This window comes from Streptomyces sp. NPDC006463 (assembly GCF_042870715.1).
In the GTDB taxonomy this organism is placed as follows: domain Bacteria; phylum Actinomycetota; class Actinomycetes; order Streptomycetales; family Streptomycetaceae; genus Streptomyces.
In genome coordinates this window covers 57672-151336 of sequence record NZ_JBIAHP010000021.1, presented here as the reverse complement: position 1 = coordinate 151336, position 93665 = coordinate 57672, and the positions used below count along the sequence as shown (strand labels likewise).

Here is a 93665-nt window from a genome sequence, read left to right as displayed (position 1 = left end):
CGCCCCCCCCCCCGCCCCCCCGCGGGCCCGTGACCCCCCCCCCCCCGTGTTTCCCCACCCCCCCCCCCCCCTGGGGGGCTTGGCGGGGCCGGGGGGGGGGGGGGGCCCCCCCCGGCCCCCCCCCCGGCCGTTCCCGTCCTAGCCCAGCGGGTGCATCCAGCCGTGGGGGTCGGCCGCGTGGCCGGTCTGGAGTTCCAGCAGGGCCTTGCGCAGGCGCATGGTGACCTGGCCCGGCTGGCCGTCGCCCTGGGTCCAGTCGGCGCGCTCGGACTTGACGGAGCCGACCGGGGTGATGACGGCGGCGGTGCCGCAGGCGAACACCTCGGTGAGGGTGCCGTTCTCGTTGTCGCGCTTCCAGTCCTCGGTGGTGATCCGGCCCTCCTCGGCGGTGTAGCCGAGGTCGCGGGCGATGGTGAGGAGGGAGTCGCGGGTGATGCCGGGCAGCAGCGAGCCGGTGAGCTCCGGGGTGACGATGCGGTCGCCGTACACGAAGTACAGGTTCATCCCGCCCATCTCCTCGATCCAGCGGTGCTCGACGGCGTCGAGCCAGACCACCTGGTCGCAGCCGTGCGAGGCGGCCTGGGCCTGCGCGACGAGGGAGGCGGCGTAGTTGCCGCCGGTCTTGGCGGCGCCGGTGCCGCCCTTGACGGCGCGGACGTACTCCTCGGAGAGCCAGACGGAGACCGGCTTGACGCCACCGGGGAAGTACGCGCCGGCGGGCGAGGCGATGACGATGAAGAGGAACTCGTTGGCCGGGCGGACGCCCAGGCCGACCTCGGAGGCGAACATGAACGGCCGCAGGTACAGGGAGGCCTCACCGGAGTCCGGGACCCAGGCGCGGTCCTGCGTGACGAGCGCGTCGCAGGCGGCGATGAACAGGTCCACCGGCAGCTCCGGCATCGCCATGCGGCGGGCGGAGGCCTGGAAGCGCTCGGCGTTGGCCTCGGGCCGGAAGGTGGCGACGGTGCCGTCGGGCTGCCGGTAGGCCTTGAGGCCCTCGAAGATCGTCTGCGCGTAGTGCAGCGTCATGTTCGCCGGGTCGATCGCCAGCGGCGCGTACGGGACCAGCTCGGCATCGTGCCAGCCGCGACCCTCGGTCCACTTGATCGTCACCATGTGGTCGGTGAAGTGGCGGCCGAAGCCGGGGCTGGCCAGGATCGCCTCGCGCTCCGCGTCGGACAGCGGGTTCGAGGAGGGCTTGAGCTCGATCGTGGGCGTCGTCATGAGTGCTTGTCCTTCACCGGTTGTGTATGGCGGACCGCGCTCACGGCGTACTAGGACGTCCGAGCTTCCCCGCATTCCGCGGCCTCGCGTTCGATTATCGCGCGCACGAGGGCTCCGGAGAAGCGGGGGTTGCGGCCCAGGGGAGATGGTGGCACCCGGGGCCGCACAGGGAAAGCCGCCGGGTCCCCTATCCGACCCGACGGCTTCCTGAGTTGCGCTGCCGGGTCAGCCGGCTACGCGCGCGGCGAGGGCGTCGCCGATGGCGTCGGTGGAGCGGAAGGTGCCGTCCCGCTCCGCGAGGTCGGCGGAGACCGCGTCCTCGATGCGGCCGGCCTCGGCCTGGTAACCGAGGTGGCGCAGCAGGAGGGCGACCGAGAGGATCGTCGCGGTCGGGTCGGCCTTGCCGGTGCCGGCGATGTCCGGGGCCGAGCCGTGGACGGGCTCGAACATGGACGGGAAGGCGCCGGTCGGGTTGATGTTCCCGGAGGCGGCCAGGCCGATTCCGCCGGTCACAGCGGCGGCCAGGTCGGTGAGGATGTCACCGAAGAGGTTGTCCGTGACGATGACGTCGAAGCGCTCGGGCTGGGTGACGAAGAAGATCGTCGCGGCGTCGACGTGCAGGTAGTCGGTGCTGACCTCGGGATACTCCTGGCCGACCTTGTCGAAGATGTTCTTCCACAGGTGACCCGCGTACACGAGGACGTTGTTCTTGTGGACCAGCGTCAGCTTCTTGCGGGGCCGGGCGTTGGCGCGCTCGTAGGCGTCACGGACCACGCGCTCCACGCCGTACGCGGTGTTGAGGCTGACCTCGGTGGCCACCTCGGCCGGGGTGCCGGTGCGCAGCGAGCCGCCGTTGCCGGTGTACGGGCCTTCGGTGCCCTCGCGGACCACGACGAAGTCGATCTCCGGACGGCCGGCCAGCGGGGTGGCCGTGTTGGGGAAGAGCTTCGACGGGCGCAGGTTGATGAAGTGGTCGAAGGCGAAGCGGAGCTTGAGCAGCAGCCCGCGCTCCAGGACGCCGGACGGGACCGAGGGGTCGCCGATGGCGCCCAGCAGGATCGCGTCGTGGTGCTTGAGCGCTTCGAGCTCCGCGTCCGGAAGGGTCTCACCGGTGCGGTGCCAGCGCTGGGCACCGAGGTCGTACTGCTTGGTCTCCAGCTTCACATCCTGGGGCAGGACCGCGGTAAGGACCTTGAGTCCCTGAGCCACGACTTCCTGGCCGATGCCATCACCGGGGATCACTGCGAGATTGATGCTGGTCGACATGGCGAAACCGTACTCCGTGTCCCAGCCCTCAGACATATTGCGTCCAGCATTCGGACTAATGGAGACGCAACATGTCCGGGGCGGACGATGGTCAGCGGCCGGTCGAGCCGCCGTTGTCACGGCGGTCGAGAGCCCGCTGGAGGGCTGCGGCGGCGTTCTTGCGGTCGGCGTCGGCGGTGGAGGAGTGGCGGACGCGGCGGACGGCAGCGGTGGTGGGGGTCATGTGGATCGACTCCTTGAGATCACGGCGTGGCGAAGCCACGGATGAGGGGTTCCTTCAAGGCGCCGGAAGAGGCGGGGAGCGGTGCGCGGCAGGGGTTGCCTGCCCGGGGCGCACGCTCTCGACCGCCATTCGCCTGATCGGCGAGACGTTCGGCTTCTACAAAGCTAGGGCAGGTCGCGCTGTATGTCTCCGCAATTACTCGGACTTCCTACTATCTGAGACGCCGAACCGCCCGGGAGGCGGCCCAGGTGGATCCGTTTTCAGCTGCTCTCGGAACGAAGTTCCCTGATCAGAGCCCTTACGGCGAGAGTTGAAGCGGATTCCGGTGTGGTGACGTATCCCACGCGCCTCACCGGCCCCCGGGGACCCAATCCGGTGATGTCGACGGCCTCGGTCGCCTCGCGGAGGGACAGCTCGGGCATGATCGCCATGCCGAGCCCGCGGCCGACCATGGTCAGCACCATCGCGTCGTCCTCCGCCTTCACGGTCGCCCGCGGGATCCAGTCCTGCGCCAGCCACCAGCTGCGCGTGTAGGAACCGCAGTTCTCGTCCCAGTCCATCAGGGGCAGCGCCTTCGGGTCGGGATGTCCGGCCGGATGCACCAGGGAGTACGCCTCCTCCATGAGTACTCCGCTCAGCAGGCCGGGAGGCATTGACTGCGCCACGCCCAGGGTGGCGATGCCCAGGTCGGCGCGGCCGGCCGCCACCTCCCCGGCCGTGCCGGGGCCGATCTCGCGGACCACCCGGACCTCGGGGCGGATGCCGGGGTGCCGGGCGGTGAGCCGGTCCAGGGCGGGCGGCAGCAGGTGCAGGACCGCGCTGCGGAACGCGGCGATCCGGAGCGCGCCCTCGACCGTGTCCCGGTGCGGCGCCCCCCGGCCAGCGCCGCGTGCCTCCGCGCCCATGACCTCGTACAGCCGCAGGATCCTGCGCGCGTGGCCGACGGCCCGCTCCCCCGCCGGGGTGGGCGCGGCCCCGGTCCGCCCGCGCTCGAAGAGGACCGCGCCGATCTTGGCCTCGCTGCCGCGCACGGAGTGCGAGACGGCGGACTGGGTGAGGCCGAGCGAGGCGGCCGCGGCGGAGAAGCCGCCGGACTCGGCGACGGCGACCAGGATCCGCAGTTCCTGCGGGAGGAGTTCGGACACCGGGCCCCCACCTCGTTCTATGAGCGTCATTCATGGCTGTGCGGCTTCCATGAGCGCAACCCCCTGCCCGGCCCGGAGATTCCTTCCTAGCGTCTGGGCCATGACCACGAACACCGCTCGCGCCGTGCACCAGATCGCCCGCCCCGCCGGCTTCCCCGCCGCCACCGACTTCGCCTACACCGAGTCCCCGGTCCCGGAGCCGGGGCCCGGCACCGCCCTGGTGGAGAACCTGCTGCTCTCGGTGGACCCGTACCACCGCGGGCTGATGGACGGCGGCGAGGGGGGCTTCGAGCTCGGCACCCCGCTGGAAGGCCGCTCGGTGGGCCGCGTGGTCGCCTCGCGCGACCCGGGACTGGCGGAGGGTGACCTCGTCTTCCACCGCGAGGGCTGGCGCACGCACTCCCTCGTCACCCTCGGGGTGGCCGGAACGCGCAAGCTGCGCGGCCACCAGGGCGTCCCGCTGGAGGCCTACCTCTCCATCCTCGGCGGCACCGGCCTCACCGCGTACGCCGCCCTGACCCGGACCGCGGCGCTGCGGGCGGGCGAGGACGTGTTCGTCTCCGCCGCCGCGGGCGGGGTGGGCGTGGCGACCGGCCACATCGCCCGGCTGCTCGGCGCCCGCCGGATCATCGGCAGCGCGGGATCGGCGGCCAAGGTCCGTCACCTGACGCAGAACCTCGGCTTCGACGCGGCCTTCGACTACCACGACGGCCCGGTCGGCGAGCAACTCGCCGAGGCGGCCGCGGCGGTGTCCGCAGGAGGCGTCGACGTCTACGTGGACAACGTGGGCGGCGACCACCTGGAAGGCGCGATCGACGTGCTGCGCGAGTACGGGCGGATCGCCTGGGTGGGGGCCATCTCGATGTACAACGGCGACCGGTCCCCCGCCGCTCCCCGCAATCTCTTCGAGGTCGTGCACAAGTCGCTGCGCCTGGAAGGGGTATTGGTTCGCAATCACACCAATCTTCAGGACGAGTTGGAGGATTTCGTCGTCCCTCATCTGCGCAGCGGTCGGATCGGTACGGATACCACCGTTGTGCAGGGATTCGACCACACTGTGGACGCCTTCCTGGGCATGCTCCGGGGCGACAATCTGGGCAAGATGCTCGTCCGGATCGACAGCTGATTCCAGCCACCTGGATGTTCACCGACTTCTTACCGCACGGATGTAGACCTTTGGCGCCCCTCCCGTCACCCTTGCCGTCAATGTGCCAGCGGGGCACTTGAGTTGGAGGCGAGGGGCCAGTGACACCGATCAGCCGCAGAGGGTTCGTGGGAATCGGAGCCGGGCTCGTGGCCGGGGCGGCCCTGCCCGCGGTCACGCCGACGACGGCGGCCGCGGCCGCCGCGACGGGCACGATCACCGATGTGAAGCACGTGGTGATCCTCATGCAGGAGAACCGCAGTTTCGACCACTACTTCGGAAGGCTGAAGGGTGTCCGCGGGTTCGGCGACCGCGCCGCCGGCAACATCCCCGGCGGCTGGGGCATGTTCAACCAGCCCAACTGGGGCGGCCGCCAGTACCCGTGGAAGCTCTCCGCGACCCCGCCGGCGGGCGGGGTCGACGGCGAGACCCTGGCCCAGTGCAACGGCGACCTCCCGCACAGCTGGACCTCGCAGCACGCGGCCTGGAACAAGGGCCGGATGGACAACTGGGTCCTCGGCGTCGGCAACACCCGCACCCTCGGCTACCTGGACCGCGGGGACATACCCTTCCACTACGGGCTCGCCGACAACTACACGATCTGCGACGCGTACTTCTGCTCCACGCTCAGCGCCACCGGCCCGAACCGCACCTTCCTGTGGAGCGGCAAGGTCGACGCGTCCAGCAAGGACGGCGGCGACGAGTCCGGGCTGACCTGGGAGACGTACGCGGAGGCCCTCCAGCGCGCCGGCATGAGCTGGAAGGTCTACCAGAACGCCCAGGACAACTACGGCGACAACGGTCTGGCCTACTTCAAGAAGTTCACCGACGCCGCCCCCGGCAACCCGCTGTGGGACCGGGGCATGGGCTCGGTCCCGAAGGTCACCGGCTCCACCCCGGACGACATCGCGGCCGCCATCCGCGCGGACGTCGTCGCGGGCACCCTCCCGCAGGTCTCCTGGGTCGTGGCGAGCGAGGCCTTCTCGGAGCACCCGTACGCCCCGCCGGGCGACGGCGCGCACTTCGTGGACCTCGTCTACCGGGCGCTCGCCGCCGACCCCGAGGTCTTCGACTCCACCGTCCTCTTCCTCAACTACGACGAGAACGACGGCTTCTTCGACCACGTGCCGCCGCCGGTCGCCCCGCCCGGCACGCCGGGCGAGTACATCGACGGCACCCCGATCGGCCTCGGCTTCCGGGTGCCGATGATCGTCATGTCCCCGTGGACGCGCGGCGGCTGGGTGAGCTCCGAGGTCTTCGACCACACCTCGGTGCTGCGGTTCATGGAGAAGTGGACGGCCGCCCTCGGCACGCCCGCCACCTGTCCGAACATCAGCGCGTGGCGCCGCAAGGTGACCGGCGACCTGACCGGCGTCTTCGACTTCGCGCACCCGGTGTACGGGGTTCCCTCGGGCCTCCCGTCCACGGCCAAGGTGATCGGCCAGTCAACCTGCGGCCCGCTGCCCAACCCGGCACCGCAGGACAACGCCCTCCCGGCGCAGGAGCCCGGCACCCGCCCGGCGCGCGCCCTGCCGTACCAGGTCAACGGCAACCTGGACCGCTTCGAGTTCGGCGCGGCCGGCAAGATCCTGGCCTGGTTCTCGATGACGAACCAGGGCGCGGAGGCGAAGCAGGCGGCGCACTTCTCGATCCACCCGCACCAGCACCGGGACACGGCGGCCTGGCAGTACACGGTCGACGCGGGCGGCACCGGCAGCGACTACTTCAACATCGGCCTCGGCTACGGCTCGGGCAAGTACGACATCTCGATGCACGGGCCGAACCGCTTCCTGCGCCGCTTCATCGGCGACGCGTCGAAGGCGGGGAAGGCGATCGAGGTGGCGGCCCGCTTCGCGGTGGAGCCGGGCACGGGCAAGACCGCGATCTACTTCAAGATGACGAACACGTCGGCCGCGCCCGTCACCTTCACGATCCGCTCGAACGCCTACCGCGCGGACGGCCCGTGGACCTACACCGTCCCGGCGAACTCCTCGCGCGAGGACTACTTCAACGCCGTGGCCTACAGCAACGGCTGGTACGACTTCACGATCCTGGCCGACTCCGACGGCACCTGGTCGCGCCGCTACACCGGCCACATCGAGTCGGGCGCGGCCAGCATCTCCGGCTGACGGGAGCTACAGCACGTCCCCGTTGCGCCAGTCGAAGTCCAGTCGCCCGGCGGGGTCCGGAAGGGCCCCGCCGGGCGGCACCCACAGGTAGGTGCCGCCCTCCTCCTCGGGGAGCCGCTCGGGCCCCTGCGTCCCGAGTACTCCGACGTGCCCGCCCCACACCTGCCAGCCGCGGCCGCGGTACAGCCCGGCCCCGTCCTGCGACGCCGACAGCGCGCCGAGCACGTAGGCCCGCCCGATGACCGCCTCCAGCCCGGCCATGACGGCGCTCCCGAGTCCGCGCCGGCGCCGGTCCGCCCGTACGGCCACGGCCTCCACGTATCCGGTCCGCAGGGCCCGTCCCGCGTGCACCACCCGGCGCTGCACCACGCTCCCGTGCGCGACGAGCTCCCCGCCCTCGTGCACCAGGGCGTGCATCCCCCCGAGCCCGTGCTCGAAGTCCTCGTCGGAGAAGTCCCCCTCGAACGCGCCGTCGAGCAGGGCCCGGATCTCCTCCAGCACCCCGGGGCCCAGCTGCGAGGTGTGCGCGAGGCGTGTCCGTGTATCGGTCATGGAACCAGTGTCCCCCCGCCACCAATCGGCCTGTACGTTCCTGGCCGTCCCCGGGAGCGTCCCGGCACACTCGCCTCATGTCGCCCGATACCCAGCAGTGGACGCCCACCCACGGCCTGCCGTACCGCCCCGCCGCCTACCGGCCCGCGCGGATGCCGAGCCTGGAATCCCTGGCTCGCGCCGCCGAGTTGCGTGCCCGGATGGACGAACGGCGGAGCGTGCGCCACTTCTCCCCCGACCCCGTGCCCGAGCAGGTGGTCCGGGACGCCATCGCGTGCGCCGCGACCGCACCCTCCGGGGCGCACCAGCAGCCCTGGACGTTCGTCCTCGTCAAGGACCCGGCGGTGCGGCGGCAGATCCGCGCCGCCGCCGAGCAGGAGGAGGCGCTTTCCTACGACGGCCGCCTCGGCGACGAGTGGCTCGCGGCCCTGCGCCCCCTCGGCACGGACGCCGTCAAGACCCACCTCACGGACGCCCCGGCCCTGATCGTGGTCTTCCAGCAGCGCTACTGGCTCGGCCCGGACGGCACGAAGCGCAAGCACTACTACGTCGACGAGTCGGTCGGCATCGCGGTCGGCATGCTCCTGTCCGCGCTCCACCTGTCCGGTCTGGCGGCCCTGGTCCACACGCCGAGCCCGATGCGCTTCCTCTCCCACGTCCTGGACCGCCCGGAGAACGAGAAGGCCTTCGCGGTCGTCCCGGTCGGCTACCCGGCGGACGACTGCGAGGTCCCGGACCTGGTCCGCAAGTCCCTGGACCAGGTCATCGTCGAGGTCTGACCAGGTCATCGTCGAGGTCCGACCACGTCATCGGCGGTGGGCTCCGGGGACGGCTCCAAAGCCGCTGCGACGTCCGGCCCGCCACCGAGCGCCGAAGCCAGCCGCATCCCGATCCGGACCCGGTCCTGCGGCGTGCAGGTCTCCATGGCCGCCCGCACCTGCCGCAGGATCAGCCAGTCCCTCACCACCTTGGCGACGCCGAGCACGGCCGCCGTCACGATCGCCGCGGTCAGCATCAGCGGTACCTCGCCCGGTTCTGCTCGGTTACCCACTCGGCGGTGAAGGTGGACTCCCCGGTGTCGCAAGAGCCCAGCGCGCGCACGACCACGTACGCGTCTTCGAGCGCGATGGTCCCCCGTGCACGCGGCTTCCCCCGGGCCGGGCGGTAGGCGACGCCTTCCGGCGGGGGCGCCGCGAGTCCGCTCCTGCGCAGGCTGCGTTCCACGTCGTCCTGGTCCCTGCCGCAGCACCATTCGATGACCAGGTCGGTGTAGGCGTGGCTGTAGGTGTTGGCCCAGCCGTGCGCGGCCCCGGCCGCGTTGACCAGGAGCGGGCGCCTGAGCAGCCGGCTGAGCACGACGTCGCGCAGCACCGGCTGCGGGCCGCCGCGCTTGTCGTACCAGGCGGGCAGGTCCTCTTCCTCCCGTCGGTCGAGGGCGGTGGGGCTGCCGCGCCACAGCTCGGCCAGCACCTCGGTGTCCTCCGGAAGGCGCGGGCCCCACTGGGGGTCCGGGTGGGTGAGCCGGATCGCGGCGTCGCCCCCGACGTCCCGGAGCGTCCACGCCCCGTCGTGGCCGGCCAGCCTCAGACCGGGCACCCCACGCAGGCCGCCGTACCCCGAGTCGAACGCGGGCAGCAGTTCCGCGATGACGCGGTGAGCCATCTGCGGGTGGAGCGCGAGCGTCAGTCCGTCCTTCGTCGGTACCGCGCCCGTCACGCCGAGGACAGCACCGTCGACCTGTTCGTCGCGCAGTGCGTTGGCGAGCATGTGGGCCACCCGCGCCTCGAAGGCGCGCTGCGCCGGCGAGTGGCCGTCCGGGACCGGCTGGTGGCGTGTGATGAGGCCGGCGGCTGCCCACTGGGCGCACCTGGTGTAGGGGATCCCCGTCGCCCTGGCGCAGAGTGTCGCGGTCCGATGCCGATTGCTGCCGTGCGTGGACATACGTCTCCTCGAAGCCCCGTCCCGGAACGGCGCGTGGAGGTCTCGTACATCCCGACAAGCTGCACAGTCACGTACGGGAACTCGTGAGAGCCCTTTACCCCCCTCGGGTTACCGGGCCCGAGTCTGTGGAGCATGTCACCGTACCAACGCCGTTGACCCTAACAGCGGTTGCACGTCCGCGCTCGGCTACGGTGAGATTTCGGCAAGATCGAAAACGGGGAGGTCGTGATGCTGCGCATCCGCTACGAGGTCCCGGGCGGGCCCGAGGTGCTGTTCGCCGAGGACGTGCCCGTCCCCGCTCCCGGCCCCGGTGAGCTGCTCCTGCGCAGCGAGGCCGTCGGGGTCACGCTGCCCGTCGTGCGCAAGGTACGGGAGGCCGCCGAACCGATCGCGCTGGGCGGGGAGATCGCCGGGACGGTGGCCGCGCTCGGCGAGGGAGTGACGGACTTCGCCGTCGGGGAGCGCGTCACCGGGCTGTGCTTCGGCCACGGCTACGCCGAGTACGCCGTCCTGCACACCGCCATGGCCTCCCGCGTGCCCGGCGGAGCCACCTCGGTGGAGGCCGTCGCGCTGGTGCGCAGCGGGCTCGTCGCCCGCGGCGCCGTCGGGGCCGGGCAGATCCGGCCGGGCGAGTCGGTGCTGGTCACGGCCGCTGCGAGCGGGGTCGGCAGCCTGGCCGTGCAGCTCGCCCGGGCCGCGGGGGCGGGCCGCGTGGTCGCCGCCGTCTCCAGCCGGGACAAGGCCGATTTCGTGCGTGGGCTCGGCGCCGACGAGGTCGTGCTGTACGGGGAGGGCGCCTGGGGCGACCCGTACGACGTGGTCCTCGACGGCGTCGGCGGCGAGCTGCTCGGCCCCGCCGTGCGCGCTCTGGCCACGGGAGGCCGGCTGGTGGCGTACGGCTCCGGCGGCGGGACCGTGGAGGCCTACGAGCTGCTGGTGCGCGGCGCGTCGGTGATCGGCTTCCAGATCCGGGCCGTGGCGCAGGGCCGCCCCGAGGAGTACGAGGGCTGGCGGCGCGGGCTGTGGGAGGCGTACGCCAGCGGCGCGCTGCGGCCGGCGGTGCACGAGGAGATCCCGCTCGCCGAGGCCGCCCGCGCGCACCGCATCACCGAGGAGCGGCGCAACCTCGGCAAGGTGGTGCTGATCCCCTAGCGCAGCAACTGGAACCGCCCCCGCTCCGGACTTGGGGGTACCGGAACGGGGGCGGGGCTCAGTGGGGCGGGGATCAGCCCATGTGGGGGTAGCCGTACTCGGTCGGCGCGACCAGGGTCTCCTTGATGGAGCGGGTCGAGGTCCAGCGCTGCAGGTTGGTCGCGGCGCCGGCCTTGTCGTTCGTACCCGAGGCGCGGCCGCCGCCGAAGGGCTGCTGGCCGACCACGGCGCCGGTGGACTTGTCGTTGATGTAGAAGTTGCCCGCCGCGAAGCGGAGCTTCTCCATCGCGTCCGCGGCCGCGTACCGGTCCGCCGCGATGATCGAGCCGGTCAGGGCGTACGCCGAGACGGACTCCATCTGCGCGAGCATCGCGTCGAACTCGGCGTCCTCGTAGACGTGCACGGCGAGGATCGGGCCGAAGTACTCGGTCGTGAAGACCTCGTTCTCCGGGTCGGTGCACGCGATGACGGTCGGGCGGACGAAGTAGCCCTCCGAGTCGTCGTACGTGCCGCCCGCGACGATCTCGCAGGTCGGGTCGGCGATGGCGCGGTCGATCGCGGCCTTGTTCTTCGCGAAGGACCGCTCGTCGATGACGGCGCCGATGAAGTTGGTCAGGTCGCGGACGTCACCCATGGAGATGCCGTCGACCTCGGCCGCGAAGGCCTCCTTGAAGCCGTCGTTCCAGATCGAGGCCGGGACGTAGGCGCGCGAGGACGCCGAGCACTTCTGGCCCTGGAACTCGAAGGAGCCGCGGGTCAGCGCGGTCTTCAGGACGGCGCGGTCCGCGGACGGGTGCGCGACGACGAAGTCCTTGCCGCCGGTCTCGCCGACCAGGCGCGGGTAGGACTTGTACTTCTCGATGTTGTTGCCGACCGTCTTCCACAGGTACTGGAAGGTCTTGGTCGAGCCGGTGAAGTGGATGCCGGCCAGCTCGGGGTGGTTCAGGGCCACCTCCGACACCGCGATGCCGTCGCCCGTCACCAGGTTGATGACGCCCTTGGGCAGGCCGGCCTCCTCCAGGAGCTCCATCAGGAGGACCGCGGAGTGGGTCTGCGTCGGGGACGGCTTCCACAGGACCACGTTGCCCATGAGGGCGGGGGCGGTCGGCAGGTTGCCGGCGATGGCCGTGAAGTTGAACGGCGTGATCGCGTAGACGAAGCCTTCGAGCGGGCGGTGGTCGCTGCGGTTCCACACGCCGGCGGAGTTCGCGACCGGCTGCTCGGCCAGGATCTGGCGGGCGAAGTGGACGTTGAAGCGCCAGAAGTCGACGAGCTCGCACGGGGTGTCGATCTCGGCCTGCTGCGCGGTCTTCGACTGGCCCAGCATGGTGGAGGCGGCCAGCTTCTCGCGCCACGGGCCGGACAGCAGCTCGGCGGCGCGCAGGATGATCGCGGCGCGGTCGTCGAAGGACATCGCGCGCCAGGCCGGGGCGGCGGCGAGGGCGGCGTCGATGGCCTCCTGCGCGTCCGCCTGGGTGGCGTTGGCGTAGGTGCCGAGCACCGACTTGTGGTCGTGCGGCTGGACCACGTCGAAACGCTCGCCGCCGCCCATCCGCTTGACGCCGTTGATCGTCATCGGGAGGTCGATCGGGTTCTCGGACAGCTGCTTGAGCTGCACTTCGAGCCGCGCGCGCTCCGGGGTGCCGGGGGCGTACGAGTGGACCGGCTCGTTGACCGGAGCGGGGACCTGGGTCACAGCATCCATGGGGCTGGTAACTCCTTGACCTAGTTCTTGGCTAGTTCTTGGTGATCATCGAGCGGAGGAAGAACAGCAGGTTGGCCGGCTTCTCCGCGAGGCGGCGCATGAAGTAGCCGTACCAGTCGGTCCCGTACGCGGTGTAGACCCGCATCCGGTGGCCCTCGGCGGCCAGCCGCAGGTGCTCTTCGCTGCGGATGCCGTACAGCATCTGGAACTCGTACTCGTCCAGTTTGCGCCCGGCCTGGCGGGCCAGCTCCTGGCCGATGGCGATGAGCCGCGGGTCGTGGGACCCGATCATCGGGTAGCCCTCGCCCTCCATCAGGATCTTCATGATCCGGACGTACGCCTTGTCGATCTCGCCCTTGTCCTGGTACGCGACCTCGGCGGGCTCCTTGTAGGCGCCCTTCACGATCCGGACGCGGCTGCCGGCGGCGGCCAGGCGGCGGGCGTCGGCCTCGGTACGGAAGAGGTAGGCCTGGATCACGCAGCCGGTCTGCGGGAAGTCCCGGCGCAGCTCCTCGTGGATGGCGAACATCGAGTCGAGGGTGGTGTGGTCCTCGGCGTCGAGCGTCACGGTGGTGCCGATGGCGGCGGCGGCCTCGACGACCGGGCGGACGTTGGCGAGGGCGAGCTCGTGGCCGCCCTCCAGCGCCTGGCCGAACATCGACAGCTTGACCGACATCTCGGCGGTCTCGCCGAGGCCCAGCTCCGCGAGGCGCTCGATCAGCTGGAGGTAGGCGTCACGGGCGGCGTGCGACTGCGCGACCTCGGTGATGTCCTCGCCCACGACGTCGAGGGTGACCTCCAGGCCCTTGCGCGTGAGGTCCTCGACGATCGGGATGACCTGGTCGACCGTCTCGCCGGGGATGAACCGGTTCACCACTGGCTTGGTCACCGGGGCGGCAGAGACGATACGGCGCATCTTGTCGCTGCGCGAAGCGGCGAGGATCACGGGACCCAGCACGGGGCACCTCCAGCGGGTGGCAGAAGAAAAGCTCAAGTAAAACCACCGTGAAACCTAAGGATCGGTTTGATCCTCTGCCATCGACAGCTGTCACGCATCCGTGGCTCCGATCTCATACATGTGTCTGAAGAGCCTCGGCGGGGGTGGGAGAATGCTGGGGTGAAGGGCGATTACCAGGACCTGGTGGACGAGATCTCCGCGCTGCTCGGCGCCCCGGCGACCCTGGAGAACCGGGACTTCCGGCTCATCGCCTTCGGCGCCCACGACAGCGACGACGACCAGGCGATGGACCCGGTACGGACCCGCTCGATCCTGACCCGCCAGTCGACCGCGGCCGTCCGCTCCTGGTTCGAGGGCTTCGGCATCGCCCGCGCCACCGGTCCGGTCCACATCCCGGCGGCGCCCGAGGCCGGCGTGTTCCGGGGGCGGATCTGCCTGCCGGTGCGCTTCCGGGGCATCGTGCAGGGCTACGTGTGGCTCCTCGACCAGGAGCCGGGCCCGGGGCCGGCGGAGCTGGCCGCGGCCATGGAGGTGGCCCAGCGGATCGGCGTCCTGCTCGCCGAGGAGGCGAAGGCGGGGGCGGACCTGTCGCGGGAGTTCCAGGCGGTGCTCACGGCCGGGCGGGGCTGGCAGCAGGACATGGCGGTGGCCGCGCTGCGGATCGCCCTCGGCCCGGGCGGGGACGGGCTGCACGCCGCGGTGTGCGTGGCGCCGTGGTCCGGGGAGGCTCCGCCGTCGGTGCCGGGCGCGGCGGCGCTGTGCGTCGTACCGCGGCGCGGCGGCGGTGGCACGGACACGGGCACGGCCGGCAGCGGGGGCGCAGGCGGCCTGGCGCTGGCGGTCCTGCTCCGGCTGCGCTCGACGGACGCGCTGGCTCCGGCCCTGACGGCGGTGGCCCGGCTGCTGCCGCGCACGACGGGCACCGCGCCGGACGGCGCGGCGGCCGCCAGGACCGTGACCGCCGGCGTCGCCGATCCCGTCCGCACCCTCGCGGCGCTGCCCGACGCCTGGGAGCAGGCCGTCGCCGCGGCCCGGGCGGCCGCCGCGCAGCCCCGGTTCGGCCCCGTCGCCCAGTGGTCGGCGATCGGCCCGTACCGGCTGCTGGCCGCCGTGGCCGCCGACCCGGTGGACGACCCGGCGACGCGCGCCCTGCTGAACCCGGCGCACCGCGAACTCGCCCGAACCGCCGAGGTGTTCCTCGACTGCGCAGGCCAGGCGGGCCGCGCGGCGGCGGCCCTGGGCATCCACCGCCAGACCCTGTACTACCGCCTCGCCCGGGTGGAGCAGCTCACCGGCCTCGACCTCGACGAGGGCGAGGACCGGCTGTTGCTCCACATGGCCCTGAAGGCCGCCCGGCTGGCCTGAGCCCGCGGCCTTCGGATCCGGGACTCACCTAGGGGTCGTCCCCGATGTCCGCACCGCCGCGAGTCGCCTACCGTCGCGAACAGCGTTGGCCTCCCGGTCAGCCGAACGGAGGTCTGATGAAGGCGATCGTCCAGGACCGGTACGGATCCCCCGACGTGCTGGAACTCAGAGAGGTCGACAAGCCGGTCGCCGCCGGCCACGAGGTACTGGTGCGGGTCCACGCGGCCGCGGTCAACGCGCGCGACTGGCACCTCATGCGGGGCGATCCGTACCTGGCCAGGCTGGTGTTGGGGCTGCGCGCGCCGAAGGAGCGGATCCGGGGCAGCGACTTCGCGGGCCGGGTGGAGGCGGTGGGCAAGGACGTCACGCGGCTGCGCCCCGGTGACGAGGTGTTCGGCGAGGCCGACGGGGCGTTCGCCGAGTACGTGTGCGCCTCCCAGGACGTGGTGGAGCCGAAGCCGGCCAACCTGACGTTCGAACAGGCGGCCGCGGTGCCGCTGGCGGGCAACACCGCCCTCATGGGCCTGCGCGATCTGGCGCGGGTGCGGCCGGGACACAAGGTCCTGGTCAACGGTGCGTCAGGTGGGGTGGGGACCTTCGCCGTACAGATCGCCAAGGCGTTCGGCGCGGAGGTGACCGGGGTGTGCAGTACGAAGAACGTGGACCTGGTCCGGTCGCTCGGTGCGGACCACGTCGTCGACTACACCCACGAGGACTTCACCCGGAACGGATCCCGCTACGACGTGGTGTTCGACCTGGTGGGCAACCGCTCGCTGGCCGAGTGCCGGCGAGCGCTGACCCCGTCGGGGACGCTCGTCCTGTCCGGTGGCGGCGTGTCCGAAGGCGGCAGCCTGGTCGGGCCGATGGGCCTCATCATCAAGGGGCAGGCACTGTCCCGTTTCGTCGGCCAGCGGCTGCTCGTCCTCACGGCGACGCAGAGCAGCCGGAACCTGGCGGCGCTGAGGGAACTCGTCGAGCGCGGCGACCTCGCCCCGGTCGTCGACCGGACCTACCCGCTCCGCGAGGCCGCCGAGGCCATCCGGTACCTGGAGGTGGAGCACGCCCGCGCGAAGGTTGTCGTCACCGTCTGACGGACCGCCGGACCGCCGGACCGCCGGCGTCTGCGCTGCGCCGGTGGTCCGCCCGTCACGCCAGCTGCCCCGCGGCGAAGGCGAGCTTGCCGGGGGTGAGGACCGTACGGACCCCGACGACGAGCCCCTCCCGGACCTCGGGGACGACGACCCCGGCCAGCGCCCCGTCCGCGAGGATGAGGGCCGCCGGGTCGCCGTTCGCCTCGCCGAACTCGAAGGTGAGGAGCGCCGCCTCGGGCCGGGCGCCCATGCCCAGCAGATAGCGGAGCACCTTCGCACGTCCCGTGACGGGCCGGCGTGCCGCGGACACCTGGCCGCCTCCGTCGGACCAGGCGACCACATCGTCGGCGAGCAGCTGTTCAAGGCCGGCCACATCGCCTCCGAGGGCGGCGGCGAAGAACCGCTCGACGATCTTCGCGCGCTGTCCGGCGTCGACGTCGAAGCGCCTTCCCGGCTGGCCGAGCCGTTCACGGGCCCGGCGGTGCAGCTGCCGCGAGTGGGCCTCCTCGATGCCCACGGCCTCGGCGACCTCCCGGTGGCTGTGGCCGAACGCCTCGCGCAGCACGAACACCGCGCGTTCGGCCGGAGTGAGCCGCTCCATGAGGCTGAGCAGTGCGAGCGAGACCGACTCGCGTTGTACGGCGCTCTCCAGCGGGCCCAGCGGTTCGGCGGCGCCGGCGTGGGTGAGCACCGGCTCGGGCAGCCAGGGCCCGACGTACGTCTCCCGCCGGGCACGGGCCGAGGCGAGCCGGTTGAGGCAGAGGTTCGTCATGACCTTGGTCAGCCATGCGGCCGGGACGAGGACGGAGCCGGGCTCGGCGCCGTTCCAGCGCAGGTACGTGTCCTGCACGACGTCCTCGGCCTCGCTCGCCGAACCGAGCAGCCGGTAAGCGAGCGAGAAGAGCCGGGACCGGTGCGCCTCGAACTCCGCGGCGGATTCCGTGCCTTGCGTGGATTCCGTGGTCATGTCCGTAGCATGCCACGCGTGTCAGGGGGCTCCGCTCACTCGGGACCCCCCGTCACTCCCGGTCCTCGGCCGGTTCCGCCGGGGAACGCGTCAGCGCCTCGGACGCCGCCCGCATGCCCTCGGTGAGCTCCTCCGCGCTCGCCGCCGTCTTCGGGTCGAACAGCCACTGGATCATCAGGCCGTTCAGCAGCGCCTGGTAGAAGGCGCCCAGCGTCCGCTCCTCCCGTTCGGTGATCTCCTCCTCGGGGGTGCCGGTCAGCATCGCGATCAGGCCGCGGCGTCCCTCGGCCTGCGAGGCCGCGAGCATCGCCCGCAGGTCCGGCATCCGGTCGCGGCTCAGCGCGACCTCCAGGCTGGCCGCCCAGACCGGACCGGCCTCCTCCCGCTGGCCGAGGAACCCCTGCCAGACCGCGTGGAACCGTTCCAGCGAGCCGCCCTCACCTTGTACGCCGTCCTGGAAGCCCGCGCCCAGCTCCTGCATCAAGGAGATGAACGCCTCGGTGAGCAAGGCGTCCTTCGAGCCGTAGTGGTAGCCGATGGAGGCCAGGTTCGCCCCCGAAGCCTTCACGATGTCGCGCGCCGTCGTGCGCACGAAACCCTTCTCGACCAGGCATTTCTTGGCGCCTTCAAGTAGATCCTCACGATGTCCCATGGCGTCACCGTAGCAAGACAGGCGTCATAGACGGAAGTTCCAGACGAGCGTTCTATACATCCGTCATAGACAAACGTTTATGACGTCTGTACATTGCTTCTCATGACGAACCCCGCCGCCACACCGCGCCTCGCCGGCCGCCGCGAATGGACCGCCTTCACCGTCCTCGTGCTGCCGCTGCTCCTGGTCTCGATGGACGTTTCCGTCCTCTACTTCGCCATCCCCGCCATCACCGAGCAGCTCGACCCGAGCGCCACCCAGCAGCTCTGGATCTTCGACAGCTACGCCTTCGCCCTCTCCGGCCTGCTGATCACGATGGGCTCGCTCGGTGACCGGATCGGCCGCCGCAAGCTGCTGCTGATCGGCGCGACCGCCTTCGGCCTCGCCTCGGTCGGCGCCGGGTACGCCACGAGTGCCGAGATGCTCATCGCCTGCCGCGTCCTGCTCGGCGTCGGCGGCGCGACCCTGATGCCCTCCACGTTGGCCCTCGTGCGGAACCTCTTCCAGGACGACAAGCAGCGCGGCAAGGCCATCGCCATCTGGTCCGGGGCCATGACCGGCGGCATCGCGCTCGGCTCGGTGCTGAGCGGCGTGATGCTGAACCACTTCTACTGGGGCTCCGTCTTCCTCATCAACGTGCCCGCGATGCTGCTCCTGCTGGTCCTGGTCCCGGTGCTGGTCCCGGAGTTCAAGGACCCGGCCCCCGGCCGCTTCGACCTGCCCAGCGTCCCGCTGTCCATGGCCGCCGTGCTCCCGGTCGTCTACGGGCTCAAGGAGATCGCCGCCGAGGGCGTCACACCGCTCTACCTCGGCTGCCTGCTGGCCGGACTGGCCTTCGGCTACGTCTTCGTCCGCCGTCAGCGCACCCGTGACGACGCCATGGTCAGCCGGACGCTGTTCCAGGGCCGCGGTTTCGGTGCGGGCGTCGGCCTCAACACGATCGCCGCGTTCGCCATGATGGGCTCGGCCTACTTCACCACCCAGTACCTGCAGTCCGTGCTCGGCATGGGCACCCTGGAGGCCGCCCTGTGGAGCCTGGCCCCCTCGGTCGTCATCGGCGCCGCGGCCCCCGTCTCCGCCGCCCTGGCCCAGAAGATGGAGCGGGCCTACGTCATCGCCGGCGGATTCGTCCTTGCCGCCGCCGGATTCGCCCTGGTCAGCATGGTCGACACCGACTCCCTGTGGCTGCTCCTGACCGGCGCCGGCGTACTGGCCTCGGGCATCGTCACCGTCATGTCGCTGGTCTCGGACATGGCGCTCGCCGCGGCTCCCGCCGAGAAGGCCGGTTCGGCCGCCTCCCTGCTGGAGACGGGCCAGGAGTTCGGCGGCGCGCTCGGCATGGCGGTCCTCGGCAGCCTGGGCACCGCGGTCTACCGCGGTGACCTGGCGGACTCCGAGCCCGCGGTACGGGAGACCCTGGGCGGGGCCGTGGCCACCGCCCACCACCTCGGCGGGGCGGCCGGCGAGCAGGTCCTCGCCCTGGCCCGCGAGGCCTTCGTCCACGGAATGCAGTACGCGGCCTGGGGCGGTACGGCTCTGCTGCTCGCGGCGGCGGTGCTCGCCGCGGCCCTGATGCGGGGTGTCGAAGCCCCTGCCCCGCCCGCGGCGGAGCAGGCCCCGGCTCCCCGGGACGACGTGCAGGAGCCGTCGTACAACTGATCCCGGCCGGTGCGCGGTGGGCTGTGGAACGTGAAAGGGCCCGGGGGTCTCCCCCCGGGCCCTTCCGCTGTGTCCTGCCGGTCAGCCGAGGCTGACCGTGCGCGCCGAGACGGCGCCGATCTCGGCGGCGATGTCCGCGAGGACGTTCGCCGGGACCTCGGCGTCGACGGTGAGGACGGCGAGCGCCTCGCCGTGCTCCTCGGCGCGGGCGACCTGCATGCCCGCGATGTTCAGACCGCCCTCGCCGAGGACGCGGCCGACCGTGCCGACCACGCCGGGGCGGTCGGTGTAGCGCAGTACGACCATGTAGTCGGCGAGCGCCAGGTCCACGTCGTACTCGCCGACACCGACGATCTTCTGCAGGTGCTTCGGGCCCGCGAGCGTGCCGGAGACCGAGACCTCCTGGCCGTCCGCCAGGGTGCCGCGGACGGTCACCACGTTGCGGTGGTCCGGGGACTCGGAGCTGGTGGTCAGGCGGACCTCGACACCGCGCTCCTGCGCGAACAGCGGCGCGTTGACGTAGGAGACCGTCTCGTCGACGACGTCCTCGAAGACACCCTTGAGCGCGGAGAGTTCGAGCACCTTCACGTCGTGCTGGGTGATCTCGCCGCAGACCTCGACGTCGAGGCGGACCGCGACCTCGCCCGCGAGGGCGGTGAAGATGCGGCCGAGCTTCTCGGCGAGCGGCAGGCCCGGGCGTACGTCCTCGGCGATGACGCCGCCCTGGACGTTGACCGCGTCCGGAACGAGCTCACCGGCGAGGGCGAGGCGCACCGACTTGGCGACCGAGACGCCGGCCTTCTCCTGGGCCTCGTCCGTGGACGCGCCGAGGTGCGGGGTGCAGACGACCTGGTCGAGCTCGAAGAGCGGGGAGTCCGTGCAGGGCTCCTTCGCGTACACGTCGAGACCAGCGCCGGCGACGCGGCCTTCCTTGATGGCGGAGTACAGCGCGGCCTCGTCCACGATCCCGCCGCGGGCGGCGTTGACGATGCGGACGGACGGCTTCACCCTGCGCAGGGCCTCGTCCCCGATGAGACCGATGGTCTCGGGGGTCTTGGGCAGGTGCACGGTGATGAAGTCGGCGACCTCCAGGAGCTCGTCCAGCGTCAGCATCTTGACGCCCATCTGGGCGGCGCGCGCGGGCTGTACGTAGGGGTCGTACGCGACGACCTTCATGCCGAAGGCCGACATGCGCTGGGCGACCAGGACGCCGATGCGGCCCAGGCCGACGACGCCGAGGGTCTTCTCGCTGAGCTCGACACCCGTGTACTTGTTCCGCTTCCACTCACCGTTCTTCAGGGCGGTGTTGGCCTGCGGGATGTTGCGGGCGGTGGCGACGAGCAGGCCGCAGGCGAGCTCGGCCGCCGTCACGATGTTCGAGGTCGGGGCGTTGACGACCATCACGCCGGCCTTGGTGGCGGCGGAGACGTCGACGTTGTCCAGACCGACGCCGGCGCGGGCGACGACCCGCAGCTTCTTGGCGGCGGCGATGGCCTCGGCGTCGACCTTGGTCGCGGAGCGCACGAGGATCGCGTCGACGTCGACGATCGCGGGGAGCAGCTCGGCGCGGTCGGCGCCGTTGCAGTGCCGGATCTCGAAGTCCGGGCCGAGCGCCTCGACGGTGGCAGGCGACAGCTCTTCGGCGATGAGTACGACAGGTTTCGAGCTCACGTGGGTCCTCACAAGTCCAGTGCGGACGGCCGTCCCGACGGCCGCAGGCGGTGGAGGGGGTAGCCGCGTGGAAGACGCACGACACTGTGGGCCTGACGCGTATGTGTTGAGCAGTGTAGTGGCGCCGGCGGGCCGGATTTCCGCCTGTACGGAAGGATCACCCTTCCGTGGTTGGCCGGGTTGGACAAGGCGGGACCGCAGATGCCGCGTGTCCGGCCTTCCCGGCCGTCCGTGATGGGCGGTGGGGCCGGGACGCGCCGTCCCGGCCCCGCCGCCGCGAGATCAGCTCTCGTCGCTGTCGACCCAGCTCATCAGCTTGCGCAGCTTCTTGCCGGTGGTCTCCAGCAGGTGCTCCGAGTCGGCCTTCTTGTACTCGTTGTACTTCGGCAGACCGGCCTTGTACTCAGCCATCCAGGTGTTGGCGAACTCGCCGCTCTGGATCTCCGCGAGGACCTTCTTCATCTCGGCCTTGGTCGCGTCGGTGATGACGCGGGGGCCGGTGATGTAGTCGCCCCACTCGGCGGTCTCGGAGACCGACCAGCGCATCTTCTCCAGGCCGCCCTCGTACATGAGGTCCACGATGAGCTTCAGCTCGTGCAGGCACTCGAAGTACGCGATCTCCGGCTGGTAGCCGGCCTCGGTCAGGGTCTCGAAACCGGCCTTGACCAGGGCGGAGGCGCCACCACAGAGGACGGCCTGCTCACCGAACAGGTCGGTCTCGGTCTCCTCGGTGAAGGTGGTCTTGATGACGCCGGCACGGGTGCCGCCGATGCCGGCCGCGTACGAGAGCGCGAGGGCGAAGGCGTTGCCCGAGTGGTCCTGCTCGACGGCCGCGATGCACGGAACGCCGCGGCCCTCCTCGTACTGACGGCGGACCAGGTGACCCGGGCCCTTCGGGGCGACCAGGGCGACGTCCACGTTGGCCGGGGGCTTGATGAAGCCGTAGCGGACGTTGAAGCCGTGACCGAAGAACAGCGCGTCGCCGTCCTTGAGGTGGTCCTTGATGGACTCCTCGTAGATCTCGGCCTGCAGCGGGTCCGGGGTCAGGATCATGATGACGTTCGCCCACTCGGCGGCCTCGGCCACGGGGACGACCTTCAGGCCCTGCTCCTCGGCCTTGGCCTTGGACTTCGAGCCCTCCTTCAGGCCGACGACGACGTCGACGCCGGAGTCACGGAGCGACAGCGCGTGGGCGTGGCCCTGGCTGCCGTAACCGATGACCGCGACCTTGCGGCCCTGGATGATGGACAGGTCGGCGTCGTTCTCGTAGAACAGCTCGGCCACTGGGATATCTCCTTGGTGCGCTGGTGTTGCACCCACCGTACGGCGGGGAACGGAATCTGAGTCTGCCGGTCTCGCTATGCGAGCTTGAGCGTGTCCGACGTGTCTTGCGTGTCTGTTGCGTCCGACGTCGCGGGCGCGTCAGGCAGGCCCGGCGTGTCGGGCGCGGGGCCTGTCGGGCTGTCAGGCGCTGCGGTCGAGCGCCCGCAGGCTGCGGTCCGTGATGGACCGTCCGCCACGCCCTATGGCGATCGTGCCGGACTGCACGAGCTCCTTGATGCCGAAGGGCTCCAGCATCTTGAGCATCGCGCCGAGCTTGTCGGTGCCGCCGGTGGCCTCGATGGTGACGGCCTCCGGGGAGACGTCGACCGTCTTGGCGCGGAACAGCTGGACGATCTCGACGATCTGCGACCGGGTCTCGTTGTCGGCGCGGACCTTCACCAGGACGAGTTCGCGCTCGATCGCGTTGTGCGACTCCAGCTCGACGATCTTGAGGACGTTGACCAGCTTGTTGAGCTGCTTGGTCACCTGCTCCAGCGGGAGGTCCTCGACGTTCACGACGATGGTGATGCGGGAGATGTCGGGGTGCTCCGTGACACCGACCGCGAGGGAGTCGATGTTGAACCCGCGGCGGGAGAACAGTGCGGCGATCCGGGCGAGGATGCCGGGCGTGTTCTCGACCAGGACGGAGAGCGTGTGCTTGGACATGTGAGGCGTTCTCTCTCTCGGCTCTCTCGGCTCAGTCGTCTTCGTTGTCGCCGAAGTCGGGACGGACGCCCCGGGCTGCCATGACCTCGTCGTTGGAGGTGCCGGCGGCGACCATCGGCCACACCATGGCGTCCTCGTGGACGATGAAGTCGATGACCACGGTACGGTCGTTGATCGCGTTGGCCTCGGCGATGACCTTGTCGAGGTCGGCCGGGTCCTCGCAGCGCAGGGCGACGCAGCCCATGGCCTCGGACAGCTTGACGAAGTCCGGCACGCGGGTGCCCTTGCGGGGGGCGATCGACTCGCCCATCTGGGAGCCGACCGCGTCGAAGCCGGTCTCGTCGGCGTGCAGAACGGTGCTGGAGTACCGCTGGTTGTAGAACAGGGTCTGCCACTGGCGGACCATGCCCAGCGCACCGTTGTTGATGATCGCGACCTTGATCGGGATGTTGTTCAGTGCGCAGGTGACCAGTTCCTGATTGGTCATCTGGAAGCAGCCGTCGCCGTCGATCGCCCAGACCGTGCGCTCGGGCATGCCGACCTTGGCACCCATCGCGGCCGGGACCGCGTAGCCCATGGTTCCGGCGCCGCCGGAGTTCAGCCAGGTGCGGGGCTCCTCGTACTTGACGAAGTGCGAGGCCCACATCTGATGCTGGCCGACGCCGGCCGCGAAGATCGTGCTCTTCGGCGCGAGCGCACCGATCCGCTCGATGACCTGCTGGGGCGAGAGGCTGCCGTCCGCGGGCAGGTCGTAGCCCAGCGGGTAGGTCTCGCGCCAGCGGTTGAGGTCGTTCCACCAGGCGGTGTAGTCGCCGGCGTTGCCCTCGGTGTGCTCGGCCTGGACGGCCTGGATCAGGTCGGCGATGACCTCGCGGGCGTCGCCGACGATCGGGACGTCGACCTCGCGGTTCTTGCCGATCTCGGCCGGGTCGATGTCCGCGTGGATGATCTTGGCGAAGGGTGCGAAGCTGTCCAGCTTGCCGGTGACGCGGTCGTCGAAGCGGGTACCGAGGGCGATCAGCAGGTCCGACTTCTGCAGCGCGGTGACGCCGGTGACCGAGCCGTGCATGCCCGGCATGCCGACGTGCAACGGGTGGCTGTCGGGGAAGGAGCCGAGCGCCATCAGGGTGGTCGCGACCGGGACGCCGGTCAGCTCGGCGAGGACCTTCAGCTCGGCGGTCGCGCCGGACTTCATGACGCCGCCGCCGACGTACAGCACCGGGCGCTTGGCCTGGCAGATGAGCTTGGCGGCCTCGCGGATCTGCTTGGCGTGCGGCTTGGTGACCGGCCGGTAACCGGGGAGGTCCTGGGAGGGCGGCCACGAGAAGGTGGTCTGCGCCTGCAGGGCGTCCTTGGCGATGTCGACCAGGACCGGGCCGGGGCGGCCGGTGGAGGCGATGTGGAAGGCCTCGGCGATCGTCCGCGGGATGTCCTCGGCCTTGGTGACCAGGAAGTTGTGCTTGGTGATCGGCATCGTGATGCCGACGATGTCCGCCTCCTGGAAGGCATCGGTGCCGATCGCCTTGGAGGAGACCTGGCCGGTGATCGCGACGAGCGGCACGGAGTCCATGTGCGCGTCGGCGATCGGGGTGACCAGGTTCGTGGCGCCAGGCCCGGACGTGGCCATGCAGACGCCGACCTTGCCGGTGGCCTGCGCGTAGCCGGTGGCGGCGTGGCCGGCCCCCTGCTCGTGGCGGACCAGGATGTGACGGACCTTCTTGGAGTCCATCATCGGGTCGTACGCGGGGAGGATGGCACCTCCCGGAATCCCGAAGACCGTTTCGCACCCCACCTCTTCGAGAGAGCGGATGAGGGACTGCGCGCCCGTGACGTGCTCAACTGCGGCGGACTGCTGTCCGCCGGAACGGGGCCGCGGCTGCGGATGGTGGGCCCCGGTGGCCTGCTCGGTCATCGGCATTCTCTTCTCGAAGCTGAGGGTTTTACGCGGATTCGACTCTGTGCCAGTGCAACAAAAAACCCCTCGTGCCGGGAGGCAAGCGAGGGGAGCGCGTCGGGTGTGTTGAGCGGGAACATGCTGGTCCCGGCTTCAGCCGACGCGCTTTCCAAGTACGAGAATTCGGGTGCGCATGGCATTGACCCTCCCTCTGGCGGGAGGGTGATGTCAAGTAGGTGGGACGGGCGTCTCATTATGTGAGCCCCTATGGATGGCCATCGATCCCCCCGGCGAACCACCGGCCAGGGCGGGCTGCACCGCCCCACCCGGTACTGGGAAACTACCGCGCACGAGCGCGCGCCGCAGCCTGTATTCGTCGAGTGGCCCGGAGAAGGCCATCCCCTGGCCGTGGGTGCACCCCATGGCGCGCAGCGCCATGACCTGTTCGGGCAGGTCCACCCCGTCGGCCACCGATTGCATGCCCAGGTCGTTTGCGATCCGCAACAGACCTGCGGTGATCTTGTGGAGGCGCGAGGACTCGACCACGCCCTCCACCAGCCCGCGGTCCAGCTTCAGCATGTCCACCGGAAGGCGGCGCAGGGCACTGATCGCCGCGTAGCCGCTCCCGAAGCCGTCCAGCGCGATTCCCACCCCGAGTCGGTTCAGGGCCGTCAGGCGGCGCTCCAGGTCGTCGAAGGGCACTCTGGGATCGGAAACGGCCAGCTCCAGGACCAGAGCCCCCGAGGGCAGTCCGTGCCTGGCCAGCAGGGCCTCCACGGAGCCCAGCGGCATGGCCCGGTCGAGGAGCCGCTGGGCGGTCATCCGGATGGCCACGGGGACGCCGTGCCCGGCCCGGTGGCGGTCGGCGGCCTGCTCCACGGCCTGCTCCAGCAGCCAGCGCCCCAGCTCGGCGGTCCGCGAGGCGTCCTTGCCGGCCGGGGCCGCGGACCCCTCGCTGTACTCCGCCACACGGAGGAACTCCGCCGGGGTGAAGAGGATGCCCTGGGTCGAACGCCAGCGGGCCTGTGCGACCACGGCGGAGACCTCGCCGGTGGCCAGTGAGACGACGGGCTGGTGCAGCAGCGCGAACTCGCCCTCGTGCAGTGCGGTCCGCAGCCGGCCCGCCAGCTCGGCCTTGCGGACGACCTCGGCCTGCATCTGCGGGGCGTACATCTCGACGCGGTCCTTGCCGCCCGCCTTGGCCCGGTACATCGCGAGATCCGCGTTGCGCATCAGGTCCGAAGGGGTGATTCCGGGGTCGGCGAAGGCCACGCCGATGCTGGCGGCGACCCGTACCTCGCTGCCGCCGATCCGGTACGGCTGGGAGAGGGTGGTGCGCAGCCGGTCGGCGATCTCGCGCGCCTGGTATTCGCGGGCGCTGCGGTCCCGGCTGCCGTCGCCGAGGATCAGCGCGGCGAACTCGTCGCCGCCGAGGCGGGCCGCGGTGTCCCCGGCCCGGACCGAGTCCTGGAGTCTGTGCGCGGCCTCGATGAGCAGCTCGTCGCCGGCCTGGTGGCCGATGGTGTCGTTGACCGCCTTGAAGCCGTCGAGGTCGATGAAGAGCACGGCGGTGCTGTGGTCGCCCGCGCGCCGGCCGGTGAGGGCCTGGCGGACCCGTCGGGTGAACAGGGCGCGGTTGGGCAGGTCGGTCAGCGGATCGTGCTCGGCGCTGTGCTGGAGCTGGGCCTGGAGGCGGACCCGCTCGGTGACGTCCCGGCTGTTGAGGATGAGGCCGCCCTGGTGCCGGTTGACGGTGGACTCCACGTTGAGCCATTCGCCGTCGCCCGACTTGAACCGGCATTCGATACGGGTGGTGGGCTCCTCGGCCGGCGGCGCGGCGAGGAAGCGGCGCACCTCGTGGACCACCTTGCCGAGGTCGTCGGGGTGGATCAGGGTGGCGAGCTCGGTGCCGACCAGCTCCTCCGCCTCGCGGCCGTAGACCCCGGCGGCGGCGGGGCTCACGTAGTGCAGGGTCCCGGTGGGCGCGGCGATCATGATGACGTCGCTGGAACCCTGGACCAGGGAGCGGAAGTGGTTCTCCTTCTGGGCCAGTTCCTGGGTCAGCGCGATGTTGTCGAGGAGCATGATGCCCTGGCGGATGACGAGGGCGAGGACGACCGTGCAGCCGGTGAAGATCACGATCCGGTCGACCTTCCGGCCGTCCACGACGTTGTAGAGGATGCCCAGGGTGCACACGGCGGCCGCGAGGTACGGGGTGAGGGCGGGCAGCGAGCCGGTGATGGGGCGGCTGTGCGGGCGCTCCGCGCGCGGGTGGCCGACGGGCTCCGGTCCCGGGTGGAGGCGCCGGGCGCCCCAGGGCGCGTACGCGAGGAGCAGGGAGCCCGCGAACCAGCCCGCGTCGAGCAGCTGTCCGGACTGGTACTCCGCGCTCAGCAGCGGTGAGGTGAACAGGGCGTCGCTGAGCACGGTGAGTGCGAGCGCGGCGATGGCGGTGTTGACCGCGGAGCGGTTGGTCTCGGACCGCCGGAAGTGCAGGACCAGGACCATCGAGACGAGCGCGATGTCCAGGAGCGGGTAGGCCAGGGAGAGCGCGGCGCGCGGCACGCTGCCGGGGGCGCCGGACTGGGCGGTCCGCGCCGCGTGGGCCAGGGCCAGGCTCCAGGAGAGGGTGAGCAGGGAGCCGCCGATGAGCCAGGAGTCGAGCCCGAGGCACACCCAGCCGGCGCGGGTGACCGGGCGTTTGGCGAGGACGAGGAGGCCCACGATGGCCGGAGGGGCGAAGCAGAGGAAGGCGAAGTCGGCGAGCGAAGGCTTCGGTACGTCCTGGCCGAGGACCACCTCGTACCAGCCCCAGACCGCGTTGCCGCCGGCACCCATGAGGGAGGAGAAGGCGAAGAGCAGCCAGGCCGGCCGTTCACGGTTGTCGATCGCCCGCGCGTAGGAGTAGCAGGAGACCGCCGCGAGTAATCCGGCGGCGCTGAGCCCGAAGTCACCCATGATCTCGGCGACTTCCTCCGACCCCCAGTTGAGGGCGGCGCCGACGGCGTACCCGCCGCTGACCACTGCGAGGAGCAGCTGCATGGCCAGGCCCTTGCCTCCGCCCGAAAGGGACGGGCGGTTCAGGAGCGCCGCCCCCTGGGCACTCACCGGTCCCCCTCGCGAGCTGCTTCCGACGCACCCCATCGTCGCCTCCGGCGGCTGTGCCGTGTCGGATCCTTCGTCCATTGGCCGTACATCGCCCGTCGCCCCCCAAAGTGTCCGATCACTCCCCAGCGCCTGACGTTCGTGGCGCAGCCCCTTCTTCCGGACGATACACCACTTTCGTCACTCAGGGACATACCTTCTCTACGCTCCGTTACCATCAAGGGAGTTGGGCCTGCTGAGCGCATTCGGGCGACTGCGGAGCGTACTCGCGCGCGTCACTCGGTGATCAGCACCGTGTGTTCCACGGGCTCCCCGGCCGCGAACCGGGTCAGCTGGCGCGCCACCATGCGCTTGGCCCGCGGCTCGAAGGCCGAGCTGCTGCCGCCCACATGGGGCGTGATCAGGACATTCGGAGCATGCCAGAGGGGGTGGCCCGCGGGCAGCGGTTCCGGGTCGGTGACGTCCAGCGCCGCCCGCAGCCGGCCCGACTCCACCTCCGCCAGCAGGGACTTGGTGTCGACGACGGGGCCGCGCGCGACGTTCACGAGCAGGGCGCCGTCCTTCATGCGGCTCAGGAACTCGGCTCCGGCCAGGCCACGGGTGGATTCGGTCAGCGGCACGGTGAGGATCACCACGTCGGCCCGCGGCAGGAGTTCGGGCAGTTCGGCCAGGGCGTGGACGGGGCCGCGCGGCGCGGTGCGTGCCGAGCGCGCGACGCGGGCGACCGGCCCGCACTCGAAGGGCACGAGCCGGTCCTCGACGGCCGAGCCGATCGCTCCGTAACCGACGATCAGGACGGCCTTGTCGGCGAGGGCGTCGTAGAAGCCGGAGCTCCACTCCTCGCGGTCCTGGCTCCGGACCATGCCGGGGATGCCCCGCAGGGAGGTGAGGGCGAGGGTGAGGGCGAGTTCGGCGGTACTGGCCGTGTGGACCCCGGCGGCGTTGCACAGCCGTACGCCGGGAGGCAGGCCGCCGAGGCCCCCCGGCTCCCCGACGAGATCGTCGATGCCGGCGGTCAGGGTCTGGACGACCTGGACGGCGGACATCGAGGCCAGCGGGCGCACGGTGACCGCTGGGGACTTCATGTACGGGGCCACGTAGAACACGCAGTCGGCCGGATCGGCGGGAAAGTCGTCCTCGCCGTCCCACACGCGGTATCGGAAGGAGTCGGGCAGGCCCTCGATCTCCGCGGCGGGGAAGGGGAGCCAGACGTCCCAGGTCTTTGCAGTCATGATCACGAGGCTATGCCAAGCCATCGCGATCAAGCCGTTAGTTTGATTGCGGGACCGGGAGCGGCGGGACCGGGAACGGCGGGAGGGGGACGCACGGGTGGAGCGCAGGTCGATCGGGGCGGGAGCACTGGCGGTGGGCGCGGTCGGACTCGGCTGCATGCCGATGAGCTGGGCGTACGCACCTTCGCGGCGGCGGGGGCAGGAGTCGGTGGCGACGGTGCACACGGCGCTGGACCTGGGGTCGAACCTGCTGGACACCGCCGATGTGTACGGACCGTTCACCAATGAGCTGCTGCTGGGGCGGGTGCTGCGGGAGCGGCGTTCCGAGGCGTTCGTCTCGGCCAAGGTCGGGCTGCGGGCGGGGGACCAGCACGTGGTGGCCGACGGCCGGCCCGGCTATCTGCGGCGGGCCTGCGACGCCTCGCTGCGGCGGCTGCGGACCGATGTCATAGACCTCTACCAGCTGCACCGGGTGGATCCGGAGGTGCCGGTCGAGGAGACCTGGGGTGCGATGGCGGAGCTGGTGGGCGCGGGGAAGGTGCGGGCGCTCGGGTTCTGCGCGCTGGGGGCGGGCGCCGGGCCGGGGGCCGGGCGGCGCGGGGACCGGGCGTACGCGACGACCGTGCGGCACCTGGAGCGGGCGCAGCAGGTGTTCCCGGTGAGCGCGGTGCAGGCGGAGCTTTCGGTGTGGTCGCCGGAGGCGGCGTGGCAGCTCCTGCCGTGGTGCGCGGCGCGCGGGGTGGGTTTCCTGGCGGCCATGCCGCTGGGCAGCGGGTTCCTGACGGGGACGCTCACCCCGGGCGAGGGTTTCGAGTCGGCGGACGTGCGGGCCCGGCATCCGCGGTTCACGGCGCACGCGATGGCGTCGAACCAGGGTCTGGTGGCGGGGCTGCGGCGGGTGGCGGGGCGGCACGGGCCCGAGGTCACGGTCGCGCAGGTGGCGCTGGCGTGGGTGCTGGCGCAGGGGCCGCAGGTGGTGCCGGTGCCGGGGGCCGGCCGGGCGCGGTGGGCGGCGGAGAACGCGCGGGCCGCGGAGGTGCGGCTCACGGCCGGGGACCTCGCGGAGATCGCGTCCCTCCCGGTCGCGGTGGGAGCCTGGGACTGAGGGGGACGGGGCCCCGCCCACAACCACTCGATCGAGTGTACGAGTGGTGGAACTTCGGGAACCTCTGCGGCTGTTGAGACGGGTGAAGGGGCAGGATCGGAGCACCGGGAAGGGAGCAGGGCGATGCGACACGGAAGTTCTCGCGGGCGGCAGGCGGGGTTCGACGGCCCGGGCGCTCGGCGTCAGGGTGTGCTGGCGGCGGTCGCGCTGGCGGGGTGCGGCGCACTGCTGGTCACGGGATGCTCGCCGGCGGGCGGGCCCGGTTCGGCGGCGGGCAGCTCTCCACCGGGCACGGCCGCGGCCGGCCCCGGATCACCCGGCCCGTCGGGGAGCCCGTCCGCCTCTCCGCAGGTCTCCGCCCCGCCGGCCAAGGGATCGGTGACGGTGACCGGCGAGGTCGCCAAGGGCTTGGAGTCCCCGTGGGGCGTGGCCCCCCTGCCCGGCGGGGATCTGCTGGTCGCCTCGCGGGACAAGGGGACGATCAGCAGGGTCGCGGCGGACACGGGCGCGGTGACGCAGATCGGCAAGGTGCCGGGGGTGGCCCCGGGCGGGGAGGGCGGGCTGCTGGGTCTCGCCCTGTCGCCGTCCTTCGCCTCGGACCGGCTGGTGTACGCGTACTTCACGACGGAGTCCGACAACCGCATCGCCCGGATGCGTTATGACGAGCAGAGACCGGCGGGGCAGCAACTGGGCGCCCCTGACACGGTGTTCCGGGGTATTCCCAAGGGCCTCGTCCACAACGGCGGCCGGATCGCCTTCGGCCCGGACAAGATGCTCTACGCGGGAACGGGCGAGACCGGTGACAAGGGCCTCGCGCAGGACAGGAAATCGCTGGGCGGCAAGATCCTGCGGATGACCCCGGACGGGGATCCGGTGCACGGCAATCCCGAAGCCGATTCGGTCGTCTACTCCTACGGGCACCGCAATGTGCAGGGCCTCGCGTGGGACAAGGACAAACGGCTGTGGGCGGCCGAGTTCGGCCAGAACACCTGGGACGAGCTGAATCTGATCGAGCCCGGCGCCAACTACGGCTGGCCGGAGGCCGAGGGGAAGGCGGGCAGACCGGGGATGCGGGATCCGGTGGCCGTGTGGAAGACCGACGAGGCCTCGCCGAGCGGGATCGCCTGGGCCGAGGGGTCGGTGTGGATGGCCGGGCTGAAGGGCAGCCGGCTGTGGCGGATCCCGCTGGCCGGGGCGGAACTCGCGGCGGAGCCCGAAGCGTTCCTGGAGGGGAAGTACGGGCGGCTGCGTACGGTGCTGGCGCTCGGCGGGGACAGATTGCTGCTGGTCACGAGCGAGACGGATGGGCGCGGGTCGCCGGAAGCGGGCGACGACAGGATCTTGACACTGACAGTGCGATAGCCGGCCCGGACAGGGCCTTGGCCCCCGTGGGGGACGGAAGGCACGGTGGACGCGGTGTTCAACATGATCGAGGAGCTTTTCAACCCGGGACGCAAACACACGGACGACGAGAAGAAGCGGCTGGAGCTGTCCCGGGCCGACGTCAATGACGGGGACCCGGGACGGGGACCGATAGACCTGGAATCCGGCCACGTGCTCATACGCCTCGACGAGCGGCCTCCGGCCGGGGAGCGGCCGGCCCGGTCGGTGTGAAGAGGCGCAGCCGGTGGGCGAGGGCGGCCGCCTCGCCGCGGCCGGCGACGCCCAGCTTCGCCAGGATGTTCGAGACGTGCACGCTCGCCGTCTTCGGGGAGATGAACAGCTCTTCGGCGATCTTGCGGTTGGTGCTGCCGGCCGCGACCAGGCGCAGTACCTCGCGCTCGCGGCTGGTCAGGCCCAGCTCCTCCACGGGGTCGGCCTGCGGTACGGGCGGGGCCTGGGGTGTGTCCGCGGTGGACAGCGGGAGCCGGGCGCGCTGTGCGAGCAGGGCCAGGTCCTCACGCAGCCGGCGTGAGCCGAGGCGGTCGGCGGTGGCGTGGGCCTCGCGCAGCAGCGTGGCGGCCCGCTCTCGGTCGGCGCCGGCGGCCAGCAGGGCCTCCGCGAGCCGGTGGCGAGCCCGGGCCAGCAGGTACGGGCGCTCCAGCGGGCGGACGGCCTCCTCCACGGCGCTCCAGTCGTCCACGGTGTCCCTGGCCTCGGCCCGCAGCAGTTCGGCCCGGAGGTACTCGGCGTGGGCGCACCACACCGGGGCCGGGGCGGGCAGGCTGCGGGCGGCTTTGCGCAGCACGTCCAGGGCGGATTCCCGGTCGACGTCGGCGGCCGGGAATCCCCGGGAGTCCGCCTCCGCGGTGGCGGAGGCGAGCAGCAGCGGCCAGCCGTAGCGGTGCTGCCCGAGCGGGAATCCATAGGCGACGGCGGCGGCCGTCTCGGCGCGGACGTCGGCGATCCGGCTCTCCCCCGCGGCGACACCGATCGCGAGACGGTACAGCGGTATCCGGTGCTGGGGCTGGATGGCGTGGGTGCCGAAGTGGGCCTGGGCGGCGGTGAGCTGCTGGGCGGCCTCGGTCAATTCGCCGCGGGCCAGTGCCAGATGGGCGAGCTGCGCGGCGGCGGCGCCGCGTGGGGCCGCGCTCTGCCCGACGAGCAGGGTGCGCCGGGCCGCCTCGGCGGCCTCGTCCCAGCGGCCGAGGCTGTAGAGGCTCTCCGCCATGTTGCCGCTGACCCAGGCTTCGGAGTCCAGCAGTCGGGACTTGCGGACCAGTTCAGCGCCTAGTTCAGCCAGTTCCACGGCTTCGCGGGACCGGCCCAGACCTTCCAACTGAGAGCTGAGGTTGATATGTGCACGACCCGCGAGCATGGCGAGGCCGAGTTCCGTGGCCCGTTCCCTGACCGAGTGCATTTCGGCGAGGCCGGCTTCGGGGTCGCCGGCGTCGGTGATCAGGCTGCCGACGGTGATCCGGGCATTGAGCTCGATGTCTTCGGCGCCGACCATCCGCGCGTATTCGACGGCGCGTTCGGCGGCGTCGATGTTGCCGGGGCCGGGGTCGTGGAGCATGCCCCAACCCGCGGCCCGGACCAGGACCTCGGCGTGCACCTGGGACGGGGGCAGCCCCTGTACGAGCTCCTGGGCCTTGGCGATCTCGTCCCAGCCGTCGCCCCGGCCGAGGCTCGCGACCAGCCGGGAGCGTTCGGTCCAGAACCAGGCGGCCCGCAGCGGGTCGTGGCCGTCGTCCAGCATGCGCACGGCCGTCTTGCAGAACTTCAGGGCGCGTTCCCGCTCCCCGCCGTAGCGGGCCGCGACGGTCGCCTCGGCCAGCAGGTCGAGCCTCTGCAGCGGGGTGGTGGCCGGGTCGCAGCCGCACGGAGGGTACACATCGGTGTAGTCCGCCGGGCGAAGCGCCTCGCGGACGTCCTCCGGGGCGCTCTCCCACAGGTCCATCGCCCGTTCCAGCAGGCGCAGTTGCTCGGAGTAGGCGTGCCGGCGGCGCGCGGCCACGGAGGCGGCGAGCACGGCGGGCAGCGCCTTGGACGGATCGTTTGCGTGGTACCAGTAGCTGGCGAGCCGGATGACCCGTTCCTCGGCGCGGATCAGGGACTCGTCGGCCTCCAGGGCCTCGGCGTAGCGGCGGTTGACGCGGGAGCGCTCGCCGGGCAGCAGGTCGTCGCTCACGGCCTCGCGCACCAGCGAGTGGCGGAAGCGGTAACCGTCCCCGTCGGCGGTGGCGAGCAGGATGTTGGCGCCGACGGCGGCCCGCAGAGCCTCGATGAGCTCGTCCTCGCTGAGCCCGGCGACGGCGCGCAGGAGCGGGTACTCGACGGTGGAGCCGCCCTCGGCGACCATGCGCACGACACCCTGGGCCCGTTCGGGGAGGACCTCGACACGTACGAGGAGCAGATCGCGCAGGGATTCGGTGAGTCCGGCACGGCAGCCGCTCGCCCGGGAGGCGACGAGTTCCTCGACGAAGAAGGCGTTGCCGTCGGAGCGGTCGAAGACGGAGTCCACGAAGTCCTCGTCGGGCTGCGAGGCGAGGATGCCGGCGAGCTGGCGGCGCACCTCGGCCCGGTTGAAGCGGGGCAGCTCGATGCGCCGGACCGTGCGGAGCCGGTCCAGTTCGGCGAGGAGGGGCCGCAGCGGGTGGCGGCGGTGGACGTCGTCCGCGCGGTAGGTGGCGACGACGACGAGCCGGCCGCTGGACAGGGTGCGGAAGAGGTAGGAGAGCAGGTGGCGTGTGGAGGTGTCCGCCCAGTGCAGGTCCTCCAGGACGAGGACGACGGTGCGGTCGGCGGCGAGCCGCTCCAGCATCCGGGCCGTCAGTTCGAAGAGCCGGGCGGTGCTCTCCTCGTCGTGCGGGCCGCGCGGGGTGTCGCCGAGTTCGGGCAGGATGCGGGCGAGTTCGTCCTCCTGGCCCGCGGCTGCGGCGGCGAGCTCCTCGGGGAGCTGCCGGTGCAGGGTGCGCAGGGCCGTCGAGAACGGGGCGAAGGGAAGCCCCTCCGCCCCGATCTCCATACAGCCTCCGACGGCGACCACGGCGCCGCGGCGGGCCGCTTCGCCGAGGAACTCCTCGGTGAGGCGGGTCTTACCGACCCCGGCCTCTCCCCCGATGAGCATCGCCTGCGGCTCACGGCCGGCGGCACGGGTCAACGCGTCGGTGAGTACGGCCAGTTCGTCGGCGCGGCCGACGAACACCGGGCTGACAGATCTGGTCTCCACGTCGCCGAGCATCGCACAGACGTCCCTGGCAGCGGCACTCGTTATCCCTGCGCTTCTCATCACGCGTCAGTTCACGCGGCCGGCGTGGGTTACGCGGTGCGGGCGAAGCGGCTCCGGTGTTCCCTCACCACCCTTTCGGGTTCCTGGCTTCGTGAGGAGGCGCGGCGCGCCTTCTCGGCCTCCCGCACCAGGCGGAACGCGTCGGCCTCGCGGATGAGGTCGGCGTTGCGGGCGGCTGCGATCTCGTACTCGAACATCTCGTACTCCCTGGTCGCGTTTCTCGGGCACCTCGTTCGGTGTGATCCAAGATTCGCGTCCCAGGGGGTACCGGCACATCGGTCGCATGCCGCATCTGCCGGGGCCAGAGGGCCTTAGTCCGGGGCGGAGGGTTCGCGGGCCGGGCCGAGAAGGCCTAAGGCGGTGCCTAGCCGGCTGCCTTCGGGATGGTGAGGAGGAGGTCGAAGTACATGAGGACGAAGAGCAGGATGCCGAGGGCGCCCAGCGCGATGGCCGCCCAGGAGACGGACCGCACCCAGGCGGGGAGGGTGCGCTCGGGGGTGCCGAAGGCGGGCAGGGCCAGCACGAAGACGGCGATGATCAGGGCGAGGGTGGCGAAGATGCCGTTGACCAGGGCGGTGGAGTGCCACGGGCCGATGAACTGGGCGGCGATCTGCGCGTTGGCGTCGGCGGCCTGGGTCAGCTCCAGGCGGCCGGTGATGCTCTTGCGCTCGGACACGATGCCGGCGACCCAGCTGCCGCTGAGCGCGACGACGGAGAGACCTGCGGCGACGATCGCGGAGGCCGCGGCTCCGACGTGGCTCGGCTGCTCGTCCCCGGCCACGTCCTCGGCGAACGTGTCGTCGTCCAGGTCCGCGTCGGTGAGTACGGCGTCGGCCTCGGCCTCGGCGGGCTGGGGGATCTCGGCCTTCTCGAGGTCGGCGGGGGTGGCGTCCGCCTCGGAGGCGTTCGGGGCGGGGGTCTTCGTGGTGTCCATGCGGGGCACCGTAAGCGGCGAGTCTGAGAGGTTCATGAGAATTACGGCGGGCCCCGCGGCCGCGGGGCCCGGTCCGGGCTCAGGCGGGACGGGCCGCGGCCCACTCGTGGGCGAGGACCGCCCAGGTCTCGGTGCTCTGGCGCACGCCCCGGTGCAGGTGGTTCTCGCGCATCACGCCCTCGCGGGTCAGGCCGAGGCGCTCGGCGACCGCGATGCTCTTCTTGTTCCCGGTGGCGACGTGCCACTCCACGCGGTGCATGCCGCGCCCGTTGAAGGCCCAGTCGATGAGCACCCGGCAGGCGGCCGTGACCAGGCCGCGTCCGGCGGCGGCGGGCTCCAGCCAGCAGCCGACCTCGCAGTTGCCGCCGGCGGCGTCGAAGACCGGGTAGAGGACGCCGCCGACGAGCGTGCCCTCGACCCAGATGCCGAAGAAGCGGGTGCCGTCGTTCGCGGCCTTCTCGGCGTTCGAACGGAGCAGCTCGCGCGCCGAGTCCAGGTCGGTGGCACGGTCGGGGAAGCCGACGTACTGGCCGATGAACTCGCGCCCACGGTCCATGTGGGCGAGGAATTCCTCGGCGTGCCACACCTCCAGCGGCCTCAGCTGGGCGTCTTCGGCCAGGTCTATCGCGAACATGCGGGGAGTCCTTACGGCTGGTCAGCGGGACACGGGTACGGAGTCAGCCGGCTCCGCGCTGTCATCGCTCGGCCGCTGTGCCGGAAGTTTCGCATGGGGGAGGCGTTCCGGGGGCTCGATGCTGATCCGGGGCAGCCGCCGGTCGAGCCAGGCGGGCAGCCACCAGTTGGCGCCGCCGAGCATGTGCATCAGGGCCGGGACGAGGAGGGTGCGCAGCACGAAGGCGTCGAGGGCCACGGCCGCGGCGAGGGCGATGCCGAACATCGCGATGATCCGGTCGCCGCTGAGGACGAAGGCCAGGAAGACGGAGATCATGATGACGGCGGCCGAGTTGATGACCCGGCTGGTCTCGGTGAGGCCCACGCGGACGGCCCGCTTGTTGTCACCGGTCTCCAGCCATTCCTCGTACATCCGGCTGACGAGGAAGACCTGGTAGTCCATCGACAGTCCGAACAGCACGGACACCATGATCACGGGCAGGAAGGGTTCGATCGGCCCGGCGCTGCCCAGGCCGAGCAGCTCGCTGCCCCAGCCCCATTGGAAGACCGCCACGACGACTCCGAAGGAGGAGGCGACGGCGGCGATATTCATGACCGCCGCCTTGAGCGGGATGCCGATGGACCGGAAGGCCAGCAGCAGGAGCACGCAGCCGAGGGTGATGACCACTCCGACGAAGAGCGGCAGTTTCCCGATGATGACCCCGGCGAAGTCGTCGTAGCCGGCCGTCACGCCACCGACGTGGACCTCCATGGAGTTGCCGTGCCCGGCGCGCGGGATGACGTCCTCGCGGAGTCTGTCGACGAGGTCGCTCGTGGCCCGGGACTGGGGGGCGGAGTCCGGTACGACAGTGAGGACGGCGGTGTCCCCGCTGCGGTTGAGGACGGCCGGGCCGGTGGAGGCGACGCCCTCGGTCGTACGGAGCGCCTCGGCCAGGCGGTCGACGGCGAGGCGGTCGCCGGCGCCGTCCAGGCGGGCGACCACGGCGAGGGGGCCGTTCGTGCCGGGCCCGAAACCTTCGGCCAGCAGGTCGTAGGCCTGCCGGGTGGTGGAGCCGGCCGGGTTGTTGCCCTGGTCGGATGTGCCGAGGTGGAGGAAGAGGGTGGGCAGTGCCAGCACCAGCATGACCGCGGTGGCGACGGTCCCGAGCAGTTTGGGGTGCCGTTCCACGAAGGCGGACCAGCGGGCGGCGAAGCCGGTGGTGTGTTCGGGCCTCGGGCCGTCGGCGGCGAGTCTGCGGCGCTCGCGGCGCGAGAGGGCGCGCGTGCCGATGTACGAGAGGAGGGCGGGCAGCAGCGTGACCGAGGCGGCGACCGTGAGGACCACCGTCACGGAGGCGGCTATCGCGACGCCGTTCAGGAAGTTGAGCCGCAGCACCAGCATGCCGAGCAGTGCGATGCAGACGGTGGCTCCGGCGAAGACGACGGCCCGGCCGGTGGTGGCGACGGCGTTCTCGGCCGCCTCCTCGACGGGGAGTCCGCGCGCGAGGCCCTTGCGGTGCCGGGTGACGATGAACAGCGCGTAGTCGATGCCGACGCCGAGGCCGACGAGGGTGCCGAGCATCGGCGCGAAGTCGGCGACCGGCATCGCGTGGCCGAGCAGGGTGATGCCGAAATAGGCGGTGCCCACGCTGACCAGGGCGGTCGCGATGGGCAGCAGGCTCGCGGCGAGCGAGCCGAAGGCGAGGAAGAGGACCAGCGCCGCGACGGCGACACCGATGACTTCGGCGAGGTGCGCGGTGGGCGCCTCGGTCAGCCCGACGGCGCGTCCGCCGAGTTCGACCTGGAGGCCGTCGGCCTCGGTGGCCGGGTTCTTCGCCGCGTCGACGACCGCCTGGGCCTGGGCCTTGGGTACGGCGTCGGCCGGCCGCTCGAAGGTCACCACGGCGTAGGCGGTGCGCCCGTCGGGGCTGATCTGGGCGGCGCTGTCTTGGCCCGGGCCGTAGGGGCCGGCGACCGATCCGACGCCGGGGAGCGCGGCCACGGCGTCGAGTGCCCGGGTCATGCGCTGCTGGACGTCCGGGGTGCGGGCGCTCTGATGCTCCGGGGCGCGCCACACGATGGTGTCGGTGTCTCCGCCCTGGCCGTGGAAGCCCTCCCGCAGGAGGTCACCCGCCCTGCCGGACTCGGTGCCGGGGACCTCGTAGTCGTTGGAGAACGCCGACCCGGCGGTCACCGCGGCCGCCGCGGTCCCCCCGAGGGTGAGCAGCCAGATCATGACGGCGAGGAGTCGGTGCCGCATGCACCATCGCGCGAGTGCTGCCAACGGAAACGTGCTCCCTGGTGGTTCGGATCTTTACCGGGAGACAGCCCGTCGCAAAGAACGCTTGAACTCGTGAAGGCCCGGCCGACGGTTCGGGGGATCGCCCCGGGAGTGCGGCCAAGATGGTCTACATCCAGACGATCTCAGCGTTTCGTGATCGTTGGCCCCTTTCGTGTGCATCGTCACAGCCCCGGGGGGAACCGGGAGGGGCGGGACGTCGCTCACCCCGCAGGCGGGCCGGACGGCTCGGGGCGGCCCTGGTCATCGGGTTCGTCGACCCGGTAGCCGGGGATCGAGGGCCACCGGACGGTGAGGACCACCGCGTCCTCCTCCGCGTACCAGGAGTGGTCGACTCCGCGCCCCCAGAGCACGTAGTCCCCCTGCTCGGCGAGGACGACGGTCCGCCCCGGGAACTCCAGCCGGAAACGCCCGCTGATCAGTACCAGCAGCGCGGTCCGCTTCTCCGCGGTCGCCCAGCGCTCCCGCTCGTCGCCCTTCGGGTGGACACCCCATTTGATCTCCACGTCCTCGCTGTGGCGGGGGTCGGCGGGGTCCTTGAAGTGGCCGAGGAGCCAGCCTCGGTCGGCCGCTGCGTCGGGGGTGGCCTTGCCGGTGTAGATGGTGGAGTCGTGGTTCACGGGGTGAGGTTAATGCAGTTGTGGGACCGGTCGGCCACTGATGAGCTGGGCCGATGGTGACGATGGATCGTGACGAACTCCGCCGGGTGCGGGCCGACTACGACGCCCGGATGCGCCGCGGCGCGCAGCCGGACGCGGCGTCGGCCCGCGTGGAACGGGCCCGCGCGGTCGTACGGCAGACCGTGCCCGGGGCCGGCTGGAACGGCGTGCTCTGGTCGGACCTCGACGAGGGGACGGCGGACGCGGAGATCGCGGCGCAGGTCGCGTACTTCGATGCGCTGGGGACGTCCGAGTTCGAGTGGAAGCTCTACGACTACGACCGGCCGGCGGACCTGGGGGAACGGCTGCGGGCGGCCGGCTTCGTGCCGGAGCCGGCCGAGACGCTGATGGTCGGCCGGACGCAGGAGCTCGCCGCGCTCAAGGTGGAGCCGCCGCAGGGCGTCACGCTGCGGGTGGTGACGGACGAGGCGGGGGTGGACCTGATGATGGACGCCCACACGCGGGCCTTCGGAACCGAGCGGCCGCAGATCCGGGAGCAGGTACTGAGCCTGCTGCGGCACGAGCCGGACACCATCGAGGCCGTCGTGGCGATGGCGGGCGACGTCCCGGTGAGCGCGGCCCGGATGGAGATGCCGCCGGGCGCCCCGTTCGCGGGCCTGTGGGGCGGCGGCACGGACCCCCGGTGGCGCGGCCGCGGCATCTACCGACTGCTGGTCGCCCACAGGGCCCGCGTGGCGGCCGAGCGCGGGATCCCGTACCTCCAGGTGGACGCCTCCGCCGACAGCCGCCCGATCCTGGAGCGGCTGGGGTTCGGCGTGCTGGGCGTGACGGTGCCGTACGTGTGGACGCGCGGGCAGGACCGCCCCACCGACCGGTCCGCCGATCGGTCCGGCCTCGTCGACGGTCTTCCGGGCGACGGCACCCGGCGGGCATGATCATCGGCATGGAACGCATCGACCCGCCTCTGACCGGCCGCGAGCGCGAGACGCTCCGGGCCTACCTCGACTACCACCGGGCCACCCTCGCCTGGAAGTGCGAAGGCCTCGACGACGAACAGCTGCGGCGGGCCTCGTCGCCCCCGTCAACCCTGTCCCTGCTGGGGCTGGTGCGGCACATGGCCGAGGTCGAGCGGCACTGGTTCCGCCGCGTCCTGAGCGGCGAGGACCTTCCCCACCTATGGTCGGACACCCACGACTTCCAGGCCGCCTACGACGCCTCCGGGTCCGGTCGTGCCGAGGCGTTCGCCGCCTGGGAGGCGGAGGTCGCCCACGCCCGCCGCATCGAGGCCGCCGCGGAATCCCTGGACGTGACGGCGTACGTGCCGAGCTGGAAGGAGGAGGCCTCGCTGCGCCTGCTCATGCTCCACCTCATCCACGAGTACGCGCGCCACAACGGCCACGCCGACCTGCTCCGCGAGGCGATCGACGGCGCCACCGGCGCCTGAGCCCGGCTCGGAGCGGCTCGGAGCGGCTCAGGGACCGAACTCTTCCCGGACACCTTTATAGTTAGGACAGCCTAACCTAATGCACCCCGGGGAAGAGTGTGAGCAGTGTGAGCAGTGCGAGCGGCGAGAGCATCGGCGCGTTCGGGGAGTACGGGAAGTACGAGGTCTACCGCGACCCCTGGGGCATCCCCCACCTCCGCGCCGCCGACGCCCTCGGCCTCGCCTACGCCCAGGGACGCGTCACCGCCTTCGACCGTGCCTGGCAGCTGGAGGTCGAACGCCACCGCGCCCAGGGCTCCAGCGCCTCCTTCCTCGGCGCGGACTGCGTGGCCTGGGACACGTTCGCCCGCCAGTGCCGCATCGACGACACCACCCGCCGCTGCCACGCAGCCCTCGACCCGGAGACCGCCGCCTGGGTCGGCGCCTACGTCGACGGCGTCAATGACGGGCTGAGCGCCGGCGCCGCCCGCGACGAGCGCTTCGCCCGCACCGGCCTCACCCCCACCCCCTGGGAGCCGTGGGTTCCGCTCGCCGTCTGGACCGCCACCCACGTGCTGTTCGCCGGCTTCGCCACCAAGCTGTGGCGCGAGCGCGTGGCCCGCGCCCTGGGCGAGGAGGCGGTCACCCTCTTCGCCACCGACGGCCCCGGCACGGCCGGCAGCAACGGCTGGCTGGTGCCGGGCGACCGCACCTCCACCGGCGCGGCGATCATCGCGGGCGACCCGCACCGATTCATCGAGGACCCGGGCGTCTACCAGCAGATACGCATCTCCTGTCCGGAGTACGACGTCCTCGGCCTGGCCGTCCCCGGCGTCCCGGGCCTCGCCCACTTCGGGCACAGCGGCACCGCCGCCTGGGCCATCACCAACGCGATGGCCGACTACCAGGACCTGTACGTCGAGCGGCTGCGCGAGGAAGGCCCCACCCTGGAGGCGCTCGGCCCGGACGGCGGCTGGGAGGCCGTCGCCCGCCACACCGAGACCATCACCGTTGCCGACGGCGCGGACATCGAGGTCGAGGTGCTGGAGACCGCCCGCGGCCCGGTCGTCGTCCGCGAAGGCGAGGAGACCCTCTCGCTGCGCTACCCGCCCCGCGTCCGCCGCGACCTCGGCTTCGCCGCCCTCCCCGCCCTGCTGCGCGCCCGTACCGTCGCGGACATCGACCGCGCCCTCGACGGCTGGGCCGAGCCGGTCAACGTCGTCCACGCCGCCGACTCGGCGGGCGGCCTGCTGCACCGTGTCGCGGGCGCCGTGCCACTGCGCGATCCCGCCAACCGGCTGCGGCCCGTGCCCGCGTGGGACCAGCGGTACGTCTGGCAGGGCTGGGCCCCGACCCCCGCCGAGCCCGTGCAGGGCTTCGCCGTCATGGCGAACGCCCGCGGGATCGCCTCCCCGCTCGGCGTGGAGTTCGCGCCCCCGCACCGCGCCAACCGCATCCGCGAGCTGCTCAGCGGCTCCACGGACTGGTCCCCGAAGGCGATGGCCGACGTACACGCCGACACGCACCTCGCCTCCGCAGAACCGCTGCTCGCCCTGCTGCCCGCGCTCGACGGCCTGTCCCCCGCGGCGCAGGCCCTGCGCACCCGGCTGCTGGCCTGGGACCGCCGCATGGCGGCCGACAGCACCGACGCCACCGTCTTCTCGGCCCTGCGGACCGGGGTCGTACGCCGTCTCGCCGCCGACCCCGTCTTCGCGGACCTGGCCGGAGCGCCCACCGGCCCGGAGGTGTTCCACCCCTGGCTGTACCTGGTCCCCCGGGTCGGCTACGCCCTCGAAGGCCTGCTCACCACCTCGCTCCTCCCGGGCCTCGACCGCGTGGCGCACGTCCGCGCCGCCTTGGAGGAGACGGCCGCGACCGGTGCGCCCGACACCCCCTGGGCGGAGGTACACCGTCTCTCCCCCTGGTCGGCGCTGCCGGACCATGAGGCACGGTGGCCCGGCCTCGGCGGCGACCACGACTGTGTGAACGCCACCTCCTCCGTCCCCGGCTTCACCGACCTCACCGCCCGCGCCTCGGCGGCCCGCTACGTCTGGGACCTGGCCCGCCGCGAGGACAGCCTCTGGGCGGTCCCGCTCGGCGCGGACGGCGTCACCGGCTCACCCCACCACCGCGACCAGCTCCCGCTGTGGGCGCGGTGCGAACTCGTCCCGGTCGTCACCGACTGGACCCGGCTCACCAAGGAATCGATATGAGCTCCGCCTCCGCCGCCACCTCCGCCCGGCAGCCCGTGTACACCCACCTCGTCGAAGGCTTCGGCACGGTCACCATCACGCCGGTCGACCCGGCCGCCGACTCCGCCCTCATCCACAGCTGGGTCACGCAGGAGCGCGCCCGCTTCTGGGGCATGGGCGAGGCCAGCCGCGAGCTGGTCCAGGAGATCTACGAGGACGTCGACCGCCGCACCACCCACCACGCGTTCATGATCGCGCGCGAAGGCGAGCAGGTCGCGCTGTTCCAGACGTACGACTGCGCCGAGGACCGGGTCAGTGAGTGCTACGAGGTCCAGCCCGGCGACGTCGGCGTGCACCTGCTGATCGGCCCCGGCACGGGCGCGGCCCAACACGGCTTCACCGCGGGCCTGATATCCGCCTTCCTCGCCTACGTGTTCTCCGACGGCGGCGCCCGGCGCGTGGTCGCCGAGCCGGACGCCCGCAACGCCAAGGCCGTCGGCCTCCTGGAACGCTCCGGTTTCGTACTCGGCCCGGAGGTCGAACTCCCGGAGATCGACCTGCCCGAGGTCTACCTCCCGGCCAAGCGGGCCCGCCTGGCCTTCCTCGGCGCGCCGGCGTCTTCTCAGGAGATCTGCTGACCGGCGTACAACTGCTCGGCGGTGTAGGAGCTGGAGGTGGGCGGCGCGTCGAGCCGTTTCCGCTCGGGTCGTCACCCTAACGGGATCCCGATTCCCATTGACCCCGCACGCCTGACGGCTGGAAGCTGATCCCCAATCAAACCACTGGCGCTGGGGGGAAATTGACCAGCCAGAACCTGCACATCGGGCCGGACTCGGCGGCGGACCGCTACCGCTTGCTCCGGTCGATCGGGCGCGGCGGGGAGGCCGTGCTCTACCTCGCGGAGATCGAGCTCGCCGGCGGATCCGAACCCGTGGTCGTCAAGGTGCTCGACTCCAAGACGACCATCACGCCCGAGATCTTCGACCGGATCAGCCAGAAGTGGAACGAGCAGGCCGAGCTGCTGCGGTTCGTCCACCGGCCCGGTGTGGTCGGCGTACGGGAGCACTTCGAGGGGCCGCCGATCCACCGGCCCGGCGAGTCCTCGACCCTGACGGGGCGGGCGCTCGTGCTCGTCATGAACCACGTCGACGGGCTCGACCTGCGCGACTGGAGGGCGGAGCGGACGCTCGCCACCGCCGCCGAGCGGCGCGAGGTGATGCGCACGCTGGAGCAACTGGCCGAGGTACTGGACTGGTTGCACTCGGGGAAGGCCACCCCGTCCGGGCGCCAGGTCATCCACGGCGACCTCTCCCCCGGCAACGTGATGGTCGACGCGCACGGGCAGGCCACCCTGGTGGACTTCGGCCTCAGCAAGCTGACCGCCGACCACCAGACGGCGGAGGTCTGGTTCACCCCCGGGTACGCGGCCCCCGAAGTCTTCGACGGCAAGCGCACCCCGGGCACGGACCGGTACGCCTTCGGGGCGATCGCGTACTTCATGCTGAGCGGTGAGTCCCCGCCCAATTCGCCGGACCAGCTGGCCTGGGCGATGGCCGCGCTCCCGCAGCTCGCCGTGCTGGACGCCTCGCAGCGGGACCGGATCACCTCCATCTGCGCGGGCGATCCCGCCGAGCGGCCGGTGAGCCTGGCCGGGTGGATGAAGGACGTCCGGCACGCGGTCGTGTCCACGACCACCTCCTCCACCTCGCAGCGGGCGGTGCAGGACGCGGCCCCGGCGAAGCCCGCGGCGGCTCCGACTCCGTACGTGCCGCCGCCGCCCGCGTACGCCCCGGCGTCCCCGACGCCCGCGCCGACACCCGCGCCGACCCCAGCACCTGCGCCCGTCCCCGTAACGGAGGCCCTGCCGGAGCCCCTGCCGGAGCCCCTGCCCGCGACGGTGCCCACCGGGTACGGGGCGACGTACAGCCTGGCGCCGCCCACGTCCACGGCCCCGGCCCCGGAGCCGCCCCGCCCCGGAAAGCGCCGGACCGGCCTGATCCTCGGCTCGGTGGCCACCGTGGTGGTCGTGGCGGCGCTCGCGGTTCTCGGCGTACGACTGCTCGGCGACAAGGACAAGGGGACCGACCGGGCTACGGACAGCAAGCAGTCCGTCGGATCCAGCCCCTCCTTTGACCCGGCGGAATCGGAGTCCCCGACCCCCTCCCCATCGGTCAGCGACAGCGGCGAGAGCAGCGACGGCCCGTCCACCGAGCCCGGTGCGACGGGGTCCAAATCGCCCTCCGGCTTCGCTCCGGACATCAAGGCCGCCGATCTGACCGTCATGGCACCCGTATCGGGTCTGGGCAATTTCAGGATCGGTTCAGCGAAGATCAACACCAAGCAGTACGGGACCGCCTTCATCGCGGAGCCCGACTGCAACGACGAGGCGATCACGGAGTTCGACCTCAACCGCGAGTGGAAGCACCTGGAGTTCACCGCCGGGATCGACGACGGCTCCACGAACCAGAAGGGCCGGGTCACCGTAGCCCTCGACGGCAAGCCCGCGGCCTTCTCCGAGCTCGTCGAACTCGGCAAGCCCGTCACCCAGTCGGTGGACGTGACCGGGGCCCTGCGGCTGCGCGTCAAGGTGGACATGGGCTGCAACAACGGCACCGTCGTGATCGCCGCCCCGCAGCTCACCCGCTGACGCGGAGACGCCGACGGCCCCGCACCGGGATCCGGTGCGGGGCCGCCCTGCATGCACAGGGGCTGCTACTCGGAGACGCCCAGCTTCTCCAGGATGAGCTCCTTGACGCGCGCGGCGTCGGCCTGGCCGCGGGTGGTCTTCATGACCGCGCCGACCAGCGCGCCGACGGCCGCGACCTTGCCGCCGCGGATCTTGTCCGCGATGGCCGCGTTGCCCGCGATGGCCTCGTCCACGGCCGCGCCGAGCGCGCCCTCGTCCGAGACGACCTTCAGGCCGCGCTTCTCGACGACCTCGTCCGGGCTGCCCTCACCTGCGAGGACGCCTTCGAACACCTTGCGGGCGAGCTTGTCGTTGAGCGAACCGTCGGCGACCAGCGCCGCGACCCGGGCCACCTGGGCCGGGGTGACGGGCAGCTCGTCGACGACGACGCCCTGCTCGTTGGCGTTGCGCGCCAGCTCGCCCATCCACCACTTGCGCGCGGCGGCCGAGTCGGCACCCGCCTCGATCGTGGCGACGATGGAGTCCACCGCGCCCGCGTTGAGGATCGACTGCATGTCGTGCTCGCTGACGCCCCACTCCTCGCGCAGCCGGTTGCGGCGCACGCGCGGCATCTCGGGGAGGCCGGCGCGCAGCTCCTCGACCCAGTCGCGGGCCGGGGCGACGGGGACCAGGTCGGGCTCCGGGAAGTACCGGTAGTCCTCGGCGTTGTCCTTGATGCGGCCGGCCGTGGTGGAGCCGTCCTCCTCGTGGAAGTGCCGGGTCTCCTGCACGATCGTCCCGCCCGACGAGAGCACCGCCGCATGGCGCTGGATCTCGAAGCGGGCCGCGCGCTCGACGGAGCGCAGCGAGTTGACGTTCTTGGTCTCCGAGCGGGTGCCGAAGGGCGCCTCGGGGCTGGGGCGCAGCGACAGGTTCACGTCGCAGCGCATCTGGCCCTTGTCCATGCGGGCCTCGGAGACGCCGAGCGCCTTGATGACCTCGCGCAGCTCGGCGACGTACGCCTTGGCGACCTCGGGGGCGCGCTCGCCCGCTCCCTCGATCGGCTTGGTGACGATCTCGATGAGCGGGATGCCGGCGCGGTTGTAGTCCAGCAGGGAGTGGGACGCGCCGTGGATACGGCCGGTGGCGCCGCCGACGTGCAGCGACTTGCCGGTGTCCTCCTCCATGTGGGCGCGCTCGATCTCCACGCGGAAGATCTCGCCGTCCTCCAGCTGGACGTCCAGGAAGCCGTTGAAGGCGATGGGCTCGTCGTACTGGGAGGTCTGGAAGTTCTTCGGCATGTCCGGATAGAAGTAGTTCTTCCGGGCGAAGCGGCACCATTCGGCGATCTCGCAGTTCAGCGCGAGACCGATCTTGATGGCGGACTCGACGCCGATCGCGTTGACGACCGGCAGGGAGCCGGGCAGACCGAGGCAGGTGGGGCAGGTCTGCGAGTTGGGCTCGGCGCCCAGCTCGGTGGAACAGCCGCAGAACATCTTGGTCTTGGTGCCGAGCTCGACATGGACCTCAAGGCCCATGACGGGGTCGAACGAGGCGAGAGCGTCCTCGTACGACAGCAGTTCGGTGAAGGTGGTCACGGTGAAACTTTCCCTCTCAGCCCAGCAGGACGTCGTCGTCGCCCAGGCGCTTCAGCTCGCGGTACAGGATCGCGAGGCCGGTGACGATGGCGGCGGCGGACACGGCGGCGTCGACCAGCTTCAGCATGTCGTGCTCGCTGCGGGCCTTCTTGACCTGCTTGATCACGCTGATGGCGCCGAAGGCGGTGGTGCCGATCGACAGGTAGGTGCCGGTCTTGGACTTCTTGAAGCCCTTGGCCTTGGACAGTGCACTGGTGCTCACAGCGACGGTGCCTCCTCAAGCAGCGGGTGACCCCAGCGCGCGACGAAGGCGGCCTCGACGGCCGCGCCGACCTTGTAGAGCCGGTCGTCCTTCATCGCCGGGGCGATGATCTGCAGCCCGACCGGGAGACCGTCCTCCGGCGCCAGGCCGCAGGGCAGCGACATGGCGGAGTTTCCGGCCAGGTTGGTCGGGATGGTGCACAGGTCCGCGAGGTACATCGCCAGCGGGTCGTCGGTGCGCTCACCGATCGGGAAGGCGGTGGTCGGGGTCGTCGGGGAGACGATCACGTCGACCTGCTCGAAGGACTTCTCGAAGTCCTTCGTGATGAGCGTGCGGACCTTCTGGGCGGAGCCGTAGTACGCGTCGTAGTAGCCGGAGCTGAGCGCGTACGTGCCGAGGATGACGCGGCGCTTGACCTCGTCGCCGAAGCCGGCTTCGCGCGTCAGGGCGGTGACGTCCTCGGCGGACTTGGTGCCGTCGTCGCCGACGCGCAGGCCGTAGCGCATGGCGTCGAAGCGGGCCAGGTTCGAGGAGCACTCGGACGGCGCGATCAAGTAGTACGCGGCCATCGCGAGGTCGAAGGACGGGCAGTCCAGCTCGACGATCTCGGCGCCGAGATCCTTGAGGAGCTCCACGGACTCGTTGAAGCGCTGGACCACACCGGCCTGGTAGCCCTCGCCGGCGAACTGCTTGACCACGCCGACGCGCATGCCGGCGACGGAGCCGTTGCGGGCGGCCTCGACGACCGGCGGGACCGGGGCGTCGATGGAGGTGGAGTCGAGCGGGTCGTGACCGGCGATGACCTCGTGGAGGAGGGCCGCGTCCAGGACCGTACGGGCGCAGGGACCGCCCTGGTCGAGGGAGGAGGAGAAGGCCACCATGCCGTAGCGGGAGACGCCGCCGTACGTGGGCTTCACGCCGACCGTGCCGGTGACGGCGGCGGGCTGGCGGATGGAGCCGCCGGTGTCCGTGCCGATGGCGAGGGGGGCCTGGAAGGCGGCCAGCGCGGCCGCGGAGCCGCCGCCGGAGCCGCCGGGGATCCGGGTGAGGTCCCACGGGTTGCCGGTGGGCCCGTAGGCGCTGTTCTCGGTGGAGGAGCCCATGGCGAACTCGTCCATGTTGGTCTTGCCGAGGATGACGACGTCGGCTTCCTTCAGCTTGCGCGTCAGGGTGGCGTCGTACGGCGGGATCCAGCCTTCGAGGATCTTCGAACCGACGGTCGTCGGGACCCCGACGGTGGTGAAGATGTCCTTGAGGGCGAGGGGCACGCCGGCCAGCGGGCCGAGCTTCTCGCCGGCCGCGCGCTTGGCGTCGACGGCGCGGGCCTGGGCGAGCGCGCCTTCGCGGTCGACGTGCAGGAAGGCGTGGACCTTCTCGTCGGTCGCGTCGATGCGGGCCAGGTGGGCCTCGGTGACCTCGACGGCCGTGAGCTCGCCGGAGGCGATCTTCTCGGCGGTCTCGGCGGCCGTGAGCTTGATGATGTCGGTCATGGTTGTTAGTCCTCCCCCAGGATCTGCGGCACCTTGAATCGCTGCTGCTCCTGGGCGGGAGCGCCGGAGAGCGCCTGCTCGGGGGTGAGCGAGGGACGGACCTCGTCCGCGCGCATGACGTTCGTCAGGGGCAGCGGGTGGGAGGTCGGCGGGACGTCTTGGTCGGCGACCTCGGAAACGCGGGCGACCGCGCCGATGATGTCGCCGAGCTGTCCGGCGAAGTGATCCAGCTCGTTGCTGGACAGCTCAAGGCGCGCCAGCCGAGCGAGGTGGACGACCTCCTCGCGCGTAATGCCAGGCATGCAGCGATCCTCTGGGGGTGGGTGGATGTTTCGTTTCGGACCCAATCCTATGGGGCCCTGCCCCCGACCCACGAAACGGTTTGCGGTGATGCCGGTACGAGGCCGGGCGCGGGCCCGCCGCGCGGGGCTCCCCGGCTCCGCGCGGGGCTCCCCGGCTCCGCCCGGGGTCCGGGGCGGAGCCCGGTGAACGGCGCCGCGGCCGACCCCGGTCAGACCGCGTCGGCCTCCGCGGCCGCGAGCTCCGCCGAGATGTCGGCCGGGCGGCGCCAGCCGCGCTCGCCGCGCGCCAGCAGCCAGGCGGTGGCCTCCTGCGGCGGCATCGCGGCGGCGACCAGCCAGCCCTGCACCGCGTCGCAGCCCAGGTCCCGCAGCCGCTCCCACGTCTCGTCGTCCTCCACGCCCTCCGCGACGACCAGCAGGCCCAGCGAGTGCGCCAGGTCCACCGTGCAGCGGACGATCTCCGCGTCCTGCGCGTCGACGGCGAGCCGCCCGACGAAGGACCGGTCGATCTTCAGCTCGCTGACCGGCAGCCGGCGCAGGTGGACCAGCGAGGAGTACCCCGTGCCGAAGTCGTCCAGGGACATCTTCACGCCGTGGCCGGTGAGCCCCGCCATGGTGTCCGCCGCCCGCTGGGGGTCCTCCAGCAGCACGTGTTCCGTTATCTCCAGCTGGAGGCCGCTCGCCGGGACCCCGTGCCGGGCCAGCCTCGCGGCCACAGCTCCCGCGAAGCCCGGGGTGTGGACGTCGCGCGGCGAGACGTTGACGGCCACCGGGACCTTCAGGCCCTGGGCCCGCCAGCGCGCCACCTGCGCGAGGGCGGTCTCCAGGACGTACTCCGTCAGGTGCGGCATCAGGCCGGAGGTCTCGGCGATCGCGATGAACTCGTCCGGGGACACCCGCCCGCGTTCCGGATGCACCCAGCGCACCAGGGCTTCGAGCCCGGCGACCTGCCCGTCGAAGCGGACCTTGGGCTGGTAGTGGAGTTCCACTTCACCGGCGTCGAGGGCCCGGCGGAGATCACCGAGGAGGCCCAGGCGGTCGGGCGTGTTGCTGTCCCGCTTGGACTCGTACACCTCCACGCCCGTGCGGTCGCGCTTCGCCTGGTACATCGCCACGTCCGCGCGCCGCAGCAGCCCCTCCGCGTCCAGCGCGTGGTCGGGGAAGACGGCGAGGCCGGCGCTGGCCTCCAGGACGAGGGTGAGGCCGTCCAGGTCCAGCGGGGAGCTGAGCTCCGCGACCAGGTGGCGGGCGATCCGCTGGGCGCTGGTGGTGGAGTCGGCGACGGGGAGCAGCACGGCGAACTCGTCACCGCCGAGCCGGGCCGCCTCGGCCTCCTCGGGCAGGGCCTGGCGCAGCCGGTCGGCGATCTGGAGGAGGAGCCGGTCGCCCGCCAGGTGGCCCAGGGTGTCGTTGACCGCGCGGAAGCGGTCCAGGTCGATCAGCACAAGAGCTGCCCGGGTCCCCGAACGTTCAGCCTCGTCCAGGGCGCTCCAGGCCCGTTCCAGCAGCCACTGCCGGTTCGGCAGCCCGGTCAGCGGATCCCGCAGCTGCTCCTCGGCGCGTGCCCGGGCGATCCACAGGGTGGAGTCGAGCGCGATCAGCGGTACGGCGAACAGCGGCAGCAGCACCGGCTGCGTGACAGCGACGACGCAGATCAGCGGGGCGATTCCGAGCAGGGCGACGGCTACTAAGGCTTGGCGGATCAGGGCCGTACGGGCGACCGTGGGCAGGCCGCCGCCGCGCGGGGCCAGCGCGATCCGCAGCAGGACCCGGGTGGCGAGCAGGTAGGCGACGGCGACGAGGACGACCTCGGGCACCGCGTCCAGGCCCCAGGTGGTGGGGTTCCAGGGGGTCTCGACGGACGGGGCCTCGCCGAAGGCGGCGAGTACGAGGGCTCCCGCGGCGATGCCGAGGATGTCCACGGAACCGTGCAGCAGGCCCTGCCGCCAGCGGTGCCGGCGGGCGGCCCCGACCAGGGAGACCACCGCCAGCGAGACGAGGCCGGCGGGCACCCACCCGTAGAGGATGAGCACGCCGAGGGTGAGTGCGGCGCCCGATCCGGTGCCGCCCCACCAGCGGTCGCGGCCGAGCGCGACGAGGTGGCCGACGATGATGCCGGTGAGCAGGGCGAGCGCCCAGCCCACCGTGCCACCGGGGAAAAGGGCATGACGGTGGGTCAGCGAGGAGGCGATCCCGGCCGCGAGCACCACGACGGACAGGCCCACGACGGCGAAGGACAGCATGCCACGCCGTCCCGCTCCGGGCCCGCCGGCCGTGAGCGGCCGGGTCTCCGGTGTCCTGGACCCCAGGACACCCATCCGCCCCGCCCGCATGGACGGGATGTCCCCGCCGAATTCATGTGACGGGTCGGCGCTTTCGGTGGGTTTCATGCCCGTCCCTCTCACAGCCGGCGATGCCGATGTCACGCAATGGCCCCGTTGTCGTGCCATCACGGCTGGAATCGCATCCTGCAGCCGTGCACGAGGGGCGCACCCCTCAACAGTAGGACGCGAGAGGGGCCCAGGGGCAGCGGTCGGCGGTGGTTGCCCGAATGCGACCCAGCCATCCTCATCAGTACGGTATCCGCCGAACGGGTGAGTTTGAACCAGGACCCCCTGGTCACCTAGCTGATGATCCGACAGGTCACCGCCCTGCCACCAGCCTTGTACCAGCCGTTTACCACCGTCCGTCGCGCCCGGCGTGCGCCCGCCCGTACGGCCGCACCCTACGCATCCGTTCGCCTTCGCTACTCCCGTCGGGCCTGTCGGCCGATTTCCTACCGAGGTCTTACTCCGCTCCGCCGCCGCCGTCCACCGCCAGCGCCGCTTCCCGTGCCGCGTCCGGGCCCTGCTCCAGCAGCACCTCGAAGCCGGCGTCGTCGAGGATGGAGAGCTTCAGCTGCACGGCCTTGTCGTACTTCGAGCCGGGGTTGTCGCCGACCACGACGAAGGATGTCTTCTTCGAGACGGAACCGGTGACCTTGGCCCCGCGCCTCTGCAGGGCCTCCTTCGCGCCGTCCCGGGTGTGGCTCTGCAAAGTGCCGGTGACGACGACGGTCAGCCCCTCCAGCGGACGCGGCCCCGCCTCCTCGGCGGAACCTTCCTCCTCCATCCGCACCCCTGCCTCCCGCCACTTGCGCAGGATCTCCTGGTGCCAGTCGACCGCGAACCACTCCTTGAGGGAGGCGGCGATGATCGCGCCGACCCCGTCGGTGGCGGTCAGCTGTTCCTCGGTCGCCGCCTCGATCGCCGCGATGGACCGGAACTCGCGGGCGAGCGCCTCGGCCGCGACCGGTCCGACGTGACGGATGGACAGGCCGTTGATGATGCGGGCGAGCGGGCGGGCCTTGGCGGCCGCGATGTTCTCCAGCATCGCCAGGGCGTTCTTCTTCGGCTCGCCCTTCTGGTTGGCGAAGACCGTGACGATCTTTTCCTCGCCCGTCTTCGGGTCGCGCTTGGGCAGTCCGCTGTCCTGGTCCAGGACGTACGCCTTGATGGGCAGCAGCTGCTCGATGGTGAGGTCGAACAGATCGCCCTCGTCCAGCAGCGGCGGCTGGGCCGGCTCCAGCGGGCCGGTCAGGGCGGCGGCCGCCACCATGCCGAAGTTCTCGATGTCCAGGCTCTGCCGGCCGGCGAGGTAGAAGAGCCGCTCGCGCAGCTGGGCGGGGCAGGTCTGCGCGTTGGGGCACCGGACGTCGATGTCCCCCTCCTTCATCGGCCGCAGCGCCGTCCCGCACTCGGGGCACTCGGCGGGCATCACGAACTCGCGCTCGCTGCCGTCCCGCAGGTCCACGACCGGCCCGAGGATCTCGGGGATGACGTCGCCCGCCTTGCGCAGTACCACGGTGTCCCCGATGAGAACGCCCTTGGCCTTGACGACCTCCTGGTTGTGCAGCGTCGCGAACTCGACCTCCGAGCCCGCCACCGTCACCGGCTCCACCTGCGCGTACGGGGTCACGCGCCCGGTGCGCCCGACGCCGACCTTGATGTCGATGAGCTTGGTGTTGACCTCTTCGGGGGCGTACTTCCAGGCGATGGCCCAGCGCGGGGCGCGGGCGGTGGACCCGAGGCGGCCCTGGAGGGCGATCTCGTCGAGCTTGACGACGACGCCGTCGATCTCGTGCTCCACCGAGTGCCGGTTCTCGCCGAAGTACGCGATGAACTCCCGGACCTCGGCGAGGGAGGAGACCACCTTGTTGTGCTGCGCGGTGGGCAGGCCCCACTCGTGGAGCAGCTCGTACGCCTGCGACTGGCGCTCGATCTCGAAGCCCTGGCGGGCGCCGATGCCGTGGACGACCATGTGCAGCGGGCGGCTCGCGGTGACCTTCGGGTCCTTCTGGCGCAGCGAACCGGCCGCGGCGTTGCGCGGGTTGGCGAAGGGCTTGCCCTCGGCCTCGACGAGTCTCGCGTTCAGCTCCTCGAACTTCTCCATCGGGAAGTAGACCTCGCCGCGGATCTCGACGAGCGCCGGGATCCGGTCGCCCTTCAGCCGGTCCGGGATCTCGGCGATGGTGCGGACATTGGGCGTGATGTCCTCACCGGTGCGGCCGTCGCCGCGGGTGGCGGCGCGGGTGAGCCGGCCGTTCTCGTAGGTGAGGTTGACGGCGAGGCCGTCCACCTTCAGCTCGCACAGGTAGCGGTAGTCCGGCGTGTTCACGTCCCGGGCCACCCGCTCGGCCCAAGCGGCCAGTTCCTCGTCGTCGAAGGCGTTGTCGAGGGAGAGCATGCGCTCCCGGTGCTCGACGGAGGCGAAGTCCGTCTCGTACGCCCCGGCCACCTTCTGGGTCGGCGAGTCGGGGGTGCGCAGCTGCGGATACTGCTCCTCCAGCGCCTCCAGCGAGCGCAGCAGCTTGTCGAACTCGGCGTCGCTGACGACCGGCTGGTCGTTCACGTAGTACCGGAAGCGGTGCTCCTCGACCTGCTCGGCCAGCAGCGCGTGCTGCTCACGCACCGCCGCCGGTGCTGCCGTGTCCTGCTGTTCGGCTGCCATGCCGTGTCCTCCCGTGCCCCGTCTCGACCGTCACTCAGGGTTGTCGGCGAGCGACCTCGCCGCCCTGACGCAATGCGCCTGCACCGCGCGCGCGTAGGCGGGTGAAGCGCCCGCCAGACCGCACGACGGGGTGACCACGACGGACTCCGCCAGAGTCCCCGGGGCCAGCCCCAGCCTGCGCCAAAGCTTCCTGACACCCATGACGCTACCGGCAGGGTCTGACAACGGGACGTCGGTGCCCGCCACCACTCCGGCGAAGAGTTTCGTACCGCCCTCGACGGCCTCGCCGATGGCGTCGTCCTCGCGCTCGGTGAGCAACGAGAAATCGAACGACACGCCCGTGGCGCCGGCCCGCCGCAGCAGCCCGAAGGGGACCTCGGGCGCGCAGGAGTGGACGACGACCTCCCCGTCATGGACGGCGAAGAGCTCGCGCAGGGTGCCCTCGACGACCTGCCGGTCGACGACGCGGTAGGTGCGGTAGCCGCTCGCGGACCGCACCCGGCCGAGCAGCACCGAGGTCAGGGACGGCTCGTCGAACTGCAGCACGATCTCGGCGCCGGGAATGCGCTTGCGTACGTCCGCCAGGTGCTCGCGCAGCCCCTCGGCCAGCGATCCGGCCAGGTCCCGGCAGGCGCCCGCGTCCTGGAGCATGGCCTCGCCCCCGTGCAGCTCCAGCGCGGCGGCCAGCGTCCACGGACCGACGGCCTGGACCTTGAGCTTGCCCTCGTACCCCTGCGTGAACTCCTCCAGGGCGTCGAGGTCCTCGCCGAGCCAGGACCGGGCCCTGCGCGTGTCCCGGCCGGGGCGGTCGCTGACCCGCCAGCCGCTGGGCTCCACGTGCGCGTACATCTCGACCAGCAGCCCGAGGGAGCGGCCGATCATGTCGGCGCCGGGCCCCCGGGCGGGCAGCTCGGCCAGGTACGGGAACTCCTCGAAGGAACCGGTGACGGTCTTGGCCGCCTCGCGGGCGTCGCCCCCGGGCAGCGAACCGACGCCGGTGGCGCTCGCGCTCATCGGCCGGGCCTGACGCTCAGGTCGTTGACCTCGGCGTCGCGCGGCAGATCGATGGCCATGACGACGGTCGTCGCCACGGACTCGGGGTCGATCCACTTCGCGGGGTCGTACTCCTTGCCCTCCTGCGAGTGCACCTTGGCCTGCATGGGGCTCGCGGTACGGCCGGGGTAGACGGAGGTCACGCGGATGCCGTTGGGCCTCTCCTCCTCCCTGAGGGAGTCGGCGAGCGCCTTGAGGCCGTGCTTGGAGGCGGCGTACGCGCTCCACTCGGCGTGCGCGTGGAGCCCGGCGCCGGAGTTCACGAAGACGATGTCGGCGTGCGAGGCGCGCAGGGTGGGCAGCAGCAGCCGGGTCACCTCGGCGGGGGCGATCAGGTTGACGTTGAGCTGCTGGTGCCAGGTCTTGGGCCGCAGCTCGCCCACCGGTCCGAGGTCCACGATGCCGGCGATGTGCAGGAGCGAGTCGATCCGCTCGGGCACGGGCTGCTTGGAGAAGGCCCACGAGAGCCGGTCGGGATCGGCGAGGTCGCCCACGAGGGCCCGCGCCCCGGGGTACCGCTCGACGAGCTGCTTGCCGCGTCCGGCGTCGCGGGCGAGGAGGACGAGGTCGTCGCCGCGCGCGTGCAGGCGGGCGGCGACGGCGGCGCCGATGCCGGATCCGGCACCGGTGATCAGGTGAGTAGCCATACCGCCCATGCTCGCACCCCGCCGGTCCGCGTCAGCCCCCGGCGGCCTTTCCGTACGCCGTCTCGATCGCGGCCCGCGCGGCGGCCGCCTGCGCGGCCGTGACGGCGGGGGCGAAGGCGCTGCCGAGCAGGATGTGCGGGTGCGCCGCCGCGAGCCCGGCCCGCGCATCGCCCCGCGGCCCGGCCCACCGCTCCAGCGCCTCGTCCCGTACCTGGGCCGGCGCGGCGCCCCGGTCCGGTGCGGGCGGGTCGAGGCGGCCGCCGCAGGCGCGCCGGTGCTCGGCCCAGCGGTCCTCCCAGAAGTCCACGGTCCATCCGGGCCAGCGGGCGGCGATGGTGCCGGCGTGGGCGCGGGCGGTGTTCAGCCACCAGCCGACCCGGCGCCGCTCCGGGTCCACGTGGATCCCCGCTTCCGCCCGCAGCCGGTGGCTCCCGTGGTCCGGGGCGTCCCGGAGCCGGTCCAGCAGGGCGGGCCCCTCCTCGACCGGGTGGTCTTCGATGTCGGCCAGGACGTGACAGCGTTCGCGGCCGATGGTGACCACGGCCACCATCGGGTCGGGGTCGTCGAACTCCTCGTCGCCCGGCTCCAGCGCCGGGCCGGGGTACACGGCGGCGGGTTCCTCCTCCCCCGGGTCGAGGCCGAGGTGGGCGCGCAGCCCGCGCTGGCCCTCGTACAGCCAGCGCACCTCCCAGCCGGGCCAGGCGCACCGCAGCAGCTCCAGGGTGGCGGCCCGGGTGCGCAGGGAGGCGGCCGGCCCCTCCCGGACGAAGACCAGCAGGAGTCTGCGGATCGGGTCGGCGAGGACGCCCGCCTCGACGATGTCGTCGGGGTACCAGCCCTCCTCGGGGGCGTGGCCGCGCATGAACGGCAGCGCCGCTTCCGGCCCGGCCGGGAGGTCGAGACGGCGCGGTTGCCCATCGTCAGAGCCCGGCGGCTGCACGCATCGCCGCGGCCGTCTTGGTCGCGTCGTAGCCGGCCGGGACGCCCTCGACCAGGATGACCTCGCCCGCGATGTGACGGGTGCGCTGCGGCAGGATGGCCTCGGAGGCGTACCAGGCGCGGGCGCGCTCGATGTCCGGGAAGCCGATCATGACAACGGTGCCGGGGAAGGGCCCCTCCAGGACCTCGACCTCCTTGCCGTGGACGAGGAAGCGGCCCTCGAAGGGGTCCATCGTGGACTGGATCCGCTCGATGTAGTCCAGGATCTCGTCGTTCATCGTCTCGGGGCGTATGTGTGCGATGGCGTACGCGGCCATGGTGCGGCCTCCACAAGTTCCTCGGCTCATCGGCTTGTTGACCCGATCCTGTCAAGGAAGGGCCGCGGTGGCGATGACCTCCGGGGTCATGTCGCGGGCCTGGAAGGTACGCCGGTAGCCGATCGGGGAAACGCCGAAGGCGGTACGCATGTGCTGGCGCAGTGAGTTGCCGGAGCCGAAGCCGGAGCGGTGGGCGACCAGGTCGACGGGGAGGTCCGTGGTCTCCAGCAGATGGCGGGCGGCTTCCAGGCGTTGACCGGTGAGCCACTGGACCGGGGTCATGCCCACCTCGTCGCGGAAGCGCCGGGTGAAGGTGCGCAGGCTCATCCGGGCGTGGGCCGCGAGCTCGGCGAGGGTCAGGGGTTCGTCGAGGTGGTCCAGGGCCCAGGCGCGGGTGGCGGTCGTGGTGGCGACGGTGGGCTCCGGGACGGGCCGGTCGATGAACTGGGCCTGGCCGCCGTCGCGCCAGGGCGGTACGACGCACATGCGGGCGGCGCGGTTGGTGACGGCGACACCGTGGTCGCGGCGGATCAGGTGCAGGCACAGGTCGACACCGGCGGAGACCCCGGCGGAGGTCAGGACGTCGCCGTCGTCGACGAAGAGGACGTCCTCGTCGACGCGGACCCGGGGGTAGGCCCGGCGGAACTCGGAGGCGAGGTTCCAGTGCGTCGTCGCGGGCCGGTCGTCGAGGAGTCCGGCGGCGGCGAGCACGTAGGAGCCCGTGCAGATCGAGACCAGGCGGGTGCCCGGGCGGATGCCGGCGATGGCCGCGGCCACCTCGGGCGGAAGCGGGCCGCCGGTGGCCAGCTCGGGCATGGCGTGGGTGGGCGGGAGGATCACGGTGTCGGCGGTGGCGATGGCCTCGGGCCCCGCGGCGGGCTGGAGGGTGAACCCGGAGTCACTGGGCACGGGGCGGCCGTCGGCGGTGCAGACGACGACCTCGTACAGGGCCTCACCGGCCTCGTCCACGGCGCTGCCGAAGACGCGGGAGGGGATCCCGAGCTCGAACGGAGGGAAGCCGGGCAGGGCGAGCACAGCGATCCGGTGCCGGTCCCGTCCGCCGCTCCTCTGCGCTGCCGCCGTACCTGCCGCACTCATCTCGCCCATTTCGCCCATGGCCAGATCCTGTCACATAGTGGCCATCCGGCCAACACCATGCATGCCGCGCCCGGCCGACTCTGGAGTCACACCAGCGGCCGGAACCGGCCGGGAACTGTTCGACGATTCGAGGAGAAGAACAAATGCGTGCTGTCGTCGTGAGCGAGTGGGGCGGCCCCGAGGTCCTGACCGAGACCGAGATCGAGCGGCCCGAGCCGGGCCTGAACGAGATCCTGGTGCGCGTCCACGCGGCGGGCGTGAACCCGGTCGACTGGAAGACCCGGGCCACCGGCGGCCTGATCGCCTGGGGCGAGGTCCCGATCGTCGGGTGGGACGTCTCCGGCACCGTCGAGGCCGTCGGCCCCGGCGTGACCCTCTACGCCCCCGGCGACGAGGTGTACGGGATGCCGAGCTTCCCGCGCCAGGCCGGCGGGTACGCCGAGTACGTGGTGGGCCCGGCCCGGCACTTCGCCCGCAAGCCCGCCTCACTGGACCACGCGGAGGCGGCCGCGCTGCCGCTTGCGGCGCTGACCGCCTGGCAGGCACTGGTGGACACGGCCGGGGTCTCGTCCGGGCAGCGGGTCCTGATCCACGCGGCGGCGGGCGGCGTCGGCCACTTCGCGGTACAGATCGCCAAGGCGCTGGGAGCGTACGTGATCGGCACGGCCAGCGAGGCCAAGCACGGCCTGCTGCGCGAGCTGGGCGCCGATGAACTGATCGACTACCGGTCGGCCGATTTCGCCGAGGCGGTGTCGGACCTGGACGTGGTGATCGACTCCATCGGCGGGGACAACGGCAAGCACTCGCTGAAGGTCCTCAAGCCCGGCGGGCACCTGGTGACCCTGCCCTCCCCGGACGACGTGCCGGCGGACGCGACCGGCGTCCACACCGGCTGGACGCTGGTCGAGCCCGACTACCGGGGTCTGGTACAGATCGCGGCCCTGGTGGAGGAGGGCAAGCTGCGCCCGGTCATCGACACGGTCCTGCCGCTGTCCGAGGCCGCGAAGGCCCACGAGATCGGCGAGCGGGGCCGGACGACCGGCAAGATCGTCCTGACGGTCGCCTAGGCGGAGGCTGCGGCCTTGGCCCGGGTGGTCGTGGCGATGGTGGCGGAGCCGACCACGCGGGTGCCGTCGTAGAGGACGATCGCCTGGCCGGGGGCCACGCCGCGGACCGGTTCGGTGAAGGAGACGCGCAGCTCGCCGTCCACGAGCTCGGCGAAGACCTCGGTCTCGCCGCCGTGGGCGCGCAGCTGGGCGGTGTAGGTGCCCGCGGCGGCGGCCGTGGATCCGCACCAGCGGGGGCGGATCGCGGTCAGGGCGGTGACGTCGAGGGCCTCGACGGGGCCGACGGTGACGGTGTTGTTCACCGGGGAGATGTCGAGGACGTAGCGCGGCTTGCCGTCGGCGGCGGGGTGGCCGATGCGCAGGCCCTTGCGCTGGCCGATGGTGAAGCCGAAGGCTCCCTCGTGGGTGCCGACCGTCCGTCCGGACTCGTCGACGATGTCGCCCTCGGCCTTGCCGAGGCGGTTCGCGAGGAAGCCCTGGGTGTCGCCGTCGGCGATGAAGCAGATGTCGTGGCTGTCGGGCTTCTTCGCCACGGCCAGGCCCCGCTCCTCGGCCTCGGCGCGGATCTCTTCCTTGGTGGTGAGGGTGTCGCCGAGCGGGAAGAGGGCGTGGGCGAGCTGCTTCTCGTCCAGGACGCCGAGGACGTACGACTGGTCCTTGGCCATGTCGGAGGCGCGGTGCAGCTCGCGCGTGCCGTCCTCGTTCAGGACGACGGTGGCGTAGTGGCCGGTGCAGACGGCGTCGAAGCCGAGGGCGAGGGCCTTGTCGAGCAGCGCGGCGAACTTGATCTTCTCGTTGCAGCGCAGGCAGGGGTTGGGCGTGCGCCCGGCCTCGTACTCGGAGATGAAGTCCTCGACCACGTCCTCGCGGAAGCGCTCGGCGAGGTCCCAGACGTAGAAGGGGATGCCGATGACGTCCGCGGCGCGGCGGGCGTCGCGGGAGTCCTCGATGGTGCAGCAGCCGCGGGCGCCGGTCCGGAAGGACTGCGGGTTCGCGGAGAGCGCCAGGTGGACGCCGGTCACGTCGTGCCCGGCTTCGACCGCGCGAGCGGCGGCGACGGCGGAGTCCACACCGCCGGACATGGCGGCCAGGACGCGAAGGGGGCGGGCGGTACGCGGCAGGTTCTCAGTCATAGCACCGTCCAGAGTACGGGGAACCGAGCGGGGTCACAGCGCGTTATCGGGGTACGGGGGGTGGATCACATGGCCGAGCAGAGGAATACGGGGAAGAAGGCGCCGAAGAAAGCGCCGAAGAAAGCGAAGAAGAAGGCACCGGGGAAGGCGTCGGGGAAAGCGCCGAGCCGGACCCGCAGGGCCGTGCTCTTCGGCGGGCTGGGGGTCTTCGCGGTGGCGGCGATCGCCGGGCGGGAGGAGATCGGCCGGGCCTGGTGGCTGCTGCCCGGGGTGTCCAAGCCGCGCAAGGAGGGCGAGCTGGATCACGCGGTCGCGAGCTGGACCGCGGCCTCGCCGGCGAACTGGCGGATGGCGGACCGGCCCGACGACTACCGCGTGGACCGGATCGTCGTCCATGTCACCCAGGGCAGCTTCGAGTCCTCGGTCGACGCCTTCAAGAACCCGTGGCACAAGGCGTCGGCCCATTACATAGTGCGCGGCGACGGCCATGTCGAGCAGCTGGTGCGCGAGATGGACGTCGCCTTCCACTCCGGCAACCGCTCGATGAACGAGCGCAGCGTGGGCATAGAGCACGTGGGTTTCGTGGACCGCCCGAAGGACTTCACGGACGCGATGTACGCGGCCTCGGCCCGGCTGGCGGCGGACATCTGCCGCCGGTACGGCATACCGGCGGACCGCACCCACATCCTGGGCCACTCCGAGGTCCCGGGCGCCGACCATACGGACCCGGGCCCGCACTGGGACTGGGACCGGTACGTCCGCCTGGTCAAGGAGGCGCTCGCTAGCTGAGGCCTGCCGTGCGGGCGCGTTCGACGGCCGGGCCGATCGCTGCGGCCAGGGCGGCGACGTCGTCCTTGGTGGAGGTGTGGCCGAGGGAGAAGCGCAGGGTGCCGCGCGCCAGCTTGGGGTCGGTGCCGGCGGCCAGCAGGACGTGGCTCGGCTGGGCCACCCCGGCGGTGCAGGCCGATCCCGTCGAGCACTCGATGCCCTGGGCGTCGAGCAGCAGGAGGAGGGAGTCGCCCTCGCAGCCGGGGAAGCTGAAGTGGGCGTTGGCCGGGAGCCGGTCGTCGGGGTCTCCGCCGAGGACGGCGTCCGGCACGGCCGCGCGGACGGCGGCGACCAGCTCGTCCCGCAGTGCGCCGATCTCCGTGGCGAACCGCTCGCGCCGCTCGGCGGCGAGGACGGCGGCGACCGCGAAGGCGGCGATGGCGGGCACGTCGAGGGTGCCGGAGCGGACGTGCCGTTCCTGGCCGCCCCCGTGCAGTACGGGTACGGGGCTCTGGTCGCGGCCCAGCAGCAGCGCGCCGATGCCGTACGGGCCGCCGACCTTGTGCCCGCTGACGGTCATGGCGGCGAGGCCGCTGTCGCCGAAGGCGACGTCGAGCTGCCCGAAGGCCTGCACGGCGTCGGAGTGCAGCGGGATCCCGTACTCCCCGGCGACGGCGGCCAGTTCACGGACCGGCATGACGGTGCCGATCTCGTTGTTGGCCCACATGACGGTGGCCAGGGCCACGTCGTCGGGGTTGCGCTCGACGGCCTCGCGGAAGGCGTCGACGTGCACGCGTCCGTAGTGGTCCACCGGCAGGTATTCGACCTGGGCGCCCTCGTGCTCGGCGAGCCAGTGGACCGCGTCGAGCACGGCGTGGTGCTCGACGGGGCTGGCCAGTACCCGGGTCCGGCCGGGGTCGGCGCCGCGGCGGGCCCAGTAGAGGCCCTTGACGGCGAGGTTGTCGGCCTCCGTACCGCCGGCGGTGAAGACCACCTCGCTCGGGCGGGCGCCGATCGCGTCGGCGAAGGCCTCGCGGGCCTCCTCGACGGTGCGGCGGGCCCGTCGGCCGGCGGCGTGCAGGGAGGACGCGTTCCCGGTGGCGGCGAACTGCGCGGTCATCGCCGCGGCGGCCTCCGGCAGCATCGGGGTGGTGGCGGCGTGGTCGAGGTAGGCCATGATCCCCCGATTCTACGAGGGCGCCGGCACCCTCCCGCGCCGCGGCCCCGTCAGGCCGGCCGCTTCGGGGTTGCTGGGGCTCCGTGGGCCCCTGGACGCCGGGCGCCCCGGGGCCCCCGGCCGGGGACCGGCGCACGAACTCCGTCGCGGCGCCCCCGAAGCCCGTCGGGCCCGGCAGGGCCGAACGGTGCCAGGGGGCGCGGCGAGAAGGTGTCAGGACTGGCGCGGGGCGCGAGCCAGCTGCCGGGACTGGGCGACCAGGTGGTCCGCCGAGTCCCAGACCTCGGCGTCCTCCTCCAGGAAGCCGCCGGCCAGGTTGCGCGTGGTGATGGCGACGCGCAGCGGGCCCGGGGCCGGGCGGCGGCGGATGTGGGTGGTGAGTTCCACGGTCGGCGCCCAGCCGATCAGGCCCAGGTCGAAGGCGGTCGGCGGCAGCGCGTCGACGGCGAGGAGCATGGACAGCGGGTCGGCGTCGCGGCCGTCGGCCAGCTCGAACCAGGCCCGCATCTCACCCTTGCCCGAAGGCGCGCCCACGGCCCAGCCCGCGGTCGCGGGGTCGAGCCTCAGCCGCAGCCGGTCGACGATCTCGGAGCTCCCGGGGATCGGGGCCGGTCCGGCTTCGGCGCCGAGGCAGTCCTCGTAGGCCGGCATGACGGGCGCCGTGGCCACCGTCCGTACGTCGTCCGGCAGGGACGAGAGGTCGCCGTAGGAGGCCAGGACGCGGATGCGCTCGATCTCGGCGCCGCTCTCGTCGTACTGGAACAGCGAGGCCTGGCCGGTCGAGAGGGTGCGGCCCACCCGTACGACCTGCGTGCGGATCACGGCGGGGCCTGGCACGGAGGAGGTCAGGTAGTGCGCGGAGACGGTGAAGGGGTCCGGGTGCGGGAGGGCCGCGGACAGGGCCCGGCCGACCAGGGCCAGCAGGTAGCCGCCGTTGACGGCGGTGATGATCGTCCACCCGGCGGAGAGCTCCGCGTCGTACACCCCGGGCTCGCCCGCGCGCGCGGTGATCGTGGTGTCGCGGTCGAACTCGCTGTCGCCGATGGTTGCCTGGGCAGCTGCGTTTGACATGAAAACGACGGTACACCGTGAAGCTACTAAGCGGTAGCTTTCTACTGTTACGGCTCTTCGGCCACCGACGACCGTCGGTTCCAGGCCAGCGGAGCCCGCCAGTGGTAGCGCATGGCGAGGAGGCGCAGCACGAATGTGGTGACGATCGCCAGGCCCGTGGTGACGGCGTTGAGGGACTCCAGGGCGATGAAGACGGCGACCATCGCGGCGCCGACGGTGGCGGGCACGGCGTACATCTCGCGGTCGCGCAGCAGCGAGGGCACCTCGTTGGCGAGTACGTCGCGCAGTACGCCCCCGCCGACGGCCGTGGCCAGGCCGAGCGCGGCGGACGCGGTGAGGCCGAGGCCGTACTCGTACGCCTTGGTGGTGCCCGTCACGCAGAACAGCGCGAGGCCGGCGGCGTCGAAGACGTTGATGGCCCGGTTGATCCGCTGGACCTCGGGGTGCAGGAAGAAGACGAGCGCGGCGGCGATCAGCGGCGTGACGAAGAAGCTGAGCTCGCCGAAGGCGGCCGGCGGGACGGCGCCGATGACCAGGTCACGGAAGAGGCCACCGCCGAGGGCGGTGACCAGCGCGAGCACGGCGATGCCGAAGACGTCGAAGTTCTTGCGGACGGCGAGCAGGGCGCCCGCGGTGGCGAAGACGAAGATGCCTGCGAGGTCCAGGGCATGCTGGATCCCGGGCGGGAAGAGATCGTGGGACACCGGGCCATTGTCGCTTGCCGGGCGGCTTTGCCGGGCTGCGGGCCCCTGGCCGGTGCGGCTCCAGGATCCGGGGTTCCGCCGGGTACCGCCGCGAAAGCCGACGGGGCCGGATGCGCGCCGCGCGCGCATCCGGCCCCGTCCACACCTGCGATCGTTACTCCGCGACCGTGACCACCGCGTCCGCCGCGCCCGGCAGGGGCTGGTCGCCCGGAGCCTGGTCGGGGGCGTTCTCCGGGTGGTGGCAGGCCACCTGGTGGCCGGTCTTCAGCGCCAGCATCGGCGGTTCCTGCGTCGTGCAGATCTGCGTCGCCTTCCAGCACCGCGTGTGGAAACGGCAGCCGGTCGGTGGGGAGATCGGCGACGGCACGTCGCCCTTGAGCAGGATGCGGCCGGTCGCCGCGCCCCGCCGCCTCGGGTCGGGCACCGGCACTGCCGACAGCAGGGCCTTGGTGTACGGGTGCATCGGGTTCTCGTAGAGCGACTTGCGGTCCGTCAGCTCCACGATCTTGCCGAGGTACATCACCGCGATGCGGTCGGAGACGTGCCGGATGACCGACAGGTCGTGCGCGATGATCACGTACGTCAGGCCGAGCTCCTCCTGGAGGTCGTCCAGCAGGTTCACCACCTGGGCCTGGATCGACACGTCCAGCGCCGAGACCGGCTCGTCGGCGACGACCAGCTTCGGCTTCAGGGCCAGGGCCCGGGCGATGCCGATGCGCTGGCGCTGGCCGCCGGAGAACTCGTGCGGGTAGCGGTTGTAGTGCTCCGGGTTCAGGCCGACCAGCGACAGCAGCCGCTGCACCTCGGCCTTGAGGCCGCCCTCCGGGTCGACCCCCTGCAGCTTGAAGGGGGCGCCGACGATCGTGCCGACCGTGTGCCGCGGATTCAGCGAGCCGTACGGGTCCTGGAAGATCATCTGCACGTCACGGCGCAGCGGCCGCATGCCCGCCACCCCGAGGTGCGTGATGTCCTTGCCCTCGAACTCGACCGTTCCGCCGGTCGGTTCGAGCAGCCGCGTGATCAGCCGGCCCATGGTCGACTTGCCGCAGCCGGACTCGCCGACCACGCCCAGCGTCTCGCCGCGACGGACCTCGAAGTCGATCCCGTCGACGGCCTTGACGGCCCCGACCTGCCGGCGAAGCAGCCCCTTGTTGATGGGGAAGTGCTTGACCAGGCCGGTCACCTTCAGCAGCGTTTCCGCGGGCGCCTTCTCGGAGGCCTTCTCGGAGGCCTCCGCCGCGCCGGTCTTCTTCATGTCGGTCACAGCTTCGGCGCAATCTCTTCGGTCCAGATCCGGGTCCGCTCCTCCTGCGACATGTGGCAGGCGGACCAGTGCCGGCTGTCGTCCTGGGTCAGCTCGGGCCGCTGGGTGCGGGTGATGCCGCCCTTGGGGATGTCGGCGTACGGGCAGCGCGGGTTGAAGGCGCAGCCGCTGGGGATGTTGATGAGGCTGGGCGGCGAGCCCTTGACCGGGATCAGGCGCTCGGTCTGGTCGCGGTCGATGCGCGGCATCGAGCCCAGCAGGCCCCAGGTGTACGGGTGGCGCGGCTCGTAGAAGACCTTCTCGGCGGTGCCCCGCTCGACGCACCGGCCGCCGTACATGACGAGGATGTCGTCGGCCATCTCGGCGACCACGCCGAGGTCGTGCGTGATCATGATGACCGCGGAGCCGAACTCCTTCTGCAGATCGCGGATCAGGTCCAGGATCTGCGCCTGGACGGTGACGTCCAGGGCGGTGGTCGGCTCGTCCGCGATGAGCAGCTCGGGGTTGTTGACCAGGGCCATCGCGATCATCGCGCGCTGGCGCATACCGCCGGAGAACTCGTGGGGGTACGCGTCCACGCGCCGGTGCGGCTCCGGGATGCCGACGCGGTCGAGCATCTCGACGGCCCGCTTGCGCGCCGTCTTCTTGTCGACGTCCTGGTGGGTCCGGTACGCCTCGATGATCTGCTTGCCGACCGAGTAGTACGGGTGCATCGCGGACAGCGGGTCCTGGAAGACCATGGCCATCTTGCGCCCGCGGAGCTTGCGCACGTGGTCGGCGTCGGCCCGTACGAGGTCCTCGCCGTCGAGCACGACCTCGCCCGAGATGTGGGGGCGGCTGCGCGCGTTGCCGGTGCGGTGCAGGCCCATGATCGCCAGCGAGGTAACCGACTTGCCGGAGCCGGACTCGCCGACGATGCCGAGCGTCTTGCCGCGCTCCAGGTCGAAGGAGAGCCCGTCGACGGACTTGACCAGACCGTCGTCGGTCGGGAAGTGCACCTTGAGGTCACGCACGGAGAGGAAGGCGCCGTCCTTGGGCGGCCCGGCCTGCTCGGGTACGAACACGGGCCCGCCGACGACGGGTTCGCGGTCGGCGGACTCGCCGGAGCCGGTGCCGGTGGTGGGGTTCTCGGTCACGTCAGCCTCACGCGCGGGTCGATGACGGCGTACAGCAGGTCCACGATCAGGTTGGCCATCACCACGAACAGCGCGGCGATCAGGGTGACTCCCATGATCACCGGGAGGTCGCCGGCGCCGATGGCGGCCACGGCCGCCGTTCCCAGACCCTGGAAGTTGAAGGTCGTCTCGGTGAGCACCGCACCGCCGAGGAGTCCGCCGAGGTCGAGGCCGAACATCGTGACGATCGGGGTGAGCGTGGAGCGCAGGGCGTGCTTGCGGATGACCACGCCCTCCTTGAGCCCCTTGGCGCGGGCCGTGCGGATGTAGTCCTCGCCGAGGACCTCCAGCATCGTGGCGCGGGTGATGCGGGCGTAGGTGGCGGCGAAGAGGAAGGCCAGGGTGACCCAGGGCAGGATCAGGCTGTTGAGCCAGGCGACTGGATCCTCGGTCAGGGGTTTGTAGTTGGACACGTCCAGCCAGCCGAGGCTGTAGACGAAGATCGCGGGGGCCACCATGCCGGTGAAGAAGATCGGCAGGGAGACACCGGCGAGGGCGCCGACCATGACGGTGCGGTCGATGGCGGTCCGGCGTTTGAGCGCCGAGATCACACCGGTCGCCACACCGGCGATCACCCAGATCAGGGCCGCCCCGAGGGCGAGCGAGAGCGTGACCGGCATGCGGTCGAGCATCGTCTCCCAGACGGGCGCGTCGGTCTTGAAGGAGTACCCGAAGCACGGCGCCGCACAGTGCGTGACGTCGGAGCCGCCGTCGTAGTCACGGCCGGCGAAGATGCCCTTGAGGAAGAGGAGGTACTGCTCGGAGATGGGCTTGTCGAAGCCCATCTTCACGCGGATGCCCGCCAGGGCGGTCTCATTGGTCTCGCGTCCGGCGTACATGAGCGCGGGATCGCTGCCGGTCAGCTTCGGGACCGCGAAGAAGATGCCGAAGGTGACCACGGAGACCACCAGCAGCGTGGCGGCGACGTTGAACAGCCGCCGTATGAGGTAGACGAGCACTGCAGTCGGCCGCCCGGGGCGGGTGGCCGCCGCCCCTTGTGGGGACGGCGGCCACCGCCTGCGGCCTTCACCTGCCCTTCGGACTAGCGCATGTGCGGTGAAGGCACTTACTTACTTGCGTGCTGGGTTGATTTCCTGCACCGGACCGGACTACTTGGCGGCGATACCCACGGTGGCAAGGTCGATCTTGCCCATGGAGTCGTTGAAGTAGACGTTGGTCAGACGCGGGTTGTGGTAGACGAAGGCCTTGTCGAAGTTGATCGGCAGGTAGAGCGCCTTCTCCATGACCTTCTTGTTGATGTCCGTGTAGAACGGCGCGGCGGCTTCCGGCGTGGCGGCGGAAGCGGCCTTGTCGAAGAGGCCGTTGATCTCGGGGTCGTCGAGCATCGAGTAGTTGTTGTTGCCGTTCGGCTGGATGAACGATCCGTCGACCAGCGGCTGCAGGTAGCCCGCGCCGGAGTTGTAGTCGGCGCCCCAGCCCATGACGATGATGCCGTAGTTCTTCTTCTTCACGTTCTCGGGCGAACCGATCGTGGAGGAGGAGAGCTTGCCGTCGTACTGGTCGATCGTCGCCTTGATGCCGACCTTGGCGAGCGCCGCCTGGAGGGACTCGGCGGTCTTCACCTCGGGAGCGCGGTTGTTGCGCACGGCGATGGTGGTCTCGAAGCCGTCCGGCTTGCCACAGGCCTTGAGGGCCTCCTTGGCCTTGGCCTCCTGCGGCTCGCCCTTCGTCAGACCGAAGGGGTCGTAGGACTTGTCCGAGCCGGGGATGCCGGGCGGCAGCATGTTGGCGCCGAGGTCACCGCTGGTCGGGCCGCCGCGGGCGGTCTGCAGGGACTTCGGGTCGGCCGCGTAGATGACGGCCTTGCGGCACTCGATGTTCTCGAACGGCGCGACGGTCTGCGGGAAGACGAAGTAGCGGATGTAGCCCGTGAACGGGTTGTCCGCGTTCGCCTTGAGCTTCTCGTCCTTGAGGATCTTGTTCTTCGCGGCCTGCTGGACGCCGGTGCCGTCGACCGCGAGGTCGATGTCGCCCGACAGCAGACGCTGGTCCATGTCGTCCGGGTTGGTGGTCACCGTGAAGGAGACCTTGTCCGGCAGACCCTTGCGGATCGTGTCGGTCTTCGGGTCCCAGTTCTCGTTGCGGACGAAGGTGGCGCCCTTGCCGGCGGTGAAGCTCTCCACCTTGTACGGGCCGGTGGAGACCGGCTTGTTGGTGTAGGTGGCGCCCGTGTCCTTGGCCGCCGGGACCGGCGAGGAGGACGGCATGGCCAGCAGGTAGCTGAAGTCGGAGTTGGCGCTCGCCAGGTTGAAGACGATCGTCTTGTCGTCCGGCGTCTCGACGGACTTCAGACCCATCTTGTTGGGGTCGGTGTCCTTGTACGGGCCCGGGTACTTCTGGCCCTGGTCGAGCAGGTCGATCAGGTAGGTCGGACCGCCGGACAGCACGTCCTGCGCGAAGTTGCGCTCGACGCCGTACTTGATGTCCTTCGAGGTGATCGGCGTGCCGTCCTCGAACTTCACGCCGTCCTTGAGCTTGAGCGTGTACGTCTTGCCGTCGTTGCTCAGGACCGGCAGGGCCTCGGCGAGGTCCGGGACCAGCTTGGTGCCGTCCTTGCCCGGCTTGCTGTCGTACGCGAGCAGCTGGCGGACGTACAGGCGCTGCATGTCCCAGACGAAGCCGTAGTAGGCGCGCGCCGGGTCGAGGTAGTCGACGTCCTGCGGCGACCAGAGCTTGAGCTCTCCGCCCTTGGCGTCCGACGGGTTGACGACTCCGGTGGTGGCGGCGTTGAACGCGGCGGCACCGGAGCCCTTCCCCTCGGTCTTGCCGTCGTCGCCACCGCACGCGGCGGTCAGCGACAGGGCGGCGATCACGGCGGTGATCGCGAATGCCTGCTTTCTGCGGATCACGGTTGTCCAACCTCCATGGTGGGTGAATCGATGAAGCGGTTCAGTTGCCCTTGGGGTCGAGTGCGTCACGCAGCCCGTCCCCGAAGAGGTTGAACGCCAGGACGGTGATAAAGATCGTCATACCGGGCACCACCATGTACATGGGGTCGTCCTGGTAGATGGGGACGGCGTCGGACAGCATCTTTCCCCAGGAGGCCGTGGGCGGCTTGACCCCGGCGCCGAGGAAGCTGAGGGCCGCTTCCGTCAGGATGTTGGTCGGGATGATCAGCGTCGCGTAGACGAGGATCGGTGCGACCAAGTTGGGCAGCAGCTCCTTGATCAGGATGTAGCCGCGGCCCGCCCCGAGGCTGCGCGCGGCCTCGACGTACTCGCGTTCCCGCAGGGAGATCGTCTGGCCCCGGACGATGCGGCCGATGTACGGCCATCCGAAGAAGCCGATGACGACGATCAGTACGCCCATGCGGACGCCCGAACCCTCGAACCCCCAGAGGGAGTTGGGGACCACGGAGACCAGGGCGATGGTGAACAGCAGCTGCGGGAAGGCCAGCAGCAGGTCCATCGTGCGGCTGATGAGGCCGTCGACCCAGCCACCGAGGAACCCGGCGAGGGCGCCGAGCAGGCTGCCGATGGCGACCGACACGAAGGCCGCCAGGAAGGCGACGACCAGCGAGATGCGGGCGCCGAAGACGATCCGGCTGAACACGTCGCGACCGTTGGTGGGTTCGACGCCCAGCAGGAAGTCGGAGCTCATGCCGCCGAAGGAACCGAGCGGCGTGCCCAGGTCCGGGTCGATCAGGTCCTCGTGGAACTCGTTGGGCGGGTGGCCCAGCAGGCTCACGATCTGCGGCGCGAAGACCGCCACCAGGATCAGGAGGATCACGACCACGCCGCCGGTCAGCGCGACCTTGTCGCGCTTGAGCCGCATCCAGGCGATGCGGCCGGGCGAGCGGCCTTCGATGGCCTTGGCTGGGACGTCGGCTACGGACACAGGTGCGGGTGTTTCCGCGCTCGTGTCATGCAGTGGTGCCGTCATCGTGGTGGGGACCCCTCTCGGCCGACGGGTGGCCGGCCCATGCCCGCCGCTGTGGCGGCGTTGGTGCGGAGTGGCGCTTGGAGTGCGTGGGACACACAGGACGCGTGTGAAGTGCAGGAACTGCGGGAATTGCTGTGCCGAACAACAAGCGAAGTGCGCGTGCCGAGCCGGGTGTCGAAGGACTGACCGGGCTCTTGGGTGGGGAGTCTTCATCGGGCGCTTGAGCGCCCGCCAGACCTGCCGGTGATGTGATGCGCAACCGTGATCTGCGTCTACACCTTCCGTTATCCGAACCGCGCGCCCTGTTGAGCGGTGAAACACCTCCCCTTCGACGCGGAACGGACATCCGGCCCAACTGCCATTTCAGGCACGGTTCTTGGGTGGAGTCGGCGGATACGCCGAAGGCCGCACCGATGGGGTCCGGTGCGGCCTTCGACACAGATGTCGCGATATGCGGATGTCTGGGGATCGGGGCGGGAGCGCTCGTCCGGCGCCGATCAGTAGGGCGGCGCCTGGCCCTCGCGGTCGTAGAAGGGGCGGGTCTGCGCGCGCAGCCACATCGCGACGGGGTCGTGCTCGTCCGCCAGCGCGACCGTGCACACCGGGACGCCCTCGGGGACCACGCCGACCGACTGGCGCATCATCTCCCGTACGGATTCCAGCGCGGGCGCGGAGGCGTCGTACAGGTCGAGCCCGACCGCGAGGTACGGGGACCCGAGCGCGGGCTGCACCCACGCGCGGCGCAGCGACCGGACGGCCGGGGTGCGGTGCGCGTGCTGGGTCAGCAGCCCGTAGAACTGCGGGAGCTCGATGGCGGGCTCGGACAGCCGCAACGGCCCGGCCGGCATCCGGTCCAGGCCGGTCGCGATCCGGCGCAGGTCGGCCCAGGGGATGCCGAGGCCGCCGCCCTGGGCGTGCGGGTTGAGCCACAGGCCCCAGCGGTCCGGATAGAGCGCGCGGGCGATGTCCCGCCCGGTGACCACCTCGTAGCCCCGGTTCCAGCCGCTGGCGGCCAGTTCCTGCGGGGAGGTCACGCAGGGCGCGTACCCGAGGCTCTCGACCTCCATGCCGCCGTACTGGGCGTCCGGGGAGCCCGGCTGTCCCTGCCAGAGGAGCATCCACAGCCGGCCCTCGGAGAGGGCGTGCAGAAGCGACTCATAACTCTCATACCGCCCGGGAGTCACCTGGCGGAGCATGTGCTCGACCTGCCCGGCCGCGGCCGTGCCTGACGCACTCACCCGGTACCCCTCTTCGTCCGCCCGTCGTCCACGCGTACCAACAGCTTAAGCGGCCCTATGGGAGGTAGAAGGGGCGTACGCGCTCACGAATCCACTCTGTGACCGGGTCCTGGGCGGCGTCGAGGAGGATCAACTGCACGGGCCAGGGCGCCGGTACGCGGGTCAGGGCCCGGCCGAGGGCCTCCATCGGGGCGTTTCGCATCCCGGCCTCCCATCCCACCAGTCGGACACCGATGAACAGTTCCGGCTCCCCGCCCTCGACGCTGGCGAGGCATCGGTGTGCGGCGGCGACCACGCCGGTGGCGCGGAACTCCTCGGCGGCCGCGGCCAGAAAGTCCACCGGGTCCTCCTGCCAGTCGGGCTCGTAGAGCCGCACCCGGCCGCCGGTGGTCGGGCCGTCGAGCGGGGTCCGGCCGGTGCGGCACAGCTCGGCGACGGCGGGCGGGGGCAGGGGGACGCCGACGGCCCCCTCGGGGTTGAGGGCGATGCCGAGCTGCGGGGGCAGACCGCGGGCGAACTCGACGGCGGGGGCCACCGCGAAGTCCATGCCCGGGCCGACGCAGGCGAGGAACTGGGCCTCGGAGCTGTAGACCGGGACGTACGCGGCCCCGCCGATGTCCATCGTGGGCAGGTCCAGGGCGGCCGAGTCCCGCCCGCCGCCGCCGGGCAGGGGCACCCACACCTGGCTGCGGCCGAGCACCTCCAGGATCCGCCCGCCCGCGTCCGGCTGCCCGAGCGCCGCCCCGAGCACCTGCTCCAGCTCATTGTCCGGCCAGCCGCTGCCCTGCATGTGCGTGTGCCTCCGTTGGTTCCGCGGATCGTCGTGGCCGAGGTTATCGGCCCGGGGTGCGCCGCCGCTGCCGGGGCCGGATCCTTCAGCCCCTGCGGCGTCCGAGGAGCGGGGGTCCGGGAAACGGCCCCCGCAACGGCGCCGCACCCGGCGCTTACGGGTGGAACACGATCCGCGTCACCGCGGAGGCGGAGGCGCGGTCCAGGAGGGTCGCCGAGGCGCAGCCCGCGGGCGGGTGGCCGGCCTCCGCGGCGCGCAGCAGGCGGGTAACCGCGCCCCGGTGGCGGGCGAAGGCGTACGCCGACACCCGGCGCCCCCGCGCCGCCTGCCCTGCCAGGGCCTCCGCGGGGCTGCTGTCCAGCAGGAGCAGGTGCAGCGCCCGTCCCCGGCGGCGGGCGACCGCCGCGAGCAGGCCCCGTACCCAGCTCTGCGTGCCGCAGTCGTGGACGATCATCGAGGTCCCGGAGCGGAGGGTCCGCCACAGGCCCCAGTAGTGGGCGCCGCGCACCAGCGGCCGGTAGACCGCGTACGGCAGCGTCCGCGGCATCCGCCGCTCCCAGCGCTCCCGGGTGTCCTGGGAGTCGATGGCCCCGCCCCCGGCCGCCGCGCGCTTGATCAGCGTGCTCTTGCCGCCGCCGGGCAGGCCGGACACCACGACGATGTCGCCCGCCGCGAAGGCGAGGGCCTGCGGGCCGCCCGCTCCCGGGCCGCGGAGGTCCCGGACGGGGCCGGCCGGCCCGCTCCGCACGCGCGCACCGGGCTGCGCGGGCACCGCGTCCACGGTCGCCGCGGCCGCCACACCTACGAATCTCCGCACAGTGATCGCCTCCCCCGAATCGGGTCACCAGGACCCTTGCCCACTGAGTGTAAAGAGACGGTAATCCGGCGGCCCCGGTTCCGGTCCGGCCGTCCCAGCGCCGCACGAACTTTCGGGGCCCCACCCCCGATCACGGCGGTGGCGTGCAATGATGTGCGCCATCTGGACCAACTGCATACCGGCCGCTTGAATCCGCGCGGGAGAGTCCCGGCACGCCGCAAGGCCGTGCGCGGGCGCCGAAGGAGCAAGAACCTCCCTTGAATCTCTCAGGCCCCGTACCGCGTGGATGAGGCAGATCTGAAAAGCGAGCTGTCCGACAGCTCCACCCAAGGTGCAAGCCGAAGATCCGGGCAACCAGGAACTCTCGGCGAACCTCTCAGGTTCCGATGACAGATGGGGAGGACCCTCCTCGTCATGTCATGCCCTGGGACTCGGGAGCCACACCCATGAGCACTGCCCCCCGTCTGACCGCCCTCGATGCGCTGCACCGTTCCCTCGGTGCGACCATGACCGACTTCGCGGGCTGGGACATGCCGCTGCGGTACGCGAGCGAGCGCGACGAGCACAACGCCGTACGCACCAAGGCCGGTCTCTTCGACCTGTCCCACATGGGCGAGATCACCCTGACCGGCCCGGAGGCCGTCAAGGCCCTGGACTACGCGCTGGTCGGCAACATCTCCACGGTCGGCGTCGGCCGCGCCCGCTACACGCACATCTGCCAGGAGGACGGCGGGATCGTCGACGACCTGATCGTCTACCGCCTCGGCGAGACCGAGTACATGGTCGTCGCCAACGCCTCCAACGCCCAGGTCGTCCTCGACGCCCTGACCGAGCGCGCCGCCGGCTTCGACACCGAGGTCCGCGACGACCGCGACGCCTACGCGCTGATCGCGGTGCAGGGCCCGGAGTCCCCCGGCATCCTGGCGTCCCTCACCGACGCCGACCTGGACGGGCTCAAGTACTACGCAGGACTGCCGGGCACGGTGGCCGGGGTTCCGGCGCTGATCGCGCGTACGGGCTACACCGGCGAGGACGGCTTCGAGCTGTTCGTCGCCCCCGAGCACGCCGTGGAGCTGTGGCAGGCGCTGACCAAGGCGGGCGAGGGCGTCGGCCTGGTCCCGGCCGGGCTGTCCTGCCGCGACACCCTGCGCCTGGAGGCGGGCATGCCGCTGTACGGGCACGAGCTGACCACCTCCCTCACCCCCTTCGACGCGGGGCTGGGCCGGGTCGTGAAGTTCGAGAAGGAGGGGGACTTCGTCGGCCGCGCCGCACTGGAGGCCGCCGCCGAGCGCGCCGCCACGAACCCGCCGCGCAAGCTGGTCGGCCTGATCGCCGAGGGCCGCCGCGTGCCGCGCGCCGGTTTCCCGGTCGTGGCCGACGGACAGGTCATCGGCGAGGTCACCTCCGGCGCCCCGTCCCCGACGCTCGGCAAGCCGATCGCGATGGCGTACGTGGACGCGGCGCACGCCGCGCCCGGCACCTCCGGCGTCGGCGTCGACATTCGCGGTACGCATGAGCCGTACGAGGTCGTGGCCCTGCCCTTCTACAAGCGGCAGAAGTAACACTTCGCACGACCCGGCGCGCAGGCAGTCGTACGGACATCCGTACGGCGCCGTCTCAGTACCCAAGACCACAGTTCGTATCCACTCCCCCGCATCCAGGAGAATCAGGTCATGAGCACCCCCCAGCAGCTGCGTTACACCAAGGAGCACGAGTGGCTGTCGGACGCCGTTGACGGCGTTTCGACGGTCGGCATCACCGAGTTCGCGGCCAACGCGCTCGGTGACGTCGTCTACGCCCAGCTCCCCGAGGTCGGCGAGACCGTCACCGAGGGCGAGACCTGTGGCGAGCTGGAGTCGACGAAGTCGGTCAGCGACCTGTACTCCCCCGTCTCCGGCGAGATCGTCGAGTTCAACCAGGACGTCGTCGACGACCCGGCCCTGGTGAACTCCGCTCCCTTCGAGGGCGGCTGGCTGTTCAAGGTGCGCATCTCGGAGGAGCCCAAGGACGTGCTCTCCGCCGAGGAGTACACCAAGCTCACCGCCGGTAACTGACCCCAGGGGATCCTGATGTCCGTACTGAACACCCCTCTCCACGAGCTCGACCCCGACGTCGCCGCAGCCGTCGACGCCGAGCTCGTGCGCCAGCAGTCCACCCTCGAGATGATCGCGTCGGAGAACTTCGCTCCGGTCGCCGTCATGGAGGCCCAGGGCTCGGTCCTGACCAACAAGTACGCCGAGGGCTACCCCGGCCGCCGCTACTACGGCGGCTGTGAGCACGTCGACGTGGTCGAGCAGATCGCGATCGACCGCATCAAGGCGCTGTTCGGTGCCGAGCACGCGAACGTGCAGCCCCACTCGGGCGCGCAGGCGAACGCCGCCGCGATGTTCGCGCTGCTGAAGCCGGGCGACACGATCATGGGCCTGAACCTGGCCCACGGCGGTCACCTGACCCACGGCATGAAGATCAACTTCTCCGGCAAGCTCTACAACGTGGTCCCGTACCACGTCGACGAGACCGGCGAGGTCGACATGGCCGAGGTCGAGCGCCTCGCCAAGGAGTCCAAGCCGCAGCTGATCGTCGCGGGCTGGTCCGCCTACCCGCGCCAGCTGGACTTCGCCGCCTTCCGCCGCATCGCGGACGAGGTCGGCGCGTACCTGATGGTCGACATGGCGCACTTCGCGGGCCTGGTCGCCGCGGGTCTGCACCCGAACCCGGTGCCGCACGCCCACGTCGTCACCACCACCACGCACAAGACCCTCGGCGGTCCGCGCGGCGGTGTCATCCTGTCGACGCAGGAGCTGGCCAAGAAGATCAACTCCGCGGTCTTCCCGGGTCAGCAGGGCGGCCCGCTGGAGCACGTGATCGCGGCCAAGGCGGTCTCCTTCAAGGTCGCCGCCTCGCCCGAGTTCAAGGAGCGCCAGGAGCGCACCCTGGAGGGCGCGAAGATCCTCGCCGCCCGCCTGGTCCAGGACGACGTCAAGGCCGTGGGCGTGGACGTCCTCACCGGCGGCACCGACGTGCACCTGGTCCTGGTCGACCTGCGCAACTCCGAGCTGGACGGCCAGCAGGCCGAGGACCGCCTCCACGAGGTCGGCATCACGGTCAACCGCAACGCCATCCCGAACGACCCGCGGCCCCCGATGGTCACCTCGGGTCTGCGGATCGGTACGCCGGCGCTGGCCACCCGCGGTTTCGACGCCGAGGCCTTCACCGAGGTCGCCGAGATCATCGCGCAGGCGCTGAAGCCGACGTACGACGCCGAGGGCCTCAAGGCGCGCGTCTCGGCGCTCGCCGCGAAGTTCCCGCTGTACCCGTCGCTCTAGTGGCACCGGGAGGGCCCGGCCTCGCTCGTGCAGCGGCCGGGCCCTTCCCATGACCGGGGACGGGGCGGATGCGGCGCATGGCCGCACAGGCCGGCGTGTGCGGGAGCGTGAGTGACACCCGCCTGACCCCCCTCGGTCCCTTTCCGGCAGACGAGCCGTTCATTTCGCCGCGTTAAGCTCGTCTGTCGGACAAATTCCGATCAATCCACATCTCCCGCCCCCTCCCACCCCACGAGCAGACAAGGGAGTCCGCCAGTGGCCATCTCCGTCTTCGACCTCTTCTCCATCGGCATCGGCCCGTCCTCCTCCCACACGGTCGGCCCGATGCGCGCCGCGCGCATGTTCGTGACGCGACTGAAGAAGGACGGTGTCCTCGCCCAGACCGCGTCCGTCCGTGCCGAGCTGTTCGGCTCCCTCGGCGCGACCGGCCACGGCCACGGCACTCCCAAGGCGGTCCTGCTGGGTCTGGAGGGCCACTCCCCCCGCACCGTGAACGTCGAGACGGCCGACGACGAGGTCGAGCGCATCCGCAAGAGCGGACGCCTGCGCCTCCTCGGCACGGAGATAGGCGATGGGCACGAGATCGCCTTCGACGAGCCGACCCAGCTGATCCTGCACCGCCGGCGCTCCCTGCCGTACCACGCGAACGGCATGACGCTCTTCGCGTACGACGCCGACGGCGCCCCGCTGCTGGAGAAGACCTACTACTCGGTCGGCGGCGGCTTCGTCGTGGACGAGGACGCGGTCGGCGAGGACCGGATCAAGCTCGACGACACGGTGCTGAAGTACCCCTTCCGCTCCGGCGACGAGATGCTGCGCCTGGCGAACGAGACCGGCCTGTCGATCTCCTCCCTCATGCTGGAGAACGAGAAGGCCTGGCGCACCGAGGAAGAGATCCGCGAGGGCCTGCTGGAGATCTGGCGCGTCATGCAGTCCTGCGTCGCGCGCGGCATGTCCCGCGAGGGCATCCTCCCGGGCGGCCTGCGCGTCAAGCGCCGCGCCGCCTCCACGGCGCGCCAGCTGCGCACCGAGGGCGACCCGATGATGCACCGCAGCGAGTGGACGACGATCTACGCGATGGCGGTCAACGAGGAGAACGCGGCGGGCGGCCGGGTCGTCACCGCGCCCACCAACGGCGCGGCCGGGGTCCTGCCCGCCGTTCTGCACTACTACATGAACTTCGTGCCGGGCGCGGACGAGGACGGCGTGGTCCGCTTCCTCCTCGCCGCGGGCGCGATCGGCATGCTCTTCAAGGAGAACGCCTCGATCTCCGGCGCCGAGGTCGGCTGCCAGGGCGAGGTGGGCTCGGCCTGCTCGATGGCGGCCGGCGCCCTCGCCGAGGTCCTGGGCGGCACCCCGGAGCAGGTCGAGAACGCGGCCGAGATCGGCATGGAGCACAACCTGGGCCTGACCTGCGACCCGGTCGGCGGCCTCGTCCAGATCCCCTGCATCGAGCGCAACGGCATGGCGGCGGTCAAGGCCGTCACGGCGGCCAAGATGGCCATGCGCGGCGACGGCAGCCACAAGGTCTCCCTCGACAAGGTCATCAAGACCATGAAGGAGACCGGTGCGGACATGAAGGTGAAGTACAAGGAGACCGCCCGCGGCGGCCTCGCGGTCAACGTCATCGAGTGCTGATCCACGGCAGGTGACACGCAGGGCCCGGCGCACGCGCCGGGCCCTGCGCGCTGTCCGGCGCCCTCCGTGGTGCTATCCGCGGCGCAGGGCCTTGAGGACGCCCTTGGCGAAGTCGTCCACCGACGCGTCGTACGCCTTCAGGCTCTCGGGGGTGGGCTCGGTGCGCGCTTCGGCCGTGACCGTCACGTCGATCATCAGGTTGCTGTCGCGCAGGCGCAGCTCACGGACCTGGCGCAGCTCGGTCGGCTTGTTGTAGGCGAACCGGTAGGCCTCCTTGCCGACGCCCTTCGCCTCGGTGAGGCCGCTGTCCGGCATGGCCTTGGCCGTGTCCTCCCGGCTCCTGGCGAAGACGTCCTTCGCGAAGTCGACGCTCTCGGTGTAGGCGAGGTCCAGCTCGACCTTGACGCCCCCGTACTTCGCCGGGCCGGACTCGACGAGCGGCTGGACGCACTCGACGCCCGGGGCGCCCCCGCCGGACCGCTTGATCCGGTCCGCGGCCTCGTCCCGCGAACCCAGCGGGTCGGCGAGCTCGCCGTACGGCAGCGCATTGCAGATCTCGTCCGTGGCCGCCCAGCGGTAGCCTCCCTTGCCTTCCTGCGAGACCTCTCGGTCCGCGTCGCCGCCGCAGGCGGTGGCCGCCAGGACCAGGGCCACGGCGACCGTTCCACGGCGCGGAAAGCGGCGTCGACGCATCCGGTTCTCTCCTGTGTCGAGCGGGTCGGATTCCACGCAACCAGCCTGCCACCAAGGGGAGTTGCTTACCTGCGGAATCAGGGAAGGGGAAGTGGAACTGCCGGGTCCGCTACGGCGTCCTAGGCTGTGTCACAAGTCCCCGCCTCCCGAGAATCGAGGGGACGTCATGATCCACCCGCCCTTCCGCCGGATCGTGGCCCTTGCCTCCGGCGCCCTGCTCGCCGCCGGGCTCTCGTCCGCCGTTCCGGCCTCGGCCGCCATCGCCACCCGGACCCAGAACCAGACGCCGCTCGTCGTCAATGCCCGCTGGGGCGGGCACCCCACGTACGACCGGATCGTCATCGACCTGCAGGGGTTCGTCCCCGGGGTGAGCGTCACCCCCGTACCGCACCTGGTCTACGACGGGTCCGGCAAGCCCGTACCGCTGGCCGGGAAGCACTTCCTGGAGATCCGCCTCAACCCCGCCGCCGCCCACGACGACGCGGGGCACAGCACCTACCAGGGGCCCCGGCTCCAGAAGATCAACCTCAGCAAGCTCAAGGGCCTCGCCCTGACCGGCGACTTCGAGGGGTACGTGACCTTCGGCGCCGCCTTCGACACGGTCCCCTACTACCGCACCTTCTCCCTGCACTCGCCGGAGCGGTTCGTCGTGGACATCGCGCACCAGAACCAGTGCTGAACCGCGGCTTGCCCGGGCGGCGGCGCGCACCGCGCCGCCGCCGCCGGGATGCGTACGGTCCGAAATGTTCCTAAGGTCGATGGACAGGGATACGCCGCAGGAGAACCCGGTTCCCCTCCACTGACGGCGTCAGCCCCCGATCCCGTCAGGAGATGAACCGCATGACGTCTGCGTCCGAAACTCCTGTCCTCGACACCCTCGCCGCCATGACGCTCGACTCGCTCGAGCGGTGCGGCCTGTCCGCGGACACCCTCATCCTCACCCGCATCGCCGCGCTCGTCGCCATGGACGCGCCCGCGATGTCCTACGTCGCCCACGCCGGCCCCGCCATGGAATCCGGCGTGGACGCACAGAAGCTCCAGGACGTCCTGGTGGCCATCGCGCCGATCGTGGGCACCGCCCGCGTCATGTCCGCGGCCACCCACATCACGGAGGCTCTGGGGATCGCCATCGCCGTGGCCGAAGCCGAATCCCAATCCCAATCCTGAGCACCATCCGCGGCGGGTGAGGACGGTGTCCCTGTCGCCCGGTTCCGGCACGCCGGCGCGCGCACGCGCGTCGGCGCGCCTGGCCTTGGTCTGCGCGCTGGGTGCGGCGGTGTCGCTGGTGGTGGCGAGCGGGTTCGGCGGTCTGGTCATCCTCGCCGCCGGGGTGGCCTGTTCGGCACTCACGGCGATGGGTACCTGGTGGGCGCTGTCCCATCGCGGGGCGGTGCGGGCGGCCGGGACGCTGGTCGCGGTGGCCGCGCCCGTGGCCGTCCTGGTGCTGTACACCCGGGAGGGCCTGTGGCCCACCCTGCTGGCCGCGATCGCACTGTGGGCGGCCGCCGTGGCGTGCTCACGGTGGGCGCTGCTGCGCGCGCGGCAACCCGAAGGCATGCGTGCGGTCCCGTGCGCCCTCCCCCGGCATCCGGTGCTGATCATGAACCCGAAGTCCGGCGGCGGCAAGGTCGGCCGCTTCGGTCTGGTCGAGAAGGCCGAGGCGCTGGGCGCCCGGGTCGTGCTGCTGGGCGGCGAGGGCGAGACGGACCTGGCGGCGATCGCCCGCCGGGCGGTCTCCGAGGGCGCGGACCTGCTGGGGGTGGCGGGCGGCGACGGCACCCAGGCCCGGGTGGCCGAGGTGGCCGCCGAGCACGGCCTGCCGTTCCTGGCGATCTCCGCGGGCACCAGGAACCACTTCGCCATGGACCTCGGCCTGGACCGGGAGGACCCGTCCCGCTGCCTGGCCGCGCTGACCGACGGGGAGGAACTCCGGATCGACCTGGGCGTCGTGGGCGGCCGCGCCTTCGTCAACACGGCCTCGTTCGGCGTCTACGCACAGGTCGTGCAACGCCCGGAATACCGCGACGCCAAGGCGGGCTCGATCCTGGACGCGCTGCCGGACCTCCTGCTCGGATACTCCGGCCGCCCGCTCGACGCCCAGACGGACGACACTAAGCTGGAGTCCCAGCAGGCCCTCCTGGTCAGCAACAACCCGTACTCCACCCCCGATCCCATGTCCGCGGCCGGCCGCAGGCCCCGGCTGGACCGGGGGTCGCTGGGTGTCATCGGGATTCGGGTGGGCAATGCGGCCCAGGCGGCGGACATCGCCGTCAGAGGCGCCCGTGCGGCAGGTCTGCACGTACTGACCTCCCGCAGGATCGTCGTCACCTCGGACGGCGACCGCATCGCGGTCGCCGTGGACGGGGAGGCCCTGTCCCTGCCCACCCCCGTCACCTGCACCGTCCGTCCGGGCGCCCTGCGAGTCCTGGTACCCAAGGACCGGCCCGGGTCCCGCACGCCCCCTCCGCCCCCCGACTGGCGCGAAGTCGTCGCACTGGCCTTCGCCCGCCCGGCGGCGCGGGCATGAAGATGCCCGTTCTGGCACATGACGTCACAATTGGCCGTGTCTGCCGTTCCCGCCAGGTTGGAGTCAGCCGTGAAGGACCTCGAATTCGAGCAGAAGCGTTCGCTGACCCGCCTTGAGGCCGCCGACCAGCTCTCCGCTCTCGCGGACGCCCTCAGGCGCGGCGGCAAGGCGGAACTGGACCTCGGGCCCGGAACGCTGACCCTGCGGATCCCCGACGAACTGCGCACCGAAATCGAGGTCGAGGTCGGCGACGGGGAGATCGAGCTGGAGATCGAACTGAAGTGGCCGACCCTGCAAGCAGCCGCGACGAAGGAAGAGGAATAGGCCTCGCCCGCTATCCGCCGTCCCCGCCGTTCGGTCAGGGTGCGGAGCGACAAGGAGCAGACCATGACCAGTCCAGCCGATCGGGCCGGGATCGGGCGCGCGGTCCGCAAGCAGGTCAGCCGGGCCTCGCACGGCCGGTGGGCCCCTGCCGCGGACCGGCCCGATCCCCTGCGGGTGCTGCAGCGGCAGGCCGCCGACCGGGTGGTCGAGCTGCTGCCGATCCGCTACGGACGGATGGCGGTCTCCCCGTTCACCTTCCTGCGCGGCGCGGCCGCCGTCATGGCCGCGGACCTGGCCGCCGTACCGAACACCGGTCTGACCGTCCAGCTCTGCGGTGACGCGCACCTGATGAACTTCGGCGTCTTCGCCTCACCCGAACGGGCCTTGCTGTTCGACCTCAACGACTTCGACGAGACCTTGGCCGGCCCGTTCGAATGGGACGTCAAACGGCTCGCCGCCAGTGTCGCCGTGGCCGCCCGCGACCGGGGGCAAGGTGACGGACGCGCGCGGCGAGCCGCTCTCACCGCGGCCGAGGCGTACCGGCGCACCATGCTGCAGCTGGCCGAGCAGGGCGAACTCGCCGTCTGGTACCAGCGGATCGACCCCTACGAGGTACTCCCCCTGATCCGCGAGCGAAAGCTCCGGGGACGGGCCGAGGCGAACCTGGAGCGCGCCCGCAGACGCACCAGCCTGCAGGCGCTCGACAAGCTCACCGAGATCCGGGACGGACGTCGGCACATCATCGACGACCCCCCTCTGCTGGAGGCCGCCGGCCGACGCGCTACACAGGCCGTCGACAAGATCTTCAGGAAGTACCGCAGCACCCTCCCCGAGGAGCGCCGCCTCCTCCTGGACCGCTACCGGTTCGTCGATGCGGCCCGGAAGGTCGTCGGCGTGGGAAGCGTGGGCACGCGCTGCTACATCGCCCTGCTGACCGGCCGCGACGAGCAGGACCCGCTCTTCCTCCAGTTCAAGGAGGCCGTGCCGTCGGTACTGGAGGCACACCTGCCGGCCGACAGTCATGATCATCACGGCCACCGGGTGGTCGCGGGGCAGCGGCTGATGCAGGCCACCGGCGACATCTTCCTCGGCTGGACGACCGGACCGGAAGGGCGCCACTTCTACTGCCGCCAGCTGCGCGACATGAAGGGATCGGCGGTGGTCGAGACCATGAGCCCGTCCGCGCTCCGCGACTACGCCGGACTGTGCGGGGTCGCCCTGGCCCGCGCCCACGCCCGCTCCGGCGACCGCATCGCCATCGCCGGCTACCTCGGCAAGGGCGACACCTTCGACCGGGCCGTCGCCGACTTCGCACTCACCTACGCCGACCAGACCGTCTCCGATCACGCCGCACTCACCGCTGCCGTCTCCGCCGGCCACATCGTCGCCACCCCCGACGTCTGAACGGGAAGGCTCAGGGCCGTTTCGGCTTCCTGGCCGGCCGGAAGCGGGTGATCTTCCCCCGAGTGGTGTGCCACCGCTCTCTCATCTGGCCGACCACGTTGTCCCATTCGCGGCGGATCTCGTCATCGGGCGGCCGCTCGCCCCGGCGGATCCGGCGGAGTTCGTCGTGCACCTCCCGGCCGAGCGCCGCCGACCCCACCACGACCAGCACGATGGCGAAGAACGACGAGAGCATCGCGAAGACCACGCCCACCGCGCCGTAGCGGTCGGCGTAGGAGTTGAACAGGCGCGGCAGATAGAGCTCCGCGGCCACGAAATAGATCGCCGTCGAGACGGACGCGACGACTCCGAACGGCAGGAGATCACGCCAGGCGATCCTTTTCGCCGAGAGGATCCAGCCGCCCCAGATGAGGAAGAGCCCGGTCAGCAACGCTTCGAGCAGGCTCACCGCCAGCGTGAGGTGTCCGCGGCCGGTGACGGCGACGAGCCAGCCGCTCAGCGGCACGTAGAGCACGAAGACGAGGGCCCACTTCGCGTCGTTCACTGTGTTGCGCACGCTCAGGGGCCTCAGCTGCCACGTCTGCTCGAACAACCGCTGCACCGCCCGCGCGAAGCTCAGCGTGGAGATCAGCAGGAACAGGGCCCCGAGGACGCCGACGCTCGTGTCGGCGGCCGAGGAGAAGATCTGCCGCACCGCATCGGCTCCGGCCCCCGTGAGGCCGTACCGTTCGATGATCCGGTCGGCGACGTCCTTGTCACCGATGCCGGCCAGAACGGCACCGCAGAGGATCGCGAGGGAGACCATCGTGGTCAGCATGCTGGAAGCCAGCGCCATCGAGCGATCGAACCCCGCGATTCTCTGGAATCGGTTCACCACGCGAAGCGCGAATGCCGGACGCAGCCAGAACGTCAGCGTTCTCATGAATCGCTCGCGGTCGATCTGAGCCGCCCTCCCCTCCGTGGATCCCGGAGGTACGTGCCCGGGTGCCTGCCGGACCGTCCCTCACCTGTGCTCGGGGTTCTCGAAGTCGAAGCGGCACCCCGCGTCCCACTCCGAGCGCTGATTGCCGTGGGCGGGGATGCCGCCGGCGTCCTTCAGCATCCTCGCCATGTGGAGCATGTTCCAGGTCATGAAGGTGGTGTTGCGGTTGGTGAAGTCGTTCTGGGGACCGCCCGAACCGGGGTCGAGGTACGAGGGACCGGGGCCGGCCTCCCCCACCCAGCCCGCGTCCGCCTGCGGCGGGATCACGTACCCGAGGTGCTGCAGGCTGTACAGCACGTTCATCGCGCAGTGCTTCGCACCGTCCTCGTTGCCCGTGATCAGACACCCGCCCACGCGGCCGTAGTAGGCGTACTGGCCGGCCTCGTTCAGGATCGAAGAACACGCGTAGAGACGTTCGACGACCTGCTTCATGACCGAGGAGTTGTCACCCAGCCACACCGGCCCGGCCAGCGTCAGCATGTCGGCGCCCATCACCTTGCTGTAGACGACCGGCCACTCGTCCGTCTCCCAGCCGTGCTCGGTCATGTCCGGCCACACACCCGTGGCGATGTCGAGGTCCACCGCCCGCACGACCTCGACCTGGACGCCCTGGCGTTCCATGATGCCGCGGCTGAGGTCGATCAGACCCTCCGTGTGGCTGCGTTCCGGCGACCGCTTGAGCGTGCAGTTGATCACCAGGGCCCGCAGGTCCCCGTACGTCTCTCCCGCCTCCGCCATCGTTCTGTCTCCTTCACGCGGCAGGAGCGAGCAGGGCTCGCGTACCGCCCTGGTGGGGGAACGTGTACCGCACTGCGCCCTCCACTTCACCAGGCCGCTCCCCCGTGCGCCCGGCGGGCTGGGCCACCTGCCGTACTCCGGGCACCGCCTGGTGGTGTTCGGAGCGGTTTGTCACCTCTCCGCGCGGCCGACTAGGGTCAATGGGCCTTGGTGTTCGGGAAACCGGTGCGAAACCGGTGCGGCCCTCGCCACTGTGATCGGGAAGTCCGGCTCCACTCCTACGGAAGCCACTGGGCCCGCGCGGGAAACCGCACGGCCCCGGGAAGGCGGAGTCCGGGCATCAGTACCCGTGAGCCAGGAGACCGGCCGGGGCGCGCTGTCCATCCACGAGGTGCTGGAGAGGTCTTCCCCACTCATGCATATAGCCGAGGGGTTTCTGCCCCCGTTGCACGCGGTCGCCTGGGGCGCCGCGTCCGCTCCCTTTGTCGTACACGGAGTACGCGCCCTCACCCGCGAGGTGAAGGCCAATCCGGAGAGCACGCTGCTGCTCGGAGCATCCGGAGCGTTCACGTTCGTCCTGTCCGCCCTGAAGATCCCTTCCGTGACGGGCAGTTGCTCCCACCCGACCGGTACCGGACTCGGGGCCATCCTCTTCCGGCCGCCGATCATGGCGGTGCTCGGCACGATCACCCTGCTCTTCCAGGCGCTGCTGCTGGCGCACGGCGGGCTCACCACCCTCGGCGCCAACGTGTTCTCCATGGCGATCGCCGGACCCTGGGCGGGCTACGGCGTCTACCGGCTGCTGCGGAAGGCGGGCCTGCCGCTGATGGTGACCGTGTTCTTCGGCGCCTTCTTCGCCGACCTGGTCACCTACTGCGTGACCTCCGTCCAGCTGGCGCTGGCCTTCCCCGACGAGGGCACCGGATTCCTGGGCGCGCTGGAGAAGTTCGCCGGCATCTTCGCGCTCACCCAGATCCCGCTCGCGGTCAGCGAGGGGCTGCTGACGGTACTCGTGATGCGGCTGCTGATGCAGTCCAGCAAGTCGGACCTGGTCCGGCTCGGCGTCGCGAAGCTCACCGGATCCGGGACGAAGCAGGAGGCGTCGGCCTGATGACCAGGAACGCGAAGATCAACACCCTGCTGCTGCTCCTGGTGGCGGCGCTGGCCGTGCTCCCGCTCGCGCTGGGCCTGGGCGAGGGCAAGGAGGAACCGTTCAGCGGCGCCGACGGGCAGGCGGAGGCGGCGATCACCGAGCTGAAGCCGGACTACGAGCCCTGGTTCTCGCCGCTGTACGAACCCCCGTCCGCGGAGATCGAGTCGGCGCTGTTCGCCCTCCAGGCGGCGCTGGGGGCGGGCGTGCTCGCGTACTACTTCGGCGTCCGCAAGGGGCGCCGCCAGGGTGCGGCGGCAGCGGCCGCCGCGTCCGCGTCCGCGTCCGCCACGGAGTCGTAGCCGGTGCTGCCGATCGACGCGGCGGCGCACAGCAGCCGCTGGCGCCATCGCCACCCGCTGGAGAAGGCCCTGCTGGGGATCGGGCTGACGGTCACCGCGGTGTGCCTGCCGCCGTGGCCCGGCGGTCCGCTGGTCGCCGCGGCCACCCTCGCCGTGCTCCTCGGCCCCGCCGGGGTGGCCGGGCGGCAGCTGTGGCGGGCCTTCCGGATCCCGCTCGGCTTCTGCGTCACGGGGGCGCTGCCGCTGCTGTTCGCCGTCGGCGGGCCCGGCGGGTTCGTCTCGCTGGCCCCGGACGGCCCCCGGCACGCCGCGGAGCTGCTGCTGCGCACCTCGGCGGCCTCGCTCGGTGTGCTGCTGTTCGCGTTCACCACCCCGGTCTCGGACGTGCTGCCGCGGCTGGTCCGGGCGGGGGTGCCGGCTCCGGTGGTGGACGTGGCCCTGGTCATGTACCGGATCGGGTTCCTGCTGCTGGACTCCCTCTCCCGGATCCGGCAGGCCCAGGCGGCCCGGCTCGGCACCACCGGCCGGGCGGCGGCATGGCGTTCGGTGGGCGGTCTCGCCGCGACCTCGTTCGTACGGGCCTTCGACCGTGCGGCGCGGCTCCAGTCGGGCCTGGCCGGGCGCGGCTACGACGGCGCGCTGCGCGTGCTCGTCCCCGAGGCGACGCTGTCCTGGCGGTTCCTGACCGCCTGCGCCGCACTGCTGACCGGCCTGACCGCCGTGACCCTCGTACTGAAGGAGTTGTACCTGTGAGGCCGTTGGTGGAACTGGTGGGCGCGGGCTACGCGTACGAGGACGGGCCCGCCGTGCTCCGCGGAGTCGACTTCGGGATCGCCGAGGGCCGGGCGCTGGTCCTGCTGGGCCGCAACGGCAGCGGCAAGACCACGCTGATGCGGCTGCTGAGCGGCGGCCTACGGCCGGGGTCGGGCGAGCTGTGCCTGGACGGCGCGGCGGTCTCGTACGACCGCGCCGGCCTGACCCGGCTGCGGACGGCGGTCCAGCTGGTCGTGCAGGACCCGGACGACCAGCTGTTCGCGGCGTCGGTGGAACAGGACGTCTCCTTCGGCCCGATGAACCTGGGCCTGCCGGTGAGGGAGGTCCGCGAGCGGGTCGACTCCGCGCTCGCCGCGCTGGACATCAGGGGGCTGCGGGACCGGCCGACCCACCTCCTCTCGTACGGGCAGCGCAAGCGCGCGGCGATCGCGGGCGCGGTGGCGATGGCTCCGCGGGTGCTGATCCTGGACGAGCCGACCGCCGGGCTCGACCCGGACGGCCAGGAGCGGCTGCTGGACGTCCTGGCGGGGCTGCGCGCCTCGGGAACCACGGTGGTGATGGCCACCCACGACGTGGACCTGGCCGTACGGTGGGCCGACGACGCCGCGGTCCTGACCCCGTCGGGCATCCGGGTGGGCGCGGCCCAGACGCTGCTCTCGGATCCGGCCCTGCTCGCCGAGGCGGGCCTGCGCCAGGCCTGGTCGCCGGCGGTGACGGCCTTCCTGCGCGCCCATGGCCTGCTGCCCGGGGGCGTCCCGGGTCCCCGGACCCCTGATGCGCTGTCCGCCTTGCCGTCCGCAGACCGGCCGGAGCGGCCGCAAACCTAGGATGGCGTCATGTCGCTGCCGCACGCCATCCTCACCGCCCTGCTCGAGAAGCCCTCGTCCGGGCTGGAGCTGACCCGGCGGTTCGACAAGTCGATCGGGTTCTTCTGGTCGGCGACGCACCAGCAGATCTACCGCGAGCTCGGCAGGCTGGAGGAGTCCGGACTGATCCGGGAGCTGCCGAGCGAGGTTCCCGTGCGGGGGCAGAAGAAGGAGTACGAGGTCCTGCCCGCGGGCGGCGCGGAGCTCGCGCGGTGGGTCGGCGAGAGCCAGGACCCGAAGCCGATGCGCGACCCCCTGCTGCTGCGCATCCGCGCGGCGGGGGTGGTCGGGCCGCAGGGGCTCGGTCCGGAGCTGCGGCGCCACCTGGAGCTGCACCAGCGGCAGCTGGCCCAGTACCAGGCCATCGAGGAGAAGGACTTCCCGCCGGAGCGGGACGCCGTGGAGGACCGGCTGCGCCGGCTCGTCCTGCACGGCGGGATCGCCCTGGAGACGTTCTGGCTGCACTGGCTCCAGGAGGCCCTCACCGAGGTGGAGGACATGACGCCCCCGGGCGGCGGCACGGCATGACCGCGCCCCCGCCCGGCGAGCGGGCGGGGGCGGCGCTGAGGCCTGCTGCGCGGGAACCCGCTTCGCGCAGACCTACTTGTTCAGGGCGGCCCAGAACTCGTCGAAGCTCAGCAGGCCGTCGCCGTTGGCGTCCTTGGCGGCGAGCACGGCGTCCGCGACCGCGCCGGTGACGTACGCGTCGCCCATCGCCTTCATGGCCGCGCTGTACTCGTCGGCCGTGACGAAGCCGTCACCGTTCACGTCGAACTTGTTGAACGTCGCCCGTGCGCTCTCGATGTCCGCCACTGGGTCCACCCTTTCTCGGTGCTTGTTGACCGGCTCAGGGTAGCGGCCCGCGGCGCCGGCCTCCGCTCCGGGTCCCGTTCGGGCGGCAGATAGATATTCAATTACTCACCCGTAAAGCGGAAGCAACAATTCCGGCCAATAAATCCGGCCCGGACTTGTCACGCTCCGGCACCACGGCATAACGTACCGACATTGCCGCCACACCAGGAGCACAGGGCTCCCAGGGACATGCGGCAACAAGGGCGATCACACAGGTGACGATCACAGCTGACGCATCATTCGAAGTTCTGCCCTTCACACCTACCTGCCGCCATATCTGGGAAGACGGCGACCATGTGCTCATCGGGGTGAGTCCCGGAAACAGCTACTTCAGCTCCGAGCGCATCACCCGTCTCGCCCGGTGGGCCACGACCCGCTTCGCGCAGGTCGACTTCGTTTACGCAGACCTCCACGTGGACCGGATGTTCGCCGCCTTCGGCTACACCCAGGAGCATGCGGAGAAGCGCGCCACGAAGGAGATAAAGGCGGTGCGGCGGCGAATCCTGAAGGGCGTGGAGGAATCAGGACCACCTCAGGCAGAAATCCGCGTGCGGGCGCTTTCGGAGTTCCAGGAGAACCCGGTCTACCAACTACTGCACCGGCGCGTGCTGCATTTCCTGGAGACCGACGACGAATTCCGCAAGGGCTGCGAGAAGATGGCCTTGCATTTTGTCGGCTCCAAGTTGCCGGAAGGTGAATCCATCACAGCCGAGCAGTTGCAGGTCTGTTTCGATTACATGGCGGCCGAGCTGCCGTTCTTCGTGGACACCCCGAGCATTCTCGACGTGCCGTCCTCGGTGGCGGCGTACCACGTCAAGATGCCGCTGACGGATGTCCTCTTCGCGCGCGGCGGGGGCCTGCGCGCCACCCGCAACCAGGCGTACGCCGTCGTCCGGCCCGAGGCGGACACGAACCACGTACCGACCGAAAGGAACGTCGATGAGCGTCGAGCAGCTTGAGGGCCCGCAGACCCAGGAGCAGCCGCTCCTCGACTTCCCGCTCTCGCGGCGCGGTGACGTGCTCCCCGAGGAGTGCACGTGGCTCCGCGAGAAGGCCCCGGTGGCGAAGGTACGCACCCTCACCGGGGACCCGGCCTGGCTGGTGAGCAGCTATGCGCTCGCCAAGCAGGTGCTGGAGGACGAGCGGTTCAGCCTCAAGGACACGGCGAACGCCGGAGTCCCGCGCCAGTACGCGCTGACGATCCCGCCCGAGGTCGTCAACAACATGGGCAACATCAACAGCGCGGGCCTGCGCAACGCCGTCATGAAGGCGCTCAACCCGCGCCAGAAGGGGCTCCAGGACTGGCTGCGCGCCAAGGCGGGCGAGCTGATCGACCAGCTGGTCGCCGAGGGTGGTCCGGCCGACCTCCGGGCGGGGTTCGCCGACCCCTTCTCGGCGGCACTGCACTGCGCCGTCCTCGGGGTCCCCTTCGAGGACTGGCGGCGGCTGATGTCGGGACTGGACGTCGCGTTCATGACCGCGCGCGAGCCGTTCGCCGACTCGGCCCTCAACTGGTACAAGGACGTGGGCTACTTCGCCGAGCAGCTGAACGTCCAGCTCGCGCTGCCCGCCGAGGAGCGTACGGGGCTCCTCGGCAGGTTCGCCTCGCTGAAGGAGGCGGACCCGGAGTCGGCGCACCTGACCGACGACATGTTCGCGACGGTCGCCGTCTCGCTCTTCGGCGCGGGCGCGGTCTCCACCTCCGCGTTCCTGGTCCTCGCGGTCCTGGCGCTGCTCCAGAAGCCGGAGCTCGTCGGGTACCTGCGCGAGCACCCGGAGCGCATGGGCAAGGCGGTCGACGAGCTGCTGCGCTGGAACCTGTCGGTGGGCGACGGCCTGCCGCGCATCGCCCTGGCGGACATCCAGGTCGGCGACGTCCTGGTGAAGGAGGGTGAGCTCGTCCTCGTCCTGCTGGAGGGGGCCAACTTCGACCCGGAGGCCTTCGAGAACCCGGACGAGCTGGACCTGGAGCGCGAGAGCTCCAACGCCAACCTCGCCTTCGGCGCCGGCCGGCACTTCTGCCCGGCCTCCGCGCTGGGCCGGGCGCACGCCGAGATCGCGCTGGAGGTGCTGGTCGAGCGGCTGTCCGGGCTGCGGCTCGCGGTGCCCGCGGAGAACCTGGTCTGGCGTACGGGCTTCATCAAGCGGCTGCCGGAGCGGCTCCCGGTGGCCTGGTAGTCCGTACGCGGCCGAAAGACCGGCGGTGTCCCGGGAGCTGTGCGAGCTCCCGGGGCACCGCCTTGCCCGCACGGCCTACCGGAAGATGCCGGTGTGTCCCAGCGAGTAGCGGCCGGGCTGCGGGTACACGGCGAGCCCGTGCGGTCCGCCGCCCACCGGGATCCGGGCGAGCTGCTTGCCGGTGACGGTGTCGATCGCGTAGACCTCGGAGTTGTAGCGACCCGACAGCCAGAGGACCTTGCCGTCGGCGGAGACGCCGCCCATGTCGGGACTGCCGCCGTCGGGCAGCTCCCACTTCTTGGTGAGCTTGTTCTGCGGGAAGTCGAAGACGGACACGGTGCCCTCGCCCCGGTTGGAGATGTACATCTCCTTGGAGTCACGGCTGACGTACAGCCCGTGGCAGCCCTTTCCGGTGGGCAGCAGCTTCGGGATCTCGAACTTGTCGCCGCTGAGCACCCACATGCCGTCCGCCATCATGTCCGCGACGTAGAAGGTCTTTCCGTCCGGCGAGACCTTGACGTCCTGCGGCATCGCGCCCTCGAAGGGCAGTTTCTGCTGCCCGATGACCTCCATCTTCTCGGTGTCGACCTTGAGGAGTTCACCGGAGAACTCGCAACTCACGATGAAGTAGCGGCCGTCGGCGGAGAAGTCCGCGTGGTTGACGCCGAAGCAGCTCACCGGGACGGTCTTCACCCGGTCCATCGTGTGCGGATCGCGGAAGACCAGCTCTTTGTCCATCGAGGCCATGACGATCGCGTACTTGCCGTCCGGCGTGAAGTACAGGTTGTACGGGTCGTGCACCTCGACGGGCTCTCCGGCCTCGCCGGTGGCCGGGTTGATCGGGGTGAGCGTGTGACCGCGGTTGTTGTTGACCCACAGGGTCTTCATGTCCCAGGAGGGCACCACGTGCTGGGGCTGGACACCGACCGGGATGGTGTCGATGACCTTGTACGTCTCCGGGTCGATGACGGACACCGTGTTGGAGGTGGTGTTCGGCACGTAGATGCGGGACGGGAAGTCCTTGACCACCGGGGAGAGCTTGTTCGGGCGGTCCGCCGCGTACACGTCGTTGGGATCGAGCAGCGGGGGCATGCCGGGCAGGCCCGGCGGGACGGCCTTGACGGGTTTGGCCGGGCCCTTGGTGCCGAGCGCCTCGGCGGGTCCCTTGTCGGCAGATCCGCAGCCGGCCAGGGCGGCGAGGACCAGACCGGCCAGCAGCACGGAGGCCTTCCGGGGAAGGCGGGTGGTCTTCATGGCGTCAGCAGCTCCGTGGTGGTCACCGCGCGCAGCTTGCGGCGCGCGAGTTCTTCGAGGAGGGGCGGCATCGCGTCGACCGTGTCCGCGTAGCCGAAGTGCAGGCTCACCACCGATCCGGCGAGGATCGTCCCGGTGACGGTGCGGATGACGGCCGCGGCGCCGGGCGAGGTGAAGTCGAGGGAGTCCACGTCGTACGACAGGACGTGGGGATAGCCGGCCCGCTGGGCCAGCTTCTGGACGAGCGGGGCGGCGTACTGGGTCTGGGAGGGCCGGAACCAGGTACCGATGGAGCCGGTCAGCCGCTTGAGCCGCTGGGCGCAGCCGGTGATCTCGGCGTACGCCTCCGCCTCGGGCATGGTGTTGATCGCGAGGTGGCGCTGGGTGTGGTTGCCGAGCTCGTGGCCGCCGTCGAGGATCCGGCGGGCCATGTCCGGGTGGGCGTCGAGCCAGCTGCCGATCGCCAGCACGGTGACCCGCGCACCCGCTCTCTCCGCCTCCGCCAGCACCGCCCGGGCGATGGCGGGTTCACCGTTGCCGTGGAAGGTGAGGGCGACCGCGGGCCGGTCGCGCGGACCGTGGCCGATCTCGACGGGCTGCCCGGCGAACCGGCGCGGGACGGCCGGGGCCGCCTGGGCGGGGCGGAGTGGCCTGGCCGGGCCCGGCGGCGGGGTGGTGGGCGCGGTGGCGGAGGCGGGGCGGCCCGATCCGCAGGCGGCGGTGAGGCCCGCCGTGGCGGCACCGGTCACCCCGAGACCGGCCGCGCGCAGGACCGCCCTGCGGCCTGAATATGAGAGCACTTGCCCATTTAAGGGGCGGAAAGCCCGGAAGGTAATGATTGACCCAATTCGGTACGTCTGCCGAAGTGGACCAACAGGGTGACCCGTCCGCTACGTGATCAACGATTCACACAGAGCAGTCGATACTTATTCATAGATTGCGAGGTGAGTGGCTCACCTCACCTAGGATTTAGCTAGAAACTCTCACTATTTGCACACTTATGTCCGAGTAGGGACTTTTGGCGTTCGGGCCCATGTCTGCCATAGTCGGTGGCACGACTTCCCCATTGACCCGAGCGAAGTCGCCACGCCGAGGATCACACCCCAATCGATCCTCGGCGCACCCACGAAGCCCCCACACCGCCCCACCACGGCGACAGGGGGCTTCAGGCGTTCTGGCGGTCGGCGACCCGCATCTCGAACCACGTGATCTTCCCGCGGGGCAGCAGGTCCGCACCCCAGCGGTCGGAGAGCTTGTCGACGAGGAAGAGCCCGCGGCCGGTGACGTCCAGCTCGTGGACCGGCATCA

At 71.4% G+C, this 93665-nt stretch carries 86 protein-coding genes and 2 riboswitches (1 of these 88 only partly in view); of the genes, 33 read left to right on the top strand and 53 right to left on the bottom strand.

Annotated features, from left to right (window positions below):
• Positions 1–138: 138 nt before the first annotated feature.
• The 4 genes from ACFYOB_RS31365 to ACFYOB_RS31350 form a co-directional block, all read right to left on the bottom strand.
• Entirely contained in the window at positions 139–1224 is a 1086-nt protein-coding gene (locus tag ACFYOB_RS31365; RefSeq protein WP_388565559.1) for a branched-chain amino acid aminotransferase, read from the bottom strand.
• A gap of 225 nt (positions 1225–1449) precedes the next feature.
• A complete protein-coding gene (locus tag ACFYOB_RS31360; RefSeq protein ID WP_388565557.1) occupies positions 1450–2490 on the bottom strand; it encodes a 3-isopropylmalate dehydrogenase in 1041 nt (346 codons plus the stop codon).
• A 91-nt stretch (positions 2491–2581) separates the two neighbouring features.
• Positions 2582–2713 (bottom strand): hypothetical protein, encoded by a 132-nt coding sequence (locus ACFYOB_RS31355; protein WP_328927824.1) that lies wholly within the window; start codon positions 2711–2713, stop codon positions 2582–2584.
• Positions 2714–2973: 260 nt separating this feature from the next.
• Positions 2974–3858: a LysR family transcriptional regulator gene (locus ACFYOB_RS31350; RefSeq protein ID WP_388565554.1), complete on the bottom strand. Its 885-nt coding sequence runs from the start codon at positions 3856–3858 to the stop codon at positions 2974–2976.
• A 100-nt stretch (positions 3859–3958) separates the two neighbouring features.
• Here ACFYOB_RS31350 and ACFYOB_RS31345 point away from each other — a divergent pair, with 100 nt between their 5' ends.
• The gene (locus ACFYOB_RS31345) at positions 3959–4984 is read left to right on the top strand and encodes an NADP-dependent oxidoreductase (RefSeq protein ID WP_388565551.1); all 1026 of its coding nucleotides are present in this window, start codon (positions 3959–3961) and stop codon (positions 4982–4984) included.
• 119 nt (positions 4985–5103) lie between these two features.
• Positions 5104–7131 carry a phosphocholine-specific phospholipase C gene (locus tag ACFYOB_RS31340; RefSeq protein WP_388565549.1) on the top strand — a complete coding sequence of 676 codons (2028 nt, stop codon included), beginning with the start codon at positions 5104–5106 and terminating at the stop codon, positions 7129–7131.
• Positions 7132–7137: 6 nt separating this feature from the next.
• Here ACFYOB_RS31340 and ACFYOB_RS31335 read toward each other — a convergent pair whose 3' ends face one another.
• Complete coding sequence (locus ACFYOB_RS31335; RefSeq protein WP_388565546.1) at positions 7138–7683, bottom strand: GNAT family N-acetyltransferase; 546 nt, start codon at positions 7681–7683, stop codon at positions 7138–7140.
• A gap of 77 nt (positions 7684–7760) precedes the next feature.
• On the opposite strand from ACFYOB_RS31335, the gene ACFYOB_RS31330 reads away from it, so the two are divergent.
• The gene (locus tag ACFYOB_RS31330; protein WP_388565543.1) at positions 7761–8462 is read left to right on the top strand and encodes a nitroreductase family protein; all 702 of its coding nucleotides are present in this window, start codon (positions 7761–7763) and stop codon (positions 8460–8462) included.
• A gap of 5 nt (positions 8463–8467) precedes the next feature.
• Here ACFYOB_RS31330 and ACFYOB_RS31325 read toward each other — a convergent pair whose 3' ends face one another.
• Positions 8468–8698, bottom strand: coding sequence for a hypothetical protein (locus ACFYOB_RS31325; RefSeq protein WP_388565541.1), 231 nt, complete (start codon positions 8696–8698; stop codon positions 8468–8470).
• The gene (locus tag ACFYOB_RS31320) at positions 8698–9624 is read right to left on the bottom strand and encodes a hypothetical protein (protein ID WP_388565538.1); all 927 of its coding nucleotides are present in this window, start codon (positions 9622–9624) and stop codon (positions 8698–8700) included. The genes ACFYOB_RS31325 and ACFYOB_RS31320 overlap by 1 nt, the downstream gene beginning before the upstream one ends.
• A 228-nt stretch (positions 9625–9852) precedes the next feature.
• Here ACFYOB_RS31320 and ACFYOB_RS31315 point away from each other — a divergent pair, with 228 nt between their 5' ends.
• Complete coding sequence (locus ACFYOB_RS31315) at positions 9853–10776, top strand: zinc-binding alcohol dehydrogenase family protein (RefSeq protein WP_388565536.1); 924 nt, start codon at positions 9853–9855, stop codon at positions 10774–10776.
• A 73-nt stretch (positions 10777–10849) separates the two neighbouring features.
• On the opposite strand, the gene pruA is transcribed toward ACFYOB_RS31315, so the two are convergent.
• On the bottom strand, positions 10850–12481 hold the full coding sequence (gene pruA / locus ACFYOB_RS31310; RefSeq protein ID WP_388565533.1) for an L-glutamate gamma-semialdehyde dehydrogenase: 1632 nt from the start codon (positions 12479–12481) through the stop codon (positions 10850–10852).
• 31 nt (positions 12482–12512) lie between these two features.
• Entirely contained in the window at positions 12513–13439 is a 927-nt protein-coding gene (locus ACFYOB_RS31305) for a proline dehydrogenase family protein (RefSeq protein ID WP_328927816.1), read from the bottom strand.
• 159 nt (positions 13440–13598) lie between these two features.
• On the opposite strand from ACFYOB_RS31305, the gene ACFYOB_RS31300 reads away from it, so the two are divergent.
• Both ACFYOB_RS31300 and ACFYOB_RS31295 read left to right on the top strand, forming a co-directional pair.
• A complete protein-coding gene (locus ACFYOB_RS31300; protein WP_388565531.1) occupies positions 13599–14804 on the top strand; it encodes a PucR family transcriptional regulator in 1206 nt (401 codons plus the stop codon).
• Between the two features lie 116 nt (positions 14805–14920).
• Positions 14921–15895 carry an NAD(P)-dependent alcohol dehydrogenase gene (locus ACFYOB_RS31295; RefSeq protein ID WP_388565528.1) on the top strand — a complete coding sequence of 325 codons (975 nt, stop codon included), beginning with the start codon at positions 14921–14923 and terminating at the stop codon, positions 15893–15895.
• 55 nt (positions 15896–15950) lie between these two features.
• Here the strand turns inward: ACFYOB_RS31295 and sigJ are convergent, their stop codons facing one another.
• Together sigJ and ACFYOB_RS31285 are read right to left on the bottom strand one after the other, a co-directional pair.
• Positions 15951–16862 carry an RNA polymerase sigma factor SigJ gene (gene sigJ, locus ACFYOB_RS31290; RefSeq protein ID WP_388565525.1) on the bottom strand — a complete coding sequence of 304 codons (912 nt, stop codon included), beginning with the start codon at positions 16860–16862 and terminating at the stop codon, positions 15951–15953.
• 52 nt (positions 16863–16914) lie between these two features.
• The gene (locus ACFYOB_RS31285; protein ID WP_388565523.1) at positions 16915–17514 is read right to left on the bottom strand and encodes a TetR/AcrR family transcriptional regulator; all 600 of its coding nucleotides are present in this window, start codon (positions 17512–17514) and stop codon (positions 16915–16917) included.
• A 102-nt stretch (positions 17515–17616) separates the two neighbouring features.
• Between ACFYOB_RS31285 and ACFYOB_RS31280 the strand changes: the two genes are divergently transcribed.
• A complete protein-coding gene (locus tag ACFYOB_RS31280) occupies positions 17617–19173 on the top strand; it encodes an MFS transporter (protein WP_388565520.1) in 1557 nt (518 codons plus the stop codon).
• A gap of 81 nt (positions 19174–19254) precedes the next feature.
• Here the strand turns inward: ACFYOB_RS31280 and serA are convergent, their stop codons facing one another.
• From serA to ACFYOB_RS31250, 6 genes are all read right to left on the bottom strand, one after another.
• Positions 19255–20844, bottom strand: a complete 1590-nt coding sequence (gene serA / locus ACFYOB_RS31275) for a phosphoglycerate dehydrogenase (protein ID WP_388565518.1) — start codon at positions 20842–20844, stop codon at positions 19255–19257.
• A 282-nt stretch (positions 20845–21126) separates the two neighbouring features.
• Positions 21127–22128 (bottom strand): ketol-acid reductoisomerase, encoded by a 1002-nt coding sequence (gene ilvC / locus ACFYOB_RS31270; RefSeq protein ID WP_388565515.1) that lies wholly within the window; start codon positions 22126–22128, stop codon positions 21127–21129.
• Positions 22129–22308: 180 nt separating this feature from the next.
• Entirely contained in the window at positions 22309–22833 is a 525-nt protein-coding gene (ilvN, locus tag ACFYOB_RS31265) for an acetolactate synthase small subunit (RefSeq protein WP_267824446.1), read from the bottom strand.
• A 31-nt stretch (positions 22834–22864) separates the two neighbouring features.
• A complete protein-coding gene (locus ACFYOB_RS31260; RefSeq protein ID WP_388565511.1) occupies positions 22865–24751 on the bottom strand; it encodes an acetolactate synthase large subunit in 1887 nt (628 codons plus the stop codon).
• A gap of 204 nt (positions 24752–24955) precedes the next feature.
• Positions 24956–27835 (bottom strand): putative bifunctional diguanylate cyclase/phosphodiesterase, encoded by a 2880-nt coding sequence (locus ACFYOB_RS31255; RefSeq protein WP_388565509.1) that lies wholly within the window; start codon positions 27833–27835, stop codon positions 24956–24958.
• A 272-nt stretch (positions 27836–28107) separates the two neighbouring features.
• Positions 28108–29064 (bottom strand): 2-hydroxyacid dehydrogenase, encoded by a 957-nt coding sequence (locus ACFYOB_RS31250; RefSeq protein WP_388565507.1) that lies wholly within the window; start codon positions 29062–29064, stop codon positions 28108–28110.
• A gap of 97 nt (positions 29065–29161) precedes the next feature.
• On the opposite strand from ACFYOB_RS31250, the gene ACFYOB_RS31245 reads away from it, so the two are divergent.
• The 3 genes from ACFYOB_RS31245 to ACFYOB_RS31235 all read left to right on the top strand — a co-directional run bounded on the left by ACFYOB_RS31245 (position 29162) and on the right by ACFYOB_RS31235 (position 31783).
• Positions 29162–30169 carry an aldo/keto reductase gene (locus ACFYOB_RS31245; RefSeq protein WP_388565504.1) on the top strand — a complete coding sequence of 336 codons (1008 nt, stop codon included), beginning with the start codon at positions 29162–29164 and terminating at the stop codon, positions 30167–30169.
• Between the two features lie 123 nt (positions 30170–30292).
• On the top strand, positions 30293–31531 hold the full coding sequence (locus ACFYOB_RS31240) for a PQQ-dependent sugar dehydrogenase (protein ID WP_388565502.1): 1239 nt from the start codon (positions 30293–30295) through the stop codon (positions 31529–31531).
• Between the two features lie 54 nt (positions 31532–31585).
• On the top strand, positions 31586–31783 hold the full coding sequence (locus ACFYOB_RS31235) for a DUF6191 domain-containing protein (protein WP_388565595.1): 198 nt from the start codon (positions 31586–31588) through the stop codon (positions 31781–31783).
• Here ACFYOB_RS31235 and ACFYOB_RS31230 read toward each other — a convergent pair.
• The 6 genes from ACFYOB_RS31230 to ACFYOB_RS31205 form a co-directional block, all read right to left on the bottom strand.
• On the bottom strand, positions 31728–34793 hold the full coding sequence (locus ACFYOB_RS31230) for an AAA family ATPase (protein ID WP_388565500.1): 3066 nt from the start codon (positions 34791–34793) through the stop codon (positions 31728–31730). The two genes, ACFYOB_RS31235 and ACFYOB_RS31230, sit on opposite strands and share 56 nt — an antisense overlap.
• Before the next feature lie 77 nt (positions 34794–34870).
• The gene (locus ACFYOB_RS31225) at positions 34871–35038 is read right to left on the bottom strand and encodes a hypothetical protein (RefSeq protein WP_388565497.1); all 168 of its coding nucleotides are present in this window, start codon (positions 35036–35038) and stop codon (positions 34871–34873) included.
• 167 nt (positions 35039–35205) lie between these two features.
• Positions 35206–35775, bottom strand: coding sequence for a hypothetical protein (locus ACFYOB_RS31220; protein WP_388565494.1), 570 nt, complete (start codon positions 35773–35775; stop codon positions 35206–35208).
• Positions 35776–35854: 79 nt separating this feature from the next.
• Entirely contained in the window at positions 35855–36409 is a 555-nt protein-coding gene (locus ACFYOB_RS31215) for a GNAT family N-acetyltransferase (protein WP_388565492.1), read from the bottom strand.
• 21 nt (positions 36410–36430) lie between these two features.
• A complete protein-coding gene (locus ACFYOB_RS31210; RefSeq protein ID WP_388565490.1) occupies positions 36431–38671 on the bottom strand; it encodes an MMPL family transporter in 2241 nt (746 codons plus the stop codon).
• Between the two features lie 218 nt (positions 38672–38889).
• A complete protein-coding gene (locus tag ACFYOB_RS31205) occupies positions 38890–39306 on the bottom strand; it encodes a signal peptidase I (RefSeq protein WP_388565488.1) in 417 nt (138 codons plus the stop codon).
• Positions 39307–39368: 62 nt separating this feature from the next.
• On the opposite strand from ACFYOB_RS31205, the gene ACFYOB_RS31200 reads away from it, so the two are divergent.
• The 5 genes from ACFYOB_RS31200 to ACFYOB_RS31180 all read left to right on the top strand — a co-directional run bounded on the left by ACFYOB_RS31200 (position 39369) and on the right by ACFYOB_RS31180 (position 45568).
• Entirely contained in the window at positions 39369–40241 is an 873-nt protein-coding gene (locus ACFYOB_RS31200) for a GNAT family N-acetyltransferase (protein ID WP_388565591.1), read from the top strand.
• A gap of 8 nt (positions 40242–40249) precedes the next feature.
• On the top strand, positions 40250–40750 hold the full coding sequence (locus ACFYOB_RS31195; RefSeq protein WP_388565486.1) for a DinB family protein: 501 nt from the start codon (positions 40250–40252) through the stop codon (positions 40748–40750).
• 107 nt (positions 40751–40857) lie between these two features.
• On the top strand, positions 40858–42942 hold the full coding sequence (locus ACFYOB_RS31190; protein WP_388565483.1) for a penicillin acylase family protein: 2085 nt from the start codon (positions 40858–40860) through the stop codon (positions 42940–42942).
• The gene (locus ACFYOB_RS31185) at positions 42939–43559 is read left to right on the top strand and encodes a GNAT family N-acetyltransferase (protein ID WP_388565480.1); all 621 of its coding nucleotides are present in this window, start codon (positions 42939–42941) and stop codon (positions 43557–43559) included. The genes ACFYOB_RS31190 and ACFYOB_RS31185 overlap by 4 nt, the downstream gene beginning before the upstream one ends.
• A 161-nt stretch (positions 43560–43720) precedes the next feature.
• On the top strand, positions 43721–45568 hold the full coding sequence (locus ACFYOB_RS31180; RefSeq protein WP_388565478.1) for a protein kinase: 1848 nt from the start codon (positions 43721–43723) through the stop codon (positions 45566–45568).
• A 65-nt stretch (positions 45569–45633) separates the two neighbouring features.
• Here ACFYOB_RS31180 and gatB read toward each other — a convergent pair whose 3' ends face one another.
• The 11 genes from gatB to ACFYOB_RS31125 all read right to left on the bottom strand — a co-directional run bounded on the left by gatB (position 45634) and on the right by ACFYOB_RS31125 (position 58251).
• The gene (gatB, locus tag ACFYOB_RS31175; RefSeq protein WP_388565476.1) at positions 45634–47145 is read right to left on the bottom strand and encodes an Asp-tRNA(Asn)/Glu-tRNA(Gln) amidotransferase subunit GatB; all 1512 of its coding nucleotides are present in this window, start codon (positions 47143–47145) and stop codon (positions 45634–45636) included.
• A 16-nt stretch (positions 47146–47161) separates the two neighbouring features.
• Positions 47162–47407 carry a hypothetical protein gene (locus tag ACFYOB_RS31170; RefSeq protein ID WP_388565474.1) on the bottom strand — a complete coding sequence of 82 codons (246 nt, stop codon included), beginning with the start codon at positions 47405–47407 and terminating at the stop codon, positions 47162–47164.
• Positions 47404–48897 (bottom strand): Asp-tRNA(Asn)/Glu-tRNA(Gln) amidotransferase subunit GatA, encoded by a 1494-nt coding sequence (gatA, locus tag ACFYOB_RS31165; protein ID WP_388565471.1) that lies wholly within the window; start codon positions 48895–48897, stop codon positions 47404–47406. The genes ACFYOB_RS31170 and gatA overlap by 4 nt, the downstream gene beginning before the upstream one ends.
• A 5-nt stretch (positions 48898–48902) precedes the next feature.
• On the bottom strand, positions 48903–49199 hold the full coding sequence (gatC, locus tag ACFYOB_RS31160; protein ID WP_030010586.1) for an Asp-tRNA(Asn)/Glu-tRNA(Gln) amidotransferase subunit GatC: 297 nt from the start codon (positions 49197–49199) through the stop codon (positions 48903–48905).
• Between the two features lie 209 nt (positions 49200–49408).
• Positions 49409–51442, bottom strand: coding sequence for a putative bifunctional diguanylate cyclase/phosphodiesterase (locus tag ACFYOB_RS31155; RefSeq protein WP_388565588.1), 2034 nt, complete (start codon positions 51440–51442; stop codon positions 49409–49411).
• A gap of 544 nt (positions 51443–51986) precedes the next feature.
• Positions 51987–54188, bottom strand: coding sequence for an NAD-dependent DNA ligase LigA (gene ligA, locus ACFYOB_RS31150; protein WP_388565468.1), 2202 nt, complete (start codon positions 54186–54188; stop codon positions 51987–51989).
• Positions 54189–54218: 30 nt separating this feature from the next.
• Positions 54219–55202: a methionine synthase gene (locus ACFYOB_RS31145; protein WP_388565465.1), complete on the bottom strand. Its 984-nt coding sequence runs from the start codon at positions 55200–55202 to the stop codon at positions 54219–54221.
• Positions 55199–55888 carry an SDR family oxidoreductase gene (locus tag ACFYOB_RS31140; protein ID WP_388565463.1) on the bottom strand — a complete coding sequence of 230 codons (690 nt, stop codon included), beginning with the start codon at positions 55886–55888 and terminating at the stop codon, positions 55199–55201. The genes ACFYOB_RS31145 and ACFYOB_RS31140 overlap by 4 nt, the downstream gene beginning before the upstream one ends.
• A 31-nt stretch (positions 55889–55919) precedes the next feature.
• Positions 55920–56750: a hypothetical protein gene (locus ACFYOB_RS31135; protein ID WP_388565460.1), complete on the bottom strand. Its 831-nt coding sequence runs from the start codon at positions 56748–56750 to the stop codon at positions 55920–55922.
• Between the two features lie 58 nt (positions 56751–56808).
• On the bottom strand, positions 56809–57144 hold the full coding sequence (locus tag ACFYOB_RS31130) for a DUF1330 domain-containing protein (protein WP_388565457.1): 336 nt from the start codon (positions 57142–57144) through the stop codon (positions 56809–56811).
• Positions 57145–57195: 51 nt separating this feature from the next.
• Positions 57196–58251: a GlxA family transcriptional regulator gene (locus ACFYOB_RS31125; RefSeq protein ID WP_388565585.1), complete on the bottom strand. Its 1056-nt coding sequence runs from the start codon at positions 58249–58251 to the stop codon at positions 57196–57198.
• Between the two features lie 134 nt (positions 58252–58385).
• Here ACFYOB_RS31125 and ACFYOB_RS31120 point away from each other — a divergent pair, with 134 nt between their 5' ends.
• A complete protein-coding gene (locus tag ACFYOB_RS31120) occupies positions 58386–59309 on the top strand; it encodes an NADP-dependent oxidoreductase (protein ID WP_388565455.1) in 924 nt (307 codons plus the stop codon).
• Here the strand turns inward: ACFYOB_RS31120 and mnmA are convergent.
• Positions 59306–60442, bottom strand: coding sequence for a tRNA 2-thiouridine(34) synthase MnmA (mnmA, locus tag ACFYOB_RS31115; protein WP_388565452.1), 1137 nt, complete (start codon positions 60440–60442; stop codon positions 59306–59308). The two genes, ACFYOB_RS31120 and mnmA, sit on opposite strands and share 4 nt — an antisense overlap.
• A gap of 69 nt (positions 60443–60511) precedes the next feature.
• On the opposite strand from mnmA, the gene ACFYOB_RS31110 reads away from it, so the two are divergent.
• On the top strand, positions 60512–61231 hold the full coding sequence (locus ACFYOB_RS31110) for an N-acetylmuramoyl-L-alanine amidase (protein ID WP_388565450.1): 720 nt from the start codon (positions 60512–60514) through the stop codon (positions 61229–61231).
• Here ACFYOB_RS31110 and ACFYOB_RS31105 read toward each other — a convergent pair.
• The 11 genes from ACFYOB_RS31105 to ACFYOB_RS31055 all read right to left on the bottom strand — a co-directional run bounded on the left by ACFYOB_RS31105 (position 61224) and on the right by ACFYOB_RS31055 (position 73355).
• A complete protein-coding gene (locus ACFYOB_RS31105; RefSeq protein WP_388565447.1) occupies positions 61224–62387 on the bottom strand; it encodes a cysteine desulfurase family protein in 1164 nt (387 codons plus the stop codon). The two genes, ACFYOB_RS31110 and ACFYOB_RS31105, sit on opposite strands and share 8 nt — an antisense overlap.
• Positions 62388–62600: 213 nt before the next feature.
• Entirely contained in the window at positions 62601–63458 is an 858-nt protein-coding gene (locus tag ACFYOB_RS31100) for a thioesterase family protein (RefSeq protein WP_328927781.1), read from the bottom strand.
• Between the two features lie 47 nt (positions 63459–63505).
• Positions 63506–64162 carry a trimeric intracellular cation channel family protein gene (locus ACFYOB_RS31095; RefSeq protein ID WP_388565444.1) on the bottom strand — a complete coding sequence of 219 codons (657 nt, stop codon included), beginning with the start codon at positions 64160–64162 and terminating at the stop codon, positions 63506–63508.
• A 154-nt stretch (positions 64163–64316) separates the two neighbouring features.
• Positions 64317–65417, bottom strand: a complete 1101-nt coding sequence (locus ACFYOB_RS31090; RefSeq protein ID WP_388565582.1) for an ABC transporter ATP-binding protein — start codon at positions 65415–65417, stop codon at positions 64317–64319.
• A gap of 5 nt (positions 65418–65422) precedes the next feature.
• Positions 65423–66490 (bottom strand): ABC transporter ATP-binding protein, encoded by a 1068-nt coding sequence (locus ACFYOB_RS31085; RefSeq protein WP_388565579.1) that lies wholly within the window; start codon positions 66488–66490, stop codon positions 65423–65425.
• A 68-nt stretch (positions 66491–66558) separates the two neighbouring features.
• Positions 66559–67560 carry an ABC transporter permease gene (locus ACFYOB_RS31080; RefSeq protein ID WP_388565441.1) on the bottom strand — a complete coding sequence of 334 codons (1002 nt, stop codon included), beginning with the start codon at positions 67558–67560 and terminating at the stop codon, positions 66559–66561.
• Positions 67561–67710: 150 nt separating this feature from the next.
• A complete protein-coding gene (locus ACFYOB_RS31075; protein ID WP_388565439.1) occupies positions 67711–69471 on the bottom strand; it encodes an ABC transporter substrate-binding protein in 1761 nt (586 codons plus the stop codon).
• 40 nt (positions 69472–69511) lie between these two features.
• Positions 69512–70504: an ABC transporter permease gene (locus ACFYOB_RS31070; protein WP_388565436.1), complete on the bottom strand. Its 993-nt coding sequence runs from the start codon at positions 70502–70504 to the stop codon at positions 69512–69514.
• 497 nt (positions 70505–71001) lie between these two features.
• Complete coding sequence (locus tag ACFYOB_RS31065) at positions 71002–71742, bottom strand: enhanced serine sensitivity protein SseB C-terminal domain-containing protein (protein ID WP_388565433.1); 741 nt, start codon at positions 71740–71742, stop codon at positions 71002–71004.
• Positions 71743–71797: 55 nt separating this feature from the next.
• On the bottom strand, positions 71798–72532 hold the full coding sequence (locus tag ACFYOB_RS31060) for an enhanced serine sensitivity protein SseB (protein WP_388565431.1): 735 nt from the start codon (positions 72530–72532) through the stop codon (positions 71798–71800).
• Positions 72533–72686: 154 nt separating this feature from the next.
• Positions 72687–73355 carry an AAA family ATPase gene (locus ACFYOB_RS31055; protein WP_388565576.1) on the bottom strand — a complete coding sequence of 223 codons (669 nt, stop codon included), beginning with the start codon at positions 73353–73355 and terminating at the stop codon, positions 72687–72689.
• A gap of 181 nt (positions 73356–73536) precedes the next feature.
• Positions 73537–73640, top strand: a riboswitch (glycine riboswitch).
• A 155-nt stretch (positions 73641–73795) separates the two neighbouring features.
• On the opposite strand from ACFYOB_RS31055, the gene gcvT reads away from it, so the two are divergent.
• The 4 genes from gcvT to ACFYOB_RS31035 all read left to right on the top strand — a co-directional run bounded on the left by gcvT (position 73796) and on the right by ACFYOB_RS31035 (position 78313).
• Complete coding sequence (gene gcvT, locus ACFYOB_RS31050) at positions 73796–74911, top strand: glycine cleavage system aminomethyltransferase GcvT (RefSeq protein ID WP_388565428.1); 1116 nt, start codon at positions 73796–73798, stop codon at positions 74909–74911.
• A gap of 111 nt (positions 74912–75022) precedes the next feature.
• Positions 75023–75403, top strand: a complete 381-nt coding sequence (gene gcvH, locus ACFYOB_RS31045) for a glycine cleavage system protein GcvH (protein ID WP_388565426.1) — start codon at positions 75023–75025, stop codon at positions 75401–75403.
• A gap of 15 nt (positions 75404–75418) precedes the next feature.
• Complete coding sequence (gene glyA, locus ACFYOB_RS31040; protein WP_388565423.1) at positions 75419–76675, top strand: serine hydroxymethyltransferase; 1257 nt, start codon at positions 75419–75421, stop codon at positions 76673–76675.
• Between the two features lie 255 nt (positions 76676–76930).
• The gene (locus tag ACFYOB_RS31035) at positions 76931–78313 is read left to right on the top strand and encodes an L-serine ammonia-lyase (protein ID WP_388565420.1); all 1383 of its coding nucleotides are present in this window, start codon (positions 76931–76933) and stop codon (positions 78311–78313) included.
• Positions 78314–78385: 72 nt separating this feature from the next.
• On the opposite strand, the gene ACFYOB_RS31030 is transcribed toward ACFYOB_RS31035, so the two are convergent.
• Entirely contained in the window at positions 78386–79042 is a 657-nt protein-coding gene (locus ACFYOB_RS31030) for a hypothetical protein (RefSeq protein ID WP_388565418.1), read from the bottom strand.
• Between the two features lie 130 nt (positions 79043–79172).
• Between ACFYOB_RS31030 and ACFYOB_RS31025 the strand changes: the two genes are divergently transcribed.
• From ACFYOB_RS31025 to ACFYOB_RS31005, 5 genes are all read left to right on the top strand, one after another.
• Positions 79173–79685 carry a hypothetical protein gene (locus ACFYOB_RS31025; protein ID WP_388565416.1) on the top strand — a complete coding sequence of 171 codons (513 nt, stop codon included), beginning with the start codon at positions 79173–79175 and terminating at the stop codon, positions 79683–79685.
• Between the two features lie 161 nt (positions 79686–79846).
• Entirely contained in the window at positions 79847–80173 is a 327-nt protein-coding gene (locus ACFYOB_RS31020; protein ID WP_388565413.1) for a carboxymuconolactone decarboxylase family protein, read from the top strand.
• A gap of 16 nt (positions 80174–80189) precedes the next feature.
• Positions 80190–81533, top strand: coding sequence for a diacylglycerol/lipid kinase family protein (locus tag ACFYOB_RS31015; protein WP_388565410.1), 1344 nt, complete (start codon positions 80190–80192; stop codon positions 81531–81533).
• A gap of 69 nt (positions 81534–81602) precedes the next feature.
• Entirely contained in the window at positions 81603–81857 is a 255-nt protein-coding gene (locus tag ACFYOB_RS31010) for an amphi-Trp domain-containing protein (protein ID WP_388565407.1), read from the top strand.
• A 63-nt stretch (positions 81858–81920) separates the two neighbouring features.
• The gene (locus ACFYOB_RS31005; protein WP_388565404.1) at positions 81921–83261 is read left to right on the top strand and encodes a DUF2252 domain-containing protein; all 1341 of its coding nucleotides are present in this window, start codon (positions 81921–81923) and stop codon (positions 83259–83261) included.
• 10 nt (positions 83262–83271) lie between these two features.
• Here the strand turns inward: ACFYOB_RS31005 and ACFYOB_RS31000 are convergent, their stop codons facing one another.
• Positions 83272–84096: a hypothetical protein gene (locus ACFYOB_RS31000; protein ID WP_388565401.1), complete on the bottom strand. Its 825-nt coding sequence runs from the start codon at positions 84094–84096 to the stop codon at positions 83272–83274.
• 168 nt (positions 84097–84264) lie between these two features.
• Positions 84265–84981, bottom strand: coding sequence for a flavodoxin family protein (locus ACFYOB_RS30995; RefSeq protein WP_388565398.1), 717 nt, complete (start codon positions 84979–84981; stop codon positions 84265–84267).
• A 167-nt stretch (positions 84982–85148) separates the two neighbouring features.
• A riboswitch (cobalamin riboswitch) is annotated at positions 85149–85367 on the top strand.
• A 29-nt stretch (positions 85368–85396) separates the two neighbouring features.
• Here ACFYOB_RS30995 and ACFYOB_RS30990 point away from each other — a divergent pair.
• From ACFYOB_RS30990 to ACFYOB_RS30970, 5 genes are read left to right on the top strand one after another with little or no spacing between them, the layout of a single operon-like run.
• Positions 85397–86092 (top strand): energy-coupling factor ABC transporter permease, encoded by a 696-nt coding sequence (locus ACFYOB_RS30990; protein WP_388565574.1) that lies wholly within the window; start codon positions 85397–85399, stop codon positions 86090–86092.
• Complete coding sequence (locus tag ACFYOB_RS30985; RefSeq protein WP_388565395.1) at positions 86092–86433, top strand: energy-coupling factor ABC transporter substrate-binding protein; 342 nt, start codon at positions 86092–86094, stop codon at positions 86431–86433. The genes ACFYOB_RS30990 and ACFYOB_RS30985 overlap by 1 nt, the downstream gene beginning before the upstream one ends.
• Before the next feature lie 3 nt (positions 86434–86436).
• Complete coding sequence (cbiQ, locus tag ACFYOB_RS30980) at positions 86437–87186, top strand: cobalt ECF transporter T component CbiQ (RefSeq protein ID WP_388565392.1); 750 nt, start codon at positions 86437–86439, stop codon at positions 87184–87186.
• On the top strand, positions 87183–88034 hold the full coding sequence (locus ACFYOB_RS30975) for an ATP-binding cassette domain-containing protein (RefSeq protein ID WP_388565389.1): 852 nt from the start codon (positions 87183–87185) through the stop codon (positions 88032–88034). Before cbiQ ends, ACFYOB_RS30975 begins: the two co-directional genes overlap by 4 nt.
• A gap of 9 nt (positions 88035–88043) precedes the next feature.
• Complete coding sequence (locus tag ACFYOB_RS30970) at positions 88044–88601, top strand: PadR family transcriptional regulator (protein WP_388565386.1); 558 nt, start codon at positions 88044–88046, stop codon at positions 88599–88601.
• A gap of 72 nt (positions 88602–88673) precedes the next feature.
• On the opposite strand, the gene ACFYOB_RS30965 is transcribed toward ACFYOB_RS30970, so the two are convergent.
• Positions 88674–88886 carry an EF-hand domain-containing protein gene (locus tag ACFYOB_RS30965; protein ID WP_362405074.1) on the bottom strand — a complete coding sequence of 71 codons (213 nt, stop codon included), beginning with the start codon at positions 88884–88886 and terminating at the stop codon, positions 88674–88676.
• Positions 88887–89140: 254 nt separating this feature from the next.
• Between ACFYOB_RS30965 and ACFYOB_RS30960 the strand changes: the two genes are divergently transcribed.
• Both ACFYOB_RS30960 and ACFYOB_RS30955 read left to right on the top strand, forming a co-directional pair.
• Entirely contained in the window at positions 89141–89884 is a 744-nt protein-coding gene (locus tag ACFYOB_RS30960) for a tRNA-dependent cyclodipeptide synthase (protein ID WP_388565383.1), read from the top strand.
• Positions 89865–91103, top strand: a complete 1239-nt coding sequence (locus tag ACFYOB_RS30955; RefSeq protein ID WP_388565381.1) for a cytochrome P450 — start codon at positions 89865–89867, stop codon at positions 91101–91103. The genes ACFYOB_RS30960 and ACFYOB_RS30955 overlap by 20 nt, the downstream gene beginning before the upstream one ends.
• A gap of 75 nt (positions 91104–91178) precedes the next feature.
• On the opposite strand, the gene ACFYOB_RS30950 is transcribed toward ACFYOB_RS30955, so the two are convergent.
• The 3 genes from ACFYOB_RS30950 to ACFYOB_RS30940 form a co-directional block, all read right to left on the bottom strand.
• Positions 91179–92357: a YncE family protein gene (locus ACFYOB_RS30950; protein WP_388565378.1), complete on the bottom strand. Its 1179-nt coding sequence runs from the start codon at positions 92355–92357 to the stop codon at positions 91179–91181.
• On the bottom strand, positions 92354–93157 hold the full coding sequence (locus ACFYOB_RS30945; protein ID WP_388565376.1) for a polysaccharide deacetylase family protein: 804 nt from the start codon (positions 93155–93157) through the stop codon (positions 92354–92356). The genes ACFYOB_RS30950 and ACFYOB_RS30945 overlap by 4 nt, the downstream gene beginning before the upstream one ends.
• 365 nt (positions 93158–93522) lie before the next feature.
• Positions 93523–93665, bottom strand: the final stretch of a protein-coding gene (locus tag ACFYOB_RS30940) for an ATP-binding protein (RefSeq protein ID WP_388565373.1). 370 nt of this gene lie beyond the right edge of the window; only the last 143 of its 513 coding nucleotides appear in the window; the start codon falls outside the window, past its right edge — the gene reads right to left on this strand; its stop codon occupies positions 93523–93525.

Excerpts from the sequence above, each read along its gene's own strand:
- ACFYOB_RS31000 (WP_388565401.1), bottom strand. The coding sequence starts at position 84,096 with ATGGCGCTGGCTTCCAGCATGCTGACCACGATGGTCTCCCTCGCGATC.
- ACFYOB_RS31125 (WP_388565585.1), bottom strand. The coding sequence starts at position 58,251 with ATGGGCGAGATGAGTGCGGCAGGTACGGCGGCAGCGCAGAGGAGCGGC.
- ACFYOB_RS30955 (WP_388565381.1), top strand. The coding sequence starts at position 89,865 with ATGAGCGTCGAGCAGCTTGAGGGCCCGCAGACCCAGGAGCAGCCGCTC.
- ACFYOB_RS31200 (WP_388565591.1), top strand. The coding sequence starts at position 39,369 with ATGGATCGTGACGAACTCCGCCGGGTGCGGGCCGACTACGACGCCCGG.
- ACFYOB_RS31220 (WP_388565494.1), bottom strand. The coding sequence starts at position 35,775 with ATGGACACCACGAAGACCCCCGCCCCGAACGCCTCCGAGGCGGACGCC.
- ACFYOB_RS31315 (WP_388565536.1), top strand. The coding sequence starts at position 9,853 with ATGCTGCGCATCCGCTACGAGGTCCCGGGCGGGCCCGAGGTGCTGTTC.
- ACFYOB_RS31325 (WP_388565541.1), bottom strand. The coding sequence starts at position 8,698 with ATGCTGACCGCGGCGATCGTGACGGCGGCCGTGCTCGGCGTCGCCAAG.
- sigJ (WP_388565525.1), bottom strand. The coding sequence starts at position 16,862 with ATGACCACGGAATCCACGCAAGGCACGGAATCCGCCGCGGAGTTCGAG.
- ACFYOB_RS31230 (WP_388565500.1), bottom strand. The coding sequence starts at position 34,793 with ATGCTCGGCGACGTGGAGACCAGATCTGTCAGCCCGGTGTTCGTCGGC.
- ACFYOB_RS31070 (WP_388565436.1), bottom strand. The coding sequence starts at position 70,504 with ATGACGGCACCACTGCATGACACGAGCGCGGAAACACCCGCACCTGTG.
- gcvT (WP_388565428.1), top strand. The coding sequence starts at position 73,796 with ATGAGCACTGCCCCCCGTCTGACCGCCCTCGATGCGCTGCACCGTTCC.
- ACFYOB_RS30995 (WP_388565398.1), bottom strand. The coding sequence starts at position 84,981 with ATGGCGGAGGCGGGAGAGACGTACGGGGACCTGCGGGCCCTGGTGATC.
- ACFYOB_RS31090 (WP_388565582.1), bottom strand. The coding sequence starts at position 65,417 with ATGAAGAAGACCGGCGCGGCGGAGGCCTCCGAGAAGGCCTCCGAGAAG.
- ACFYOB_RS31360 (WP_388565557.1), bottom strand. The coding sequence starts at position 2,490 with ATGTCGACCAGCATCAATCTCGCAGTGATCCCCGGTGATGGCATCGGC.
- ACFYOB_RS31130 (WP_388565457.1), bottom strand. The coding sequence starts at position 57,144 with ATGGCCGCGTACGCCATCGCACACATACGCCCCGAGACGATGAACGAC.
- ACFYOB_RS31330 (WP_388565543.1), top strand. The coding sequence starts at position 7,761 with ATGTCGCCCGATACCCAGCAGTGGACGCCCACCCACGGCCTGCCGTAC.
- ACFYOB_RS31185 (WP_388565480.1), top strand. The coding sequence starts at position 42,939 with ATGAGCTCCGCCTCCGCCGCCACCTCCGCCCGGCAGCCCGTGTACACC.
- ACFYOB_RS31285 (WP_388565523.1), bottom strand. The coding sequence starts at position 17,514 with ATGGGACATCGTGAGGATCTACTTGAAGGCGCCAAGAAATGCCTGGTC.
- gatA (WP_388565471.1), bottom strand. The coding sequence starts at position 48,897 with ATGACCGACATCATCAAGCTCACGGCCGCCGAGACCGCCGAGAAGATC.
- ACFYOB_RS30990 (WP_388565574.1), top strand. The coding sequence starts at position 85,397 with ATGCATATAGCCGAGGGGTTTCTGCCCCCGTTGCACGCGGTCGCCTGG.
- ACFYOB_RS31295 (WP_388565528.1), top strand. The coding sequence starts at position 14,921 with ATGAAGGCGATCGTCCAGGACCGGTACGGATCCCCCGACGTGCTGGAA.
- pruA (WP_388565533.1), bottom strand. The coding sequence starts at position 12,481 with ATGGATGCTGTGACCCAGGTCCCCGCTCCGGTCAACGAGCCGGTCCAC.
- ACFYOB_RS31005 (WP_388565404.1), top strand. The coding sequence starts at position 81,921 with ATGACCAGTCCAGCCGATCGGGCCGGGATCGGGCGCGCGGTCCGCAAG.
- gcvH (WP_388565426.1), top strand. The coding sequence starts at position 75,023 with ATGAGCACCCCCCAGCAGCTGCGTTACACCAAGGAGCACGAGTGGCTG.
- ACFYOB_RS31120 (WP_388565455.1), top strand. The coding sequence starts at position 58,386 with ATGCGTGCTGTCGTCGTGAGCGAGTGGGGCGGCCCCGAGGTCCTGACC.
- ACFYOB_RS31365 (WP_388565559.1), bottom strand. The coding sequence starts at position 1,224 with ATGACGACGCCCACGATCGAGCTCAAGCCCTCCTCGAACCCGCTGTCC.
- ACFYOB_RS31020 (WP_388565413.1), top strand. The coding sequence starts at position 79,847 with ATGACGTCTGCGTCCGAAACTCCTGTCCTCGACACCCTCGCCGCCATG.
- ACFYOB_RS31320 (WP_388565538.1), bottom strand. The coding sequence starts at position 9,624 with ATGTCCACGCACGGCAGCAATCGGCATCGGACCGCGACACTCTGCGCC.
- mnmA (WP_388565452.1), bottom strand. The coding sequence starts at position 60,442 with ATGACTGAGAACCTGCCGCGTACCGCCCGCCCCCTTCGCGTCCTGGCC.
- ACFYOB_RS30970 (WP_388565386.1), top strand. The coding sequence starts at position 88,044 with ATGTCGCTGCCGCACGCCATCCTCACCGCCCTGCTCGAGAAGCCCTCG.
- ACFYOB_RS31135 (WP_388565460.1), bottom strand. The coding sequence starts at position 56,750 with ATGCGCGGCCACGCCCCCGAGGAGGGCTGGTACCCCGACGACATCGTC.
- ACFYOB_RS31025 (WP_388565416.1), top strand. The coding sequence starts at position 79,173 with ATGATCCACCCGCCCTTCCGCCGGATCGTGGCCCTTGCCTCCGGCGCC.
- ACFYOB_RS31250 (WP_388565507.1), bottom strand. The coding sequence starts at position 29,064 with ATGACTGCAAAGACCTGGGACGTCTGGCTCCCCTTCCCCGCCGCGGAG.
- ACFYOB_RS31060 (WP_388565431.1), bottom strand. The coding sequence starts at position 72,532 with ATGCAGGGCAGCGGCTGGCCGGACAATGAGCTGGAGCAGGTGCTCGGG.
- ACFYOB_RS31280 (WP_388565520.1), top strand. The coding sequence starts at position 17,617 with ATGACGAACCCCGCCGCCACACCGCGCCTCGCCGGCCGCCGCGAATGG.
- ACFYOB_RS31215 (WP_388565492.1), bottom strand. The coding sequence starts at position 36,409 with ATGTTCGCGATAGACCTGGCCGAAGACGCCCAGCTGAGGCCGCTGGAG.
- ACFYOB_RS31240 (WP_388565502.1), top strand. The coding sequence starts at position 30,293 with ATGCGACACGGAAGTTCTCGCGGGCGGCAGGCGGGGTTCGACGGCCCG.
- ACFYOB_RS31195 (WP_388565486.1), top strand. The coding sequence starts at position 40,250 with ATGGAACGCATCGACCCGCCTCTGACCGGCCGCGAGCGCGAGACGCTC.
- ACFYOB_RS31105 (WP_388565447.1), bottom strand. The coding sequence starts at position 62,387 with ATGGCCTACCTCGACCACGCCGCCACCACCCCGATGCTGCCGGAGGCC.
- ligA (WP_388565468.1), bottom strand. The coding sequence starts at position 54,188 with ATGGCAGCCGAACAGCAGGACACGGCAGCACCGGCGGCGGTGCGTGAG.
- ACFYOB_RS31225 (WP_388565497.1), bottom strand. The coding sequence starts at position 35,038 with ATGTTCGAGTACGAGATCGCAGCCGCCCGCAACGCCGACCTCATCCGC.
- glyA (WP_388565423.1), top strand. The coding sequence starts at position 75,419 with ATGTCCGTACTGAACACCCCTCTCCACGAGCTCGACCCCGACGTCGCC.
- ACFYOB_RS31260 (WP_388565511.1), bottom strand. The coding sequence starts at position 24,751 with ATGCCGATGACCGAGCAGGCCACCGGGGCCCACCATCCGCAGCCGCGG.
- ACFYOB_RS31345 (WP_388565551.1), top strand. The coding sequence starts at position 3,959 with ATGACCACGAACACCGCTCGCGCCGTGCACCAGATCGCCCGCCCCGCC.
- ACFYOB_RS31100 (WP_328927781.1), bottom strand. The coding sequence starts at position 63,458 with ATGTCAAACGCAGCTGCCCAGGCAACCATCGGCGACAGCGAGTTCGAC.
- ACFYOB_RS31355 (WP_328927824.1), bottom strand. The coding sequence starts at position 2,713 with ATGACCCCCACCACCGCTGCCGTCCGCCGCGTCCGCCACTCCTCCACC.
- gatC (WP_030010586.1), bottom strand. The coding sequence starts at position 49,199 with ATGCCTGGCATTACGCGCGAGGAGGTCGTCCACCTCGCTCGGCTGGCG.
- ACFYOB_RS31140 (WP_388565463.1), bottom strand. The coding sequence starts at position 55,888 with ATGGCTACTCACCTGATCACCGGTGCCGGATCCGGCATCGGCGCCGCC.
- ilvN (WP_267824446.1), bottom strand. The coding sequence starts at position 22,833 with ATGTCCAAGCACACGCTCTCCGTCCTGGTCGAGAACACGCCCGGCATC.
- ACFYOB_RS30985 (WP_388565395.1), top strand. The coding sequence starts at position 86,092 with ATGACCAGGAACGCGAAGATCAACACCCTGCTGCTGCTCCTGGTGGCG.
- ACFYOB_RS31145 (WP_388565465.1), bottom strand. The coding sequence starts at position 55,202 with ATGAGCGCGAGCGCCACCGGCGTCGGTTCGCTGCCCGGGGGCGACGCC.
- ACFYOB_RS31110 (WP_388565450.1), top strand. The coding sequence starts at position 60,512 with ATGGCCGAGCAGAGGAATACGGGGAAGAAGGCGCCGAAGAAAGCGCCG.
- ACFYOB_RS30950 (WP_388565378.1), bottom strand. The coding sequence starts at position 92,357 with ATGAAGACCACCCGCCTTCCCCGGAAGGCCTCCGTGCTGCTGGCCGGT.
- ACFYOB_RS31335 (WP_388565546.1), bottom strand. The coding sequence starts at position 7,683 with ATGACCGATACACGGACACGCCTCGCGCACACCTCGCAGCTGGGCCCC.
- ACFYOB_RS31155 (WP_388565588.1), bottom strand. The coding sequence starts at position 51,442 with ATGCTGTCCTTCGCCGTCGTGGGCCTGTCCGTCGTGGTGCTCGCGGCC.